This is a genomic window from Mucilaginibacter terrae (genome assembly GCF_042679325.1).
Classification (GTDB): Bacteria; Bacteroidota; Bacteroidia; order Sphingobacteriales; family Sphingobacteriaceae; genus Mucilaginibacter; species Mucilaginibacter terrae.
Window position 1 is genome coordinate 1 of record NZ_JBHTMJ010000005.1, and the last position, 114706, is coordinate 114706.

Below are 114706 nucleotides of genomic sequence, written 5' to 3' on the forward strand. Positions count from 1 at the left end.
AACACACGGCAGCACACCCGAAAACAAGGAATTCTTAAACTGGGCGGTGGAGTTTTTGATGGCTAACCCTACACTATATAATCAAGCTTTCAAAGATTTATTAAATGGAGTATTTAACGAGTATTCACCAATTTACCTACCAACTAATTTTGATATCACCTACGATCAGGACTGGTACGATGCGGAAGACTCATTTGCATTAATAGGTAACGAACTTCAGCAACAAGGTTTAACAAAAACCGACCCCATTCCGGAAATGTACTACAAAAATGGTACTCCAATTGATATGAGACCGGCTACGCCTCGAAACGGATTAACTGCGAAGGGTGCCCCCAGAAGTCTAAATTATTTTTGGAAAGAATTGGCGAAAAAAAGACCGGAAATGTTTAATGAAGAAAACAGGAACCTACTTAAAGCAAACAAATCCCCCAAGGTTAACGAACAATGGATCAAATATAATCCAACTCATAAATCTTATATGGGTAATAAGCTTATTCATCATCATGATGAACAGGGTTTTATGGCTTATGCTATACCAGAAAAGGTACACCAAAAGTGGAGTTCAATTTTGCATCGATACAAATTAAATGGAAAAATTCCACGAATTGGGGGAACATTAATTTCATTATTAAACGTTATGCAGGTTTTCTCCACTATAATGGATGTTAACTCAGGTAACCCCGATGCTTGGATTAACTGGTTTGGCGGACATAATGAAATGGGGAAAATATATATAGACCCTATGAAAAATGTATATTGGGAAATTATGGATCAAACGATAACCAAAAATTCGTCAGGTATACCCATGAGGGCTATAGTACATTATTATGTATATGCCGATTATATTTGGGATAGCGACGAAAACCGGTACATGGGGATTAACAAATTAGCCGAATTTACCGAAGATCTTGATCTGAATAACAAAATATCGAAAGAAGTCATCAAAACCTGGATGTAACATCTTATGAAAGCAGAAACATTCGTAAAAGAAGTATTAGCACTAAAGCCAGACTTTAAAGATTTTGCTGGTTTAGAATATTCTATAAGTTTTATAGAATCACAAGTAAAAGAATTTGAAATTAATAAAATTTCAAATCATAAACACGAAAATGAGATTTTTAATCTTATTTTAAATTATGATGTTTCATCGTTATCGATAAATGATATCACTTTTGATTCAAAATATCAGGAAGATGAAGTATACTACTACGTAGGCCACGACGTAGGACCCGACCGGATAGTTATCAATAAGTTAAATGGCAACATTTCAGCTATTGAGCCCTTTTCAGGCAAACATATGTTCCATTGCGCGGAAAATGCTGAAAAGTTTTTTGATGCGCTGCTCGAGGTTATGAAATTTTCGAAAGAAAAAATGTTAAACGATTACAGTGAGGAGCAGAGAGACAGCCGTGCCGCAGAGGCAGCATACATTGCAGCTTTAAAAGCCGGTGGAGAAGAGTACGAAGATTATTATAGAGCGGTGCTTTGGTTAGAATAAAGAATTAATATTATATGAAAGCTAAAGAATTTGTCCAAGAAATCTTAGCACGAAAGCCTAATATTAAAGATTTTGAAGGTTTGGATCAGCCTACAAGTTATTCATATCGTCGTATTGAGGAATTTAAAGTCATTAAACTTTCAGATCAGCAATACGAAAATGAAATTTTCAATCTCATATTAAACTATGATATTACAAGTTTATCCGTTCATGCTATTTCTTTTGAATCTGAATATCAGGAAGACGACGAATATTATTACGTAGGCTACGATGTAGGTCCCGACCGGATAGTCATTAACAAATCAAATGGAAAAATTTCTGCTTTAGAGCCGTACTCTGGCAATTTGATATTTCACTGTGCCGAAAACGCTGAAAGTTTTTTTGATGCGCTGATTGAGGTTATGAAATTTTCGAAGGAAAAGATGCTGAATGATTACAGTGAGGAACAGAGGGACAATCGTGCTACTGAGGTTGCTTACATTGCAGGTTTGAAAGCCGGAGGAGAAGAATATGAGGAATATTACAGGGCAACATTAGGGGTTTAATGAATAATATCAACAACCTTATAAAAGATTTCTTTGAAGCCTATTTTAACGCATTCGATCTTAGGACAGTTTATACTGATACAGTCCCTAAAGAAATGATGGCAGGGCCAGTTAATGAGAATGGATATTTTCAATGGAAGCCACTAAAAGGAAATATACCTTATGAAAGTTACGTGAAGGTAATGAAAGAGTATGATGTTACTTTTCCAGAAAGTTTCATTGAATGGCACAAAATGTATTTTTTTTACGACGGCGATTGTTCTATAATAAGATTACCATATTCTATCCCAAACAAACCGTTATTTGAAGTCATTGAAAATCTTAATAATGACTTAGCCACTGAACTGATTGAAAATAGACTGTACCCATTTGCTGATGAGGGTAACGATGGCGGATTTTTAGTTTTTGACGGAAGAACACCCAAGGAAAATAATGAGTTCCCTATCAGATTTCAAGATCATGAATATAGTGTCTTAGAGGGCCTGAGCGAAGTGATATTTTCATCGTTTCCAAAAATGCTGGAATGCTTAACTCATTATCTTAAAGAAATTAAAACAAGAAAGGACTTTGAGGTTATACCGGACTTTTTTAAAATAGATCCTGAAGGCGCGGGGAAAACGGGGATAGATTACTGGCTGGGTTGGGTGAGTATGGGAAAATGGAATTTTGAGCATTTTGGGGAGTAAATAGGGTCTGGTGAATAAGTCTAATTCGTTATATATTTACAATTTGCCTTTGCGATACGCCTTTGCTGCAGTTTTGAATATTGTAGCAGGTAGGAGCCCCCGCTAACGCAAGTACCACACCCTTGTGATAAGCGTTAGATAAAGTCTGTTATTTAGTGTCCATTTATAACCAAACAAATGGTTAAGCCACAAGGGAGACCGTTGCGAAAGCGCAGGGCTAATATTGCTATACAAAAAAGGGACGCTGTAAACAACAGCATCCCTTTTTCACATTATATTTATAGAGTTTCTATTGATTAATAATAGTTTGTTTAAAGATCTCCCGGTAACTATTGCCGGTGTTATTAAACAGTTGAACGGATACATCGGCGGTTGTCCAGGTTTGGCCAGTCATTGCAGCGGCCATAGGTGCAAATGTGGTGGTATTAACCGTAGTTCCTTTATTATCCGCTGCTTTTATAATGGCGTTACCATAAGCTACTACATAATCGGTACTATCAACATTACGGTAAATATAACGGTCGATATAAACGTTTTGATAGTTTAAAAGCGTTGGCGGCAAGGTAAGTTCATAATACGGATCGGTTGGCGATACAGCTATTACTATCTTTACGCTGAAATTTCTATCGTTTAACAGAAGGTTGGTTTTCCAGCTATCGTTCAGCTTACCGTTTGGCCCAACCAAGCTACTGCTGGTGGCCGAGTTTATGGTTGATTGGTAACGGTACATTCGGGCACCCACATCTTTGGTGGGCATGGTGTACACCTTAATGTTCGACTGCCAGTTGCCTTGCGCCAAACCATCTAAGGGTATGGTATAAAAGCTTCCGGCCCTACTGCCCTTTTTGGTAAATGTACGACTGCCTGCATCAAAAAACACCGCCACAACCGAATCGGTTGTTGAAATATCCAGGCTGGTTTTAGGAAAAGTAACCAGTATCTGGTTAGTGTTGGCTACCGTATCGGCATTATCGGTTGTTTCTTCATTAGCTTTACGGCACGATGAAAAGGCTACGGCCATTCCAAATACATAAACAATAAGCTTAGCGGGAGTAAAAATCTTCATATCTACTAATTGTATCTAAAAACATGCCAATACAGCTTACAAATTTACATTTTGTATTTTACTGTATTACAATCTATTATAAAAAATGCACAACTACTGCGTTAGCGCATACTGCACCAGGTTAGCACCCATTTTCAAAGCCTTTTGCCGTACTTCAGGACTATCTCCGGCATAAGTACCCGCATCTTCCCATCCATTGCCCAAATCGCATTCCACATCGTAAAAACAAACCAGCCGGCCCTTATATATTAGTCCGTAACCTTGTGGGCGCTTACTATCGTGCTCGTGTATTTTGGGCAAGCCATTGGGGAAATCAAACTTCTGATGAAAAATGGGGTGATTAAGGGGCAATTCCACAAAGTTAAGTTCGGGGAAAACTTTCTTCATTTGAGGCCTGATAAACTTATCCAAACCATAATTATCACAAATGTGCAAAAAGCCACCGCCAGTTAAATACTTGCGCAGGTTACGCATATCCTGGTCGGAGAAAATCACATTACCATGCCCTGTCATAAAAACAAAGGGGTAATTAAATATTTCGGCGCTGCCTACCTCTACAGTTTCGTCATCGGGCTTAAAGTTGGTTTTAAGGTTTTGGTTGCAAAATTTAATAAGGTTAGGCAAAGCCGTACGGTCGCCATACCAATCGCCTCCACCGTTATATTTGAGCCGGGCCAGTGTGTAGGTAGGCACCTGCTGATAGCTGCACAGCAGCAAGCCGAGTATGCATAGGTATAGAGCTTTGTACTTCATCTGATATTCATTTGAAAGCTGTTGTAGTTATACTATTTTATTACGATGAGTGTAAAGAAGCAAGCTTGCATCCTAAACGCTTGCGGTTGCCACGCTATCGCTCGCAATGACATCTTAATTTAAGTTGTTCTTAAACCTGTTGCAACCCCGCTCCCCTAATCTTCTTACCTCGCCACCTTACCCTACCTGTTCAAAAAGTTCACCTCAAAGCACGCTTCCAGCGCGGCGGTTTCGGTGCGCAGGCGGCTTTCGCCTAAAGTTATGGGTTTGTAGCCGTTTTGCAAAGCTTCGGTAATTTCTTTTTCTGTAAAATCGCCTTCGGGACCAATCAGGATCAGGCATGTACTCTTTAACTGTAACTGTGAAACCAGGCTCATTTTATCTTCGCCCGGCAAACAATGGGCTATAAACTTCTGCCCTTCGTGGTATTGGCTTACCAACTTACTGAAAGGTTGCATACTGTTCAGCTGCGGATGGTAAGCCTTGATAGATTGCTTCACTGCCGAAGTCATGATCTTATCCAGGCGTTCTACCTTGGCATCCTTACGCTCGGAGCGCTGACACTGCATGAGCGAAACCTCATCGATACCTATTTCGGTAGCCTTTTCTAAAAACCACTCTAAACGCTCGATGTTTTTGGTTGGGGCAACAGCAATGTGCAGGTAATGGTTACGTTTGCCAAACTCGTGTTGCCGCCCGGTGATGGATAGCAGGGTTTTTTTGGGATGAGGGTCGATAATGCGGGCAGTGTAAAAACCACCACGACCGTCGACCAGGCTTATCGTATCGCCGTTTTGCAGGCGTAAAACGCGTATAGCGTGTTTGCTCTCTTCTTCGGTTAACGAATAATGGGTTGCGGCAGCGGCAATATCAGGGGTATAAAAAATTTGCATAAGCGGTTAGGCTTAGTGTAGGTCGGTCAGGTCTTCTTCGTTCAGCAACAGTTCCAGCTTAACCGATTCGATGTTCTGATCAGATTTCTTGAGCACGGTTATGTTGTACCCGTTAGATTCGCGCTGCTCGCCTACTTCAGGTATCTTACCAAAGATCTCACTCACCCAGCCCGATACGGTATCAAAGTCGCCATCTTCGGGCAAATCGTGCGGTAAATGACTGTTGACATCATAAATAGAGGCTACCGCATTAATAATATACTCGCGGTTATTAACTTTTTCAACAATTGGTTTTTCCTCGTCAAATTCGTCCTGTATCTCCCCTACTAATTCCTCTACAATATCTTCGAGGGTAACCATACCTGCGGTACCACCAAATTCATCCAGTACTATCGCTATCTGAATGCGTTTTTGCTGCAGTTCGGCCATCAGATCGTTGATCTTCTTGGTTTCGGGGATAAAATATGGTTTTCGGATAATGTCTTTTAGTTCAAACTCAGTTTTACGGGCCAGCAAGGGTAAAATATCTTTGGCATGTACAATACCTACTATTTTATCAATAGAGTCGTCGTACACCGGCATACGCGAGTAACCCTCTGTAATGAGACATTCCAGAAGCTCTGCTCTTTCAGTTAATATATTGATACCAGATATTTTGGTACGTGGAACCATAATGTTTTTTACCACCCGCTCATTGAAATCGAAAACGTTTTTAATGAGTTCGTGCTCGTTAGAATCGAGCGCACCGCTTTCCTTTCCTTGTTCCAGCAAGTACTGCAGTTCCTCCGAGCTATGATGCGCTTCTTCACCATGCACCGTATGTACACCAAACAGCTTGAGTATAAAATTGGCAAAGGAGTTCAACAGCCAAATAGCCGGCTGAAACACCACATAAAAAAAGCGTAAAGGTACGGATACGGCCATGGCCGTACGCACCGAACGCTGTATAGCCAGCGTTTTGGGCGCTAATTCACCAAAAACAATATGTAATACGGTAATGGTGGTAAAAGCTACGATATGACTAATAGTAACTGCCAAGCTCGAAGTAACCACCATACCAAAGAAAGACAATACGTTGAGCATCATCTTACTCACTACTTCTTCACCCGCCCAACCTAAGCCAAGCGAGGCAATGGTTATACCCAACTGCGTAGCAGCCAGGTAACCATCTAAATTATGCATAATACCCCGGGCCACTTTAGCCATACGGCTGCCGGCTTTAGCCTGAATTTCTATTTGCGAACCCCTAACCCGCACTATGGCAAATTCGGCGGCCACAAAAAACCCGTTCAGCAGAACCAGAAATATGGTTAGGAGAATATATAAACCGTTTATGTCTAAATCAGGGCCCATGTATTAATCTTGGTACTCGGGGAAAGTAGATTGGTATAACTCCATACTTTCTGTAATTACCTTAAGTGCATAAGGCTTACCCATTAAATGTTCAATGGTTACGTTCTTACCTTCCAGTTTCTTATAATCTTCAAAAAAGTTTCTGATCTCGATCATGGCATGCGGAGGTAATTCGTTTAAATCGTTAATGTAGTTAACCGACATGTCGTTTTTAGCAACTGCAATAATTTTATCATCCTGCTCTCCGCCATCAATCATGTGCATAACACCTATAACTTTAGCTTCAATTAACGACATTGGATATACATCCACAGAACATAACACCAATATATCTAACGGATCTTTGTCATCGCAGTAGGTTTGAGGAATAAATCCATAGTTAGCCGGATATATTACCGAAGAGAATAATACGCGGTCGAGTTTTAATAAACCCGAATCTTTATCTATTTCGTATTTAGCTTTTGATCCTTTAGGAATTTCAATAATGGCATTTACTACTTCAGGAACGTTATCGCCCGGAGATACCTGATGCCAGGGGTGTTGTGTACTCATGTAAGTTTGTATGAATATTTAATAAATTAATTTTAGTCAATTTTGTTTGTTGCCTTTTCCCTTTTTAAAAAGGCTATAACTAAAGGTATGCTTGTTACTACAATTAAAGCAATTACAATGTACTGTAAATAATCTTTAAGTCCCGGATATTTTCTTCCTAAAAAATATCCTGATAATGTTAGTATGGTAACCCATGCCACACTTCCTACAAAATTATATAAAGTAAACTTTTTTAAATCTACTTTTACAATACCTGCAAAGATAGGGGCAAAAGTTCTGATTATTGGAAAAAATCTGCCTAATATGAGTGCCATGCCGCCATGCTTGGCGTAAAACACTTCGGCCATTACTATATAACGCTTTTTAAAAAAGAAAGATTCTTTACGGGTATCCATGAAGGGCCCCGTACGATAGCCAAACCAGTAGCCTGTGTAATTGCCTAAAACGCCAGCCGCTATTAATGATGCAACCAGGGTATAAATCGGCACGTTTAATATACCTGTAGCACAAAGCAATCCTGCCATAAACAACAGGTAATCCCCCGGCAAAAAAAAACCGAAAAACAAACCGGTTTCAGCGTAAACAACAACCAGCAATAAGTAAAATCCTCCTTTACCAATTATGGATTGCGCATCCGTTAGGTTTTGCAGGTATTCCCAGATGTTTTCCATTTACAATATTTGTAAAACTACAAATCTTTTTATAATAATTTGTAGCACCATACCTTCTAAATAAGGTTTGATATCAACGCGGGAAAGATACCGATAATTAAGGTTGCAAGCGCCGAAAAGCCCAATACCACTTTAAAATAGCCGGGCACGTTTAATTCGTCGTGTTCAGCATCACGGAAGTACATGGCTATAATAACCCGGAAATAGTAGAAGATGCTGATAATTGCGTTGACTACCGCAATAGCAACCAACCAAACCTGAAAACGGGCCATAGCCCCGGTAAACATTAAAAATTTACCCATAAAACCTGCCGTAAGCGGGATACCTGCTAACGAAAGCATAGCAATAGTGAGCACCACGGCCAGGAAAGGGTTGCGCTTACCCAAGCCATTAAAGCTCTCGAAGTTATCGCTGCCCAGTTGCTGCTGCACTAATATCAACACACCAAAGGCGATGATGGAAGCAATAGAATAAGCGGTAGCATAGATGAAGATAGCATTGCCTGAAAACGAGCTCAAAGCTACAATAGCGAACATTAAGTAACCAGCGTGTGATATACTGGAGAAAGCCAGCATGCGTTTAAAGCTATGTTGGTACAGTGCAGTTAAGTTACCTACAAATAAAGTAAGAACAGTAATCACCAATAGGGTCGGCATCCAGAAATCGGCCAATGGGGCAAAGCTTGCTGAGAACAGGCGCAGGAAAGCCGCGAAACCAGCCGTTTTAACTACGGTAGACATGAACGCAGTGATCAATGTAGGCGAACCTTCATAAACATCAGGAGTCCAAAAGTGGAAAGGAGCCGCTCCTACTTTAAAACACAGACCGATGATCATTAAGATAATACCGGTATGAAAAAGTGGATCGATACCCCGTGGATGCGCAATTGCCCAATTACGGATAGCTTCTAACTGGAAAGAACCGGTAGCACCATAAATTAGCGTGATACCAAATAGTAAAAACCCTGTAGAGAATGCCCCCATCAAAAAGTATTTTAAAGAGGCTTCATTTGAGGCAAAGCTCTTTTTATCGATACCGGCCAGGATATATAAACTTACCGACATAATTTCGATACCCACGAACAGCATGGTTAAGTTGTAATAAGATACCATGACGATGATACCCGCCAGCGAAAACAAGATAATAGCAAAATATTCGGCAACGTTATTACTGATCCGTTCAAAATATCCCTTCGATAGCATCAGGATTAATAGTGTAGAGACAATGGCCGTACCCGAAAAGGCCACCGAAAAATTATCGAACAGCATCATATTATGGTAAATAGGTACGGCGCCGTTGTTCCATTGTAGTACAGCCGAACCCAGTGCCAGTAACAGACCTGCAATAGTAACAGGCAGCAGTAAGTTATGTGCTTTATACAAGCCCAGGTACAGCAGCACAATTGCTAATATCGCTATGATAATTAATGTGGTCATATTGTATATAATATTCTTATTTCAAAACAGCCGGTTGCTCAGCCGTAAGATATTTTTATTTATGTAATAATGCAGTGGTGATCTTGACGTTCACCATGTTCATTAAATTGGTTACCGCAGCTTCCGAAAGGTGTAGTACCGGTTGCGGATAAACACCTATGATAATGATAAATGCGCAGATAATACCCAAAATCAATTTCTCATTTAATGTAATATCGGTAAATAAAGCGGTTAAAGCATTAGTTTCGCCCTGCATTATATTCTTGTAAACGCGCAGCATATATACGGCACCTAAAATAATGGTTAAGCCCGATACGATAGCCATCCACATATTATAACGATAAACACCGTTTAGCAATAAAAACTCACCAATAAAACCGTTGGTTAACGGTAGCGCTACCGATCCTAATACAATAATTAAAAACATAATTGAAAACTGAGGGGCAACTTTGGCTATACCACCCAATTCGCTGATGTTGCGGGTTTTTAACTGGCGTTGTATAATATCCCAAATAAAGAATAAGCCCACTACTTCCAAGCCATGGTTCAGCATCTGTATCATGGCGCCTTGCAAACCTTGTATGTTCCAGGCTAATACACCGGCGGCTATTAAGCCTACGTGTGCAATGGAGGAATAAGCAATTAAACGCTTGCCATCAGTTTGCCTGAAGGCGATAATGGAAGCATAAACTATACCTACAATAGCCAGCCAAAGCGGGTTGTTTTGCCATTCGTAAAAACCAATAGGTGTAATAGGGATCATCCAGCGTATGGCACCGTAAATACCCATTTTCAGCATAATACCCGATAGCAGCATGGTACCTGCGGCAGGTGCTTCGGTATAAGTATCGGGTTGCCAGGTATGCAACGGAAATATAGGCATCTTGATAGCGAAAGCCAACAGGAAAGCACCGAACACCCACGATTGTTGTAGTGGCGTTAGTTTTAGTTCGTAAAAATTAAACAGGTCGAAAGTACGGTCGGGTGTTTGCAGGTACAGATAAATAATAGCCATGAGCATAAACAACGATCCGGCAAATGTATAGATGAAAAATTTAAGCGTAACCTTTACCCGGTTCTCGCCGCCCCACATACCGCATATAAAGTAAATAGGGATTAAGGCAACTTCCCATCCTACATAAAACAAAAACCCATCGAGCGCGGTAAATACCAGCAGCAACCCAAATTGCATAAACAAAATGAGGGCATAAAATACCGAGGCGTTTTTATATTCATGTTTAAATGTAGTAACAATAATCATAGGTACCAGTAACACCGATAGTATGACCGGAATAATGTTAATACCATCGATAGCCGCAGTAAAATAGATGCCCATTTTGGGAATCCAAGGGTATTGAGCCACAAATTGTAAGCTGGCATCGGCCTTGTACTGGGTTAAAAAATAGATGCCCAAAGCCAGTTCGGCCAGCGAAAAGAACAGGGCTACATTTTTTACAGCATCGCCTTTAATAAATAAAAGCACCAGGGCTGCCAGTAAGGGTAAAAAAAGTAAAATACTAACCGTCATTGTATGTGCAGTAAACGCTTAACTTAAATCTTAATTAAACTATATATGAGTATGGCAATAACGCCTATTACCATCATAAACAAATAAAAACCTACGTTACCGGTTTGTAGCAGGCGTAAACCTTTACCAGCCTCCATAGGGCCTTGTCCTAACCCGTTCACTATGCCGTCAATACCCTTCTTATCCACTACTTTGTAGAAGAAAACAGAAAGGCCGTCTAAAGGCTTGCGGATAATGGTATCGTAGATTTCATCGATATAAAACTTATTGAAAGACAACTTTACCAAAGCCGGACGCTCGGCATCATCGGCCACCGGTACATCAGCTTGTTTAATGTATTTAATGTAAGCATAAATCAAGGCTATTATAGCGCCACCAACCGATACTGCCATCAGCACAAGCTCGGTATTAATAGCGATAAACATTTTACCGGTACGTGCTGCCGATGGGTTTAATACCGGCTCCAGCCAATGCTCCAACCAATGGTGACCGCCCAAGGCGTGAGGCACACCCATAAAACCGCCAATGGTAGACAAGATAGCCAGTACAATTAAAGGAATGGTCATGCTTGGAGGCGATTCGTGTAAATGGTGTTCCTGCTCGTGCGTACCGCGGAAACTTCCCCAGAAAGTAAGAAACATTAAGCGGAACATATAAAACGAAGTGAACATGGCACCCAGCACACCAAATATATATAATACCGGGCTGTGCATATAGGTATGCGCCAAAATTTCGTCTTTAGAAAAGAAACCCGCAAACGGTGGAATACCCGAAATAGCCAGTGTACCTATAAGCATGGTAATAAACGTAATGGGCAATTTGCCTTTTAGTCCGCCCATATTGCGCATGTTCTGTTCGCCGCTTACCGCGTGAATAACCGAACCTGCACCCAGGAATAACAAGGCCTTGAAAAAAGCATGTGTTAACACGTGGAAGAACGAACCGGTATAAGCGCCAACACCTAATCCTAAAAACATGTAACCCAATTGGGATACGGTAGAATATGCTAACACCTTTTTAATATCGGTTTGTGTTAAGGCAATTAGTGCTGCTAAAATTATGGTGACTACTCCTATAACGGCAATTACACTTTGTGTAACCGGTGCCAGGGTAAACAGAATATTAGAGCGGGCTATCATATAAATACCCGCCGTAACCATGGTAGCCGCATGTATTAAAGCAGATACTGGGGTTGGACCGGCCATGGCATCGGGTAACCAGGTAAACAATGGAATTTGGGCCGATTTACCGGTAGCTCCAACAAACAGTAGCAGGGTAATTAATAGTATGGTTTTATCACCAGTATGCATACCGGCCGCTTTGGTAAACACATCAGCATAAGTAATACTACCAAATGTTTTCATGATGATAAACACCGCAATCAGGAAACCTAAGTCGCCAATACGGTTCATAACAAATGCTTTTTTAGCAGCATCGGCATAGCTTGGGTTGGTAAACCAAAAGCCGATCAACAGGTACGAGCAAAGCCCTACACCTTCCCAGCCTATAAACATGATGATGTAGTTGCTACCCATAACCAGCAGCAGCATGAAAAACACGAACAGGTTTAAATAAGCGAAAAACTTACCGAAACCGGCATCGTGGCTCATGTAACCTATAGAATACAAGTGGATCAGAAACCCTATACCGGTGATGATGAGCAGCATGATAGAGCTCAATTGATCGACCAGGAACGAGAAAGGTACATGCAGATCGCCAACCTTTATCCAATCGAACAGGGTAACGTTGATTGGTGCGCCGGTTGCTTTAACCTGTAAAAAAGCGCCAACACTTAAAGCAAATGATAACAAAACCATTAAACTGGCCAAGGCACCAATTATAGATTTAGGTAAGGAATTGCGGCCTAATCCGTTAATCACAAAGCCAGCCAGAGGCAGCAAAGGAATAAGCCATATATATTTATCCATATGTGTGTGTTTTGGTTGCGGGGGTTTGGGTTTCCGGGTTGCGGGGAAGCTACCCCGATCTTCGTGCCTAAATCCTCGCTCTCTAAATTACCATTTAAGTCTGTTCAATATATTTACGTCGATAGAATTAGTGTTACGATGGATCATGACGATGATGGCCAGCCCTATAGCAATTTCGGCAGCGGCCAGCGCCATAATAAAGAACACGAAAACTTGCCCGTTAGGGTCGTTACTGTACACCGAAAATACAGTCAGCAACAGGTTAACGGCATTCAGCATCAACTCAACCGACATAAAAACCACAATAGCGTTGCGACGAATTAATACACCAACCACACCTATCGAAAATATGATGGCACTTAACAGAATGTAATGATTAAGCGGAACGACCTTTAAGGCCTGGGTAAAACTTTCCATTAAATTGTAGCTTTTGTTGATTTAGGATTACCGTCTTTAGTGGCCAGCAAAACAGCGCCCACCATGGCCGATAACAGCAGGATAGACGATACCTCGAACGGCAGCAAAAACTCGTTAAATAATACCTTACCCAGGTTTTGTACCGATCCCAGGTTTACATCTTGCAGCAGTACAGGTTTCGATTTGGCTAAACCCTTCATGGCAGCTACCAGCGTTACCAGTAAAGTACCACCCCCTATTACACCGGCCAGTTTTACATAAAGGCCTTTGCTGGGCTCCGTGTCTTTATTCAGGTTCAGCATCATCATTACAAACAGGAACAGCACCAGTATGGCCCCCATGTACACAATAAAGTTTACAATGGCCAAAAACTGTGCATTTAAAATAATGTAATGAATGGTGAAGGTAAAAAAGGTAATAATGAGGTACAATACACTGTGCACCGGGTTTTTTGAAAAAATTACCAGCAGTGAAAACAGGATGGAAAGAAATGCAATAAAGTAAAATATACTCATATGGCTTGTAAGCAGAAATACCTCTGCAGGTTGTGGTTAACAGCCGGCAAAGGTATCATTCTTTTTTATTGGTTTAAAGGTGGCTCAACTAATTTGTCTTTGCCGTATATAAAGTCTTTACGTGTAAAGTCGGTCGGTACAATGTCGCCATCTAAATAAATGGCTTCTTTTGGACAGGCCTCTTCACATAATCCGCAAAAAATGCAGCGCAGCATGTTAATCTCGTAAACGGCTGCATACTTTTCCTCGCGGTATAAATTCTCTTCACCTTTCTGTCGCTCACCGGCGGTCATGGTAATGGCTTCGGCCGGGCAAGATAGTGCACACAAACCGCAGGCGGTACAACGTTCCTTACCATCCTCATCGCGTTTAAGTGAGTGCATACCCCTGAAGTTTTCAGAAAATTCCCGTTTTTGCTCGGGGTAACGTATGGTTACATCTTTCTTAAAAAAGTGCTTCATGGTAATGCTTAAGCCTTGCGCTATAGCAGGAAGGTATGCGCGTTCCCAAAAATTGAGCGGCTTAACTTCTAATAATTTTCGCTTATTACTTAATGGTTCCATTGGTTTAAGCAAAATAGGTTTTGTAAACAGTATAAACTACACCGGTTAATACAATGTTGCCAATAGCCAACGGTATTAACGTTTTCCAGCCCAGGTGCATCAGCTGATCGTAACGGAAACGCGGGATAGTCCAGCGTACCCACATAAAAAAGAATATAAAGGCAAATATCTTAGCGAACATGACTACCACACCTAAAATAGGTGCCCAGGTAGGGCCTAATATAGTTGCCATATAATCCATACCCGGATAGTTATAACCACCAAAATACAGGGTAGCCATTACTGCCGATGATACAAACATGTTAATATACTCGGCAAACAGGTAAAAACCCAGTTTCATGGATGAGTACTCGGTGTGATAACCACCCACCAGCTCCGTTTCGCACTCCGGTAAATCAAACGGACTACGGTTGGTTTCGGCAAAGGCACAAACGATGAATATTAAGAAGCCCAGCGGCTGGTAAAGCACATTCCAGTGCCAGCCGTGCTGTTGTTCGGCAATTTCCTTTAAACTTAAAGTACCGGTCAACATCAACAGGGCAATGATGGATAGCCCCATCGAAATTTCGTAACTGATGTTTTGCGATGCAGCACGGATAGCACCTAACAAAGAGTATTTGTTGTTTGATGCCCAACCCCCTATCATAATGCCATATACACCTAATGATACTACACCAAATATGTACAGTATTCCTACGTTAATATCGGTCACCTGCAAATCGATGGTGCGGGAACCGATCACGATCTGTTGTCCCCATGGAATAACCGCGGAGCCAATACAGGCCGTCATAATAGCAAGCGAAGGACCAACTATGAACAAAAAGCCGCTGGCTTTTGTAGGGATAATCTCCTCTTTCATGAACATTTTGGCACCATCGGCCAGGGGTTGAAAAATACCGAAAGGGCCTGCACGGTTAGGACCTACCCTATCCTGCAAAAATGCGGCAACTTTGCGTTCGGCATAGGTAGAGTACATAGCCACCACCAGGCTAATGCCAAATATGATGACTACCAGTACCAGTTTTATTATCAGATCAGCAGTTTCCATTACAGTCTTGTCTCCCGTTCAAATTGTGTTTTATTGGCTTCCTGCAATATTAGGTTCTTTTTCACTACCGGTAAAGGCATCAGTGTATCGTAATGATTAGAACTGATGACCGATTGGTGCGAAATTTTGCGCGGACCTTCAATTACCCAGTCGGCAGTTTTCTTTTTATCAAAACGGCAGGTATTACAAATAAATTCCTCCACCTCACCATATTGGTCTTTACGGGCGGTTACACGAATTACGTCTTCGCCTTTATACCATAGGGTTACCTTGCCATTACATTTTTCATGTTCGCAATCACGATGAGCATCAACCGGCTTGGTAAACCATACACGGTTTTTAAAACGGAACGTTCTGTCGGTTAAAGCCCCTACCGGGCAAACATCTATCACATTTCCCGAAAAATCGTTATCTACCGCTTTTTGAATATAGGTAGAAATTTCAGAGTGATCGCCGCGGTTCAACACACCATGTACACGTTGCTGGGTAATTTGATCGGCGGTGTAAACACAACGGTAGCATAAAATACAGCGCGTCATGTGTAGCTGGATCTTATCGCCGATGTCTATTTTTTCAAAAGTACGTCGGTCAAACTCATAACGGGTTTTAGAGGCTCCATGTTCAAAGCCCAGATCCTGCAAATGACATTCACCGGCCTGGTCGCAAACCGGGCAATCCAACGGGTGGTTGATCAGCAACATCTCTACCACGCCTCTACGTGCTTCAACTACTTCGGGCGAGGTAATATTCTGCACTTCCATACCATCCATTACGGTGGTACGGCACGAGGCTATTAATTTAGGCATAGGGCGTGGGTCCTTTTCCGAACCTTTACTCACCTTTACCAAACATGTGCGGCATTTACCACCGCTGCCTTCCAACTTAGAGTAATAGCACATAGCGGGAGGCACAATATCGCCCCCTATTTGCCGCGCCGCATTTAAGATGGTTGTGTTTGGCTCAACATCAATACTAATTCCGTCAATAGTTACTTTAACCATTATTAACCTTATTTCTAATATAAGCGAGGTAATCGCCGCTTATTATCTTTTTATGCCCAGGGCCTGGCTTTTGCCGGTAAACATATACCCAGCACCTGATGTTTTTATGGGTATCCAGCCGCACCAATTTTTTTTTACGGCTGTATTCTTCTCCTTCGTATTCATCCAATATGGCAAACACCTTTTCGGGTTGCAAAACGTGGTAAATTTCACCTTTTACCATTTGGCCGTTGTGGGCTTTTTCTACAAAACCGGGGTATTGTCCTAAATCGTATAGTTCTCCTTTTATACAACCTCCAACTTTTAACTGCAAGCTATATTGCAAAAGCTTCAACACCTCGTTTTCAAAATGCTTTAAAAGGGTTCCATATACAAATATATAATCCATTTGCCATGCTTCCCTTGTTAAGGAGTTCTTAAAGCTGGTACTCCTTAACTACCGGATGTCCATTCTCATCAATACCCATTTGAACATCTATTAAAGCCCCGTTTAAAATCGGCGAATCCTGTAAAACCGGTTTCAAATTTCTAAATAATACTTCAGGATCTGAAGCGGTTAAAAAGAAAATAGCCGTGTTGTTGTCTTCGTCTAATTCGTAACTATCGTATTCACCTACTTTATGATAGGTAACCACTCGCTCAATCTGATCTTGTAGTTCATCTAAATAATCAAAATCTTCTCTTTTATAGTTGAATTTGATAACTACGTCGTGTAATTCTGCCATTATTTCTAATAAGTTAATTAATCTGATATAAATATAGTAACTTATTGTATATGAGACCTATTTAATTATTTTATGCTTCAACTTTAGCTAACGGATCGGCATAATGCGCCAGTCCGAAATTTCCTACTGTGGCTGCCGATGGATTGGTTACATGCCATTCAAATTCATCTCTAAAATGACGTATAGCACTGGCTACCGGCCATGCGGCAGCGTCACCTAAAGGACAAATGGTATTACCTTCTATTTTTTTCGATACATCTACCAGCAAATCCATGTCGCTCAGTTTACCATGGCCATGCTCTAAGCGATGCAATACTTTTTCCATCCAGCCGGTGCCTTCGCGGCAAGGTGAACATTGTCCGCAACTTTCGTGGTGATAAAAGCGGGTAAAGTTCCAGGTATTTCGCACAATGCACTGGTCTTCGTCAAAAGCAATAAAACCGCCCGAACCCATCATGGTACCGGTAGCAAAACCACCGTCTGATAAAGATTCATAGCTCATTAAGCGAGGCTCACCGTTCATGGTTTTGAGGATCAGGTTTGCCGGTAAAATAGGCACCGATGAACCACCGGCCACTACTGCTTTAAGGCGTTTGCCATTGGCTATGCCACCGCAATACTCCTCCGAATATAAAAACTCTTCAACCGGTAAACCGAGGTCTATTTCGTAAATACCCGGTTTAGCAACATTACCACCGGCCGAAATCAGTTTGGTACCGGTACTACGACCAATACCTAATTTAGCATATTCATCTCCCCCATCACGAATGATAGGCACAGTAGCCGCAATTGATTCCACGTTGTTGACCACTGTAGGGCAGCCATACAAACCTGCAATAGCCGGAAATGGTGGCTTAATACGCGGGTTACCACGTTTACCTTCCAACGATTCTATCAGCGCGGTTTCTTCGCCGCAAATGTAAGCACCACCACCGGGTTGTACGTATAGTTCCAAATCGTAACCTGTACCTAAAATATTTTTTCCTAAAAAACCGGCTGCTTTGGCTTCAGCAATGGCTCTTTCCAGGATACGGATCTGCGGCATCATTTCACCGCGTACGTATATGTAAGATGTTTTAGCACCCAGGGCGTAACTGCCAATAATCATCCCCTCAATTAACAAATGAGGGATGTGTGTCATTAAATAACGGTCTTTAAACGTACCGGGTTCCGATTCGTCGGCGTTACAAACCAGGTAACGGGGTACACCTTCGGGCTTAGCCAAAAAGCCCCACTTCATACCAGTTGGAAAACCTGCACCACCACGGCCACGCAAGCCCGATTTTTTAACCTCTTCCACCACATCTTCGGGCGATAAGGTTTTCAAGGCTTTCTCTACCGATTCGTAACCACCTTTAGAGCGATAAACATCGTAGGTACTAATACCGGGAACATTAATGTGTTCTAATAATAATTTGCGTCCCATTACAGCTAATATGCTTTGCCAGTTAATTTATAAACGGCAATATGATTTTTAACACAATTTATAAAAACCTGAACAGTTATTAAACCAATAATCAGGTTGTAAGTTGATGATGTTTTTAAAACTGAAAACAGGACTACACCTACAATGAAAGCTGCATCCCATAGCCAAATTTTATAATTTAAGTTCATCATCGGTATCATTAATTATTTGCTTTTATCCTTAAATCACCAATCAACTGATCTACCGACTGCGGCGTCAAGTTTTCATAAAACGTATATTCGGGGCCTATTTGCAGTACCGGGCCAAAACCACAGGCAGCCAGGCATTCTACACCACGCCAGCTAAATAAGCCGTCGGGGGTAATATCACCTTCTTTTACGCCCAACGTTGTCTCAATATAGTCCATTATTTTTTCGGCACCTACTAAACAGCAAGGTCCTGTACGGCAAACCTCCAATACGTACTTGCCTTGCGGGCGTAAAAAATACATGGTGTAAAAGGTAGCCACCTCGTAAACCTCTATCGATTCTATCTTCAGGTATTCGGCTACCCTATCCATAGCCTCCGAACTTAACCAACCTTGTTCGGCCTGTACGGCATGTAAAATAGGCAACAATGCCGATTTTTGCTTATCCCCGGGGTAACGGCTTACCATATCGGCCATTTCGGCCAGCAAAGCCGGCGAAAATGCTGCCGTAGTTTGCGCTGGGGTATTTTCTACTCTAAGCATCTAACTCTCCGGCTATAACGTTTAAACTGCTCATGTTAATAATTGCATCACTTAACAGCATACCACGGCTCATATCGGCATACATGCTGTAATTGATAAAGCTTGGCCTGCGAAAATGTAAGCGGTAAGGCGAACGGCCACCATCGTTAACCAGGTAAAAACCCAATTCGCCGTTTGCACCTTCAACCGCATGATAAACCTCACCTACCGGGGTAGGTATTTCACCCATCACTATTTTAAAGTGATAAATCAAGGCTTCCATATTGTTATACACTTCCTCTTTTGGGGGCAGGTAAAACTCAGGTACATCGGCATGAAATATGTTCGGGTCTTCCTTTTCTATCATATCCAAAGCTTGCTGTATCATGCGCATGCTTTGTTTCATTTCTTCGTTACGTACCAAAAAGCGGTCGTACACATCGCCTGTAGTACCTACCGGAACTTCAAAATCGAAATCCTCGTAAGAGCAATAAGGGTTCATGGCCCGTACATCATAATCTACACCGGTAGCACGCAATATAGGGCCGCTCCAGCTGTAATCTAAAGCCGCTTCCTGGGTTACCGGGGCAACACCACGGGTACGGTCAATAAAAATACGGTTACGGTTAAATAGCGATTCAAATTCATGCAAAACCTTGGGGAAGTTCGCCAAAAACTTACGGATTTTGGCAAAGGCAATATCGTTGAAGTTACGCTCGAAACCACCTAACCTGCCCACATTGGTAGTTAAGCGCGAACCGCATACTTCTTCATAAATTTCATAGATTTCCTCACGATATTCCATCATGTACAGAAAACCGGTAAAGGCTCCTGTATCAACACCCAATACACCGTTACATATAATATGATCGGCAATACGGGCTAATTCCATAATGATTACCCGCATGTAATCCACTCTTTTAGGAGTCTGGATGTTCAGCAGTTTTTCTACCGTCATGTGCCAGCCCATATTATTGATGGGGGCAGAGCAGTAGTTCAACCTATCGGTTAAGGGAGTGATCTGGTAGAAGGGACGATGCTCAGCAATTTTTTCGAACGCGCGGTGAATGTAACCAATGGTTGATACGCCGCTAACAATGCGCTCGCCATCAATTTGCAACACATTTTGGAACACGCCGTGCGTGGCCGGGTGCGTTGGACCCAGGTTAAGGGTGGATAACTCGCCTTGCAGGTTGGTATCCGTAACTGTATTGGTATTTAACGAAGGAAAATTCTGCATAGGTTATCTTCCAAAATAAAAATCTTTTTTATCAACCCGGTTAGGGTCTTCTAACGGGTACTCTTTCCGCATCGGGAAAACCGTCATATCATCCACATTTAAAATGCGTACTAAGTTGGGATGACCTTCAAAGTCAACTCCAAAAAAGTCATACGTTTCTCGCTCCATCCAGTTGGCACCGTTCCAAAGTACGGTGGCTGTAGGGGTACGTACATCGCCGGCAGGTAAAAATACCTTAACCCTTATACGCACATTGTGCACCAGGCTATGCAGGTGATAAATAACCCCTATAGGGTTTTCCTGCTCGGGGTATTGTATGGCGGTAATATCGGTCAGGTAAATAAACTGCAATGCTGCGTCCTGTTTCAGGTAGGTCAGCACATCAATTATCGAATCCCGATCGGTTTCTATCGTTAGCAATCCATAAGGCTGGTCAACTGTTTTAACCAGCTCTCCAAACTTACCGGTAAGTTGCTGTAATAATATTTCGTTGTTTAAAACACCCATTACTGTATTCCGTATTGAGCCAATAATTTTGTGTATTCGGGCGAATCCCTGCGGCGCAATGATTCGGTTTGTACCAGTTTCTGAATGTTCATAAAACCGTCGATAATACCTTCGGGACGCGGAGGACAACCTGGCACATAAACATCAACCGGAATAATTTCATCAATACCCTGCAAAACAGAATAGGTATCAAAAATGCCACCGCTTGATGCACAGGCACCAACAGCCATCACCCAACGAGGCTCGGCCATTTGTAAATACACCTGCCTTAAAACCGGAGCCATTTTTTTGGAGATAGTCCCCATTACCATCAGCAGATCGGCTTGGCGGGGTGAGAAACTTAAACGTTCGGCACCAAAACGTGATAAATCGTAATTAGAACCCATGGTAGCCATAAATTCAATTCCGCAGCACGAGGTAGCAAAAGGCAGCGGCCACAACGAGTGTGAGCGCGCTAAACCTATGGCTTTATCAAGCGAGGTAGCAAAAAATCCTGAACCTTCAACACCCGGTGGGGCGTTTACAATTTGAACATCACTCATGTATAATAAATGCTAAATCCGTACAAAACGGACACCTACAAATTTATTATAATTAACGTGAAGTAGTATAGTGTAATATATACAAGTAAGTATTTAGAAACAATCTAAACTGGCTTAGTTCCAGTCGAGCGCACCCTTTTTAACTATGTAAATGAAGCCTAAAAGTAGTGTAGCCATAAAAATAAACATTTCTATCAGTCCTTCGGTACCCATCGCTTTAAAATTAACCGCCCACGGGTACATAAATATCACCTCCACATCAAATAGCACAAACAGAATAGCCACCAGGAAATATTTAATAGATACCGGTGTACGGGCGTTACCTACTACTTCAACCCCCGATTCAAATGGGGTTAGCTTATCGGCTGTTTGCCGTTTAGGACCCAACCTGTGGGTAAAAAACATAGTGGTTACCACAAAACCTACAGCAACCAGCATCTGGATTATGATAGGCAGATAATTAACGGGTAAACTTTGTGATTCCATGCCGCAAATATAACCGATTTGTTGAATAATAAAAAAGGCCGCAGTTACCTGCAGCCTTTTTATTGGTTTTAACTTATTAGTTATTTTCCTTTACCTGTACCACCTTTAGCTTTTCTTGAAAAGAAATTGGCAGCAGAGCTATTAGTGGGATCGTTTTCACGAGCTTTTGTATAGTTCTCGGTAGCCTTAGCCAGGTCTTTTTCCTTATACTCAGCAAAAGCTCCTAAGTAAGCGTAAGCTTCAGCTAAATTTTTCTTATCAGCATCAGCAAGCGGGGCTGGTTTTGCTGTAGTTACTGTTATTAGTTTTTCGTAATAAGGCTTAGCAAAACCTTGTATATTATTGCGGTCTTTCTCTTTTAAATCATACAAACGCGCACGATACAACGTAACCGTTGTGTTAGGTGTTGCTATTTTGGCTTGAATGTGAGCAAATGCAGAATCAGCTTTAGCTAACAGCATAGTATCGGCAACTGGTTTTGGTGTTGCTTTACTTGATAATTGATCACCATAAGCAAAATAATAACTAAATCCTTCAGAAAAATAATCATTAAGTGTAGCCTTATTTGATTTAGACACATACTGTTGATAATTATCACCTGCTTTTTCAAACTGGCGTTTAGCATAGTATATTTTAGCTATATCTGCATATAAATCACCTTGCGTTGTGTCCATCTGCACAGTTTTCTCAAGAGTTTTAAGAGCTGCAGTTGTATCTTTAGCTTTAAGCTGTATGCGTCCTAAATAGTAATAATCATAAGGAATTATACGTTTTGGATCAGCTTTACTCATCCATGTATTCATTGCCGTGTTGGCTGTCGCTGCATCACCATTTTCAAAAGCTGCATAACCTATGTAACGGTATGCCCTTAAGTTAGCATTGGGAGATTGTGCTATAGCTGTAGCTTCGGTTTGTAGATCTTTAAACTTACCAGCCTGATATAAAAAGTCGGCATAACGCAAGCGAGACTCTATCGACATATCTGTTAAGCTTAAAAACTTGCGGTATTGTTCCACAGCCTCATTAATTTTAGCCGATGCCTGGGTTGGAACTTTTTGAGCCCAGCGTACATCAGTTTCAGCCCACTCGCGGTAAGCCGGACCGTAGTTAGGGTCAATAGCTATTGCATCTTTAAACTCTTTTTCCGAATCTTCCCAGTTATTAGCTAATCTCCATAACACACCTGTTGCTACTTTAGCTGTTGCCGATTTTGGGTTAATGTTAAGTGCCTCGGTATAGGCTTTATAGGCTTCGTTACTTTTTAACTGTGAACGGTAAGCATCACCTAAGGCAATATACAATTCAGGATCTTTATTATTAACCGCGATTCCTTTAGTTAAAATTCCTATAGCGGCATTAGCATCCGGTGCGGGATCTAACATGTAGCCCTCACCTACATATAAGTATGGTTTTGAATCTTTACCGGCTAAAGTAATAGCCTGGTTAAAGTTGGTAGTGGCACCAGCCTGATCTTTGTTAACACGGGCTGCTGCACCTAAACCGGCATAATTTAATGCCGATTTAGGGTTAGCGGCAAGTCCTTTGGTAAAAACCGCTTTAGCCGAATCAGGATATTCCTGTGCTAAATAAACCCAACCCAGGTAAAAGAAATTTTCATCTTTAGTAGCCTGAGTGGTAGTCAGGTTTTTAAGCATAGACTTAGCTTTCTGATATTGTTCGGCGTCAATAGCTTTCTTGGCGTCGGCAAGACTCTGCGCAAAAACTGATGAACCTATAAATACCAGCCCTGCTGCTGTTCCCACAATTTTATTGATCGAATTCTTCATGGCTTAATTTTATAGTTTTAGTATCTAATTAATTTTTAACAATGTTTATTTCCCTTGGCGGTATAGCCGCCGGTAATAAACCCGATTTTAGTATGATCCTTTGTCCGCGTTCGCTTTTCAAAAAGTCGGCAAAGGCCGATGCTAATCCATTTGGCCTGCCTGTGCTGTTAATCACATACAAACTCCGGCTTAATGGATACTGTTTTAGAGCCAGTGTTTCCTGTGATGGTTTAAAATACTGCTTCGCATATTCCTTATTTGACTCATCCCTGACACCAACAATCTTTACTTTAGTTGCAGCCACGGCATAATCGGCATCGGGTTCATTTAACCAGCTATAACCAACTATACCAACTGCATTAGGGTGTTTACTTACATAAGTAACTACATCCTTGTTGGTATTAAGCGCGTAAACGTTTTTTTGTTTGAGCTCCTGATTACCAGACAAGTCCTTCAAATACCTTACCAAACTGGAATTAGGATTATCGAAAACTACATTTTTTTCAGTCATGGCGGTACCTTTAAGCAATGCTTTTACCTCATTTACAGTCATTAAGGTATCAACCGACTGCGCGTTTACAATTATGGCAACCGCATCTGAAGCGAACCGTGTAACCTCGGGCGATAATGTCCGGTTTTTTAATACCATTAGTTCGTCCGGCTTTAATTCGCGCGACATAATAGCTGTTCTGACACTATCGTTCAGCAACATCCGCAGCAATTCATTTTCACTTTTATAAATCAATACCGGCTTGGTATCGGTATATAACGATTTAAATACATAATGCTCCTGATCCATAATAGGCTTAAAAGATTCATCAACCAAAAAAGCAGCAGTACCCGATATTGCAGTATCGGTATTGTCCAGCTGCCTTACCGGCCTATGATCGTCGCAGGTTGCAAAAGCTACCAATGCAATAATGCACACAATAATAATCTTTAAGCTATTATTCATGGTTCATCTGTTTTAATAATACGGATAAAGCGCAGTATGCCATATACAATAAACAATCCGCCAAAAGTGTATCTCTGGGTTTCGCTTAAATGCAAGGGCAATGCATCCCAAAACATAATAAGCAATCCGAGGATAGTGATCCCAATAAATAGGGCTGCTCCTAAAATAAACAAAAACCGCCTTTTGGGCGATTTCTGTTTATCAAAATCTCTATTTAGCATTAATTTCTTATTGATCTGCTAAGGTAAATACAACCGGTACCGTGTACTGTACACGTACAGCACGACCGTTTTGCTTACCTGGATTCCATTTTTTTGAAGATTTCAATACACGGATAGCTTCTTCTTCCAAACCTGAACCCAAAGTACGGCCGGCAGGTTTAATATCGGTTAAGCTACCATCTCGCTCTACCACGAACGTTACGTTCACACGACCCTGAACACCGTTCTCTTGAGCTACCGAAGGGTAACGCAATACTTTGTTAAGGTATTTGTAGAACTGCTCGATACCACCAGGATATTCGGGTAGTACCTCAACCGATGTAAATATTTCATTAGGGTTCGATTCCACAACGGCTGCACTAACCGGTGCATTACCAACCGGCTCATCTATACGAACAGATTGGGTAGGATCACCTTTAATCTCTTTCTGACCTGGGTCGGCCACTTTAAGATCATCTTGTGTGGGTGGGTCTTTTTCACGAACCTGCTCATCGGGTTTTACTATCGGTGGCGGAAATTTAACCTGATCCACTTTAGGCTTTTGCGGCTCGGCACTTGGCGGCGGCGGCGGTGGTGGTGTTTTTTCGTTGATGGGCGGCGGAGGTGTTAATACCACTTCCTGAATTTTAATTTCTTCTTTAGGAGCGGGTATAAATCCTTTGATCTTGTTGATGATAGTTGGCAATGATACCCCAAATACAAATATTACACTGGTAACTGCCAAGGCAATTATGGTATTACGGGCATTGTTTTTACGCAGTTGGTATGCGCCGTATGCTTTGTTCCTATCATGAAAAACAACATCAAGCCACTCGGGTTTTAAAATGTCTAATTTCGATCCTAATATAGCCATGGCTTTAAATTTTAATGTTTAACAAGTGATCTTCTTAAAATAGACCGTCTCTTTTCAGAAGATCTATTTCCGCTGGAGTAATATCTACTATAGCGTATGCTCTAATACCGGTAATGTTTAATTCGTCCAAAACATCAATCACGTTTTTATAAACTGATTTTTCGCTGGGTTTAACTAATACCAAAATATCTTTTCCGGTTGCTTGTTTAACTTTAGCAGCTTGCTCAATAAACACTTTACGGATACCGTCCTTACCGTAATTTTCGGTTGCGGGTGGGGTTAACGATTCTCCCGGTACGCCTATAAACCACTCCAACTTATTACCCTTACCCAAAAGTACGGTCATGGTTTGAGATGCTTTTACAGGCAGTTGCTCTTTTGTAACTTCATCTTTATCCGGCATGGCTAAATCCATAGCCTTTGGTTTATTAAGGGTAGTAGTTAGCATAAAGAAGGTTACCAGCAAGAAAGCCAGATCCACCATTGCCGTTAAATCAACGCGTGTAGATTGTTTCTTACTTCTTACCTTCCCACCTTTTTTGCCACCCCCGCCGGAGGTATCTAATTCTGCCATTTTACTATTTTGGTCTTAATGAGGTAATTAAACTAAATTTATTTACTTTTTGTTTTTGCAGTATGGCAATTATACGCTGCATGGTTGGGTACTCTTCGTTGCTATCTCCTTTAATAGAAAAAAGCAATTCCTTATTGTTTAAATTTTTAGTAACCACACGGGCTTCATGAATCCAGTTATATAATTCATTACTTACCGAATCTGTTGGAATACCTCCGTTAGCAGATGCTGCAAAACTTTTACGTTGCTCAGGATCTAAGGTTAAAAACTGTTTAAGCTGCTGAATTGGCACACCCAAATTATCTAACGCTGTAAATTTTTTAACCTCACTTGGCGTAAAGCCGATATTGTAAATTTTACCTACCTGCAATAAGGTTTGCTTGCGGGCTTCTTCACCATCAATGGTTAAAAAAACTTTTTTATTACCAACTGTTAAAATAGCCACACCGGTTTCAGGTAAAGTTTGCTCAATTGATGACTTAGGCATATCAACTGTAACCGGATCTTCAACCTTTGGTTTGGCCGTTAATATAAAGAAGGTAAGCAATAGGAACGCTACGTCGCACATAGCGGTCATATCAATTGCCGTACTTTTTCTTGGAACTTTTATTCTGGGCATTTTCTTTATCTTATGAAAATCAATACTACAATTGGTTAATTATCAACTGCTCCGTTATACTAATACAACGGAGCAGCATATATCAAAACCAAATATTAGTATCCTCTTTCTTTATTTTTGTGTGATGCAGCAAATGTTTGCACAATACTGAAACCGGTTTCATCAATTGCATATGTTAACTTATCAATTTTTGAAGTAAACAAGTTGTACATGATAATTGATAAGGCCGAAGTACTGATACCGATAGCGGTGTTAATTAACGCTTCGGAAATACCGTTTGCTAACTCAGATGAACTTGATGCACCACCTTCTCCTAATGACTGGAAGGCCTTGATCATACCTGTTACCGTACCCAACAAACCCATTAACGTACCTACTGATACCAAAGTAGCAATAATGGTTAAGTTTTGCTCTAACATTGGCATTTCCAATGCGGTAGCTTCTTCAATATCTTTTTGGATAGCTAAAGTTTTCTGATCAACATCCAGGTTTGGCTCTAACTCCATTTCGCGGTATTTTTTCAAACCCGATTTAATAACGTTAGCTACAGAACCTTTTTGTTTATCGCACTCTGAACTTGCAGCATCGATGTTGCCCTGGTTTAAGAAAGCGTTGATCTTTCTAACAAAAGCATCAACGTTACCTGTACCGGAAGCTTTGCCAATAACAACAAAACGCTCGATAGAGAAAACAACCACCATCATGAGCATGCTCATTAATACCGGTACAATTGGTCCGCCTTTGTGTACAGTACCGAAGTAATCTGTAGGAGCACCTTTTTCAACATCACCACCTTTATAGTGACTTGGATCGCCTAAAACAAATATGAATATACATACAGCAATTGCGAAACAGATAGGAATAACTAAAGAAGCGAAAGCGCCTGAGTTACCTGAGCTTTCGGTTTTAACAGGAGTAGTTGGTTTTGATGGTGCGGTTGCCATTACTTTAAATTTAGTTTTAGTTTTGTTTGTACTATTTAGTTAATTAAATATGCGTGTTTAACGAATAACAAATTTATAATTATAAGTACATAAAGTTAGTCAAAATGTTATTCTTTACAATTATTTAATGTCAGACTTTTATGAATGTAATAATTTCCAATCCATTACATAACGTAAACGCTAACATATATTATGTTCTTGCGAACAATATTTTGCAATGAAAACCATTTTTTTTAATAATTACAAGCCTTATGCATTAAATATATGTAACTAAACTGATATAAGAAATTTGGCATGGTATAAAAAACCACGCTTAATTAATTTTAAACGTGTGTTTTAAAACGTTTACAACAGTAAATTAAGTGTTATTTACACAAATTGTTTTTATTATTATAAATAACCTACGCCTAAGATACGATTTAATGAGATGTTAGTAAGGATATGTAATGAAATTTAAAGAAAAGGCAACATGATTCACTATTATCCTCCTGCTTTTTTAGCTTTATAACCATCGGCCAATAAAAGTGCTACTATTTTGTCGCGAAAATCGCCCTGAATAAGTATTTCGTAATCTTTTACAGAACCACCAACACCGCATTTGGTTTTAAGATGCTTGCCCAATGCTTCCAGATCGGCTTCGGCACCGGCAAACCCGGTTATGCGGGTAACTATTTTACCCCCTCCCTTGCGGTCTAAATATATTTTAAGGTTTTGCTGCCGGGGTTGCGGTGTTTCCGCACCCTCGTTGGTTTCGTTGATGTATTCAAAATCGGGGTTGGTAGAATACATTACCCCTCCGGTACTGTTCTTGTTTTTTTTTGACATGGCTTAACGGCTGTATTGAGATCCAACAATGACTCTTAACGATAAGGGCACGATATTGACGTTGGTAGATGCTTCCAGGGTTTGCGGCTCGCCGTCTATGTGAGCGGGACCCGCGGTTTTTCTGGTCACTTTGATGTCCTTACCCCGTATAATTTCTACAAAGCGCGAGGTATCGGCTGTTTTGGTGAACATCCTGAAGCCCATTTCGGGAAAACGGTATAGCGGGAAAGGTTTAATTACGCATACATCCAGCAAACCATCCTGCACCGATGCCTTGGGCGATACGTGTGCGTTATTACCGTACTGCGAAGAATTGGCAAAGCTGAGCATAAAGGCATCACGGTCATAAGTCAGCCCGTCGATCTCCAGGTGATAACTTTGCGCTTTATAGCTAACAATCTCCTGCAGGGCAGCCTTAAAATACGTGATGAATCCACGGGTGGTTTGCCTGGCAAATACCTGGCTTATGTGCGCATCGAAACCCATACCGGCCATATTAAAGAACCATTGTCCGTTCATTTGCCCGGCATCAATCAGCTCTACATGATTTTTGTTAATATTCTGGATAGCCCGCGCCGTATCCATGGGTATGCTCAAAAAACGCGACAAGCCGTTACCAGATCCAAAAGGCAGAATCCCTAAAGCTGCTTTGGTACCTACCACCGCCGATGCCACTTCGTTCACCGTACCATCGCCGCCAACAGCTATAATAGATTCGTAGGTTTTATTGGCGTCTTTAGCCAGCCAGTGCGCATGACCGGGTTCTTCGGTAAACACAATAGTGGCATCAATGGCCTCCTTGTTAAGGTGCTGTTGTATCAGTTGGGGTACATGATCTTTCGATTTACCGCCCGCAACCGGGTTAATTACAAATAAGACTTTCCTCTTCAAGTATGTTTATTTTCGGCATCAAAAGTAACCCTATTTTCGGCTTTTGTAAAATTGTTTTACTTTTGCCACTGAAAGTGGACTGATTTGATAAAGCTGCCCGGTGCAGCCCGGATTGCAACCACGTAAAAAAGTGCTAAACCCGCTATTTCTTTTTTACTGCATTCCTTTCAAAACGGTACCTTTCTCAAAATTTTAAAAAAATCGACAGGAAATATTATGCCCTATTTATTTACTTCAGAGTCCGTTTCAGAAGGACATCCCGATAAAGTAGCCGATCAGATATCGGATGCACTAATAGATAACTTTTTAGCCTTTGATGCCGACTCGAAAGTAGCCTGCGAAACGCTGGTAACCACCGGCCAGGTTATACTGGCAGGTGAAGTAAAATCGAAAGCTTACCTTGATGTACAAAAAATTGCCCGCGATGTAATTAACCGCATTGGTTACACTAAAGGTGAGTATATGTTTGATGGCAGTTCATGCGGTGTACTTTCGGCCATTCATGAGCAATCGCCCGATATTAACCAGGGTGTTGATAAACAGGACCGCGAAGAGCAGGGAGCAGGCGACCAGGGCATGATGTTTGGCTACGCCACCGTTGAAACCGACAACTATATGCCCCTGGCATTAGATATTGCTCATGCCCTGTTAATTGAACTGGCAGCCGTACGTCGCGAATGCACCGACATTAAGTATTTGCGCCCGGATGCAAAATCGCAGGTTACGCTGGAATACAGCGATGACAATCAGCCGCAACGTATAGATGCCATTGTAATATCGACCCAGCATGATGATTTTGATGAAGACGAGGTTATGCTGGCCAAAATCCGTGAAGATATAATCGGTTTTCTCATTCCGCGTGTGAAGGCCCGTTACCCTAAATATGCGCACTTTTTTAATGATGATATCACCTACCATATTAACCCAACCGGTAAATTTGTGATAGGTGGCCCGCATGGCGATACCGGTTTAACCGGCCGTAAAATTATTGTAGACACTTATGGTGGTAAAGGTGCCCACGGTGGTGGTGCGTTTTCGGGTAAAGACCCATCTAAGGTTGACCGTTCGGCTGCTTATGCTACCCGCCATATTGCCAAAAACCTGGTGGCTGCCGGTGTTTGTAACGAAGTATTGGTGCAGGTATCGTACGCTATTGGTGTAGCACAACCTATGGGTATTTACGTAAATACCTATGGTACTGCAAAAATTGGCCTCAACGATGGCGATATTGCTCGAAAAGTAGAAGAACTGTTTGATATGCGTCCGTACGCTATTGAAACCCGCTTTAAACTGCGCAACCCTATTTACAGCGAAACAGCGGCTTATGGTCATTTTGGTAAACCAAGCCAGGTTTTAACTAAAACCTTTGTAAGCCCCGAAGGCCGTGAAGTAACTAAGGAAGTGGAATTGTTTACCTGGGAAAAACTGGATTATGTAGAAAAAGTAAAGCAGGCTTTTGGCTTGTAATCATTGATACTATAATGTTTATTGTATGGGCGCCCCGATAAACATCGGGGCGCCATTTTTATTTTTATTAAAATTGTTAAATATTTACTTCATATCATTGCGAGGAGCGATAGCGATGTGGCAACCGCACGTCTGCATATCTAAACGCGTGTAGTTGCTACGCAATGCCATAGTTTTCATTTGAAATACTTGTTAAATCTTTCCTCCCCATCACAAAAATGACCACCTCCTCCACCCCGCCCTCCCGGCTACTGATCATACTGGCATTTTTTGCTGTTTACTTTATTTGGGGATCTACTTACCTGGCTGTGCGTTTTGGCTTAACCGGTTTCCCCCCGTTTATACTGGTGGCGTTACGATATATAGTTGCGGGTGTGGCAATGCTGGCTTACTGCAAAATTAAAGGTGAAAGCTTGCCCGAATTAAAATTACTGAGCAGGCAATCGGTTAGTGGAATACTGATGCTGGTTGGCGGTACCGGCATGGTGGCCTGGGCCGAGCAATACATTACATCTGGGCAGGTAGCGGTGCTTATTGCAGCGCAGCCTTTGTGGTTTTTAGTGTTAGATAAAGCTAACTGGCGCAACTACTTTTCCGATAAATACATCATTTCGGGCTTACTCGTTGGTTTTGTGGGCATATTTTTGTTTATGAAACTTGGGCACGAGGAGGTAAAAGAATCATCTATGAACCTTGTAGCCATGATAGGTGTGCAAATTGGGGCTATGCTGTGGGTAATAGGATCGCTTATTACTAAAAACAGTAAAGGCAGCAGCAGTGTGATCATGAATAGCAGTGTACAACTATTAGCCGCCAGCTTTTTCAGTATCATTATTATTTTTATATCGGGTGAACACCGAGGTTTTTCCTTGGCAAATGTACCAATGCAGGCATGGCTGGGTGTAGCTTTTTTAATTACGTTTGGATCGTTAGTGGCCTACCTGGCCTATATTTGGTTGTTAGGCCATGTAGCACCAGCGCTGATCAGCACATACACTTATGTTAACCCTGTGGTAGCCGTGTTTTTAGGCTGGGCTTTAGCCGATGAGAAATTATATGGCGGCCAGTTTATTGGTTTATCCGTAATACTGGTGGGCATTTTACTGGTGAATGTGCCGGGGTATAGGAAAGCCATCAGCAGACGGTAGCCGTAAAAAGAATCTCAATTTATATATTTTACCCTATGCAAAACCCCGAAGCAAACCCCTGGAAAGTTGTTTCCGAAAAAGAAGTATATACCAATACCTGGATCAGCCTGATCCATCATGAGGTGATCAATCCATCGGGCAACCCCGGCATTTATGGCAAAGTGCATTTTAAGAACCGGGCCATCGGCGTAATTCCGCTGGATGTAGACATGAATACTTATCTGGTAGGGCAGTTTAGGTTCACCATTAACCAGTACAGTTGGGAAATTCCTGAGGGTGGCGGCCCTTTAAACGAAGATCCGCTGGATGCGGCCAAGCGTGAATTACTGGAAGAAACTGGCCTTAAAGCCAGCCAATGGACCGAACTCTGCCGCATACACCTCTCCAATTCGGTAAGCGACGAATATGGTTATATTTACCTGGCCCGCGAATTGGAGCAGTTTGAAGCCGAACCGGAAGATACCGAACAACTGGTTGTAAAAAAAGTACCATTCAGCGAAGTTTACCGCATGGTATGCAACAGCCAAATAACCGACTCCATGACCGTAGCCGCCGTGCTACGTGTACAACTGATGATAATAGAAGGAAGCATAAGTTAGAGACAAGAGGTAAGAGCCAAGAAATAAGACTATTAATGGGTGAAATCTTGGCTCTTGTTTCTTGGCTCTTACCTCTAAATAATTACCTTTGCCGGTTAAATGAAACAGTTTTTAGGATACCTACTATCGGCCATTCATTACCCTGCATTTGGGTTATTACTGCTTATTTTTCAGCCTATACAATGGTTTTGCTACAAAATATTTGGCTACGCCGCACACAAAAAATCGGTTGATATTTTAAACTTCTTCCTTACTAAAACTTACTACCTGCTGGGTAACCGGGTAAGTTTCACTAACAAGCAAAACCTGCCGTTAAACCGTCCAATCATTTTTATTTGTAACCACCAGAGTATGTACGATGTACCGCCGCTAATTTATTACCTGCGCCGTTACCATGCTAAATTCATTTCTAAAGTAGAACTTACCAAAGGCATTCTATCCATCTCTTACAACCTCAAAGTAGGCGGCGGTGCCAATATAGATCGTAAAGATCCGCGGCAAGCCATTATGGAATTGAGCAAACTGGCAACCCGTATGAAAGATAATAACTGGTCCACCGTGATCTTCCCCGAAGGTACCCGTTCTAAAGACGGGCATTTGAAACCATTCCAGTCGGCCGGAGTGGCAACCCTGCTCAAAAAGTGCCCTCATGCCCTACTGGTACCCATTGCCATTAATAACGCCTGGAAAATGGTGCAGCATGGCATATACCCCCTTGGCCCTTTTGAGCACCTCACTTTTGAAGTATTGCCACCTGTTGAGCCTAACGGTCGTCCGGCAGATGAATTGGTGAAAGAGGTTGAGGAATTGATAAGGCTTAAAGCAGGTTAGTGAATAGTAGCAGTAGCGAGTGGCAGTAGCAGCGATTAGTGGTTGCAGTGGCCGTGTAGCAGCAATATCCATTACACAGGCATTACTGCTACTGCAACTAACCCCTGCCACTAAATATTCTTCTCCTCCACCATCTTAAAAAATTCATCGCGGTAAGTGTCGCCAATAGGGATCACTTTATCGCCTATAGAAATTCGGCTGCGTTCAATACTGTCTATCTTGTTAAGGGCTACAATATATGACCGGTGTACACGGATGAAATGGCGTTCGGGCAGGGCATCTTCCACCTTTTTCATGTTTTGCAGGGTAATAATACGCTCGGCCGGGGTAAATATAGAAATATAATCTTTTAAGCCTTCTATAAATAAGATGTCTTTGAGGTACACCTTCTGAATTTTGTGCTCCGTTTTTACAAAAATAAAGTCGTTGCTAAAATCTGATTGAGGCTGTGGGGTCTCTTCTTTTTCGGCAGGTTTATTAACCGGGAACAGCGTTGCCTGTGCCTTTTGCGCAGCTTTATAAAACCTATCAAAAGCAATGGGTTTAAGCAAATAATCCATAGCATCCAAATCATAGCCCTGTAAAGCGTATTGGGGATAAGCAGTGGTCAAAATCACCTTAGCCTTACCGTTGGAAATACGCAGAAACTGGATACCTGTTAGCTCGGGCATTTGTACATCTAAAAAAACCAGGTCGATGCCGCCGTCCTGTACCAGGGTAAGCGCCTCAATAGCACTGGTAGTAGATTTAACCAATTGCAAAAACGGTATTTTAGCAATGTAGTCTTCTACAATGTGTAAAGCCAAAGGCTCATCATCAACCACCAAACATCGGATCATGTTATAAAACTAATGATAATTCGCAAGTATAGGTATCGGCCGTATCATTAATATTTAAATGATAGTGGTTAGGATACAACAATTTTAAACGTCGCTTTACATTATTGAGACCTATACCCCCGGCAGCATCGCGGTTATGCAGGTGCTTTTTATTGTGCATGTAAAACTGCAGGTGGCCGTCGTCAACCGTAATTTTAAGCTGGATAGGCGCGTTAGGGTCATTAGCTACACCGTGTTTAAACGCATTTTCGATAAATGAAATAAGTAAAAGTGGCACTATTTGCTGATTGGTAATAATACCGTCTACTTCAAATTTCACATAAGAGTTATCCCCAAAACGGATCTTTTGCAGATCGATAAAGTTTTGCAGGTATTGCAGCTCGTTAGCCAGGTCAACCTTATTATCGTTACACTCGTACAGCATGTAACGCATAATTTCGGAGAGTTTCAGAATAGCCTCGGGCGTATTTTCGGCACGTTGGTAAGCCAGTGAATAAATGCTATTGAGTGAATTGAACAAAAAATGTGGATTGATCTGCGATTTCAACAGGGCCAGTTCCGCCGTAAGTCGCTGATTTTCCAGGTCGCGTTGGATGCGTTCATTCAAAAACCAATCGACCGTAAAATGCAATAGTAAGCTCAATAGTATAAATATGATACTGGTAAAACAGGCACTTATAAAATATGAAGTGAAGCTGATGGTTTTGCCATTATGAATTAGGATGTGTTCTTCAAATACCCACCCTAAACCGTATTTAAGAAAGCCAATGACAATTATCGACGTTATGATGATCAACCCATATTTCCTGTAGTTATTCCTGTTTAGATAATTAGGGATAAAAACAAGGTAGTTAAGGTAAAACAAGCCAATATTGATGATCCCATAACCCACAAAGGTTACCAGCAAATCGACCATCTTTATTTTGGCGTTGTTATGCGCGAGGTACATAAAAAAAGACGTTGTCCCTATCCAAAATAACGAATGCCAAAATATTTGCCAGCTTCTTTTCATCGGTCCTAATATAGTTTTTACCCTATAAATTTAGCCATATATTATATGCACCTGCTGTTTTTACCGATGAACCCCTCATTGTAATCGATGAACTATTTAGTTGGGCTAATTAACCGTTCATCTATAAATGGAGCCAGTTGGTCTAAATAAGTTTTTGGTGACATTTTTTTGACTTTACTTTGTATCATCAAATCAGTCGCAATGAAAAAGTTAACCGCTAACATTAATCCTTTTATTTTATTATTAATACCCGTGTTATTTGCAGTGGTATTAGGTGTAAGCTATCAGTTTGAACAAGCCGAGCATTTTGCCAACAACAGCAGCATGCCATCAATGGAACAAACCACCTCTTTATTTTCAAAAGGTGTACAAGTAGTTAAAATGGTTTGCTCAATCTCAAAAGAGAGACTATGGTAATTCAAACCGAGAATCTCAACTTTTACTTTGGCAAACAACCGGTTGTAAAATCACTATCGTTACAGGTACCCGAAGGCAGTATATTCGGCTTTTTGGGTCCGAATGGCGCGGGTAAAACCACCACTATAAAGTTACTGCTCAACCTGTTGCAAACGCAAGAGGGCAATATCCGCATTTTCGGTTTGGATTTAAAGGGCAACCGCTTAAAAATACTTTCGCAAATAGGTTCTCTTATTGAGCAGCCTGCTATATATACACATCTTACCGGTAAAGAAAATCTGATTAATCGTGCGCGCTTATTGCAGGTACCGGTTGGCCGTGCCGATGATATGCTGGCCTTAGTGCATTTAAAAGATGCATCACATAAAAAAGCCGGCAATTATTCGTTAGGGATGAAACAGCGCCTGGGCATAGGCCTGGCCATGCTGGGAGATCCTAAACTGCTCATTTTGGATGAACCTACCAACGGTTTAGATCCTAACGGCATTATTGAGATCCGCGAGTTGTTAATGAAACTGGTTAAGGAGCAAAACAAAACCGTTTTTGTAAGCAGCCATTTACTGGCCGAAATTGAGCGTATGGCTACGCACGTGGGTATCATAAACCACGGCGCCATGATGTTTCAGGGTAGTATTCAGGATCTGGAAAGCATTAGCCAGCCGGTTGTGCAGGTTGAAACAGACAATACGGTGGATGCAGCTAACTTTTTGAAGAGAAGCGGCCACGAGGTTACTAACGTTACCGAAACATTTTTGACCATTCCTTATCTATCGAAAGATGTAACGGCAGCTATTAATGCCAGTTTGCATAACAATGGGCATAAGGTGTACAGCATTGGTAAAATGCAAAAAGACCTTGAAGAACTGTTTTTGAATATTACCAAACAAGCCTAACCTACGCATGAAAGGATTTATACTCTCGCTGCAATCAGAATTTTACAAGAGCCGCAATACGTTAGGCTTTTGGAGTGCCGTATTATTACCACTCATATTAATGTTTTTGGTAAGTATAGGCTTTTACCTAAACTATGCCAAGCTAATGAAAATGCCCTCCCAAATGCTGTGGGGTCAGTTTGCTGGCATTGCCATGGGCATAATGGGTACTTTATTACTGCCTATGTTTATCATATTTTTAGCCTATTCGGTCAACAATATCGAACACAAATCAGACACCTGGAAGACTTTATTTACGCTGCCTATACCTAAATGGTCGGTTTATAGTGCCAAGTATGTTTATACCGTTTTTTTACTTTTCCTGAGCTTAGCCCTATTTGCCACGTTAACCATAGGCTTTGGTAACTTATTAGGCGTTATACAGCCAAAACTTAAATTCAGTGGTTACCACATGGAAGGCGAGCTGTTCCAGGTTTATGCTAAATTATTCCTGGCCTCATTAGGCATCCTATCCATACAATTTGTAATGAGCCTCATTTGGAAAGACTTTTTAAAGCCTATGGGTATTGGTTTTTTAGGCACTATTGTAGGTATTATATTGGTTACTGCCGCTAAATGGGAATATGCTTATGCTTTCCCATACTCGCAGCCATTGCTCTCCATTATGGGCATGTCTAAAAAAATGAAAAGTAGTAACAGCCTCGACATGCTAACCAAAGAAGTAGGCGTTAGTCTGGCCATAGCAGCCGTAGTGTACGTTGCCGGGTACTTTATTGTAAAACGTAAAAGCATCAAATAGCATCACCTTAACCACATCATACAATAAAAAAAGAGACGCCGTTTGGGGTCTCTTTTTTTGTTAATTTCTTTGTAGAGACACAACACCTTGTGTCTCGCTACCGTCAATTAAAACGCCCGCAAAGACACAACACCTTGTGTCTCGCCATCCGATAGGTAAATACAAGAGAGACACAAAGTATTGTGTCTCTACGGGTGGTGAATATTTTCCGTATCCGATGCCCAGTTTGCTGGGTTATTGTAAATATAATTCCTAATATTCTGGTACTCATTTTCGTCCCGAATTACCCGATCATGATATTTGGATTGCCAGGCGAAATCAATTTTGTTTAATGTGGCGTACTTTTTTACCGAAGCTTTATATCCCCTGATAACCGATGCTATATTTTGCGATTGCGCCCCAAATTGATTTAAATTCCAGGTGGTTTTACCCGGTTTGTTAACAAACAATATACCGTGAATATGATTAGGCATAATCACAAATTCATCCAGTTCTATGTAATTATGATATTGCGGGATAGTAAGCCAATTTTGTTTTGCGATTGTAGCGATCTCTTTCTCCTGCAATAAAGGAGATTCAGAATTTTGCTGTTCAATTTCTCCAAAATAATGATTACGCTCATGGGTACAAATGGTTATAAAATATAAGCCATGCGAACCATAATCCCAAAAAAGCCTTCGAAAAGATTTAGTTCGATATTTTTGCTGAAATTTCTCTTCTTCCATTTAAAAAATTTGTAGAGACACAACACCTTGTGTCTCGCCATTGATGGGTAAACACAAGAGAGACACAAAGTATTGTGTCTCGCCATTGATAAGTAAAACATTTCAAGAGAGACACAAAGTATTGTGTCTCTACGGCTCTCCTCTTATCTTACTGGTTTTGGATACACTGCCAAACTCTCATGTCCATCGGCATCAACCGATTGTACGGCGAAGAAGTAATTATCTTTGGAATAATCTGAAGTAAACTCGTTTCCAGTCACAAAAATCTTCTTTTCCCAGTAGGGGTTGATGGTTTCGCGCATTAAAATATAATAACCGGCTGGCTTTTTACCGGCTTTGGGCTCTTCCCATTTCAGCGTGGTTTTATTGGTTAAACCGCTGGTGCTCACGCCTACATTTTGAGGCTGCGCTGGTGCTATTGCCAGGTTAGCCAGTACCGACAGGTTCATGCGGGCTACTTTTTGAATATAGTCGTAATCGGCAAAATCGGGCATGTCGCCATAATCAACGCCATTTTCTTTACGCACATTTTGATGCTGACGGTTAAAATCCTCATTCATTTCGGTGAAGCGTACGGCGGTAAAGCCGTTTTGCAGGAAAGGCGTTTGATCGCCTCCGCGCAAAAAGCGGTCGCGGCGGTAAATCATCTTCACATCCAGGTGACTCACGTAGCGTTCGCCCACCTCTTTAACATAGCGGGCCAATTGCCTCGACGGACTATCGTTTTCGCCACCATTACCTATTAATGAAGCAATTACACGAGTATCGCCAGCAGCGGTAGAAGGTATGCCCTCGCTAAAAACCCGGATACTGGTATTATTCTTGATCCCATTTTCCATACCTATAGTATTGCCTACAATGTCGTTATTAAGCAAAGCATCTATGTTCCATTTTTCGGCTTTGGCGCGTTTGGCTAAGTTCCCCGAACCGTTTAAACCCTGCTCCTCGCCTACTACCGCCATAAATATGATGGTAGCCGGGAACGAGCGCTTGGCCATAACCCGTGCAATTTCCATAGAAACAGCCGTGCCAGAAGCATCATCAACTGCACCCGGAGCTACTGATGCTGAGTCCATTACATTATTTACGCGCGAATCGTAATGGCCCGATACCATGTACACTCGCGTATCATTAGGATCGGTGCCCTTGAGTATAGCCAGCACATTTTTTAATACCGTGGGCTTGCTAATGCGACCACCTGCGGGTTGGGTAAAGGTGTCGAATTCTACCTTCATTCGACCTCCAGAAGCAGCGGCATAGCGCTCGAACTCTGCCTTAATCCAATTTCGGGCGGCCCCAATGCCGGTGGTTTTGCTGGTAGTATCGCTGGTGGTATGACGGGTTTTAAAGCTAACCAGCTTACGAACAATGGCTTGTATATTCTGCGATGATACTTCATCGTCCATTTGCTTAATGGCGGCATCGGTTTTAACGGTGGTTTGCGCCATGGCTGGTACAGCAAACAGTAAAGGAAGTAAAAATTTTAATTTCATGAAATGCAGGAATTTGACCATAGCAAGATAAGGCTTAGCTTCAAGAAAAAAGACCCAAGAAACAAGATTTTTACTTTGAAGCCTTTATAGCTATCATATCATGTGTTTTTCGCTTCATAGAATCACATATAAATCCATTTAACCGCATATTTTCACTTCAAAATACATTTAACCGCATTGGGCTAAATCCATATCAGAAATTGCTGATAGATTTTTCGCCAAGGCAACGCTGTCCCAGTTTTTCAAAAATGATCCGGTTTATTTTTACAATTTAAACCACTACATTTAGCTACCAATTACCAACTTATATGAACTCAATAAAATACCTGCTCGTACTGTTGCTTGCCACATTAACTCTTACCACATTGGCGCAAATAAAACTGCCTAAGGTAATAGGCAGCAATATGGTTTTACAGCGCAACCAACCGGTACCTATTTGGGGGTGGGCTTCCCCCGGTAAAATGGTTAAAATAACTTTTGGCAATCAAAGTAAAACCACCAAGGCCAACAACGCCGGTTACTGGAAAATTACGCTGACCGCCCTTGCGGCTAATAGTAAGCCGCAGGAGTTACTCATTACCTCTGATACCTCCACCCTGAAACTCAGCAATATTCTGGTAGGCGAGGTTTGGTTATGCTCGGGCCAATCGAACATGGAATATACCATGAAGCTGATGAAAGGCTATACCAAACCGGCAAAGGGTATCGATAGTACCGAACTGGAACTGGCCGTTACCAATCCTACCATCCGCCTGTTTAAAGTAGAAAAGAAACTGAGCCTGCCCGATGTGACTACCAACGGCTGGCACGAAAGCGGAGGTGAGGCCTTGGAGCAAATCTCGGCAGCAGGCTATTACTTTGCTAAAAACCTGCAGGCTAAGCTGCAGGTGCCCATCGGTATCATCAGTTCATCGTGGGGAGGCAGTAGGATTGAACCCTGGACACCACCTTCGGGTTATGCAGCCTTACCTGCCTTTGCCGAAGAAGCCGCGCATGACACCCTTAAAATTGACGGTGTAATACCGGGCAGCATGTATAAAAGTATGATTGAGCCGCTTGCCCCGTTTGCCCTGCACGGCTTTTTATGGTACCAGGGCGAAAGTAACTGCATGATGAATGAACCCGGCATGCGTTATGCCGATAAAATGCAGGCACTGGTAGATAGCTGGCGCAAGCAATGGGGCAACGCTAAAATGCCGTTTTATTCGGTACTGATAGCCCCATATTATTACACCAAACGTAAAGACAAGGTGCCGCACACCACCGAAACGCTGCCACTGTTTTGGGAGCAGCAAGTACAATCGGCACGGATACCTTTTACTGATTTCATTACCGTGACCGACCTGGTGGACGACCTGCCCAACATCCACCCCTCATACAAGTGGGAAGTGGGCCGCAGGCTGGCCCTTGTAGCTTTGGCTAAAGATTATGGGTTTAAGGCTACCACCTACAGCGGACCGGTTTACCAACGCATGCAGGTAAAAAACAACCAGGTTATATTAACCTTCGCCAATGCCGCCGGACTAAAAACCGCCGACCAGCATTCGCCTGCATTTTTCACCATTGCGGGTGCCGATGGTCAGTTTGTGGATGCGGACGCTAAAATTTCTGGAAATACCATTATACTCAGTAGTCCCGCTGTGAGTAAACCTACTACCGCCCGCTTTGCCTGGACGGAAATTGCCCGGCCAAACTTGGTGAATGAGGCAGGTTTACCAGCCGTACCATTCAGAACTAATGGCTTGGAATGGGAGTACAAGAAATAGATTCGATAGTTTATAACTTCATTTCACGACTTATAATATTACAGCCTGCGATTGTTGTTATTATTGCACCACATTGCTTTGCACAGCTTGTTGATACCACCATCCTTAGGCTGAACAGCAAATAGCTTACACAACGTACCATATAACGCTGCAACAATAACGTATCATAAAAAGAACAGGGTAATATTTTTACACCATAATGTATCGGTAATGAATAAAGCCAAATTAAGCCTGCTGCTAAAAGGCCATTGTACAAACCCTAATTAGCCGAAAGTGCTTTGGTTGGCTCAAATAAATGCCAGGGTAAGGATGTGAAGGTGCTTGTGCCTTTGGTTTCCCAGGTAAACATTTCTATCCATAAAATATACAGATGTTCGGCTGCCACCAACCCCAACCAAAACCAAGGGGAATATAACAACCATTATAACGCCCTAAAACATAAGAGCATCAGTTTGAGGGTTACAACTTTAAAGAGTAGATAGCTGCTTGTAAACAAACTTAAAACTGAAACTTATTGATCATAAAAGAGTTCATATCAACGGATGATTTAAGCTAAAGTTAAAATTACAATTGATATGGATTTAAATATTAAAGGAAAAGTTGCCGTTATTACCGGGGGCGATTCGGGTTTAGGATTGGCTACCGCTAAATTGCTGGCCGCCGAGGGTGTGCATATTGTATTGAGCGATATAGATCAGGATAGCCTGGACGAAGCAGCCAAAGAAGTAAGCTCGGTGGCTGCTGATATAAAAGTGCTGGCTCTTGCGTGCGATTTAGGAAAGAATGAAAGCGTATTAGAACTGGCTGCCAAAGTACAAAGTGAATTAGGCGGTGCCAATATCGTTATCAACTGCGCAGGTGCCCGTGGCGCAGCAGGCGATTTTTTAACCCTTACCGATGAAGACTGGCAGCAAACCATAGATATCGACCTTTTAGGTGCGGTACGCGTATGCCGTGCTTTTATCCCGCAATTGCAGCAAAAAGGCTGGGGCAGGCTGGTGCTGGTAGCATCCGAAAATGCTTACCAGCCTTACGAAGAAGAAAGCCCGTACAATGCTTGCAAAGCCGGGATCATCAACCTATCGAAATGCTTGTCGCGTGCTTACTCTAAAGAGGGTTTGCTCATCAACTGTATCTCTCCTGCTTATATAGAAACCCCCATGACCGATGCCATGATGGATGAACTGGCAAAAGAAAAGGGTACCTCTAAAGAAGAAGCCGTACAATGGTTCCTTAAAAACAAACGCCCGCACATGGCGGTTGGCCGTCGTGGTAAAGCGGAGGAAGTGGCCGCTGTGATCGCATTTTTATCATCAGAACAAGCCAGCTTTGTAAATGGCAGCAATTACCGGGTAGACGGTGGCGCGGTAGAATCAGCATTTTAATAAACGGAGTAATTTTTTCAGAATAGCATGCCCGTTACTTACGGCATGCTATTTATAAATACACCCATGAACGATACCCTATCGGCCAATAAAGCTATTGTAAACGGCACTGGCGAAACCACTATAGTTTTTTTGCACTACTTTGGAGGTTCGGCTTTAAGCTGGCAATGGGTAGTTAATATTTTAAAAGATAGCTATAAATGCGTTGCCATTAACCAGCCCGGTTTTGGTGGTTCGCCTATGTTAGCGCAGCCATCTATTGAAGGCTTTGCTACTTATGTGCAGCAACAGTTAATCAATTTAGGTGTGGTTAACTATGTGCTTGTTGGGCACTCTATGGGTGGAAAAATTGCATTACAGGTTGCCGCTAACGAAGGTGACTCGGGCCGCGTGCAACAACTTATCTTGTTAGCGCCATCTCCGCCAAGCATAGAGCGCATGCCCGAAAATGAGAAGCAACGCATGCTCAATCACCCTAATGCCGAAGAAGCCGCTACCACCATAAAGAACGGAACTGTACTGCCCCTCACTACCAACCAGCACGAACTTGCCATAGATACCCAGTACATAACCGATAATAACACCTGGCGCTGGTGGTTAGAAGAAGGCATGAACCATTCTATTGCCGATGTAACAAAGGGATTAACATTGCCCATTACTGTGATAGCATCGAAAGAAGATCCTGCCGTTACCTATAAAATGACCACAGCCGATACCATGCCCAACTTACCGTTGCATGCCCGCTTAATAACTACCGATGGTATGGGCCACTTATATCAACTGGAATCACCGGGCTGGCTGGCAGAAACATTGAAGCTTGTTATTGAACGGAAATAATGTGGGATTGCCGGTTTTTTACCAACTGTGTAAAACCCAATACGGGTTTAGCAGCGTATATAAGCAACAACGTTGTTATCCATGTTTGCATCCCCGTTAAATTTATACCGTATAATTTATAAGCTTTTACTAATCGCTTTTTGCTGTAATTTATTATGCAGTACAAGCAAGGCTCAAGCCAATTCATCTTATTTAAAAGATAGCACAGACACTGCACGCTCTACCCGCTATATAAACCAGGAGTTTAATCGTATATATCTTCAAAATGCCCGGCTCTCCACCTTTGGTAACGAGTACGGAAATGTGCTACCTACGCAATTGGTGGCCGATCTGGTCGGGAACTTCGTGGTTTTCAATACGGCTAAATCGCGTTTCTCATTCGTGTTTAATCCGCGGGTAAAGTTGCGGTTACTGGCTACGCAGGGCGCGCCGGTAAAATCGCCCAGTTATATGCCGGGCGGCACTTTGTATATGCGGACAAACCGCAACTATTATAAGCCTTCTTTTTTGTCTCTATCGTATTCGCATCACTCTAACGGTATCCGCGGACCAACGTTGAATCCTGATATGACCTTTAACCGCGACAGCGGTAAGTTTACCACCAACTTTTATACGCTGACCTACACCCGGGGCAAACGGGTTGATAAGGATAACCTGATAGCTAACCAGTACAAAAGTTTAGGACTGGAGGTACATGCCGGTTTGTTTAACCTGGGCTACTCTAAAGCGCTTAAAAACCAGTATGGTTTTGTACGCCTTAACGGGAGTTACCTGTATAATTTAACCCGTGCTTATACCGATGAAGTAGACGCCACCAAGCGCACTTTTAATAATTGGATGCGGCTACAGGTAGACTTTCAGTACATTATGGATAAGTACAATAATTATAACATTGCCCAAATCAACAAGCGGCTTAATATCAACGCCATTTACTATTACCAGTTCCCGTTCATGAAAAACGTAGCCCTCATGGCAGGCGGCGGCTACCGCGGTCAGGATGATTACAATATATTTTTTCAGGATAGTTATGGCTATTTTACGGTGGGTTTAGCCGCCGGGGTTTCGTTTGGCTTTCATCATTAGTAGTATAGCACTGTTATCATGTTTACTTGTCGAAGTAAGTGGGTGGATAGAGTTGCTGGCCAAACTTTTCGGCAATAGCTTTAAACTTTTCTAATATATCGGGCCCCATGACAGGTGGGGGTAAAAAAGTATTGTATTCAACGGGCTGGCCAATTTCTTCGAACATTTCTTCCATACCTGCGGGGGTAACTATACACAGCATGTGGGCCAGGGTATCAGTTTTGTTTTTAAACTGGTGAATTAACCCACCTGTAGGTATGTTCACAAAGCTGCCCGGTTTAGCGGTGTAGGTGCCTTGTTCGGTGGTAACTTCAATTTCGCCATCGAGTATGTAAAAAGCTTCTTGCACCTGCGCATGGGCATGGGGTCCGGGGCCGCCGTTTGGTGGTACCAGCATATCAATAAGGGCGTAGGCGCCTCCTGTTTGCTTGCCTGAAATTACGATGCGGTAAGTATCGCCTACCACCGAAACGCAAGTACCTTCCTGGCTGTTTGAAGTGGTGAAATGGTTAATTAAGTTTTCCATAAGCTGTTGATTGTTCTGTTACTGTGTAGTAAGTAACAATAAACCGCCTGATTGTGTGTTGATTACGGGGTTGTTTTTGCGTTAAGGATAGTAGCGGATACCGGCCCGTGGCTATGGCCTGTGCAGTATGAGCGCATAGCCTGCCCGCAGCGAGGGCCTTGTGTGCAGGATAGGGAAACGCCCGAAGAAGGATCGAAGATAGAAGATCAAGTACTCCTTACTCCTGAATAAAGGCTTCCAACTTCCCTCATCTGCACATCTAAAATCTGCACATCCACACATCCAAAATCACTACCTTTACTTTTGTGATGATACAGCCCGCTTCCGAAAAATACAATCAGAAATTTCAAGATATACTGGCCCAACTAAACGACGAGCAATTAGCTGCCGTGAACAAGGTAGATGGTCCCGTTTTGGTAGTAGCCGGCCCCGGTACCGGTAAAACGCAGATATTGGCCGCCCGCATTGGCAAGATCCTGCTGGAGACCGATGCACAGCCCAACGAAATCCTGTGTTTAACTTATACCGATGCTGGTGCCGTGGCCATGCGCAAGCGGTTGTTCGAGTTTATTGGTCCCGATGCCTACCGCATCAGCATTTATACGTTCCACGCTTTTTGTAACGAGATCATCCAGGAAAACCTCGACTACTTTGGCAAGCTGAGCCTGGAACCCCTGACCGATTTGGACGGCGCCATGCTGTTTCGCGAACTGGTAGACGAGTTTGGCAAAGACCATTTGTTAAAGCGTTTTACCGGCGAAATATATTACGATGTACCCCGCCTGAAAAGCCTGTTCAGCACCATGAAACGGGAGAACTGGCAGCTGGATATGATAGAGAAAGCGGTGCAGGAATACATTGACGATTTACCTAACCGCGATGAGTTTATATATAAGCGCCCTAACGCGGCCAAAGGCATCCAAAAAGGCGACCTAAAGCAAAAGGATATTGATGCGGCCAAGGAAACTATGGCCAAACTGCTTTGCGCCGTAGGCGAATTTGCCAACTACGAAGCTAAAATGAAAGAGCGTGGTAATTACGATTACGACGATATGATTATTTGGGTGCTGCGTGCTTTCGGCGATAATGAGGACCTGTTGCGCCGTTACCAGGAACGCTACCAGTACATTTTGGTGGATGAGTTTCAGGATACCAGCGGGTCGCAAAACGAGTTGTTGAAATTTATACTGGCTTACTGGGATACCCCCAACGTGTTTGTGGTGGGCGATGATGACCAGTCCATCTTCCGTTTTCAAGGGGCTAACATGAAAAATATTTTGGATTTTGCCGGCGATTATGTGGATGCCCTGCACACGGTTGTGCTCAAGCAAAATTACCGGTCGAACCAAGCGATACTGGATATATCGCGCGTGTTGATCAACAATAATAACGAGCGTTTAACAAGCCAGCTGCGGTTAGATAAAAACCTGCAGGCTGCCCACCCGCGTTTTGAGCTGGCCAAGGTTGACCCTATTATTAGCGAGTACAGCAACCCAGACCATGAACTGGTTGACGTGGCCTACCAGATAGAAGACCTCATTAAAAGTGGCACCGATGCATCCGAAATTGCGGTGATCTACAGGAACCATAACCAGGTGGAGCAACTGATCCACTACCTGGATGCCCGCCACATAGCGGTAAATACCCGCCGTAAAATTGACATACTGGGCTTGCCCTTTGGCGAAAAGATCATCAACCTGTTGCAGTACCTGGCTATGGAAATGGATTCGCCTTACAGTGGCGATGAGTTGCTGTTCGAAATCATGCATTATGATTTTTTTGAAGTGCCGCCCATTGAAATTGCCAAGGTTAGTATTGCGGTATCCAAAGCTAATTACAATGTAGCTAATGATGATCAAAAGACTTCCATCCGCCGTTATGTAAGCGAACTTAAACCTGCGCGTCAGGGCAACTTGTTCGATGCGCCCGATCCGCAGGCCGAAATGCGCCAGTTGGTGAGTAGTTTGGAAGACCTGCTTAAAATGTCGGTAAGTGTGACGTTGCAGGTATTTTTTCAGCGGGTAATTACCTCGTTAAATATATTGAGGTATGTGCTTAAACAGGTGGATAAGGGCTGGCACATGGAGGTGCTCACCAGCCTGTTCAATTTTGTGCGCAATGAAGCCCACCGAAACCCGGATGCTACCCTGAAAGACATTATGCTCACCATTGAGCTCATGAAGCGCAACAACATTCGCCTGGAGCTAAACCAGGTGATCCATGCCGAAAACGGGGTTAATTTTTTAACCGCTCACGGCTCTAAAGGGTTGGAGTACGAGCATGTGTTTTTAATTGGCTGCAACAAAAAAATATGGGATGCCAAGGGCCGCAACAACGGTTTTAGTTTCCCCGATACACTGATGCAAATTACCGGCGATGAAAACACGGCCCAGCAGGAGGAATCGCGAAGGTTGTTTTATGTGGCCATTACCCGTGCCAAGCAATGCCTCAACATATCCTATTCTACCAAAGACCGTAACGCAAAAGACCAGGAAGCTTCGCAGTTTGTAGGCGAAATACTGGCCGCCAGTCATCTGCAGGTGCAATACCCGCAGGTGCACGAAGACGCGCTGATGAACTATTTTGCCACCCAGTTTACCGAAGACGATAAGCCGGTGGTGCAACTGCTCGATAAGAACTATATTAACCAGCTGTTGCAAAACTATGTGCTCTCGGTTACGCATTTGAACAGTTACCTGGATTGTCCGCTGAAGTTTTACTTTCAGAATTTGATTAGAGTACCGGCGGGTAAAAGTCCGGCTATGGCCTTTGGGTCGGCCGTGCACCATGCCTTGTATAAGGTGTTCGATAAAATGACCAAGAGCGACAGCGTGTTTCCACCAGTGGATGATTTTATACGTGAGTTCCGGTGGTTTATGTACCGCAACCGCGATGCCTTTACCAAAGAAGAATTTGGCCTGCGGATGGATTACGGTGATAAGATACTGCCGGCCTTTTACCAGCAAAACCTGTTGCAGTGGAACAAGATCGCTTTAGTAGAACTGCCCATCCGCCATGTGGTGATTAACGGCGTGCCGGTAAAAGGTCACCTGGATAAAATTGAGTTTAACGGCAAGCAGGCCACCATTGTCGACTATAAAACCGGCAAGCTGAAATACGCCAAAGAAAAGCTCATACGCCCCACTACCGATAACCCCAACGGCGGCGACTACTGGCGACAAGCCGTTTTCTACAAAATGCTGATAGACAACGACCGCAGCCGCGACTGGCAGGTAGTCAGTACCGTATTCGATTTTATTGAACCCATTAATGAAGGTGAGTACCACAAAGAAAAGATTGTAGTAATGCCCGAAGATGTTTTGGAAGTCACCAAGCAACTCACCGAAACCTACACTAAAATTATGGCCCACGACTTTACCACCGGCTGCGGCAAAAAGGACTGCGACTGGTGCCACTTTGTGCGGAGTAATTTTAAGCAGGCTGGCGGGATATTGGAGAGTGGGGAGGAGTAGGGGGAGAGTGGCAGTTAGGTATTGTAGACAACAGGCTACAGTCATAGTCGTCGGTGGTCAGGAGATATACAGCAGGGGTTTACGATAAGCTCAACTTGCTGGAGCAGATGAATATCGTTTTTCTTATGATGTTGATTGTTAGGTAAATAAATAATACTATTTTAGTAGCATACTTAAACCTAAACAAAGAGTATGAATACTGTAAACTTACGCTACCTGGCTCTCACTTTATGCCTCACCGTATTATTTACTTCCTGTAAAAAAGAGCTGTATAATTCAGAAAACAAAACAGGCGTTAAAAAAAACTACGTTAAACTCGAAAAACCTTCTTTTGATGAGTTTTTGACCGTACTGGAAAAGAAATCACCTTCGGGTTTTGCTACCTTTAACAAAGGTAAAAAAACGAAAGGACGGGTTAGTTTAAGTACTGGTGCAGCAGATAAATCCATAGTTTTAGAAACAGACAGCATTAAAAAAATAATTAATGCGCAACATACTACTTTTACTATTCCCCTGAAACTAACTACACCACACGCCGTACAGTTTCAAAATCTGGTTGTTGATATAGAGGGTAATAAGGTTACCTCTTTTATGCTGACCTATTATCCTGATATAGCATTCAGGCAAAGCCACCAGGCAGGGAGACACCCTTATTTCACAGGTAAAATTAAACGTACACCTTTTAATTTAGGCACTGGTTTAGTCAGCAATGGTGTTAAAGCGACCGACGTCAAGGTATTGTCGGGCATGATTTGTACAACCACCCGTTACGTTACCGGTATTATTATTGTGCCCTGCGACGGCGGGCCCAACCACGGGTTATTTGATGAAAACTGCACGGCCGACAATCCTGCCCATTTTGAGTTTACCTACGCCACCTCGCTTGATTGTGATTACATACCCGAAGCTGGCGGCGGTGGTGGTGGTGGCGGCGGCGGTGGTAACCCCCCTCCAACTCCTCCAGTTGCCGAACTGCCCACCTCTACTGTTTCGGGAGAAGTTCCTATTGTGTACCCAAGTTTACCTCCTCAATATACTCCTTGTACCGAAGGAACGAATGATGACCCTAATGGTGGGCCGGCATCGGTACCCACTACACCTTGCGACAACCCTATTCCACCGCAGTCTTACTCCGCTTTAACTACAAACCTCCAGAATGCCCTGAACTTAACTACAGACCAGGCCGACCTGTTGAACGTAAACCCCAACATAGCAGGAAAGATTGCCGAACTGCTGCAGGAAAATGTGCTGCCCAACGGCACCGTAAGCGAAGAACTGAAAGCGCTGATACGCGATAACATTACGGCCATTTTAAACGGAACCGCCGTTAGTGCCGACCCGGCCAACAACAATACCGGCGAAACCGACGATTTTAGCACCGAGAACTACGACTATACCGATTACGGCTCTTACCAGCAAAACGATCCTTGGCCTACGGTTAAAAGCGTGATACCGGCAGATAAGTTTGTAAAATATGATTATAGGAACTGCTTAACTATAGCCAGGGCACAAATTGCAAAAGTGGGGAATTATACGATTTCGGGTTATGATGCTCCGGGACAGACGTTTAAAATAAATACAAAAGACGGTGGAATTGATAAACCGGAAGCGGCGAAGGCGGCCAGTTATATGAAAGCAAAAATAGCTGCTGGTATACCTATAGTGGTGGGCGTGGATTATATGCCTGGTGCGCCTGATAAAAACTATGATGGCAAGACAGACCATTTTGTAGTGATCACCGGTATGGGGACTGATGCTACCGGCCAGTACTTTAGTTTTTTTGACGGGGCAACAGCCTATGCCTGGTACGGAACAAGCTCGCAAAACAAAATATACTATAATGCCGAGCAGGGCATATTCAGAGGCGTAACACAGGTTCCCTTTGACCCGCAACATGATAGTAAAGCCGTTTACCGTAATAGCGCCGGAAAGGTTATTGTTACCATTACACATGTAAGAAAAACCAAGTAGCTATGAAGAACAGATTAATTACCACCTTATATATTTATTTGAAGCAACATAAAAATGTAATAAAACAGATACTATTTTTATGTATTATCTCAGGCTTATTCTGTAACTGCCATCAAACACCGGAGAAGAAAAAAGTACAGCCAGCATATAGCGATATTAAAAAAACTATTACCAACTATTTGTATTGGTACAAAAAGCACGGCACACATCTTGAGACAGTGCCTATCATCTGGGGGTATAATCAGGATACTATCAAAAAGGATAGTGTCCTCAAGGTGCGCATGCCCGCGGTAGAGGTATATTTAAGTAATTTTAAAAAATCAAACCTGGTTTCCGAAAATTTTTTAAACGATTTAAGGGTTATTTACAAAACGGTATCCGACGGTCTGGCCAGGCATCCCGTGAAAGACTATTATGGGCCATTACCAGGGCTACAAGCTGATTTATTATTTGGCTTTGAACCCGAAGAAACCTTTGACCACATTCATGAAGGTAAGTTTACTAACATTTACGTCATGGATGATAAAGCCTTAGTTAAGTTTGTTATTTCAAAATCTAATATATTCATCTTTACTTTGACAAAAACAAAGGGAAAATGGTTGATTGATTCCCAGGGTGATGGTGCATCAGATACACACTATGATTATTCAAAGCTATATCCCTGATTATTAACAATGAACTGGCAACCCTCATGGTATAACGGAACATTTTTGTGGTAGTTAAGGGGATGGGAACCGACGCTACTGGACAATATTTTAATTTTTATGATGGGGCGACAGCCATTATTTGGTATGGGACGAGCTCACAAAATAAATTATATTATAATGCTTCACAAGGCATATTCAGAGGCATAACTTACGCTAATATAAGTTCATTATATCGGGCGCTTTATCGTAACAGTGCCGGCAAAGTTATTTATACCGTTACGCAAGTAAGAAAAACCAAGCAATAATGAAATACATATTGATAATCCTAAGTGGAGTGGGTGCAGCATTTTGTAGCCCTCGGCAGCAAAACTGCAATATTATTCCTTCAAATAACAAAATAATTGACACGGTTATTGTTAGAGTAACTTATGTAGATTTCATGATGTTTGTTCCAAATGATCCTGCTATTCTCTATCTTGAAAAGAAGGGACACTTAAAGGCAAAAGATGTAAAAAGTGCTATACGTTTCATCCCGGAAAATTGTGATAAAGTATATACTTGCCCTTTAAGTGATGCCAGCAAAGTCGCAAGGGAAATTTCAATCAAAGAATCAGGTCAAAAAGTAATAGCTACCTGCGTTATTTTTAGGGATAAATACCTCACTAAAGGTTTGAAACAACCTGTAATAATTGTCACAAAACTTAGAAAAGCTGAATGACAGAAAGCTTTCGAGTTACTGTTTTTGCTGAATATGTGCATGTGTGACCAAGTACTCATATAATAGAGTTTAGTATTCTTATGTTTTATTTCAGGCTTTCTCTGTAGTTGTAACCGCTTTACCGTAACAGCGCTGGCAAAATTATTTATACCGTTACGCAAGTAAGAAAAACCAAGCAATAATGAAAAACACATTGATACTTGTAAGTGGATTGATTGTAGCGCTTTATAGACCTTCGCAACAAAACTGTAGCATTTTTCCTTCAAATAACAAAATAATTGATACAGTTGTGATTAAGGCGACTTATAAAAATTTAACAAGGTTTCTCCCTAATGACCCTGCTATTCTATATCTCGAGAAAAAGGGGCATTTAAGGTCAAAGGACGTAAGAAGCACTATACATTTTATACCTGATGATTGTAATAAAATATATCGTTGTACTTTAAGCGATAACAGTCAAATTGCAAAAAAAATTATATACGGAGATTTAGATCAAAAAATAATTGTTACTTGTGTCGTTTTTCGTTATAAAGCGCTCGCCGATGTACGTAATCCGCCTCTGATTATCGTAACAAAAGTTAGAAAGGCTGAATGATTATGAAGTTTTTGAGTACTCTGCTATCCGTAGACCTCCTGTCTACGGACATTTGTGCCTGTAGTCTTTGACTATCATTTTGTAGTGGTTACTGGCATGAGCAGCGATACCAATGTCCAACATTTTACCCCCTCGCTCCCGCAAGCGTCCCGCTTGTGGAGTAAGTATTGGAGTTTAAGTATATAAAGCCACAAGCGGGACACTTGCGGGAGCTAAGAGATACTTAGTGACCGAACGGTCCATCTGATAGTTTTATAAGTTCAGACTCCTTCAACCCCATTAAGCCTCCCTTCCGTGTCTTCACAAGACCCTTGATTTCAATTTGCTTCTTCAACTTAGGGCTTTCGATTGTTAAACCAATTTCCGATCGATAGCTTTCATCAAGTGTAAACGATTGATCGTATATCTTATAAGTAAAACCTTCATTGGTAAACTCAACCTGGCTAATCTCTGTTCCTGCATTTGGATAGCCACCGTACCGAACGTAGTAGAATCGTTTGAACTTGTTGAAGCTGTTAATAGTATCTTTAGGATATTCAAACTCGATATACTTAGAAGTTCCGTATCGGTAGATAATGTACTTATTTGCAGTATCTAAAGCTAACATGAGTGTCTTACCGCTTGCTGTCTTGAAACTATACAATGTAGTTTCATTACTCTTCAAATAAATACTTTGAGCAAGCGTGCCAGAGCCAAGTGATAGTAGCACTACTACAATTATGTATCTGAATGATCGTGACATCTTAAACTAAAGGTAAGCAAAGTACCTCAATTCAGAATTATTAAGATTTTATGTTTTATAGAGGGCGTTAAAAGTTTGAAGTGAGTGGAAAAATGTTCAACAAAATTGTATCTTGTGAGTATTAACTGGCCCCCTCGCTCCCGCAAGCGTCCCGCTTGTGGTAATAAGCATTGGAGCCACAAGCGGGACGCTTGCGGGAGCTAAGAGCCTCTTGATTGAGACGATCATTATGACAGGCAAAGGCTGCAAATTTTTGAGGGTACTGCAAATCGCTGGCTTTGTAGTAGGTGATTTTTGATTTACTAAAACGCATGATTTGCATGTTACTTCCTGTTATGCCAGTATATATAAAATCTGTTTTATCGAAGTAGAAAAAATAGCAGGCTACATTTTTAAAGCTCTCATTAAAGTTAATTTGAATATTACTTCCGCTAATCACTAACCCGTTTTGTTCCATACTACGGAATGCAACTCGGTCAATGGAGTGTTGCAACGAGTCCAAAAACAATACGATTAAGGCGGTATGATAACCTGCATCCCTGGCCTTATCAACTAAGTCTTTGTAGCTATCGTCATTAAAAACAGTTTCCAGTATAATGCTTTTGCCTTGTTTAAGTGCCTGTGAAAAAATTTCTTTCGACCGGCCCTTGTAAACATCGGTCATAATAATTTCAAATCCTTCCAAATTATTGATCCGGGTTCGAATAAAACTGGACTTACCGGCAGCATTGCATCCCACAACAAAGAGTAGTTCTGGCTTAGCCATTAGGGTAGTATTTGCTTAATAATCGTATCTTTTATTTCAACGGGGATATCGTTTTCATCCATGATAATTTCAACGCTTACTAAATACACTTCCCCTGTAGGTAGTTCTTTATGATAATATTCCCCATCACCTTCGTACTTGGCATAAAACGGATTACCTAATTCAAAAGCCCGTTGCTTACCCAGTTCATGAATGTTATTAATGTTAGTTAATAAGAGGTCTACTATACCCGATTGTTCCATGAATGCAAGATAGCTAATTCAGTGTTTGAATTTAGTTTATTTTCAAGCAACCGGTTGGCGATACTACTAACTTATGCAAAGCTTTATTCATCTACTGTGATATTTTGCAACACCCGTATCACTAATGGTCCTACTAACAAAGCAACCGGAATGCCCACGGCTATACTTAGCATAGCTGATTTTAGCCATGCCATGAAAAATACACGAGTAAGACCAACATAGATCAATGTCATCACAAAACTCATGATCAGGCCCATAAAAAAACCCATGGTTACAGAAATGATAACCGGCAAATACCGCCTCTTAATTTTATACATGGAGTTTAAATATTTAACAAGTTAAAAATAATTTTTTCCTGCTGGCTTAATCCTGCTTTCTGTTTCTCCCGCTGTCCGTAGTTATAGTTTAAGGACTACTCTGCCTGTAGTCTTTGACTACAATACCGGAAAATAATTGTTCTCTATATGATCGTGCCTTTGGGAGGGCAATTTGAGGAAATTTAAAATTTCCGTTATTATCACCACAAGTTGGAAACCCCGCTTTCCGTAGACTTCCGTCTACAAACTACTATGCTTGTAGTGTATTGACTATAGGCTAACTACCCAAGCTCTAAACATGTTCATCATATAAATTACACCTTAGTTATATGAAAACGTTAGCTCTGGTTCCCCTTGAATAACTTATGCACCATATACGCTTTTCATGTGCTCCACCGAATCGGTGATCAGTTCCTTCAATACCTCTTCTTCTACATCGGCCAGTTTTTTAATGTAGATGCAGGCTTTGCCCTGCTTATGTTTTCCAAAGCTTTGCAGCAGTTCTTCCCTTCGTGCAAAATCGGGATCCATATACAACACCAGCGCGTTCGCCCTGGGCGAAAAACCGATCAAAGGCGCATCGCCCTCGTGGCCGCTATCATATTGATAATGATAGCGGCCAAAACCTACAATGGCGCTACCCCACATTTTGGCCGGCAAACCGGTTTGAGTGGTAATAAGTTCTACTAAATGGTAGCAATCGTTACGCTTAACGGTATCGGCAACTTTATTTATAAAATCGGCAACACTGCCTTCAGTTTCGGTGGTCTTATTTTTGGGCATAGCTGGTAAGTTCAATAATTAAATATACGGTTTAACTGATTTTTTTTTCAAAATTCTATTAATAGCTGTGTTCCATTATTTATGGCAACGGCTATTTTGCCCGTGCCTTCCCGGTTGGTAAATAAGCAAATTTTACACTTTAATATTTAACACTTACTAATAAAAAACACACATAATAAAACAAAAACTATAATTTATCATAGTTTCAGGCTCATTTGTTGTAATTTTCCACCCCGAAAATTAATTGAGTACAATTAATTATATTATTTTTATAAAATTACGGAATGTATTGGTACGAGGATGAGGTGAAACACCTGGAAAGGGAAAGCTTAAAGTTAGGATATGAACCCGAGACGATCTTTTACGGCAGTTCGAGCATACGCATGTGGACCAGCCTTCATAAAGATTTTAGTGAATTTAAGCCTATTAACATGGGATTTGGTGGCTCTACCCTGGCTGCCTGTGTTTGGTTTTTCGATAGGTTGATGATGCCTTATAATCCTAAGCGGTTAATAATTTATGCAGGTGATAACGATTTGGGTGATGGCCGCCGACCCGAAGAAGTTTTTTTGTTTTTTCAGGACCTGATAGTTAAAGTGCGCGAACGTTTTGGTGATATTCCGTGTTATTACCTATCATTAAAACCAAGTCCTGCCCGCTGGGCAATGGCCGACCAGTTTAGGTATGCCAATAATTTAATTGAAAGCGAAATTATTAAGCAGGAAAATAACTGGCGCTTTATTAATATTTTTAAAACAATGTTAAATGCCAACGGCCAGCCCGAAAGTTCGTATTATATTAGCGACGGCCTCCATTTAAGCCCTAAAGGTTACGAGTTATGGCGCGAGGCCATTAGTAAAAGCTTAACGGCATAACTTTAACACCTGCACAATGTGCAGGTAATATACATTACTGATATTTCCAAATATTATAAGGCAATAATCCTGATGGAAAGAGCATATCATAAATGGTTTAGCACTGAGTTGCAACGCGACATGGAACTGCTGGTATTTGGCCATACCGGGCAAGCTGTGTTGTTTTTTCCAACCCGTATGGCCCGCTTTTTTGATTATGAGAACTGGGGTGTAGTTGCCGGTTTAAGAGAGCGCCTCAACAAAAATCAAATTCAACTTTTTTGTGTAGATAGCATTGATGCGGAAAGCTTTTATAATAAAAACGCAGAACCGGCAGAACGCATTAACAGGCATTTGCAATACGAAGCCTACATACTCAAAGAGGTGGTTCCGTTTATGTTAAAGCAAAACGCTAATGCCAGTTTAGTGGTTGCTGGCTGTAGTATGGGTGCGTTTCACGCTATAAATTTGGCATTAAGGCATCCTGCTGTATTTAAAAAGGTAGTTGCCATGAGTGGCAGGTACGATCTTACCATTCAGCTGGAAAATTACGACGACCTGTTTGACGGTTTCAGGAACCGGGAAATATTTTTAAATACCCCACAGCATTTTATGGCCGAAATGGAAGACGAGCATTTGTTAGCACTCATCCGGCAAATTGATATTACTATTGCCATAGGAGCCGAAGACCCTTTTTACCCGTTTAATATTATGTTTGGAGAGATACTGACCAAAAAGAGCATACCACACAAACTATACACCTGGGAAGGGAACGCCCACCTCCCACGCTTTTGGCGGCAAATGGTACAGTTATACTTATAAAAACTTATTCAAAGGAATTAATTAACCTTTTATAATAGTCGTAAATTACGCTTCTTTATCCACAATTACTTGTGTGTAGCCGCTACCAATTCTGAACAAAGCATATCATTTAAACTCTGGCCACTTTAAACGTATGTTAATTTTTCAGCCCTATAAGGTAACTACAATAAGCACATCAGGCGAAATTTTGACACATCTACTGAAATTATTACATTTTCAACTGCGGGTTATCCCGAAATTTTGTCAGTAAAACCCACTATTTGCTATTTGGCACCCGGGTTGTTTATGCAATATATCAGTTAATTAATTTATAGTTCATTCATTTAAAAAATTTAGGAGGAACAAACTATGAGTATGGTTAAATGGAACACCGAAAAAAACAACAATGCGTTAGTGCCAGGCTTTAACGACATTTTGGAAAACTTATTTAACGATTCTTTTGTGGCTGACCGTATGGTATCGCGGGTACCGGCGGTAAACATTAGCGAAACGCCTGAAGCCTACCACATTGAACTGGCCGCACCAGGCTTAAAAAAACAGGACTTTAAACTTTCTACCGAGCGTAACCTGCTAACCGTATCGGTTGAGCAAAGGGCCGAAAACACCGAAACCCAAAAACGGTATAACAAACGCGAGTTTAGCTACAGCTCATTTGTACGCTCGTTTACCCTGCCCGATACTGCCGACGATAGCCGTATTGAAGCAGTTTACAATGATGGTGTACTGCAAATTGATGTAGCTAAAAAAGAAGAGGCTAAAATGGTAAGCCGCCAGATAGAAATTAAATAAGTTGTTTTTATATTCTTCTATTGCCAAAAGGCCCTTGTTTTTGCAGGGGCCTTTTGATTTTTATATGGTAGTAGTTAAAATTTGATCCGACATTTAACAGTATCGTATGCTGCAACTTACCAACTGCATACTAACTCACTAACTAACAGGCATACTACAATTTCATTTTCTTCTCCCCTTGATTTACGTTCTTTATAAATTTAATGAGGCCTGCCATATAGGTCTGTTGGTCATCATACATACTCATGTGGCTGCCATTAGGGCAATACAGGTAGCTGCCATTTGCAAACTGGGTAGCCATCCATTGCATGTGTTTGGGGTCCATGGTATCATACTGCGCGCCAATGCTTAACGCCGGAACTGTTATTTTAGGCAGGTCGGCTTTACGGTTCCACGTTAACAGTTTTCCCGAAATGCCGAACTCACTGGGGCCTTGCATAGTTACATAAAGAGAATTGTTCATTTTACTAAATGACCGGTTAACCGGCTCGGGCCATTTATCAAGCGGTACACGGCAAATGTGCTTCGCATAAAAGTTTGGCATCAGCAGTTGCATATACTCAGGGTTCTCAAAATCGCCCTTAGCTTCAATAGCCTGTATTTTAGCCAGTACATTAGGGTCCAATTGCTTGGCCAAAACCTCATTGGCGTACTTGCCATAATCGGGGCAGCTGGCCATCATATTCGAAATTACCAATCCCTTTAAATGCTGCTGATACTTTAAAGCATACTCCAAAGCCAATATGCCGCCCCACGAATGTCCAAGCAGGTAAAAATTATCCTTATCAAGCTTTAGAGCCTGGCGTACCTGCTCCACCTCTTCCACGTAACGCGGCAGGCTCCACATGCTGCTGTCATTAGGGTTATCCGAATTACCGCAGCCTAACTGGTCGTAATAAATCAGCTCTATACCCTCGGCAGGTAAAAAGCTTTCCATACATTCAAAATACTCATGCGTAGCACCCGGGCCGCCATTAAGCAACAGCAATTTCATTTTTGGATTGTTGCCTATTTTTTTTGTCCATACATTAAATTTACCTTTAGGGGTGTTGATAGAAACGACCTGAACACCGCCGGTTTTAACACCCGTGGTGGTATCTTTAAAGTATGATGACAGATCAGTACCTGAACTGTGCTGCTGGTTACTGTTACAAGCGCTTAGCCAGGTAATGGCTATTAACATTAAGAATTTAATCAAGTTTTTTGCGGCCATTTTAGTATAGATTGAAACACTAATATATTATTATTAGCCGATTGTGTACTTGCATTAAATAAGTATTTTAACCTAATGAAAGCCACTGCAAGCAGGTACTACAAATTTCTTTTTTTATGGTGTATGCTTTGCGGTTGCGCTACGCAAATGCCTAAAGAAACCGGCACCTTTAAACCAACCGACCTGGTAGAACTCATTAAAGTAGATTCAACCCTCAAACTCGACATCCGTTATGCTACCGCCAATAATTTAGCTGGCCGGCCGGTGTACCGACAAGCGCGTGCCTTTTTGCAGTATCATGCCGCTATGGCCGTAGCAAAGGTAAACCAAGAACTTAAACCTTTAGGATATGGCTTAATGATTTTTGACGGATACCGGCCATGGAGCGTAACTAAATTGTTTTGGGATATCACTTTGGCCGAAAACCGGAAATTTGTAGCCGATCCCCGAAAAGGATCACGCCATAACCGAGGCTGCGCGGTAGATTTGACTTTGTATGACTTAAAAACCGGCAAGGAAGTGGAAATGACCGGTGCTTATGACGAAATGAGCGAGCGCTCGTACCCTAATTATACCGGAGGTAGCCTACAACAACGCCAGATGCGCGACTTGCTTCGCAGCAAAATGGAAGCGCACGGCTTTACCGTTTATAATGTAGAATGGTGGCACTTTGACTTTAAGGATTGGAAACAATACAGAATAGGGAATGTACAGTTTAGCGAAATTAAGTAAAATGAAAAAAAGCTATTTCAACTTATTTAAAGATTTAACATCCGTTATATCTTGATTTCGACCACTTGCCTTTTTATTCTTGATCAAATCATCCAAACCAATATAATTAACAGGCATGCCGTCAACATCAATAACTAATTTGTTTGGATAAGCTTCCCGAAAATTTACACCATCAATCTCATTCAATATATCTATACGTAGAGGTGGATAGCCTATCTGAGTGATGGTGCCTTCTTCTAAAAAATCCGATTTGGATAACCTTAAAGAAGCCATACCAAAATCAGCTAAAACTATGCACATTTTCTCTGCGTTGCTCTCTGACGTTTCAATCCAAATATCAAGATCACCAGTATGTCTGGGCTTACCATGAAATGCCAACGCATAGCCTCCAACAACCATGTAGGCTACATCATGTTTGTTGAGCAAGCTCACAAAATCTTCAAAGTCCTGATCTAATGTCATGAATGCAGTTTGCGTTTAACAACATAAGTTTTATCCATTCGCTGGCCGGGTTGCAGGTGCATAGTAATTAGCCGGGTAACTGCAGCAATACGCTCTTGCGGAGGGCGTGAAAGCCAGTAGGTCATGTCCTCCAGGTCTTCATCAATTTCCTTAAGTTTTGCTCTTCTGACTACCGGTACAATTCTTGTTTTCATGCTACAGCTAAATATACAGGTTACTTTAATCTTTTCAATCAAATAGTTGATTAGTTACTAAACAAAAAAGGCATGATCTTTTGAATCATGCCTCTTGTCTTTATAGTTGATGCTTACTACTAAGTACTCAATATTAATACCTGTAATACTCCGGTTTAAACGGACCTTCAACGGTTACGCCAATATACTCGGCTTGGTAGGTGTCCAGCTCTTCCAGTTCCACTCCTATTTTAGCTAAGTGTAAACGGGCAACTTTTTCATCCAGTTGCTTAGGCAAAGTATAAACCTTGTTTTCGTAGGCACCGGCGTTGTTCCACAATTCCAATTGCGCTAATGTTTGGTTAGTGAACGAGGCAGACATTACAAAGCTCGGATGACCGGTTGCACAACCTAAATTAACCAAACGGCCTTCAGCTAATACAATTACGTCTTTACCTTCAATCGTATATTTATCAACCTGCGGTTTTATTTCAATTTTGCTATCGCCATAAGTGCCGTTTAACCAGGCCATATCAATCTCATTATCGAAGTGACCGATGTTACAAACGATGGCTTTGTCTTTCAAGGCACGGAAATGCTCTTCGCGAACGATGTTGCAGTTGCCGGTAGCCGTTACCACAATGTCGGCCTCAGCTATAGCGGTAGTCAATTTCTTAACTTCAAAACCTTCCATAGCAGCTTGCAGCGCACAAATCGGGTCAATTTCGGTAACAATTACACGAACACCGGCGTTACGCAATGAATCGGCCGAACCTTTACCTACATCGCCATAACCGCAAACCACGGCTACTTTACCAGCCATCATTACATCGGTAGCACGACGGATAGCGTCAACTAATGATTCGCGGCAACCGTATTTATTATCGAATTTCGATTTGGTAACCGAGTCATTAACGTTGATAGCCGGCATAGGAAGGGTGCCATTTTTAACACGCTCGTATAAACGGTGTACGCCGGTGGTAGTTTCTTCCGACAGACCTTTAATAGCGGCTATCAGTTCAGGATATTGATCTAACACCATATTGGTTAAATCGCCACCATCATCCAAAATCATATTTAACGGCTTGCGCTCTTCGCCAAAAAATAAAGTTTGCTCAATACACCAGTTAAATTCCTCCTCGTTCAAGCCTTTCCAGGCGTAAACCTGAATACCAGCAGCAGCAATAGCGGCAGCGGCATGATCCTGAGTTGAAAATATATTACAAGACGACCAAGTAACTTCAGCGCCCAGTTCAACTAAAGTTTCAATTAAAACGGCGGTTTGAATGGTCATGTGCAAGCAACCGGCAATGCGGGCACCTGCCAATGGTTTCGATGCGCCAAACTCTTCGCGAAGTGCCATTAAACCTGGCATTTCGGCTTCGGCCAATCCTATTTCTTTGCGGCCCCACTCAGCAAGTGATAAGTCTTTTACCTTGTATTTTACGTAGGCGGTTTCTACTGTTGACATACTATTGAATTTTGAATTGCAAAAGTAGTTAATGCCCGTGAGTTAAACAAGCTATAACTATCGGGCATAGCAACTACGGCAAATAAAGTACAATATTGTACTAATTATGATTATGAGTTGACAATTTGGCCTAATAAACTACCTACACGAGCACAGCAATTGCCCACAATTATTTATGGATCGGTACATTCAATTCAAGCTCAAATACCGCTTAGGGTTAACCGCCTTGCCGTTGCGGCGCACTTCGTAGTGCAGGTGCGGACCTGTGGAACGGCCGGTTGAACCTACTTTTCCTATTAACTGACCAACCATAACCTGCTGACCTTCGCGCACGGTAATGCGCGACAGGTGACCATACCAGGTTTCGAGGTTACTGCTATGGCGAATGCGTACGCAGTTGCCATAACCGCCTGACCTGCCGGCAAATACTACTTTACCTGTGGCAGTACAGTTAACAGGGTCTCCTTTTTTGCCTCTGAAATCTAAACCGGGGTGAAACTCGCCGCCCTCGTTACTGAAAGGATTGCTGCGGCTGCCAAAATAGGAGGTCAGGTCGCTTACACGCGGGTAACCCATTGGCATTTCGGCAATGTTGTCAACTAACTTATCAAGATAGCGGTTGTACTTGCTGTATAAGTTTACATAGCCCCCTTTTTCGTTAGCTTTTTTGGCGGCGGCTTTACTTACTTTAAAAGAGATACCCCGCAGTCCGCGCTTGCTGAGGTAGGTATTTATTTTTCCAAGTTTGTTTTGAATGCCTTCAATATAAGTAAGGGCTTTGTTACTTGTACTATCGTTAGAAGAGGTTATCAGATCGAGCCTGGCTTCTTTATCGCTGATCTGGTTTTGCAAGGCGGCTAACTGTGCGCTTAAACGGTTGTTTTCGGCAATTTGTGCCTGGCTATGCTGCCTTAACTGAAAAATGGTGACCAGCAAGGCTACGATCATGGCGAAACAAACCGCTGTAATGGCTTTTATTCGTGTTAAATAGAATGCTTTAACCTGTTTTGCCCGTGTGCTGAAATTACGTTTATCTAAAATAGCTACTTTACTCAAATTGGTATATTTTAAGTTCATTCAATAGTTTAAAAAAGATCAATAATATAAGGGACAACAAAATAAGTATTCCGTAGCAATAACGCAAACTAATCTTTATTTTGTTATAGCCAAAACGTCAGCTTAATGTTAATATTTTAATGCACCTATTTTTTTCAACTTGGTTTGAGTATTTTTGTAATTGACAATTTTAATATAACTACAATGTATCCAGAATATTTAGTGGCTCCAATGCGGGCCGATTTAACCGGTGCCGGTTTCCAGGAACTAAAAGATGCCGATGAAGTAAAAAACGCGGTAGAAAGCGAAGGTACGGTGTTTGTTGTGGTAAATTCGGTTTGCGGTTGCGCTGCAGCTATGGCTCGTCCGGCTGCTAAGTTAGCTGCCCAAAACGCTAAACGCCCTAACAAAATGGTAACCGTTTTTGCCGGTATGGAAGCCGATGCTGTTAACGAAGCACGTCGTTATATGCTGCCTTACCCTCCATCATCGCCTGCTATGGCTTTGTTTAAAGATGGTAAACTGGTACACATTATCGAGCGTCACCAAATTGAAGGTCGTCCGGCACAAATGATTGCCGACAACCTGATCGATGCTTTTGATCAATACTGCTAAGCCCCTCCCCAACCCTCCCCGGGAGGGAGGGCTTTGAAAATATCTTCACTCCGATTTTTATACTTTACGTTATAAAATCGGAGTTTTTTAATTTATAGTCTCCTTTACCGGGAGAGTTTAGAAGTGGGCTACCAGGCTTTAGTGATCTAAAACCGGATTATTTTTGTGTTATATTGTAATAAAATCAATAAATTCGACTCATAGTATTATAAAAGTCCACATGAGTAACAAACCTTACGCAGCCTTACTTGGCGCCGTTTTGCTAACAACCGCCGCATTGGTAACATCGGCACAAACCCAGCCGGCACCACCCGAAAACCCGAACCTTAAAATTTACCGGGCCACTACCGAAAAGATCAACGACCTCATCCACACTAAACTCGATGTACGTTTTGATTATAAAAAACGCTACCTGTACGGTAAAGAGTGGGTTACCCTTAAACCACACATGTACCCTACCGATACTTTGCGTTTAGATGCAAAGGGTATGGATATTAAGACCGTTGCCGTAGTAAAGGCCGGTAAAAACACGCCGCTTAAATTTACATACGATAGCCTTTCGCTGGCTATTAGGCTGGATAAGGTTTACCGCAACAACGAAAATTACACTATTTATATAGACTATACCTCCAAGCCCGATGAACTGAAAAGCGTTAAAGGCAGTGCGGCTATCAGTGATGCTAAAGGTTTATACTTTATTAACCCCGATAGCGCGGTTAAGGGCAAACCGGTACAGATTTGGACGCAGGGCGAAAGCGAAAGCTCATCGGCGTGGTTCCCTACCATTGATAAACCGAACCAGAAAACTACCGAAGAAATTTACATGACGGTGCCCTCCAAATACGTAACACTAAGCAACGGTAAACTGGTATCGCAAAAAAATAATGGTAACGGCACCCGTACCGATTACTGGAAACAGGACCTGCCGCACTCGCCCTATTTATTTATGATGGCCGTGGGCGATTTCAAGATCTATAAAGAAACATGGAAAGGCAAGGAAGTTAACTATTACCTGGAGCCAAAGTACGCGCCTTACGCTAAAAACATTTTTGGTTACACGCCCGAGGCTATGGAGTTTTATTCCAAATTATTAGGTGTTGACTATCCATGGGTTAAATACGCACAAATTGTAGTGCGCGATTATGTAAGCGGTGCTATGGAAAACACCAGCGCAACCCTGCACGGCGATTATGTACAAGGTACACCGCGCCAGTTTCTGGACCGTTATTATAACGGAAGTTCGGGCGAGAGCACCGTGGTACACGAGTTGTTTCACCAGTGGTTTGGCGATTATGTAACTGCCGAAAGCTGGAGCAACCTAACCGTTAACGAATCATTTGCCGATTTTAGCGAAACCCTTTGGGCCGAATACAAATATGGTAAAGATGATGGTGATGCGCACATTGCCGGCGACCGCAGACAGTACTTAAACTCTGCCGATGCAGGAGGTAAAAACCTGGTTCGTTTTAATTATAATGATAAGGAAGATGTATTTGATGTGGTAACCTACCAAAAAGGTGGTTCGATATTATATATGCTACGCAACTATTTAGGTAATGAGGCTTTTTATAAAGGCTTAAATATTTATTTAAAAACCAACGCCCTTAAAAATGGCGAAGCACAGCAATTGCGTTTAGCTTTAGAAGAGGCCAGCGGTAAAGACCTCAACTGGTTCTTTAACCAATGGTACTACAACGCCGGTCACCCAATTTTAAATATCACTTACAGTTGGGATGCCGCTACTAAAACCCAATTGGTTTATGTGCAGCAAACCCAAACCGGTAACGCGTTTACGCTGCCAATTGCTGTAGATTTTTATAACGGCAAAAACAAAACCCGCAAGCAGGTATGGCTGCGCACCAAAGCCGACACACTAACCTTTAAACTGGATGCCAAACCCGACCTGGTTAACGTGGATGGAGACAAGATGCTGCTGGCTAAAAAAACCGATACTAAAACCGGCGATGAGTTCTTGTTCCAATACAATAACGCACCTTTATACCTGGACCGTCAGGAAGCATTAACTTTTGCCCGTAACCAAACTTCGGGCGATGCCAATGCACGTAAAATTATTACCGCGGCTTTAAACGATAAGTATTATGGTTTGCGTGTTGAAGCCATCAGGGCATTGAAACTGAACAATGACGATGTGCGTAACGCGGCCCAACCAATCCTTATTTCCCTGGCCCAAACCGATAAAAATAATTTAGTTAAGGCTGCTGCTATTACTGCCTTAGGAGGCTTAAAAGCATCGGGTAATACTACCTTGTTTAAACAAGCCCTAAGCAGCCAGTCGTACGCGGTACAAGCCGCAGCATTAAATGCTTTAGGCCTGCTTGACCCCGCCGCCAGTTTAAGTATGGCTAAAGGCCTGGAAAAAGACAGCGAAGGCGAATTGGCGCAATCTATCCTTAACATTTACGCTGCCAATGGTACCGATGCGGAGTGGCCTTATGTAAACAGCAAATTTGAAGCAGCCGATGTAAACAGCAAATTTACGGTTATGCGTAATTATGCCGCTTTTGCCGGCCGCGTAAAAAATACGGCTTATGCCCAGCAAGGTATTGAGCAAATAAAAAGCTTTGGTGTAAAATACAAACAGTATGGCATTGCGCCTGCTGTAATTACTTTCCTGGAAAGTATTAAAGCCGATCGTGTTAAACTTAACGACGGCGCTTCGGTAAAAGCAGCCGATGAAGCTATCGCCGCGTTAAAATAATTGCGGTAAAATAATATGAGTAAGGGGCTGCCATGCAAAGGCAGCCCCTTTTGGTTTATAGCTTTTAGTGCTCCAAATGTTAAATACGCTAAATAATTAGGAGGTTTAACTGCCGATTAATACATTTACGTTGTATCAATATTTACGGTCATGAAAAAAATATTATTGGCTTGTGTGTTTGTAACCGCTTGTACAGGTATTGTAAAGGCGCAGGATCTATCTCCACGATACTACTTGCCTCTTACCCTTAATTCAATAAACTCATCTACGCTAAAGGTTGATACCAGTGTGAACGCGTTATTAGGTAAAAAGGCAGACCGAAATCCACAAATTAAAGATCTACTTAAAAGTAAGTTGGCACCTGTAAGTACACAATTTGATGAAGTATATTACAGTACCATGCCGGTTGTTGCAAACAATATTAAACTTACCGATATGATGCCCATCATAAAACCGGGTGAACGCAATATGCGCTATACCATGACTATTAAACGGATAGAGATTGTTGATCCAACTAAAGTTAAGGCTGAGCACCAAACGGATGTAGAGAGATAGATTAGCGATATGCTATCAGAATCTATACTCTTGAATCTGTATTCTGTCCCCCTAATAATCCTTATTAAGCAGCTTTTCCAGTTCCGCAAAACTAATATTCATTTTTACGCGGCCCTGTTTAGCGTAGGAGATCTCGCCAGTTTCTTCGGATACGATAATGGCGGTGGCTTCGTTAGCTTCGGTAGCACCTATGCCGGCACGATGGCGTAAACCAAATTGTGGTGGCAAGTCGGTATTATCAGTAAGGGGTAAAATACAACTAGCCGATTTAATTTTATTAGCCGATATAATTACAGCACCATCATGCAAAGGTCCGTTCTTTTGAAAAATACTTTCTATCAATCGCTTGGAAATTTTGGCATCCATTACTTCGCAGCTGTTCTGGTAAATTTGCTCATCGTAATCTTTCACAAAAACAATAAGCGCGCCGGTATGGGTTTGCTTCATGCTTTTGCAAGCATCTATAATAGGTTTTATACGTTTGTAATTGTCTTTCTCTACGTCGGATTTACCCAGGAAGTATTTCCACCAGGCGCGGTTACGCTGGAGTGATGCGTTACGTCCAACCAATAACAAAAACCGCCTTATCTCCTGCTGAAAAACCACGATGATGGCAATAATGCCCACGCTCATGAAGTTTTTGAGTATAGTGGTCAGCAGCTTCATATCTAAAGCGCTAACTATGGGGTAAAGCAGGCAAATGATAACCAGGCCAATTAAAATATTGGCGGCTATGGTACCCTTTATTAAATTGTAAAGTTGGTAAATTAATATGGCTACCAGCAGTATATCTAACAAGTTAAAAAACCAGTTGGATTTAAATTGGTCAAAGTTCATCGACTGCATAAACGAAGGTAGCCAATTTTAGGGATTTTATATATCACTGGTGTTACAGATACATCACTCCGGGGTTAATAACACTTTCTCTCCTCTAAAGCAACAATACCCCATCATCTTTTCCTTTTTTTATCCTATTTTCAGCGCTGCTAATTGCATTGTCATGAAAAAAATTTACTTATGGGCCGTAGCATGCATGTTATCGGCTGCTGCCTTTGCTCAAAACGAGATCTTTTACACGGTTTCCTTCCCTAATGTAGCCCACCACGAGGCCGAGATCAGTATGCGGGTGCCACAAGTACCAGCTGCAACGCTGCGTTTTCGCATGAGCCGTTCTTCACCAGGGCGTTATGCCACACACGAGTTCGGCAAAAATATTTATAACCTGAAAGCCTACGGCGAAAAAAATACACCGCTCACCATTAAACAGGTAGAGGGCGATGTTTATGAAATAGCGCAGCACGGTACAACCGTAATTATCAATTATACCCTGTTTGGTAATTATATGGATGGCACCTACACCGGCATCACTACCAATAACGCTCATTTTAACATGCCTGCCTCTTTCTTGTGGGTGTTAGGTATGGAAAAGCGTCCGGCTAAGTTTAAGTTTAATGATACCGAAAAATTAGGCTGGAAAGTAGCTACACAATTAAAGCCGGAAGCCGATGGCATATATTATGCGCGAGACTTGCAATATATGATGGATAGCCCGACATCGTTAGCTCCCTATAAAATGTACAGCTGGGATATTGCCAACCCCGATGGTAAAAAACAGGCTATCCATTTAACTACCAACAGCGCCGATGACCAGGCCACTATTGATGCCTTTGGCCTTATGGTTAAAAAAGTAACTTTAGAAGCACAAGCTGTTTTTGGCGAACTGCCGGTTTATGATTATGGCAATTACGTATTCCTGCATGATGTAGATGCCACCAATGCGGGCGATGGCATGGAGCACCGTAACTCCACCAGCATTGTACAAACCACCCCTAAAGTAGCCGGTAACGAAACCCGTTTGCTGGGCACTTTTTCGCATGAGTATTTTCACAGTTGGAACGTGGAGCGCATCCGCCCGAAATCGTTAGAACCGTTTAACTTTGAGCACGCCAACATGAGCAGCGAGCTTTGGTTTGCCGAAGGCTTTACGCAATATTATGGCGGCCTTATACTGGCACGCGCCGGTTTTACCCCACAAGAAGATTATACCCGCACCATTGCCGGCTTGGTTAATACCGTATTAAACACACCGGCCGCCGCCCGTTATTCACCCGCGCAAATGAGCCGTTACGCCGTATTTGCCGATGCCGGTGTATCTATCGATCCTAACAATAACGCTAACGTATTTACCAGTTACTATACTTATGGTGGTGCTACGGCATTAGCCCTCGACCTTCGCCTGCGCAGCGAGTTCAAGCTAACGCTGGATGATTACATGCGTGCCGTTTGGCTAACACTGGGTAAACCCGAAAAGGCCTACACCATCCCCGACCTACAAAGCGTATTGGCTACTGTTACCAAAAACCCCAAGTTTGCAGTCGAATTTTTTAGCAAGTATATTTACGGGATTGAAAAGAATAATTATGCCGCTCTGTTGGATAAAGCCGGTATGACAATGCGCAGGGTGCAACCGGGCAAAGCATGGGCCGGCTTTTTAGGCGGTGCCGGTGGCCGAGGCCGCTCGGGCCAGGCACGCAGTACCGAAAACACAGGCTTGCTTATTAGCAATAGCACTACTATAGGTACGCCCTATTATAAAGCCGGTTTAGATGCCGGTGATATTTTACTTACCGCCAATGGTACCGCCATACAAGACGGTCAATCTCTCACCGATTTAGTAAACGCCAAAAAACCGGGTGATAAAATCAATATCGCCTACAAAAACCGTTCGGGTAACCACGAAACGGTAGTTACTTTAGAAGAAAGTCCTAATTTTGAAGTAGTAACCTACGAAACTGCAGGCAAAGAGTTATCGGCCGCACAAAAAGAATTCCGTAACCAATGGTTAAGTTCCAAAATAAAATAATGATGAAAAAATATACCATAGCCTTGTGCTTATTAGTCGTAGGCTTCAACAGCTTCGCACAGGATGTAAACAAGCTGATACAGCAAAACGATGTGGAGCGCATCATCAAAACCCTAAGCGCCGATGATATGCAGGGTCGCGGTACCTTTACGCCGGGTATTGATAAGGCTGCTACTTTTATTGAAGGCGAATTTAAAACAGCAGGTTTAAAACCACTTGCCGGCGCTACAGGCTTCCGCCAAAATTTTACGGTTTACCGTACCGTACCTACGCAAATGCTGGTAAGCATTGATGGTAAAACCATAGCCTCAGAAAATGTTGCCATTGCAGCCGGAGCACCGTTCGACTGGAGTAACAATGCCGATGTACAGGTGGTTAAAATTGGGGCTGAACAAAACTTTCAGCAAGAATACCGTACCTACATGCGCAGCGAAAAGAAAACGCTGTTATTGGTAGATCCTCATTTCGAAGCATTTTTTAAACGCCTGCATGGTTTTATCAGCAGTGGAACTACCGGCTTTGTGGCACCTGCCGCTAATCCCCAGCAGGTGGTTATGGTATTGGGTATGTTTGATAATGTAAAGTCGTACGAGGTTAGCTATAAAACCAAAACCGAAAACCCGCCTATATTTAACGTGGCAGGTATGCTGCCCGGCAAAACCAAGCCCGATGAGTACGTGGTTTTCTCGGGCCATTATGATCATCTGGGTATTCAAAAAGCAATGGAAGGCGATAGTATTGCCAATGGTGCCGACGATGATGCTTCGGGTACCACAGCCATGATTACCCTGGCCAAGTACTACAAAAAGCTAAATAATAACGAGCGTAGCCTCATCTTTGTAGCCTTTACCGCCGAAGAAGTTGGTGGATATGGCGCAACCTATTTTTCTAAACAATTAGCTCCCGATAAAGTAGTGGCGATGTTTAACATAGAGATGATCGGTAAAACTTCCAAATTTGGTACTAACAGTGCTTTCATAACCGGTTACGAACGTTCTAACTTTGGGGAGATCTTGCAACGTAACCTGGAAGGTACCGCGTTTAAGTTTCACCCGGACCCATACCCGCAGCAAAACCTGTTTTACCGAAGCGATAACGCTACGCTGGCCCGTTTAGGCGTACCGGCCCACACCATATCAACCGACCAGATTGATATTGATAAGCTTTACCACACCGTAAAAGATGAGTTTAATTCATTGGATGCAGCCAATATTACAGCTACCATCAGGGCTATTGCGTTAAGTTCCCGCAGTATTGTATCGGGCAAAGATACCCCTACCCGGATAGCCAAGCTGGAACGATAGATCAATAACAAATAATCTGTTTAATAAAAACCCACAAATACTGCGCTGTGGGTTTTTATTAGTTTGCAGCCTGTTTAAAAACCCCGGCATGTGTGTTATCTTAGAAACCGAAAGGCTTGTGCTCCGGCAATTCAGTATTACCGATGCTCCATTTATTACCCAATTGCTTAACAGCCCTAAATGGCTGGAATTTATTGGCGACCGCCAAATTAAAACTATAGCCAATGCCCAAAATTACCTGGTTAACGGTCCGCTTTTAAGTTACAAAACCACCGCGTTTGGCTTATACCTGGTACAATTGAAAGACAGCAGCAAGCCCATTGGTATGTGCGGATTGGTAAAACGCGATTACCTGAACGATCTGGATTTAGGCTATGCATTGCTCCCTCAATTTGAGGGCAATGGTTATGCTTACGAAATAGCATCAGCCACTGTTATATATGCTTTTGAAAACCTGCACCTGCTAAGGCTGGCAGCCATAACTACTACCTACAACCTGCGCTCGGTTCATTTGCTTGAAAAAATGGGGTTTGTATTTAAATACGTGCTGAATAACGAAGCAGCAAATGGCTTGATGCTGTTCATCCGCGATGCTTGACAAGTTGGTTAGTAATTCAACACTCTTTCCGCATTACATGGTCGTTCATAAAATACGGGCCAATGGGTATATCTTCGTCATAGGCAATATTAAAGCCCATTTTCTCATAAAAGTCTTTAGCCTTATTATCGCGGTTAACGTTCAGTTCCAGCTTAGTTTTACCAGCTTGCCTAACCGCATCAACTACGGCATTTATCAATAATTTACCATAACCCCTACCTTGCGTTTGCGGGTGACAGTATAACTTATGCAGCTTGTAAACTTCGGCATCATCTGCGCGCGGTGAATATGCAGCAAAGGCTACCGGCACACCATCATCTTCCAGTATTAAATATTGCTGACTACCATCCTCTATTTGTACCGCTATTTTATCAGATATATAAATAGCGTTCAGCATATAAGTGATCTGTTCGGCCGAAAGTATAGCCTTGTAAGCAGGCCACCAGGTTTGATGGGCTATCTTCACAATACAGTTGGCATCGGCCAGGGTTGCAGGTCGGATGGTACACATATTAAAATAACTTTATTTTGGCCGAAAGGTTTAACAACTTACTTAATATATAAGCACTGGGGTTGCGCATTATAAATACAGCAGAACATGTTGAAGTAACCGTTGGTCCGTTACAAATCACCACTCGTCTAACTACCCTTTCGGTAGGAGATAATGCAACGCATATTTGGTTAACAAACACAATTATTTACTCCACCTCAACACTTAACCACCATGAAAGCCCTAAAACTATTTATCCTGATGTTGCTAACCGCCTTTGCAACTTATGCACAAAAGCCGACCAGTTTTACTGTCGACTTAAAAAAGGGTATAACCCTGATAGACAGTGCTAAAACAGCTGACCAGTATGCACAGGCTGCTACCTATTTTGATAAGATGGCTATCACACAGCCCAAAGAATGGCTGGTACAATATTATTCAGCTTATAGCAACCTGCTGATGGGCATTAGGGGTACGGGCAACGAAGAAATGAAAGATGCTATATACAATAAAGCATTAGGGTATGTAGCAAAAGCCGATGCCTTACAGCCTAACAACAGCGAGATATATGTGCTTAAAGGTTATTTAACTTTCATGAAAATGTCGATTGAGTCACAAACACGGGCAATGCAAATGATCCCCGAAGCCGACGAGTACCTCGTCAAAGCCATTAAACTGAATCCTGAAAACCCGAGAGCTTACCTGGTACGCGGTCAAAATACCTTCTACACCCCGCAAATGTTTGGCGGCGGTAAAAAAGAAGCCAAACCAATATTAGCAGCAGGTGTTGAAAAGTTTGCCATACAAAATATTAAAGGTTTGGAACCGGCCTGGGGCAAAGCCCGCTGTGCCACCTTGCTTAAACAGTGTGATTAAAGCCTCTCCCCAGCCCTCTCCGGGAGAGAGGGGGCTTTGAGCTTCCCTTTAATATGGCGATTGATTGCATTGTTTCTATACGCGTTATTACGAGGCACGAAGCCATCCCTACTCTACAGCTAAACAGGTGACTTTTCTACGCGGAGATCGCTTCGTATCCTTCCTTAATAATGGAGAAGGCTCCTGACTCTGTACTCTTGACTCAAGACTTTTAACTCCTCAATAATTATACTTATTACCCCACAGCTTTTTCAACTTCTCCCGTGCTTCGTTTTCACGGGCGTTGTTGCCGGGTTCGTAAATTTTAGTGCCTTTAACGGCGTCGGGTAAAAAGTCCTGCTCAATAAAGTTGCCTTCATAACTATGGGCGTATTTATAATCTTTACCATAACCAATGTTCTTCATGAGTTTGGTTTGTGCATTGCGCAGATCGAGCGGTACGGGCAAATCGCCGGTTTGTTTAACCAGTGCCATAGCGGTATCAATAGCGGTATAACTGGCGTTACTTTTGGCCGACGTAGCTAAATAAATGGCCGCTTGCGACAGGATGATACGCGCCTCGGGCATACCAATTTTGTTAACCGCCTCAAAACAGCTTTGTGCCAGCAGCAGTGCATTAGGGTTAGCATTACCAATATCTTCGGATGCTAAAATGAGCATCCGGCGGGCAATAAACAACGGATCTTCGCCCCCTACCAGCATACGGGCAAGCCAGTACACGGCACCGTTAGGGTCGCTGCCCCGCATGGATTTAATAAAGGCCGAAATAATATCGTAATGCTGCTCGCCGGCTTTATCATAAAGCGCCATATTTTGCTGCACATTTTCGAGTACGGCATCGTTGGTTACTACAATTTCGGGCGTATCAATAGAATTAACTAACAATTCAAAGATATTAAGCAGTTTACGCGCATCCCCGCCCGATAGGCGCAGCAGCGCTTCATGTTCCTGAATAGTGATCTTCTTTTCTTTCAGTACCTCATCTTCCTGCATAGCTTTATTAAGCAGGTTAACCAGGTCGTCCTCCTCCAAGTGCTGCAAAATGTAAACCTGACAACGAGATAGTAACGCCGAGATCACCTCGAACGATGGATTTTCGGTAGTGGCACCTATCAGCGTGACTATGCCCCGCTCTACCGCTCCTAATAACGAATCTTGCTGCGATTTAGAAAAACGATGAATCTCATCTATAAATAATACCGGCAGTGTTTGTCCGCCTTGTTTCAATAACGATGCCTTTTCAATTACCTCCCGCACATCTTTCACCCCCGAGTTAATAGCGCTTAACGCGAAGAACGGCCGCGACAGGCCTTGTGAAATAATATAAGCCAGCGTAGTTTTACCAACCCCCGGCGGCCCCCAAAACAACATCGACGGTAAATTACCCGATTCGATAGCCTTGCGCAGCACCGCACCCGGACCCACTAAATGCTTTTGCCCAACATAATCGTTTAACGCTTTAGGGCGCATACGTTCGGCTAACGGCGGCAAATTATTCATGCGGTAAATTTCGGCAAAGTTAAATGGAAATCCTAATGGAGTTAGCAAGGACGTTGTGGGATTGATTACCACAATAAGAATTTATTACAGGGAAAGTAAAAGTTTATCTATGGAAAAAACTTATAAACGTCTTTACGGGGAAGAAAACGAGTTAAAATAACCTGATCATTATTTAGCGGTATTAAGCCAATTTTCAAAATCTTTGGCCTCATCTTCTGTCAAACTTGGCTCATCTTTTACCTCTTCCATAGCGGTTAATAAGTATTGTTCTTCTTCTGATACCTCCACTTCAACTACATTAAATTGTAAAGTTTTGGCCATTTCCATTAACCACTTGTAGTGTTCGGTTTTTATATTGTCTATTACCAGCTTCATAATTCAAATATAGTAAACAATTTACTTGTAATTTGTGCTTTAGTAACTGATATGTCTAATGTATTCACCCCACAAACCTACCATCACCTCTGCGACCAGCTGGCTTCAACCGATGCGCAATTAGCAGCGGTTATTGACAACCACGGCTATTCACAGTTTTGGAACAGGAGCAATACGTTTGAAACCTTGGTGCATGTGATCTTAGAGCAACAGGTATCATTGGCTTCTGCATTATCGGCTTTGAATAAGTTGAAAGAAAAGGTTCAGGAAATCACACCGGCGCGGGTACTCCTGCTGACCGATGAGGAATTGAAAGCCTGTTACTTTAGTCGCCAGAAAACAACTTATGTAAGATACCTGGCTGAGGCTATCCTAAGCGGCCAGCTTGATTTGGCCGAACTGGAAAACCTGCCCGATGAGGAAGTACGCAAAAAGCTAACCTCCCTTAAAGGCATAGGCAACTGGACGGTAGATATTTACCTGCTTATGGTGTTGCACCGTAATGACATTTTCCCTATTGGCGATCTGGCTGTTGTAAACGCTATGAAACGGCTCAAACAGCTACCGGTATCAACTACTAAAGAAGAACTATTGCTTATGGCCGACCATTGGCGTCCGTACCGCAGTATAGCTGCTATGTTGCTGTGGCATTATTACTTGAGCGGGATGAGAATATAGACAAAAAGCCGTTATTGCTTTTTGCAATAACGGCTTTCTTATACAGTGTTGCAAAATCTTGATTCCTGACTCTGTACTCTTGACTCTAAGCTTATGACTATCCCAGCCTCTCCTTTTCCTGGAAGTTTTGAACGATTTCTACCGCGTTATCAACGGCATCGCTCAGGGTGGTAATAAAGGCACCCGGTTTGGCGAGGCTAATGGCGTAGGCAATAGGGTCGGTATCGGAGCCTAATACTGCGTAGGGCAAATCGGGGTTTACTTCCTGCATACCCTCTATCATGAGGCCTATAATGTTTTCTTTGGTACGGCCGCGGGTATGGTTTTCCTGGCGAAGTAAAATATGATCGAACATGGTGGCGGCAATGCGGCCCAGTTCGCGCAGATCCTCGTCGCGGCGGTCACCCGTACCCGAAATCAAACCAATTTTTTGCGGCGAATCTATATGACTTAAAAATTCCTTAATACCGGTGTAGCCGTTAGGGTTATGCGCAAAATCGACCATGAACTTAAATTCTTTAAAATTAAAGATGTTCATACGGCCGGGGGTTTGCGTGGCCGATGGCACGAAGGTTTGCAGCGAGGTTTTAATATCCTCGGTTTTAAATCCCCACAGGTAAGTAGCCAGCGTAGCCGCCAGTACGTTCTCTATCATAAACGGAACGGTACCGCCAAAAGTAATCGGAACTTGACTTGCACGTTGTACGCGAATCTTCCAGTCGCCTTTTTTAATAGTAATGTAACCGTTTTCGTAAACGCAGGCTATGCCGCCCTTTTGGCAATGCGCCTTAATAACCGGGTTGTTTTCATCCATGCTAAAGTAGGCCACAAAGCAACGGGCCTGCTTGCCAATTTTTACGCAGTATTCGTTGTCGGCATTCAGCACGCCCCATCCGTTTTTCTTTACAGAATCTATCACCACGCTTTTCACACGCATGAGGTCGTCGAGCGTATGAATATCCGACAGACCCAGGTGATCTTCCTGTATGTTGGTGACCACACCAATATCGCACTGGCCAAACCCCAAACCCGAACGTAAGATACCGCCGCGGGCTGTTTCCAACACGGCAAACTCTACGGTAGGGTCTTTTAAAATAAACTCGGTACTTACCGGGCCGGTGGTATCGCCTTTAAGCAACAAGCTGTTTTGCACGTAAATACCATCGGATGTGGTGAAGCCTACACGCCAGCCGTTATTTTTAACAATATGGGCTATTAGGCGGGTTGTAGTGGTTTTACCATTGGTACCCGTAGTAGCAATAATAGGGATGCGGGCCGATTTGCCGTAAGGGTACAGCATATCAACCACGCTACCGGCCACATTACGCGGCAAGCCTTCGCTTGGGGCAATGTGCATACGGAAACCCGGGGCGGCGTTCACTTCTAAGATCACACCACCGTTTTCGGTTAATGGTTCGGTTAGGTTATCGGCCATAATATCGATACCGCAAATATCCAAGCCTATGATACGCGAAATACGCTCACAAATAAATACGTTTTCGGGGTGTACCTGGTCGGTTACATCAATAGAGGTACCGCCGGTGCTTAGGTTAGCGGTCGATTTCAGGTAAACGATTTCCTCCGCAGCCGGAACGGTTTGCAGGGTATAATCCAATTTATTCAGCAAGTCCAGCGTATCGCGGTCTACCGATATATTGGTAAGTACATTTTCGTGCCCGTAACCACGGCGTGGGTCAGTATTTTCCTGATCGATGAGTTGCTGAATGGTAGATACGCCATTACCTTTTACATTGGCTGGCACACGTAGGGCAGCGGCCACCATTTTATTGTCAATTACCAGTACACGAAAATCATAACCGGTCACAAATTTTTCTACTATAACTCGGCGCGATACTTTAGCGGCATGTTCGAATGCCGAAACGGCCTCTTCCTCTGTTTTTACATTGATGGTAGCACCACGACCGTGGTTACCATCCAGCGGTTTAAATACCAGTGGGAAACCCACGGTACGAATAGCCTCCTTAACTTGCTCGGCCGATGTAATGGTCATGCCTTTGGCAACCGGGATGGCCTGCTCCTGTAAAATACGTTTGGTTTCTTCTTTGTTACCGGCTAAATCAACAGCTATGCTGCTTGTTTTTTCGGTCATGGTGGCGCGGATGCGTACCTGGTTTTTACCGTAACCCAGCTGCACCAGCGATTGCTTGTTGAGCCTGATCCACGGAATATCGCGCGATATAGCTTCTTCTACAATAGAACCCGTGCTTGGGCCTAAACGGCTGCTTTCCCTGATCTCGCGCATTTGCTGTATGTCCTTTTCCAGATCATACGGTGTACCTGCAATTAAGGCTTCGGCAATTTTTACGGCAGCGCTGGCGGCAAAAACACCCACATTTTCTTCGAGGTAATTAAATACCACGTTGTAAGTACCCGGCGTTTTGGTTTCGCGCGTGCGGCCATAACCGGTGTTCATGCCGGCCAGGGTTTGTATCTCCAGTGCAATATGCTCAATTACATGGCCCATCCAGGTGCCTTGCTCAACCCGCTGAAAAAACCCGCCCGGTACACCTGGCGAACAGCGGTGACTGTACATGCTGGGCAGCAGTTCTTTCAACCGCTCGTAAAAGCCATCAATAGTATTGGTTGGGCTATGCTCCAGCTCTTCCAAATTCAGGCGCATCTGTATTAATTTTTTACGGCTTATACTCCATATATTGGGGCCACGCAGCACCTGAATTTTCTCAATCTTCATAAATTCTTTCTATAATATTTCTGCCCCAAACCCTCACCGGCAGGGAAGGAAGTTTAAACAGTTCATCCCGCCCGGGCAGAGTTTTGGCAGGAACCGCTTTTTATTGCATATAAATGTAACAATGGAATGCAAATTTTGATGTAATTGTAGGATAATTATTATTTAAAAGTAAAGTTTAACCGCATTTTTTTATTACTTTGTAATATACCAGGTTAATTTAAAGATGATTGTCCCGAAAGGTAAATTAATAATTATAGGCGGCGCGGTTGATATGGGCACTAACCTAAGTGCCGAAGAACACATCATGAAGCCTAATTACATGAAGTTTTTTGAGCACGGTATTTTACGCCGCATGATGAACGAATCGGCACATTTAACAGCCTCTAAAGTTGAGGTAATTACCACCGCCTCGCAAATACCCGAACTGGTAGGCATTGAGTATATTAAAGCTTTTAACCAGCTGGAAGTACACAACGTAAATGTAATTGATATCCGTAACCGGGAAGACACCCAAAACCCGGAATATTTAGACCGCATTCGCCAGGCCGATGTAGTAATGTTTAGCGGCGGCGATCAGCTGCGTTTGAGCTCTATATACGGTGGCACCGAGTTTTTACAGATCTTAAAATACCGCTATTGCCACGAAAACTTTATTGTGGCCGGCACATCGGCCGGTGCGGCGGCGGCTTCTACCAATATGATCTATCGCGGCGAGAGCAGCGAGGCCCTGGTAAAAGGTGAAGTGCAAATTACCGCCGGACTGGGTTTTATCGACCACATGATCATCGACACGCATTTTGTACAGCGCGGGCGTATTGGCCGCTTGTTTTATGCGGTAGCAAGCAATCCCGGTATTTTAGGCATAGGTTTGGGCGAAGATGCCGGCCTGCTCATAACCGAAGGGAATATGATGGAAGCTATTGGCTCGGGCCTTACCATTGTGGTGGATGGCCGCGCGCTTTTACAAACCAATATATACGATGTAGAAATGGGTTCGCCGGTTTCTATTGAAGGACTGAAAGTACATGTGATGTCTATTTTTGACAAGTACGACCTGCCCCAGCATCGCCTGGTTATGAAAAAGAAAACCAAGGTGGAAGATGGCGTTTATTTGCAGATGCCGGATAGGGATTAAGTAAGAGAGTCATGAGTACAGAGTCAGGAGTCAAGACGGGAGCAGGGGTTCGGGGAGCGGGGTTTTGAGGTGCGGGAGCGAGGAAGATAGAGTACAGAGTCAGGACGGTTGCGGGGAGCGGGGTTTTGAGCTGTGAGAGAAAGAAAGGTATTCAGTTAATTCTTAAATTCTGAAAATTCTGATCCCGATTCTGCATAATTCCGGTTCAAATAAGATTTACGTTAGGGATTAAGCGGATACCGGCCCGTGGCTAAAGCCTGTGCAGTATGAGCGGAAAGCCCGGCCCGGAGGGAAACGCCCTTATATAGTTTAATTATAGACAACCATTGTCATTTCGAGTGATAACGAGAAATCTTGTTACTTATGCAAGGTGAACTACTTACTGCTATGAACAAGATCTCTCACTATCGTTCGAGACGACATTAAATTTATACAACATTACCAACCAACTATGAAACTCATTATTCACGGCGGTTTCTTTAGCGAATCGGGGACTAACCAAGAGGTTAAACTGGCTAAACAGGAGGCCTTGGACCGCATTGTACAACAGGGATACGATTACCTAAAAACGCATACCGCTAACGAAACCGTAGTTTATACCACCAGTTTGCTGGAAGACTGTGACCTGTTTAACGCAGGAACGGGGTCGCAAATACAAAGCGATGGCAAAATCCGTTTGAGCGCCGCCTTAATGGATGGACAAACGCTCAAATTTTCGGGCGTTATTAATGTGGAGGACGTTCAAAACCCGATACAAGTGGCCGAAAAACTATTGACCTACGACGACCGCGTACTCAGCGGCAACGGTGCCCAGGTTTTTGCCCGAGAACATGGCTTTGCCTATTTCAACCCCGAAATACCGCAGCGCAGGCAGGAGTACGAAACTAAACTGAACGACAGCATTCGCCTGGGTACGGTGGGTTGTGTTGCCTTAGATGCGGATGGAAATTTGGCCGCGGCCACTTCTACCGGTGGCAAGGGTTACGAAATTCCGGGCCGGGTGAGCGATTCGCCTACGGTGGCTGGCAACTATGCTAACGCCTTTGCAGGTATTAGCTGCACTGGGGTGGGCGAAGATATTGTGAGCGGCGCGGTGGCCAGCAAAATAGTAACCCGTGTTACCGACGGCATGACCTTAGCCCAAGCCACCGAAAAAACTTTAACTGAAATGAAACCTTTTGACGGCTTTGCCGGTATAATTGGGCTTACCGCGGCAGGAGAGATTTACCATGCTGATACTCATCCCTATATGGTTTGGGCATTGTATGACGAAGAAGTAAAAGTTTTTAATTAAATTACACTTTCATTGCTTTAACTTTACAAAGTTAGCGGTATTTTTACTTGCTAATTAATTTAAACAAACTCAAACAAGAAAATACATGAAGGTATTCTTACTTGCTTTATTGTGTACCCTTAGTTTTTCGGCTTCGGCACAGTGGTGGTCTTTTAAAAAATATAAACGTTACCCTTTATTGGCTGAAGTAAAACATGCTCCTTTTCGTTTGACCTCAGCCAAGTTGGCTAACACCAAAGTAAGCCGCGTAACTTTAGGCTTAACGCCTTATAGCCTTACCCTTAGCGAGCGTTCGGTGATGAAAACGGCGCAACATCAAATGCGTTTCAGGCAGTACGAAGATGCCAGCTACAGCTTTAACGAACTGGCTAAAATTTATGTACAGCAAGGCAAACTATCCGAAGCCAAATGGTTTTACCTGCAAAGCAATAACCTGTCGCGCCAGCAAAGTAACGACCGTTTAACCATTGCCAACCTCATTGAACTGGCCAATGTAAAATCAGCCATCGGCGATTTTGCCCTTGCCCAGCAAGACCTGGACGAGGCCCGCGATATGGCCACCGCCCACAACTGGCAGGATGATGTATTAGCCGTGAAAAAGAACATGGACGGTTTGCAACGCAGTAAGCTGGCTTATGTTAAACCAGAAAAAGGTTTGGCGGGGACTACAACATTGTAAGTTTATTTTAACAATATATGGAAAGCCTGGCGATGAGCCGGGCTTTTTTGCGTTTTGGAGATCAGATATTGCACTGGCGAGCGAACTCATATTTGAATATGTAATATTAATAATTTCTTAAATTAGCAGAAGCATATTATGATTGAGCACCTTACTATTGATAAATTAATTGCCTATGGATTTATTTCTGCTGATGTGGAAAACTTCCAACAATTGGACAACTTTGAGTTGATGTTTCATAAAACAATAAATGAACTTTTTTGGGCGACTAATATTGAACGTAAAATCTACTCTGGGATTGATGCTTACCATATATATTATTTCAGGAGTGAAAACTCTATTAATTTCCCTTATGATGAATTAAGCTTAATTCCCGAGTATTTTGGACTGAAACGAAAGGCATTTTTGAGCAAAAGGAAACAGCAAGCAGGTGCTGTTTACAATGAAGAACTTTCGAAAGGCAGATTTAAAGATCAGGAAATTGAAAGAACTGCTTTAGAAATTGAAAACTCTAAAAAAGAAATAATTAATCCCAAAGATGCAGTGTCGAAGATAGTAACTGTTGCGTATCGCGAGCGCATGGAAATTTACCTCGATTGGTTAAGTACTTGGGTAGAGCCTGAAATTACACGAGCACCGCAGCCGTCCATCTTAAAGTATTTAAAGCAGATACCAAAACTCGATTATTTTCATGTGCATATAAATGACGATGAAACAATGTCTTATTATCTTACAGCACTTAAAAAGCTAAATGATAAACTGTCGCTAAATACTAATATTTATGAACTGCCTATTTTGTTTAGTATAAATGAGAACTGGAATAATATACTCGCCATAAGACTAAAAAATGCTCCTGACGAAACGTTGGCGCAGAAAGCTTTTAAAAAAGATTTATCAGATCTTGTAATATACGATAATGATTCATCAGATGATGCTCCGGTTAATAAAGATCGATACTGGAATAAATATCGTAAAGTAGCATATGAATATGTTGTTAAAGGAGAGATGGTAACCTTAAAGCACCTAGGTTACTTGATATTAAAATATCAATGCGGGCGTCCTGAAGGAGAGGAAATCATTGAAAGTATTTCTACTATTTTTGATATCAAGCGCGTTGTCAATTCAATTGCGGAAGGAGCAGCAGTTGCATTATTTATTCATCATGAAATTGATAGAAAGCACGGTCAACAATTTTTGGTACGTGAATTATTTAAACCGGGCTATAATGCCGAGGATTATTTGAATCTCCTTAAAAACTCGGAGTACATAATTCTAAATAGTAAAGGTGAATACATTTATGGTGAAAAAAAGAAATCAGTTATTACAGCTTTCTTTGATATTCTTGAACGCAATGGCATAATCCATTATCATAGCCCATCTAAATTAGCTCCTTTAATTAATCAATTAATCCCAAATTTAAATATTTCCTCTCGTACACTACAAAGCAATACAAGTAAATTATTTGAAATGAAGGCCTATTTTGAATCTTTAATCAATACTTTATAACTTCTTTATCTTCACAATCTTCATTTGGGAAAATAAAGAAAATCCACTTTTATACCATTGTATCAATAAATACAAAGCAATGGCACAAAAGAAAAGAAAGATTCCCTCAAACTTACTAAAGGCATTAACTTACGTTGTTACCATTATATACTGGTTGCTGAAAATAATCATTATTCTATGCGCACTATATTAGAGTTATCGCCACGCCGCTCACATACTTGACCTACACCAGTAAATATTGCTTACTGTTTTTCATTGCCCTTTGTAGCTTGAGCATACCACCCACGTAAATTATCAGCTCCAACCAAAACATTGCGCACGATATTACATTTCTATTATAGATACCGTAAAATGCTGTCTCTTTTTTATTTACTTTGGCAATTATATAATATAGGCACTAATATTGATGTTTTATAACTTATTGGATATTCAATTAAAAACCGTAAAGGAAATGTTTAAAAAAGTATATATGTTTCTGGTGCTTGGAACGGCGCTGGCTTGCCAGGCTTCCACATCAGGGCCGGTTAAGGTCGACGGTTCAACCAACCTGCAGCCCGATCAGCAGCAAAGCCTGGTGGCCAAAGAGGTGGCCTCATTAATATCCAGTTACAACTATAAAAAGGTCAGCCTGAACGATTCATTGTCTACCGTGGTTTATAACCGCTACATGAAGTCGCTCGATGAGAACCATAACTACCTTTTGGCGGCCGATATTAAAGATTTCGACCGGTTTAAAACCGTGTTGGACGACGACCTGAAAGCAGGTAACCTGAACGATGTATTCTATATTTTTAATGTGTATCAAAAACGTTACCTCGAAAGGATCAACTACTCGTTAGCCCAATTGGACAAAACCTATGATTTCAGTAAGAGTGAAAGCTTTACCTATGATCGTGAAAAACAACCCTGGGTTAGCGGCGAAGGCGAAATGAATAAGCTTTGGAGCCAGCGTGTTAAATACGACCTGCTTAACCTGAAGCTGGCCAGTGCCGATATGACCAAGAATAAGGAAACCCTGCGTAAGCGTTACCAAAATCTGTTGTCACAATCTAAAAAATTATCTAACCAGGACGTGTTCCAGTTATTTATGGATGCTTTTACCGAATCGGTAGATCCGCATACCAACTACTTTAACCCTGCCAATGCCGCTAATTTCAATATTGAAATGTCGCGTTCGTTAGAAGGTATCGGAGCTTCGCTTTTATCCGAAAATGAGTACATCACCATTAAAAGTGTGGTTGTAGGCGGCCCTGCCGATAAAAGCAAGCAAATTAACGTAGACGACCGTATTGTGGGTGTAGCCCAGGGTAAAGCCGGCGAATTTCAGGATGTAATTGGTTGGAGAATTGAAAATGCCATCGCCCTCATCCGTGGCACCAAAGGCACCACCGTTAGGTTGAAACTATTGCCTAAAGGGTCTGCAGCAGCACAGCCTAAGATTGTAGAAATGGTGCGCGAAAAGATTGTATTGAAAGATCAACTCGCTAAAAAAGAGATCCGTACTTATAATTCAAATGGTAAAACCGTTAAAATAGGTATCATTAACGTACCGGCTTTTTATATCGATTTTGCCGCTTACCGTGCTAAAGATCCAAACTATCAAAGCACCACCCGCGATGTAAAACTGATCCTGGATTCGTTGAAACGTGAAAACGTGGATGGTGTGATATTAGATCTGCGTCAAAATGGTGGCGGTTCATTAATTGAAGCTATTGAATTAACCGGTTTATTTATTAAAAATGGACCTGTAGTACAAGTACGCGATACCCGCAACCGGGTAGAAATTAACGAAGATGAAGACCCGTCGGTAACTTATGCAGGTCCGCTGGCCGTAATGACCGACCGTTTCAGCGCCTCGGCTTCCGAAATTTTTGCCGGTGCCATACAAGATTATGGCCGTGGTTTGATCATTGGTACACAAAGCTATGGTAAGGGCACCGTGCAAAGCGCCATCGAGCTGGACAAAGTGATCAACCCTTCTATCAAAGAAATGATCAACAACCTGGCAAAAAAATCAAATAGTACCGGCTCCGAATCGAAATTTGGCCAGTTGAACTTAACCATTGCAAAGTTTTACCGCATCAGCGGCAGTTCAACTCAGCACAAAGGCGTATCGCCCGATATTAGTTTCCCGTCAGTTATTCCATTGGATAAGTATGGTGAAGATACCGAGCCGTCGGCGCTGCCTTTTGATATGATAGCCAAAAGCGCTTATGCAAAGGTTGGCGACCTTTCTCCAGCTATACCCGAATTAACTAAGCTGCACGAGCAGCGTATGGCTGTCAGTGCCAATTATAAATACATGTTAGAGGATCTGGAAGAATACAAAAAACGCCAAAGCGAAACTAGCGTTACTTTGAATGAGCAAGAGCTGAAACAACAGCGCGATAAGGATGAGAAAACCAACTTTGAGCGAAATAATTTACGCCGCACCGCATTGGGTTTAACTCCTCTAAAAAAGGGACAAGCAAGGCCTAAAAATGAAGACCTCGACTTTTTAAAAAGAGAGGCCGGCCAAATTTTAACCGACTTTATTACCTTGGATAAGGTAAACCGGTACACCAATGTACTGCCACAAACTACGCCGTAGTTTCAAATTTATTGATGTAAAACGCCTGGCTACAAACCGGGCGTTTTGCGTTTATGTAGTTTTTGAACTTTTATAAGGACTACATGCGGCTAAATGGCAAATCTCAAACCAATGACCCGTAATACCGTTATCTATATATATGTCGCACAAACCGCTACTGGAATTTACCGATAAAGGAATTTACTGCGCCAAGGGAAAGTTTTATATAGACCCCTGGCAGCCGGTTGATGATGCCGTAATAACCCACGCCCACGCCGATCATGCCTACACAGGTCATAAACACTACCTGGCTCACCACCTGTCGCGCGAGGTGCTCTATTACCGTTTAGGCGAGATACAATTGCAGACCGTGGAATACGGCGAAACCGTAATGAAGAATGGCGTACAGATCTCTATGTTCCCGGCGGGGCATGTAATAGGTTCGGCACAAATACGGGTAGAAAGCCAGGGTGAAGTTTGGGTGGTATCGGGCGATTATAAGGTAGAAGACGATGGCGTGTGCACACCTTTCGAACCTGTAAAATGCAATCATTTCATATCCGAATGTACTTTTGGCATGCCTATCTATAAATGGAAATCACAATCGCAGATCTTTGCCGGGGTAAACCAATGGTGGCAGCAAAATGTAAAGAACAACCTGGCTACCGTAATTGTAGGCTATTCCTTAGGCAAGGCGCAACGTATCCTCCAAAATCTCGATCTTTCTATAGGCAAGGTATATACCCATGGCGTTATCGAAAATACTAATGAAGCCCTGCGCCGTAATGGCATTATACTACAGCCTACTGAGCGCATTACTATTGATTCGGTTAAAGAGGAAGTACGCAGGGGCATCATCATCGCTCCGCCATCATCTGTTGGCACGCCTTGGATGCGTAAGTTCGGGCCTTATAGCTTCGGCTATTGCTCTGGATGGATGGCCCTGCGCGGCGCTAAACGACGACGTGCGGCCGACCGCGGCTTTGTACTCTCCGACCATGCCGACTGGGACGGACTGGTAAGCGCCATTGACGCCACCGGTTGTGATTCCGTTTATTTAACACACGGCTCAACCGCCAGTTTTTCAAGATATTTAAGGGAAATTGGTTTTGATGCCCACGAGGTGCATACGTTATATGGTGGCGAAGAGGAAAGCCCCTCCCAAACCCTCCCCGGGAGGGAGGGCTTTGAAGAAGCAACATCCTCTAAAACTTCCCACGAAGAAAATATGTTGGAAACTGTAAAAGAAAACTCCCTCCCTCCCGGGGAGGGCCGGGGAGGGGCTGCTATATGAAAGCCTTTGCCCAACTCTTTACCTCGTTAGATGAAACCAATAAAACCAACGAGAAGGTTAAAGTAATAAAAGACTACTTTAACAGCGTGCCCGATACGGACAAAATGCACATGATGGCCTTATTTATGGGACGTAAACCCAAGCGACAGATAAATTCTACCTTTTTTAGGTTATGGGCCATTGAAGCGGCTAATATACCGGCCTGGTTGTTTGAGGAAAGCTACCACATTGTGGGTGACCTGGCCGAAACGGCTGCCTTGCTTTTGCCCGACCATGAAAACAGCAGCAATAAAACCCTAACCGAATGGATAGGGGAAATAAACGGGCTAAACAATTTACCCGAGGTAGAAAAGCATACCTGGTTGCTGCAATCGTGGGCAATGCTGAACGCGCAGGAAAGGTTTGTGTTTAACAAAGTGTTAACCGGAAGCTTTAGGGTTGGTGTATCGCAAAGTTTGGTTATTAAAGCACTGGCCGATGTGGTACAACTGGACGCCGCCACGCTTACCCACCGTTTAATGGGTAACTGGATGCCGGAAACTTATAAATACGAAGAACTGGTACATAGTGATACCGCTTTGGAAGACGTATCGCGCCCCTATCCATTCTTTTTGGCTTACCCGGTACAGGAAACTTCCGAAAAGCAAAAAACGCCTGAAGCCATGCAAACCCTGCTGGGCGATGCAAACGAATGGCAGGCCGAATGGAAATGGGATGGCATCCGCGCGCAATTGATCAAACGTAATGGTGAGATCTTCATCTGGAGCCGAGGTGAAGACCTGGCTACCGATAAATTTCCTGAACTGCACCCCCTGTTGCAACAACTCCCTGATGGCACGGTGCTGGATGGTGAGATCCTGTCGTTTCGGGATAATTTGCCCTTGCCGTTCAATGTATTGCAAACCCGTATTGGACGTAAAACGTTGAGCAAAAAAATATTGGAGGATAGTCCGGTTGCTTTAATTGCGTACGATTGTTTGGAATATGCCGGCGAAGACATCCGCTATAAAACACAAACCGAAAGACGGCAACTTTTAGAGAGTTTGCAGGCAGCTACCAATTATCCTGCAGTATTCAATATATCCTCACTCATTACTTTTAACAGTTGGGATGAATTGGCCGAAATTCGGGAACAATCACGTGCGATGGTGGCTGAAGGGATTATGCTGAAACGCAAGGATGCCCATTACCAGGTAGGTCGCCGCCGGGGCGACTGGTGGAAGTGGAAGATAGACCCGCTTTCTATTGATGCCGTGATGATCTACGCCCAAAAAGGTCATGGCCGCCGCGCCGATTTGTACACCGACTATACCTTTGCTGTTTGGGATGGTGATAAACTGGTTCCTTTCGCTAAAGCCTATTCGGGCTTAACCGATACCGAGATCAACAAAGTAGATTCCTTTGTTAAACGCAACACGCTCGAAAAGTTTGGCCCGGTACGTACCGTAAAGCCCGAACTGGTTTTTGAAATAGGTTTCGAGGGAATTAATAAATCATCCCGCCATAAATCGGGGGTTGCCTTGCGCTTTCCACGTATTTTACGCTGGCGGCAGGATAAGCCTAAAGAGGAAGCAGATAGTATTGAAACGTTGAAAGCCTTATTAGGGGAATAGCTTTGATAGATTTTAAATTAATATACTCATTATGGAAATTTAATATTGCATATCAAATGATTTTCTATTTTACGGTCCAAACCTGACCATGAAATATATTGCATTATCACTTGTTTCAGCCACGCTTTTACTATCCTCCTGCTCTAAACGTTATTATGCCCCGGCCTTATTTAGGAGTGATGTCGTCTACATACCAAAACCGGCATCTTATGATAGTATTAAACATGTAATATATGTTTCTGGAGGTATAAGCGGTAGCCAGGGAATAAATTTGTCTGATGAAGTTTTTACTGCCACCATTGATCTATCGGCAGGACATGTATTTTCGAATGCAAATGTGGCTTACGGCGCATTTGCTGCTGCCGGTAATATCAGCAATCCTGCCAGCAATGATAACAACAATTACCCGCTCGATTCAAAGGGTTTCACGGCAATTGGCGGAAGGTTTTCGGCTAACTTATTTTCCAATAAAAATCGCACCGATTTCAGATATCTTGGTTTTGAAGCCGTTTACAGTAAAGAGTTTGGTAGTTATACTAACTTTAGGAAAGCAGTGAATGGCCTTGCTAACAATTATTCTATAACCGGCACAGATCTGTTATCTATGGGGCTTACCAGCGAAATTATATGGCGTAATAAAAGAACCCGGTACACTCAATACGGCATACGCCTTTTTATTGGTGGCCGTTTTATAAATAACACGTTTGAAAACTTAGATGACGAAAGCCACAAATATTATCCGGCACAAATAAATTTAGGATATTTTATGAAGTATCAGCGTTATATATGCAGCATTAATACTAACCTGTTAACCTCATTTGGCATTAAGCTGGGCTATAGCTTTTAACAAAAAACAAACTAATCAAATTGCTGCCACAACTTCACCGCCTCTACCGCCTCCTTCACATCGTGTACCCTCAATATATTGGCTCCCTTGGTTAAGGCTATGGTATTTAAAACGGTAGTGCCATTCAGCGCTTCGGCATCAGTAGTGCCTAATAAACCGTAGATCATCCGCTTACGCGATATGCCTACTAATATTGGCAATTGAAGTCGGTTAAACTCTTCTAATCGATTCATTAGCGCATAGCTATGCTCAGCAGTTTTAGCAAAGCCAAAGCCAGGATCCAGGATTACATCATGCACACCCATGCTGCGCAACAGTTCATAACGCCCTGCCATATAATCGAACACTTCGCTAAATACATCGGTGTATTGCGCCTGTTGTACCATGGTTTGCGGTGTGCCTTTCATGTGCATTAAAATATAAGGCACCTGCAGGCGGGCAACGGTAGCAAAAATATCGGCATCCAGCATACCGCCACCAATATCGTTAATGATATGCGCACCGGCGTTAATTGCCGCTTCGGCCACTGTTGAGCGAAAGGTATCTATAGAAAGTGTAGCATTAGGATAAGTTTCTACTATAGCCTCAACCACCGGCAGTAAACGGTCGGTCTCTTCCTGCACCGGGATATCTACAGCGCCCGGGCGGGATGAATAAGCGCCTAAATCGAGCATAGTTGCGCCATCAGCCAGCATTTGCCCCGCTTGCTGCAAGGCATCGGCTAAGGCAGGTTTACGGCTATCGGCAAAAAAGGAGTCGGGCGTTAGGTTGATAATACCCATTACCTGCGGAATGCTTAAATCCATTAAGCGGCCACCTGCATTAATGATTGCCTTTTTACGAAAAACTGTATCTTTAGCCATTTACTTGCGGATGCTAAACACCCTTGGGTACAAATATCGCACAAAAATTAAATTCTACGGTTTTGACCAATACCACACTTGAATACGAGTCTGTAATTAACACCTGTAAAACGCTGTTTATCAAAAAAACGCGCGATTACGGTACGGCCTGGCGCATACTCAGGCTCTCCTCTATTACCGACCAAATCTTTATCAAAGCGCAGCGCATCCGTACGCTCGAAGAAAAAAAGGTTTCGAAAGTGGGTGATGACATTACCGGCGAATATATTGGCATTGTAAACTATTGCCTCATTGCCATAATGCAGTTAGATTGCGGTCCCGAAACACCGGTTGAGTTGCCTGTTGAGCAGGTAGCCGAGCTATTTGACAAATACGCCAAAGAAACCTACAACTTAATGATGGATAAAAACCATGATTACGGTGAGGCCTGGCGCGATATGCGCATCAGCTCGTTAACCGACTTAATTTTGATGAAGCTGCTGCGCGTAAAACAAATTGAAGATAACCAAGGGCATACCCTGGCATCGGAAGGCGTAAAAGCCAACTATCAGGATATGCTGAATTATGCGGTGTTTGCACTGATAAAAAGCCCCCCAGCCCCCTGAAGGGGGAGTTTTTTAAACGCTTAAAGATTTAACCATTGGACAATACATTTACTATAAATAAAACAACTTCTACTCCCCCTTTAGGGGGCCGGGGGGCTGTAATTTGGTTTTGCCGCATTGCCGTAGCCTTACTCTTTATTTTTTCGGGGCTGATTAAGGCCAACGATCCGCTGGGCTTTTCTTATAAACTGGAAGAGTACTTTGAAGTATTCCATGTTACCTTTTTGAACGACCTGGCGCTTAGCTTGTCCATTATACTTTGTGCGCTGGAAATGATCTTAGGCTTTGCCTTGCTTATTGGCATCCGCATTAATGCCATTGTTTGGGGATTGCTGCTGTTGATCATCTTTTTTGGCTTCCTTACCTTTTACTCTGCCTTTTTTAAGGTTGTACAAACCTGCGGCTGCTTTGGCGATGCTATTCCGCTTACCCCATGGGAATCGTTTGGGAAAGATATGGTGCTGCTGGCATTGGTACTGGTGTTGTTTTTTAACCGGAAACAAATACGACCGATGGTTAGTCCCGCTGCCGAAATGCGCTGGCTGGTTACCGCCGTGGTTATTTCGTTAGCTGTTGGGCTTTATACTTATAACTTTTTACCGGTGCTGGACTTTTTGCCCTACAAAATTGGCAATAACATTCCCAAAGAAATGAGCACCCCACCGGGAGCCCTGCCCGACGAATATGAGTTAACCTATCAACTTAAAAACAAAGTTACAGGTGCCACCAAAAGCATGAGCGATAAGGATTACCTGAAAACCGGGATCTGGAAAGATACCAACTGGAAAATTGAAGGTGACCCCGAACGTAAGCTCATTAAAAAAGGCTTTGAGCCTAAAATACGCGACCTGGGCATTAACGATTCGCAAGGGAACGATTATACACAGGAATTGTTAGCCAACCCGTTTTTCAACCTTTGGGTGGTTGCCTACGACCTGAATAAAACCGATACGGCCGCTTTGGCCCGCCTCAATGCACTGGCATTTAACCTTACCCAAAATTTCAACATCCGCACGGTCATGATTACTTCGGCTTCACCCGCCGATGCCGCTGCTTTCAGTAAAAAACACCACCTGGTTTTTGAAACATTTCATGCCGATGGGGTTCCGCTTAAAACTATGGTGAGGGCTAATCCGGGTATTATACTGCTACGTAACGGTACAGTAATTGATAAGTGGCACTACCACACCATGCCCGATTATGAGGCGCTGGTAAAAAAGTATCTGCAAAAACAATAATCTCATGCTCACCTACCTCCTCCGCAAAATTGGATATAGCCTGGCCGTAATGCTGGGTATTATAGTGGTGGTATTTTTTCTATTTAATATTTTACCGGTAGACCCGGCCCGTATGACGCAGGGGCAACGTGCCGATGTGCAATCGCTGGAAGCGGTACGCAAAGAGTTTGGCTTGGATAAAGCGATACCCGTACAGTTCGCTTATTACCTGAATGATCTTTCGCCCATTGGTTTGCATGCACGCACTGCCGAGGAACAGGAGCGTTACCATTATGTGCAGTTGTTCCCGGTTTCAGAGACACAAGCTATTTGCTTGAAGTGGCCTTACCTGCGCCGTTCCTATCAAACGCATAAAGAAGTGGCGGCTTTGCTTTTAGAGGTGATACCCAACACACTTATACTGGCTACGTTTGCTATGTTAATGGCTATTGTAATAGGCATTTTTCTGGGCGTACTGAGCGCTGTGCATCAAAATACCTGGATAGACCGCCTGGCTGTTGGCTTTTCGGTGCTGGGCATATCGGCTCCCTCCTTTTTTGCAGGGATCATTGTTGCATGGCTGTTTGGCTTTGTGCTGAGCCACTACAACGGCCTTAATATGACGGGCAGCCTGTATAGTTACGACCCCTTTAAGGGTGAAGTAATGACCTGGAGTAACGTGATTTTACCGGCGGTAACGCTGGGTTTACGTCCGCTTGCTATTATTGTACAACTAACCCGCAGCAGCATGCTGGAGGTATTGAATCAGGATTATATCCGCACGGCCAAAGCCAAAGGATTAAGTCAGAATGCTATTGTTTACCGCCATGCTTTGCCCAATGCCTTAAACCCGGTTATTACCGCTATTGCCAACTGGTTTGCTTCGCTATTGGCCGGCTCCTTTTTTGTGGAATACGTGTTTGGCTACAACGGCTTAGGCAAGGTAACGGTAGATGCACTCGAAATGTCCGACTTCCCCGTTATTATCGGCTCCATTCTGTTTATTGCCTTTATATTTGTGGTGATCAATATTCTGGTAGATATTATTTACGTTTGGATTGATCCCCGCGTTAAACTCAACTAACATGCCCACCTCCAATATATCGTTACCCGAGCTGTTTATGCTCATTGCTTACATGAGTTTCCCGGTTTGGTGCATAGCCCGCGCCATACAATGGATGCAGTTAAAAAACCTGTTAACCACGCCCCGGCTGGTGATGACCCTGCTGGTATCGCTCATTATATCTTTCATCATAACCATTGTAATTTGGGGCGGATGGCCGGGCAGCCCTATGTACAGCATTATTTGCGTACCGGCCCTGGTTGCCGAGGGCTTTATATTGCTGATGACGTTTATGTATAAAAAATCTTTAGTGAAAAAGAAATGAGCCGCATTTTTTTAATTGGCTTTATGGGTTGTGGTAAAACCACCTTAGGCCGCAAACTGGCCACCCGTTTAAATTATACCTTTTACGATCTTGACCACCTACTGGAAGAACAGGCCGGCATGAGCGTGGCCGAATACTTTTCCAGCTTTGGAGAAACAGCCTTTCGTTTAGCCGAATCGGAAGTGCTGAAGAACACTGCTTACGCCGAAAACGCCGTTATCTCGACAGGTGGTGGCCTGCCCTGCTTTTTTGATAATATGGACTGGATGAAAGCGCATGGAACCACGCTATATATCAAACTATCTCCTAAAACCTTGGCCAGCCGTTTAGAGCACGGTAAGGAAGAACGTCCGCTGTTGCGCCATAAACATGGTGACGAACTGATTGCCTTTATAAGTGATAAGTTAGCGGAAAGGGAAAGTTATTACCTGCAAGCACAAGTGGTGGCCGATGGCTTGAGCTTGACGGCTGAAAAAGTAATGGAAATATTATCTAAACAGAAGTTATAACAGGTACCCAATTAGTAACTGGCACCCATATGCATTAATATTATGTTTTTGCATAATTGATACTTGAATTGAAGTTTGTACAAAAGGTTCATAATTTGTCGATAACCACCTTGGTAACTCTCCACCTGCAAAAATTCACCTTCTAATCTTTCATCACTAAATTCATATACAATACTTATCGGTATTGCCACATAACAACTCTTAGGCTTTCCATTTTGGGTTGCAGGCTTCCATTTAAACTCTGGGTCACTAACCATCTTTTTAAAAGCATCAAGCATTAGTGAATCTATTCCCCCGGTACTTCCTGCAAATTGGACAGAATCTTTATAGCCATTTCTATTCACACTAAATGTCAAGAGTAAGACTGTTTGTAAGCCCTGTTTCCGCGCTTTTTCCGGAAATTTGAAGCTTCTACCTATGTACCCTTGCAAATCGTACTTCTTATTGACAAAATATGCCGGTTGATTTTGTCCTAAGCAACTAATTATTGTGGAGGATAGTAAAACAAGAATTAAGTAATATTTCATCGTTTGTATTGACTTACAGAAACGTTAAATTACCGTATTCCGCTGTTATTACATCGCTTTCTTAAAACTCGTAAACCATAAACGAAGACAGGCTGCTTTTTTGGAGACAGCCCGTTTTCATAAATGTATTTTTTTCTTAGTTTATATAAGTAATTGAACCAAACCAGTAGCTTACGACATTTTCAACTTCTTCTGTATATCGGCTACGTAGCTTTTGAACTTCTTATCGGTGTCAATTAAGTCTTCTACGGTTTGGCAGGCGTAAATTACAGTAGAGTGATCGCGGCCACCGAAAAAGTTTCCTATAGATTTCAGTGAACTCTTGGTATGAGCTTTTGCCAGGTACATGGATATTTGACGGGCCTGAACAATTTCGCGCTTACGAGTTTGCGATTTCACCATATCAACCGGCACCTCAAAATACTCACAAACCAGGCTCTGAATGTATTCGATGGAAATTTCTTTAACCGAATGCTTTACAAAATTCTTTAACATTGCCTTGGCCAGGTTCAGGTCTATTTCGCGGCGCATTAAGGTTGATTGGGCCAATAAGGATACCATGGCACCTTCCAGTTCACGGATGTTGTTATCAATGTTATGGGCTACATACTCAATTACATCATCAGGAAGCTCGATACCATCCTGATAAGTTTTGTTTTTGAGGATAGCCATACGGTGCTCCAGATCGGGCGTTTGCAAGTCGGCAGATAAGCCCCATTTAAAACGGGAAAGCAAACGTTCTTCTAAACCCGACAGATCTTTCGGCGCTTTATCTGAAGTGATGATCAGCTGGCGGCCCGATTGATGCAGGTGGTTGAAGATATGGAAAAAGAAATCCTGTGTTTTTTCTTTACCGGCAAAATTATGCACATCATCCATAATGAGCACATCAATGGCCTGGTAAAAATTCACAAAATCGTTAATATTATTATGCTTTAAGGCATCTACAAACTGCTGGGTAAACTTTTCGCACGATACGTAAAGCACCAGCTTATCGGGTAGGGTACGCTTAATTTCGTTACCTATAGCCTGAGCCAGATGGGTTTTACCCAAACCAACCGCACCATAAATCATCAAGGGATTAAAAGAAGTGCCACCCGGTTTAGCTGCCACTGCGTATCCGGCCGAACGGGCCAAGCGGTTACAATCGCCTTCTACAAAATTTTCGAAGGTATAATTTTGATTAAGCTGCGGGTCTACATGTAATTTTTTTAAACCAGGTATCACAAACGGATTCTTAATATCCTTATTTAAGGATATAGGAATCGGCATACTCTGGTTTTTAGCTTCAGCACCATTACCGTTTGATGGCATATTGGTGGTGAAAGGCTTATTTGATGATGATTGTTCTACCACAATATTATACTCCAGGCGTCCGTCGTCGCCCAGTTGCTTTTTAATGGTTTTACGCAATAGGCCTACATAATGTTCTTCCAGCCATTCGTAAAAAAACAAACTCGGTACCTGTATGGTCAACACGCTGCCATCCAACTTCAAGGCCTTGATGGGCTCGAACCAAGTTTTAAAACTTTGAGTTGGAATGTTATCTTTAATGACCTGCAAGCAGCTGCCCCAAACATTAATACAAGTTTTTTCCATATAAAAATTAAAGATAAAATGCTCATTTCCAACCCCTGAAACAATTTTAATTGAGCCGGGTTCGGAACATCGAATATTCGAAAAAAAAGTGGATTAAAAAATTAAATTAAAAATTTGTGTGAACGCTTTTTTATGCTATGAACGCGGGTTTTAATACACAAAACACAACATAACACCTTAGTAATCAATCACATAAATAACTTTAACTTATACGTTATAAATTGTCTCTTTTCTGAAATAGCTTACACTGTAGCACCCACAAATATAAGCTAAACATTTGCTTTAATCCGCATTAAAACATCAATACTTAAGCCACAATTTACAATTAGTTGTTATTGCAAACCTAACAACTTAAATGAGCAGAACATTAATTTTCAAATATGATTTTGCTACCAACCCGTAGCTAATTTAGCTGCCGTCATATCAGCTATTTTTGCATATTAATGTCAACAGGTTAGCCTGGTAGGATAGGTCAATCCGGTTTAAAATAATTCTTCCAGATCTTTATGAATTATGTTGCCGGCTGCTTCGTAAGGGTTAGTTTCCAACTGACTTAGGTGGGTTAATAAAGTCCGGCTGAAATCGAGCCCGGTGGCACCTTCGGGTAAACCGCGCAACGTGCTATTCAACAAATTAACCGTATCAATTTTTAAGCGTCTTACCACCGCCCATGCCCTGCTGCTTACATAAATTTGCTGCGTAATATTGTGCTGATACTCGTTAGATACTTCCTGCACTGCCAGGTGGTGTAACTCGGCAGCCGAGTAAGCGCCCCCACCTAAACGCACCAAAGAGTTGGCAGGGCTCATACGCTCTATAAATAACACAATACGTTCATAAGCTTGCAGGCGCAAGGGCAACGTTTGATTATCGGCAGCTTTTTTCAGTTCCAGTACTTGCAGGTGCTGCGTACGATCAAAGTATGGCTTAAACAGGTAAAAGGCCACCCCAACAACGCCAACACCGGCAACGGTAAGCTTTAAAATATCTAATAGTATATTGTAATAGATCATAATTTCGTTAATGTTAGGCTGGGGTCATTAAATAACCCGGGCAGCGCAAAAATCTGCATTTTAACTTATATTTGTACATAGCTAAATAAAAATAACATGAGTACTGCTGTTGAAACTGCACTTGCACCGGTAACCTTTACCGAAGGTGCTGTAAGAGAATTATTGAAATTAAAAGATCAGCAAGAATTGAGTGATGATTTTGGCTTGCGTGTAGGCGTTGAAGGTGGCGGTTGCGCTGGCATGAACTACGTATTAGGCTTCGATCAAAAAAAAGACGGCGATAAAGAATACTTTATTGAAGGTGTTAAAGTTTACATGCACAAAGCCCATGGCATGTACCTTGCTGGTATGCAAATTGATTTTCAAGATGGCTTAAACGCTCGTGGATTTGTGTTTAACAATCCTAATGCGGCCAGTACCTGCGGTTGCGGAACATCGTTCGCGGTATAATTATTAAACAAACTTGTTAAACAGGGCAAACTTACTATAAGGCTGTCCTGTTTTATTTTTATTGGCAAGTGCTTTGCTAATGCCTTTCCTCATTAGGTAAGGTTTGGATAAATGGTTACTCACACTCGAAAATAAGATCATGCAGTTTGCATTATATACGATATTACTGGGGTATTAATCAAAAGTATTTTTAGCTGTGGTTAAAGTTATATTCACAGGCAGCTGTTTATCCAAATTTTTTGAATATAGTACTATTTAACCAACACCGTATCTCCATAATTAACAGTTAATCTTAACTTTTCAATAGTTTTGCTTATCCAATAGAAATTAGCAGGCGAATAACCCGTAGTGTGGTATTGCACCTTTCCTGCCTGGTCGAGAATCAGATCTGTTGGATGGTTAACCACGCCTAATTTTTGGCTGATGCGCACACCCTTTTCTATATGTTTATAATCAAATGGATTGTATTGTAAGAACTCTTCAATAGCCTTTTTATCATCCATAGCAACCGATAAAAAAACCACATTGGGGTCGTTCTTGTAGCTTGCCGCAACCTCGTTCAAATCGGGTATCTGCGAACGGCAATACATACTGTTTATGTACCAAAAGTTTATAACTACAATTTTGCCTTTTAAGCGCTTAGCATCCCACCAATCACCATTAATATCCTTTTCCTTGAACACATATTTAATTGCTTCTCCTGTAGTAAAGTAAGGACTATCAGCTAATTTAGGCATTAATGCCGCCTTTAAAGCTCTTTCGGCTTTGGTTAATTTAACAGTGCGTAGCGATCCCCTTCCATCGGGCATCAGCACAACTCTTACTTCATACCGCCCGGTAGCAACAAGGCTTGTCCAGGCTGTGTATTCTAATTTTTTTCCTAATGAGTCTTTTACAAGTGAATGTTCATCGAGTTTGGGAAGCTTATATGTTTTTTGCGAAGTAGAATTTATCTGCGCCTCCATATTAAATATGCAAAAATTTACTAATATAAATATGATGAGGTAAGGTATTGTTTTCATTAGGGGGGCGTAATTTGCTTATATTAGTCAAAGCCTGTACCTATTTGCATCTTATTATAATATTTACTAAATCCATAATAAAAAAACTGTTTTAAGGTATAGTTCAGCCTATCCCCGGTAATTATTATTATTTACCAAATTCAAATAATACTCACTTTTAAAGTATCGGCAAGCATTTCCACTTATTCCACATAGTTGTAGAAATTATGTAACAGATTGGGATAGGTATGTTACTATAATCTTCTAATTGCAGATAAGCCTGCTTCTTTGCTATAGTTAACTCATCAACCGTGGTTAACTATCTATAGAAACATACCATTCCCTTACTTCCTCGTTTCATGCTTTTGTAAAAACATGAATACACTGGTCGGTAAAGTGTTATCATTATGGTAGAAATTATACATTTGTTAATCTCTACTATTTTTATAGAATATATATACTATGAGCCCATTTATTATATCACACGAGCACCCCGATTGGTTTAAGCCCTTGTTTGCTGAGCTTGAAAAGAAAGGTATTCCTTATAAAACCGTAAACCCAACGCAGCATACGTATGCTATTGAAGAAGCAGCACCTAATATGTCCCTGTTTTTTAACCGCATGAGTCCATCGGCTTATTTGAGAGATGGTGTGCAGGGCACTTTTTATACGCTTAACTACCTGAAGCATTTAGAAAACCAGGGGGTAAGAGTTATTAATGGCTACCGCGCCTTTACCTACGAAACCTCTAAAGCCTTGCAGCTAATGCTGTTGCAGCAGTTAGGTATCAAATACCCGAAATCAAGGGTTATTAATCATGCCTCACAAGTTGAAGCGGCAACCGAAGGCCTGCGTTTCCCCATTGTAGTGAAAGCTAATATTGGTGGCAGCGGTGCTGGTATCGAAAAATTTGATTCGATTGATGAAGTGCGCCACGCGGTTAACAATCACCAAATAGACTTGGGAATTGATCATACGGCTTTAGTACAGGAATTTATACCGGCAAGGGGTGGTTACATTACCCGGGTAGAAACTTTAGGTGGCAAGTACTTGTATGCCATTAGGGTATATACTACCGGCGAGAGCTTTAACCTTTGTCCGGCCGACATTTGCCAAACCACTACTGGTCAGGACCTGGTACGGAACGCTTGTGCGCTGGATGCCCCTAAAAACGGCTTAAAGGTAGAGGCCTTTACCCCATCGGCCGAGATCATAAAAAACATAGAGACCATTGTGCAGCAAAGCGGTATAGATGTAGGCGGTATAGAGTATATTATTGACGATCGCGACGGCGAGGTGTTGTATTACGATGTTAACGCCCTCTCAAATTTTGTAGCCGATGCGGTTAATGTAATTGGCTTTAACCCGCACGAACGATTAGTTGAATACTTAGAGCAACAGGCTGTGCTTAAAGGTGAGGATGTAGCGGTAGTATAAAAATGGTTATCAGGCGTTTAGGTGATACGACTGATTTGACTTTAATTGCAAAAACATTACTCCTGCAACCGGAAACGATGAACACACAACTTTATTGATTTTATGAAATACGGATATTGGCTGCCGGTTTTTGGTGGATGGTTACGCAACGTGGAAGACGAGCATATGCAGCCCACCTGGGACTATATAAAAAAACTGGCCGTACGCAGCGAGCAGATTGGTTTTGACCTGGCTTTAATAGCCGAGTTGTACCTTAATGATATTAAGGGAGAGCAGGCACCATCGCTTGATGCCTGGAGCACAGCGGCTGCCCTTGCCGCAGTTACCCAAAACCAAGAACTAATGGTGGCTGTACGGCCAACTTTTCATAACCCGGCACAACTGGCCAAACAAGCGGCCAATATAGACCATATCAGCAACGGGCGTATCTCGTTGAACGTGGTATCGTCATGGTGGAAAGATGAGGCAGAAAAGTACGGCATACAGTTTGAACAGCACGACGACCGCTATGCCCGCACGGCCGAGTGGCTTAACGTGGTGGACAATGTTTGGAAACAAGATAACTATACCTTTGATGGAAAATATTACCAGGTAAAAGAGAATATTTTACAGCCCAAGCCGGTATCGAGCCCCCGACCTAAAATATATGCCGGTGGCGAATCGGAAGCTGCCAAAGACCTGATTTCCTCCACTTGCGATGGTTACGTGATGCATGGCGATTCGCCCGAATTAATTGGCCGCCGTATTGCAGATATGCGTGAACGCCGCCAAAAAAAGGGTCTGCCCCCCATGTTATACGGAGTGGCTGCTTATAGTATTATCCGCCATAACGAGCAGGAGGTTAAAAATGAACTGGAACGTATTACCAATGTAAAAGAAGGCACATCGGGTTATAATAATTACCAGCAATGGCTATCAGGCACTCAACTGGAGCAACAAGTATCCCTGTATGATTATTCCGTATCAAACCGTGGTTTACGCTCCGGTATTATGGGTACCCCATGGCAGGTTCAAGATCAAATTGCTGCGTTCGAGAGTGTTGGCGTCGATTTCCTTTTACTGCAATGCAGCCCGCAATTAGAAGAAATGGAGAACTTCGCCGAAAATGTGATAGCCGCTAATATAGCTTAGTTCCTGAACTAAAGCTTCAAAAGCAAACCCCTTCAGATCAATGCTGAAGGGGTTTGCTTTTGAAGATCATTTGCTTTTAAACCCTTTAAGCATCCCTGTAATTACCAGATAGCTATCTATTGAATAACCAGTTGCTTTCCGTTAACAAGCACATTGTCTAATTTAATACGTGGATACTTGGTTTTTAGTCCGCCGGTTTTAGCGGTGGCAGCAATATTTTTAAAATTAATGTCCGAAACCTTATCATTAGGATTGCCTTCCAGGTCACCAAAACGATCACACTGTACCTTAATGTTCGACATGGTGATGTTCCGTACCGTACCAAAAGGCTTTTCGGTACTGCCACCTAAATCAAAAAATTGTTTCCAGGGAGCCACTTCTATTATAGTACCGCATTTACCGGTTATGTTATCTACCGTAATATTTTCAAACAACTGGTAGGTATCGGGCCGCATCTTAAATTTCAATAAAGGCGTGTTGTTATCCACTTTACAGTTCCTCATGGTAATGTTGCGGGCATGAATGCTTTCGCTGCCTAAAGTTAGGGTGGCATGAGCCGCGCCAATGGTGCAGCCTTCAATCAATACATCTTCTACTATGCCGTTTTCAGGTAGTTTTTGCGCATCGGGACCTTTTCCTCCTTTAATGCATATCGCATCATCGTTTACCGAAATATAGCAGTTACGTACGGTTACCTTTTTGCAAACATCTATATCTATACCATCGGTACTTGGGGCTTTAACCGGCAAAAACGGCGAACGGATATCGCAGCCCTCTATCAATACATTATTACACTGGTACAAATGCGTGGTCCAAAATCCCGAATTACGCATTTTCACATTAGTAATGTTCACATTATTGCATCCCCATATAAATAGCAAACGCGGGCGATGCACCTCCAAATTAGTCGATTCTTTACCTGCTTTCCTCATCGAATCGCGATGGTCCCAAAACTCTTTCCAAAACCGTGCACCATTGCCATTAATAGTACCCGGGCCCGTAATGCTGAATTTATCGACATGGTAAGCGTTCACTAATGCCGCGTAATAATCAAGTTTCCGGCCTTCCATACGGGATGGGATCAGCGGATAATCGTTTATATTATCCGAACCTTTCAGCACTGCACCCTCTAATAAACGCAACTTGGTTTTGGGCTTAAAAAACAATGCCCCGGTAAGGTAAATCCCTTTAGGAATAACAATAGTTCCACCACCGCTGGCCTGCGCCTTATCAATTACGCTTTGTATTACTTTGGTGTTCAGCTTTGTACTATCGGCGCTCACGCCAAACCTGGTAATAACATAGTCTTGCGAGAAACTATTGAAAGACAAAGCGGTAAAAATGGTTAATATCAGTAATTTCTTCATATCAATGGCAATACATATTAAGTCGGCATAATGTTATATACAGACTATTCATTGTTTTTCTTTGGTTTACAACGGGTATGCAGATACTTTGGTCTGCCGTTCGTCAAATATAAAACGACATCATATAAACCGCATCCTGCATAGTCCTGTATGTTATTTCCTACAAAACCAATGGTTTACTGCCTATTATATGCATGGAATGGTATTTGTAACACAGGCGCTATTACACTACCTGCCATGAACGAAGAAAAACTTAAGAAAGCAGCCCGCATATTATTAGGTGCGAACTTAATATTTGCCGGCATTAGCCACCTTACCTTTGCAAGGAAAGATTTTCGGGCTCAGGTGCCTGGCTGGGTACCGTTAAAAAAGGACAAAACTGTAGTTTACTCGGGCTTGGCAGAAATAGCCTTGGGCAGTGCCCTGGTATTCACCAATAAAAAACATGAAGAAACTGTGGGTAAGGTCGCTGCCGCCTTTTTCACAGGCGTTTTTCCGGGTAACATATCCCAATACACACATCAAAGGAATGCATTTGGATTAGATACCAATCGTAAAAGATTCATGAGGTTATTCTTTCAACCAGTATTAATTTATTGGGCACTTAAAAGCACCGGCAAAAGTTAAAGCACATCACCAGGTAAATCACCCTGGGGAAGAATGGGCTTTGCAGTAAGCTTTTTCCAGATGGAAAATATACCGTACAAAAACACAAATGCAATAAATACATATACCCACACTGAAATATTTCGACCTGCGATGATCAGGTAGATATAAGGGATGCTAAAAAATGTAAAAGCAATAAGCAACGGGAATATGACAGGCTTTTTAGCCCTCAGGTTTTTAATAACATAACCCAGCGTTGAAAAAAAGCAAACCTTACTGCCTAAATAAAGGCAACCCAAAAGCATAGGGTTCACACCATGTTTTTCGCCCAGGGTAACTACCCATTCTTTAAATAGTGAAAGATAATCGGTCATTTAGCGGCAAGTTAAGGTTTTATTGAGATTTACTCCCTGTTTTTAGTATCAATAGTAATTGTAACCGGACCATCGTTCACCAAACTTACCTTCATATCAGCTCCAAAAATGCCGGTGGCAGTAGTTTTACCAGTTACGGAATTCAGGATATGAATCATTTGTTCGTACAACGGTATAGCCTTATCAGGCCGGGCGGCACGTATAAATGAAGGCCGGTTACCCTTTTTAGTTTGTGCAAAAAGAGTGAACTGCGAGATTAGCAAAATGCAACCATCCGCATCGGCTAAGGCTTTATTCATAAGGCCGTTCTCATCACTAAACACCCGCATACCAACTATCTTTTGAGCCAGCCATTGGGCATCTTCTAAAGTATCGGTATCTTCAATACCCAAAAGCACCAATAACCCTGTATCAATTTGCCCGGTAACCCGGCCTTCAACCATACACGAAGCGCTGGAAACCCGTTGTAATACTGCACGCATATTTTAATTAGATTATAGAGTACAGAGTCAAGAATACAGACAAGAGAAACATGCATTATCTGTACTCTTGATTCTATATTCTTGACTCATTCTTAGCTTCTCGTATCGTTCCCGTTATATATACTTAAATAACTGTCATAGCGCGATGGCTCAATAAAACCATTTTGCAAAGCATCTAATACGGCGCAACCGGGTTCGTTAATATGGCGGCAGTTGTTAAACCGGCATTGGTTCAGGCGGTCGCGCATTTCGGGGAAAAAGTGACTCAATTCCTGTTGTTCAATATCTATTACACCTAATTCGCGGATGCCAGGGGTGTCTATAATAGAACCGCCGCCGGGGACATCGTACATTTCGGCAAAGGTGGTGGTGTGCATACCCTTATCACTCCATTCAGATACCTCCATGGTACGCAGATCCAAATCAGGAAGTATGGCGTTCATCAGGCTCGATTTACCCACACCCGAGTGGCCCGAAAACAAGGTGATCTTATCTTTAAGCTTTTCCTTTAAATGAGGGATGTTAGTTCCTTTCAAAGCTGAAACTTCGTAGCAGGGATAGCCTAAACGCTCATAAACGGCTTTGTATTCGGCCAATATTTCCAAGCCTTCTTCGCTAAACATATCCAGCTTGTTGTACACCAGGCTGGCCGGAATATCATAGGCTTCGGCAGTAACTAAAAAGCGGTCGATAAACCCCAGCGAGGTTCGGGGCGATGCCAGTGTAACCACCAAAAAAGCCTGATCCAGGTTAGCAGCGATGATTTGCGCCTGTTTACTCAGATTAATAGACTTACGGATAATATAGTTGCGCCGCTCGAAAAGCTTAGTTATTATTCCCTGCTGCTGCTCGGGTTCCAGTTCAAAATCCACCTTATCGCCCACGGCAACAGGGTTGGTGGTGGTTAATCCCTTAATACGGAATTTACCTTTAATGCGGCAATCATACCGGTGCCCGTCGGGTGTTTGCACCTGGTACCAGCTGCCGGTAGATTTGGTTACGAGTCCCTGCATTTAATATAAGTCTAAAATAAGCTTAACGCTTTTATTTAATTTTTCAATTACATCTTCATCTAACCTACCAATATGTTCCTTTAACCTTAACAAATCAATGGCCCGTAGCTGGTCGCACAAAATATAGGAGGTTTTCTTTAAACCATTGGCTGTAGTTGGCTGCACCGGTAATCTTAATAAGGATATACCTTCCCGTGGCTGTGATGAAATAACGCAGGCGATAGTAGAACTGTGCCCTGCTTTATGTAATACATCCGATTGTATGATCACCACCGGACGTACTTTACCAGGTTCGGCACCTATAGATGGGTTTAAATCGGCTACCCAAATATCATATTGCTTTAATTGAAGCATCTTAATCCAGGTATGAAGTAAGATCATTCAGCGAAGCCGCATCATGTTCTTTTTTCAAGTTAATATCAGGATCCGTGTGTTGGAGCAATGCTACCTCTTTGGCCAGTTGTTTTTCCAGTACCCGGCGCTCCTGCATTTTATTGTACTCTTCAAGTGCTCTTTTAATATAACTTACCCGGGTGGTATTTTCGGCTTTAACTTGTCGTTCGGTTTCCTCAAACAATTTGTTGTCCAATTTTAATAATATACTTTTCATGGCTACAAATAAAGATATACAAATATATATACTATTTTATTTATGGTGGGTTAGCATTGCATTAAAGTATATCAGTTATTCAGTAAAGTTCATATTTCCGCATTTTCTCACGCGTTTTCATGCAACAGTGTTGAACAAGCGGAACGCATGAAACCAAAGTATAATAACCGGACTTTTCACTTCTTGCCCAGCAGTTATTTTTCTGAGAGACCCTGCTGTAACAGACAAGTTGATTGCAGATCTTTAAATATTAAAACTAATTTTATATCCGTCATGGTTGATATATTGGTCGGTTGTATAATTATCTTAATTTTTGTTAGCTTTTTTTATTTTGCATTTTATAGAAAAAGATGTAGGTATAACAAGCTAATAAAAAGAGGTTTAAAAATACCTGCAAAAATCATTTCAATAAATAAAACCGATTTATTTGTTGGTGATGATTCTTTTGCAATACCTATAATGGAAATTGTCTTTGAGCTGGAATATCCAAAAGATACAACAAGAAAAGAAACCATACGCCATGCATTTAATAAATGGGAAACAATACCTAAAAAGGGAGACAAGATCACTATTTTTATAGATAAGGCAAATCCACATAACTTTGATATTGAAAGATAAGCTGTAAAATGCCATTTGGGTACTGCACGAGAAACTCTGCGATAACAAATGTCTGTGTACTTCTTACTCCGCTCCATATCCTCAACTCCCCGCCAAATAAAATCTATCTTTTTAAACGATTTTTAAAATTTAATTTGCAACTCCCGAATTTTACCCTTTAATTTACACCCGTCAAGTAAAGGCAATTTAATCCATGAACATTTACAACACCATTATTACAACAATTATTACCACCGGCCCAGCGCTTGGAGGAAGGTAATTGTATGGTGTAACAAAATAAACAAACCAGCAGAACGCCTTCCTCCACAACGGGGAAGGCGTTTTTGTTATAGCACACATTATGAAAGTTTTAAAATTCGGGGGCACATCGGTAGGAACAGCACAAAGCATCGGCGCTGTAATGGACATTGTAAAGCAGGAGCACCAAACCGATCCTAATTTGGTAGTGGTGCTATCGGCCATGAGCGGTGTAACCAACTTACTGGCCGATATGGCCGAACGCGCCTCTACTGGTAACGATTTTAGCAAGCACCTGGCTGCGCTGGAGATCCGCCATTTTGAGGTGGTAAAGCAATTGCTGGATATACCACAGCAAAACCCGGTATATACCCGTTTGAAGATCTACTTTAACCAGTTGGAAGATCTGCTGCAAGGCGTATTTGTTTTACAGGAGCTAACTCCCAAAACCCGCGATTTAATATTGAGTTACGGCGAACGCTGCTCTACCTTACTCATTAGTCGCATGGCACTGCAGCACTTTCCCGATGCCGTTTATGTGGATGCCAGCGATGTGATTAAAACCGATAACACCTTCGGGCAGGCTCGTGTAAATACCGAGTTGACTGATTTATTGATCCGTGGTTTAGCTAATGAAAATGCCGGCAAAGTGCTATTTGTTACCGGCTTTATTGCCAGCAACGAGGCCGGGCAGGTAACCACCCTGGGTCGTGGCGGCAGCGATTACACGGCAGCTATCTTCGGCTCGGCGCTAAATGCCAGCGAGATCCAGATCTGGACCGATGTGAACGGCATGATGACCGCCGACCCGCGCATGGTTAAAAAGGCATTTTCCCTGCCCGAACTTACTTATACCGAGGCTATGGAGCTATCGTACTTTGGTGCCAAGGTAATTTACCCGCCCACCATGACCCCCGCTTTTTTGAAGCGCATTCCTATCGTCATAAAAAATACCTTCGATACATCTTTTGAGGGCACCGTTATTAAGCATGATTGTAATAATACGAGCTTACCCATTAAGGGAATTTCCTCTATCGATAATATCAGTATCATTAACCTGCAGGGCAGCGGCATGGTGGGCAAGGCCGGCTTTAGTGGCCGCTTATTCTCGTTACTGGCTCGCGAGCAGATTAACGTAATGCTCATTACCCAATCATCATCCGAACATAGCATCACCTTTGCGGTGCAGCCAGCTGATGCCGAAAAAGCTTTCCGCTTAATGGAAGTGGAATTTGAGTTGGAACTTAACGCGCAAAAGCTAGACGTACCGGTTATTGAAGCCAGCCTGGCCGTGTTGGCCATAGTGGGCGAAAATATGCGTCAAACGCCGGGCATGTCGGGCCGGTTATTCCATGCGCTGGGCCGTAACGGCATTAACGTACGGGCTATTGCGCAGGGCTCGTCGGAGTATAATATTTCGGTGATTATTTCGGCGCACGATTTAGCCAAAGCGGTAAATGCCGTACACGATGCCTTTTTTGTAGAATTCAACAAAACCCTGAATGTGTTTTGCCTGGGCACCGGCAATATTGGTAAAACCATGTTTAAGCAGCTACAGCAACACAAAGAGTTTTTGCAGGAGCATAACAGCATTCAGGTAAAAATTGCCGGCATCAGCAATACCCGTAAAATGCGTTTCAGTGTAGATGGCTTGAACCTGGAAGACTGGGAACAGGACCTGGATGCCTACGGCGAACCCGCTAACCTTACCGAGTTTGTAGCCCGCATGAAGCAAATGAACCTACCTAATTGTGTGTTTGTAGATAATACCGCCAGCTCGCAGCCGGTTGCCTTTTACGAAGAAATCTTTAAATCGACCATATCTATTGTCACCTGTAATAAAATAGGCAATTCGGCATCGTATAGCCAGTACCAAACTTTTAGAGATACAGCCCGCAAACATGGGGTCGATTTCTTTTACGAAACTAACGTGGGTGCTGGTTTGCCTATCATCCGTACGTTAAAAGATTTGATGGTAAGCGGTGACAGAGTGCAACGTATTGAAGCTATCCTTTCGGGTACTATTTCCTTCATTTTTAATAATTTTAAGGGGGATGTGAGCTTTCATGATGTGGTGAAAACCGCACAGGATAAAGGCTATACCGAACCTGACCCGCGTGATGATTTAAGCGGAAAAGACTTTATGCGCAAAATGCTCATTTTAGCACGCGATGCCGGCCACCAAATGGAAGCCGAAGATGTACAGATTGAAAGCATGTTGCCACAAGCTTGTTTGGATGCCCAAACCGTTCCCGAATTTTATGCAGCTTTGAAGGCTAACGACGCCCATTTCAATAAATTGAAACAACAAGCCGAAAGCAGCGGTAAAGTGTTGCGCTATGTAGGTAAGCTGGATAACGGCCAGGCATCAATTACCCTGGAAATGGTGGGCGAAGAGCATCCATTCTACAGCATGTCGGGCGCGGATAACGTAATTGCCTTTACTACCGACCGCTACAAAGAACGCCCCATGGTAGTAAAAGGCCCGGGTGCCGGTGCCGAAGTAACCGCCGCCGGTGTATTTGCCGACTTGATTAATGTGGGAGCGAATTAAGAGAAGAGAGTCAAGAGTACAGAGTCAGGAGTCAAGACAAGAAATGGCAAAGGGGAAATAGTTATGTATCCCTCCCTCGGGAGGGCAGGGAGGGGTTAACAAAGCGACATCATCAGCATGCGATTAACCCACCCCTGCTGCCGCACAATCTTTACCCACCCCCTCCAAGGAGGGGAAGTTTTAAACAGAAATATAAGATTTCCAAATAATGGAACAGGAATTAAAAGAGGCTGCTAAATCGGCTAAACAATACCCGGCAACCGGCAACTCGCCACAGGCAACCGGTATTAAAGTTTTTGCCCCGGCTACCGTTGCCAACGTGGTTTGCGGATTTGATGTGCTGGGCTTTGCCGTAAACGAACCGGGCGATGAGGTGGTAATGCGCGTAACTAACAAACCCGGCCTCACCATTAGCAAAATTACCGGTGATGATGGCCGTTTACCTTTAGATCCGGCTAAAAATACGGTGACCGTAAGCGTACAGCATTACCTCGAAAGTATTGGCCGTAACGATATTGGTTTGGATATTGAATTGCACAAAAAGATGCCGATTGGGAGCGGATTGGGCAGTAGTTCGGCCAGTACGGTGGCTGGTTTGTATGCCGTAAAGACTTTACTGGGCGATGAAACCGACGTAGCTAAACTGCTTCCCTTTGCCATTAAAGGTGAAGAAGCGGCCTGCGGGCACGGTCATGCCGATAATGTGGCCCCTGCGCTGTTGGGTGGCTTTGTGCTGATCCGTAGTTACGAACCGCTGGACGTAATTCGCCTGCCGCATCCGCCGGGGCTATATTGTGCCATTGTATTTCCCGATGTGGATGTACCTACCCGCGAAGCCCGGCAGATCATCCGCAATAAAATATTAATGAAAGACGCCGTTACCCAATGGGGCAACATTGCCGGTTTGGTAAGCGGACTTTATACGCAAGACATCGACCTCATAGGCCGCAGTATGAAAGACGTTTTGGTAGAACCGGTACGCTCCATCTTGATTCCCGATTTTTATACCATGCGCGAGCTGGCCATGCAGGCCGGTGCCGTTAGCTTTGGCATATCGGGTTCGGGTCCATCGGTTTTTGCCTTTACGCGCGATGAGGAAACCGCCCATACTATTACCCGCACGCTGCAAAAGCATTTGGCGGGTATTAAAATTCATTCTAATACCTATGTGTCGACTATAAATAATGCCGGGCCGAGGGTGTTGTAAGCGAAGCCCCCCAGCCCCCTAAAGGGGGAGAAGGAATTTGAATTGTATGTGTATCCCTCCCTGGGGAGGGCAGGGAGGGGTTTAGCAAAGCATTTATGTCCCCTCGATTGACCCACGCATACAGCCTTACTTACCCCCCTCCGATGAGGGGCAGTTTTAGAAACAAAATTTCCAAACCATGGAACAAGAAATAAAAGAATCGATGCCAGAGAGCAATACCAATACCCTGAATACAATTTCCCCTTTTAGGGGGTTAGGGGGCGGGGGGTACTATAGCACCAATAACCTTTCAACGCGCGTATCTTTCCAGGAAGCGGTGTTCAATAGCATGCCGCAGGATAAAGGCCTGTACATGCCGGTAAACATCCCGCGTTTGCCCGATAGCTTTTTTGAGCAACTACCCAATTACACCTTGCCACAAATTGCATTTGAGATAGCTAAACATTTATTAGTTGATACCATACCCGAGCACGACTTAAAAGCATTGATTGAAGATGCTATAAACTTTGAAGCTCCAATTGTTGAATTGGAAAAAGACGTTTATGTGTTAGAGCTTTTCCACGGACCATCGCTGGCTTTTAAAGATTTTGGCGCCCGTTTTATGAGCCGGGTAATGAGCTACTTTTTACAAGAAGGCGAAAAACAGCTGGATGTACTCGTAGCCACCTCGGGCGATACCGGCGGTGCGGTAGCATTGGGCTTTTTAGGCGTGCCCAATACCCGCGTTACCATTTTGTACCCTAAAGGCAAGGTAAGTGATATACAGGAACTTCAATTAACTACCAACGGACAAAATATCCGCGCCGTAACGGTTGACGGCACTTTTGACGATTGCCAGGCTTTAGTAAAACAGGCTTTTGTGGATGATGAACTGAATGCCGCATTTCGCCTTACTTCGGCCAACTCTATTAATATTGCACGGCTGATTCCGCAAACGTTCTATTACTTTAACGCCTACGCCCAATTGCTGCGTGCCGGAAAAAGCAAGGTAGCCTTTTGCGTACCCAGCGGTAATTTCGGTAATATAGGTGCCGGTTTGCTGGCCTGGAAAATGGGCTTGCCTGTAGCGCAATTTATAGCCGCTACCAATGCTAATGATACCGTTCCGGCATTCCTTAAATCTGGCATATACGAGCCTAAAGCATCGGTACAAACCATAGCCAATGCCATGGATGTAGGCAACCCCAGTAACTGGGTGCGTATTGCCGAACTTTTTAAGCACGATGCCGCCGGGTTAATCAACCTGTTAACCGGCTACACTTATACCGACGAGCAAACCCGTGAAGCTATACAACAGGTATTTGACCGGTATAATTACGTGGTTTGCCCCCATACGGCCATAGCCTGGCGCGCCTTAAAAGAGTGGCAGCAGCAGCATACCCATACCACCGGTGTATTTTTAGCTACCGCGCACCCCTGTAAATTCCCTAACGTTTTCCCTGATAAGATAGCGGCCGGCATTATAGTGCCCCAACAGGTTAAAGAACTGGAAAACAAGGAAAAGCATGCGGTTGATTTAGGTAAAGATTTTGAAGGGTTTAAGAATTACTTGTTTAGTAATATACAGGCTTAAAACTACCACATTATTAGGTGTTTAAAAATCCAGCGGCTTTAAAGGTGTAATACATCTATTTAAGATGATCAGCCTCCGGGTTTATAGAAGCCTTAGCCAGCGTACAAACCTTCGGGAGTCTGCATCTTTTATACTATCACCTAATACATTCAAATGCCCATAGGGTTACAACCGGCAAGCATTTTATCAGCTAATCGTAACTATGCCGGTCAAGGTCATAGTCGGATTGGCCCGTAATGAGTTTTTTTCGTTTTTGAATATCCGAACTTACCTGGTGGTCGAACACCTCATCGGTTACTACTATCTCCCGGTCTTTATCCCGTTCGGCAAAGTGGATGTTGGCTTCGGCCAATTGGGCAACGGCCACATCATACGGCCCTTTGGGCGACATCAGTTTTACGAACACTGGTAAGCACTCAAATAAAATAAACAAATAACCAATGAAGGATTGCGCCAGGTAAGTGTCCAGATCGCGGGTACCGTCTTGCCTGAAAGACAACTGCCCCAGTGCCCAGTTACGGTCGGCAAAGCCGGCCACATCGGCTAAACTATCTAACTGGTGGCCGGTAAACAGGCGCGTACTGTTTAAGCCTTCGTAATCCTTACGCTGGCCTAAATAACCTTCCAGTTTGTTTAGGTCATCGGTAACGGTTTTCAGGCGGTTCTCTTTTTCCTGCAAAACGCCCTCTTTTTGCTTGGCATAGGTGCCGTACCCGTTTATGCCCGATGTTTGATTGGTTTTATCGCCAAAAACTTCCTGGTTCAATTGTACACGTGAGCGGTTAATGTCCCGCTCTAATGAATCTTTCTCTTTTTTCAGATCAATGTTTTTGGTGAGTTCCATCGCGTATTTTTGCGTGTAGGTCTTTTGCAAGGTGTCAATCTTACGGTTTTGGCCACGCAGGTAGGCATCTTTTAATTTACCCCTGATCTCTTTATCAAAGATCTTGAGTTCGAGCGGGCGCGAGATCACCACGCCTATCATAATAGCCAGTAAAATACGGGGCAATGCCTGTAAAATTTGCTGATTGGTAGTCCCTTGTTTATTAATGCTGGATACGATGTAGCGATCCATATTAAAAATGGCTAATCCCCAAATTAACCCAAAAAGCACCGCAAACACTGTTGCCATCGGGCTGCCGCTAAATACAAAGTACATGGCATAACCACCCGATAGTGAGGCAAATAAAGCGGTAAAAAATATAGTGGCCCCAATGCCCACATATCGGTTGTGTTCAATGGGATATTTTTTCAAAGTGTCAATATGCGCTCCCGAACAGAACCAAAAAAAGCGGGTTACTTTTCTCATCAATAACTAATATATAAAAATTATATCAAACCTATTAGTTGAAACGCCCCGGAGGCTTGATTGTTACACTACGGAGACTGAATTTTTATGTAGTAAAAAAACTACCTTTGCCGTGTTAAATTTAAAACTATGCAAGAAATAACTGTAGAAGACCTGAAAAGGATGAAAGATAACAGCGAAGATTTTCAGCTGATAGATGTTCGTGAAGATTTCGAGTACGAAATGTCGAACCTGAACGGCCAACTTATTCCTTTGGGCGGCATTTTAATTGAGACCGATAAAATAAGCCACGACAAGCCCGTGGTAATTATGTGCCGCAGTGGTAAGCGAAGTGCTATGGCCGTTATGCAGTTGGAAGCGCAGGGTTATACCAATTTATACAACCTGCAAGGGGGTATTTTAGCCTGGGCCGAGAGGGTTGATCCTAATATTAGCGTGTATTAAACCATGGCCTTAAAATTATTTTTGAATGTAATATATACCATAGGCATTTTAATAAGCCTTTACACGGTTTATTGGGGTTATACTAACAGCCAGTACGTTTATTTATTAGGAGGATTGCTAATTGCCACTATATTTGTAGTGCTTAAAATTCAATTAGTTAAGCAGGTACGGGCAATGGAAAAACCCATAAAAAAATAAACTGATGGTACTGATATTTCTGGGTATTATAATTTTGGTAGTGGGCAGCGTTTTAAAACGCTCGGACACTGCCGGTAGCCGTTTCAGTGGCATTGCCACTACAGCAGGTATCGTGTTAATGGTGCTGGGGGTATTCCTGTCGGCTTTTAAAACTATATCGCCCGGGCAGGCAGGTGTGCAAACCCTGTTTGGTAAAGTACAAAACAACGTGCTCGAAAGCGGCCTTCATGTGGTTAACCCGTTAGTTGATGTAACTACTTTCAACATTCAAACTCAAAATTATACCATGAGCGGGGTACACAGCGAGGGTGATGTAGCCGGTGATGATGCCATACGGGTATTGTGTTCTGATGGATTGGAAGTGACTATAGACCTGTCAGTATTGTTCAGGGTAAATGAGGCTAAAGCGCCATTTATTTACCAAAATATAGGGATTGATTATTTAGATAAACTGGTACGCCCTGTAACCCGTACCGTGCTGAGGGACAATGCCGTAAACTACCAGGCCGTTGACCTGTATTCTACCAAACGCCAGCAATTTCAGGACAGGATATTTCAAACCATCAGCAGTAATTTTGCCAAGAATGGTTTAGAACTGCAACAGATCCTGGTACGCAATGTAAGCCTTCCCGCTTCGGTAAAGGCCAGCATCGAATCAAAGATCAACGCCGAGCAAGAAGCGCAAAAAATGCAGTTCGTTTTGCAGAAAGAGCGCCAGGAAGCTGAGCGTAAACGTGTAGAAGCCCAG

Annotated in this window: 121 protein-coding genes (1 of these 121 cut by a window edge); 57 read left to right on the forward strand and 64 right to left on the reverse strand. The window is 42.6% G+C overall.

Features of this window, described 5'->3' with window-relative positions:
* The 4 genes from ACFQ3S_RS05485 to ACFQ3S_RS05500 all read left to right on the forward strand — a co-directional run.
* Window positions 1-958 (forward strand): hypothetical protein (locus ACFQ3S_RS05485; RefSeq protein ID WP_377162060.1); only part of this gene is annotated, 958 nt, incomplete at its 5' end.
* A 6-nt stretch (window positions 959-964) separates the two neighbouring features.
* Window positions 965-1498 carry a hypothetical protein gene (locus ACFQ3S_RS05490; RefSeq protein WP_377162063.1) on the forward strand — a complete coding sequence of 178 codons (534 nt, stop codon included), beginning with the start codon at window positions 965-967 and terminating at the stop codon, window positions 1496-1498.
* 14 nt (window positions 1499-1512) lie between these two features.
* Window positions 1513-2043 carry a hypothetical protein gene (locus tag ACFQ3S_RS05495; RefSeq protein WP_377162066.1) on the forward strand — a complete coding sequence of 177 codons (531 nt, stop codon included), beginning with the start codon at window positions 1513-1515 and terminating at the stop codon, window positions 2041-2043.
* Window positions 2043-2729 carry a hypothetical protein gene (locus ACFQ3S_RS05500; RefSeq protein ID WP_377162068.1) on the forward strand — a complete coding sequence of 229 codons (687 nt, stop codon included), beginning with the start codon at window positions 2043-2045 and terminating at the stop codon, window positions 2727-2729. The genes ACFQ3S_RS05495 and ACFQ3S_RS05500 overlap by 1 nt, the downstream gene beginning before the upstream one ends.
* A gap of 289 nt (window positions 2730-3018) precedes the next feature.
* On the opposite strand, the gene ACFQ3S_RS05505 is transcribed toward ACFQ3S_RS05500, so the two are convergent.
* The 31 genes from ACFQ3S_RS05505 to ACFQ3S_RS05655 all read right to left on the reverse strand — a co-directional run bounded on the left by ACFQ3S_RS05505 (window position 3019) and on the right by ACFQ3S_RS05655 (window position 29757).
* Window positions 3019-3795 (reverse strand): hypothetical protein, encoded by a 777-nt coding sequence (locus ACFQ3S_RS05505; protein WP_377162071.1) that lies wholly within the window; start codon window positions 3793-3795, stop codon window positions 3019-3021.
* Window positions 3796-3888: 93 nt separating this feature from the next.
* Complete coding sequence (locus ACFQ3S_RS05510; protein WP_377162074.1) at window positions 3889-4548, reverse strand: DUF4159 domain-containing protein; 660 nt, start codon at window positions 4546-4548, stop codon at window positions 3889-3891.
* Between the two features lie 182 nt (window positions 4549-4730).
* Window positions 4731-5441, reverse strand: a complete 711-nt coding sequence (locus ACFQ3S_RS05515; RefSeq protein WP_377162077.1) for a 16S rRNA (uracil(1498)-N(3))-methyltransferase — start codon at window positions 5439-5441, stop codon at window positions 4731-4733.
* Between the two features lie 12 nt (window positions 5442-5453).
* Window positions 5454-6794 (reverse strand): hemolysin family protein, encoded by a 1341-nt coding sequence (locus ACFQ3S_RS05520; RefSeq protein WP_377162080.1) that lies wholly within the window; start codon window positions 6792-6794, stop codon window positions 5454-5456.
* Window positions 6795-6797: 3 nt separating this feature from the next.
* Complete coding sequence (locus ACFQ3S_RS05525; protein ID WP_377162083.1) at window positions 6798-7346, reverse strand: inorganic diphosphatase; 549 nt, start codon at window positions 7344-7346, stop codon at window positions 6798-6800.
* A 32-nt stretch (window positions 7347-7378) separates the two neighbouring features.
* Entirely contained in the window at window positions 7379-8017 is a 639-nt protein-coding gene (locus ACFQ3S_RS05530; protein ID WP_377162086.1) for a DedA family protein, read from the reverse strand.
* 56 nt (window positions 8018-8073) lie between these two features.
* Window positions 8074-9453 (reverse strand): NADH-quinone oxidoreductase subunit N, encoded by a 1380-nt coding sequence (locus ACFQ3S_RS05535; protein WP_377162089.1) that lies wholly within the window; start codon window positions 9451-9453, stop codon window positions 8074-8076.
* A 55-nt stretch (window positions 9454-9508) separates the two neighbouring features.
* Window positions 9509-10981: a complex I subunit 4 family protein gene (locus ACFQ3S_RS05540; RefSeq protein ID WP_377162092.1), complete on the reverse strand. Its 1473-nt coding sequence runs from the start codon at window positions 10979-10981 to the stop codon at window positions 9509-9511.
* Between the two features lie 23 nt (window positions 10982-11004).
* Window positions 11005-12909 (reverse strand): NADH-quinone oxidoreductase subunit L, encoded by a 1905-nt coding sequence (gene nuoL / locus ACFQ3S_RS05545; RefSeq protein ID WP_377162095.1) that lies wholly within the window; start codon window positions 12907-12909, stop codon window positions 11005-11007.
* 87 nt (window positions 12910-12996) lie between these two features.
* Complete coding sequence (gene nuoK / locus ACFQ3S_RS05550; protein ID WP_377162098.1) at window positions 12997-13326, reverse strand: NADH-quinone oxidoreductase subunit NuoK; 330 nt, start codon at window positions 13324-13326, stop codon at window positions 12997-12999.
* On the reverse strand, window positions 13326-13841 hold the full coding sequence (locus ACFQ3S_RS05555; RefSeq protein WP_377162101.1) for an NADH-quinone oxidoreductase subunit J family protein: 516 nt from the start codon (window positions 13839-13841) through the stop codon (window positions 13326-13328). Before ACFQ3S_RS05555 ends, nuoK begins: the two co-directional genes overlap by 1 nt.
* A gap of 65 nt (window positions 13842-13906) precedes the next feature.
* Window positions 13907-14404, reverse strand: a complete 498-nt coding sequence (locus ACFQ3S_RS05560; RefSeq protein ID WP_377162104.1) for a NuoI/complex I 23 kDa subunit family protein — start codon at window positions 14402-14404, stop codon at window positions 13907-13909.
* 4 nt (window positions 14405-14408) lie between these two features.
* The gene (gene nuoH / locus ACFQ3S_RS05565; RefSeq protein WP_377162107.1) at window positions 14409-15452 is read right to left on the reverse strand and encodes an NADH-quinone oxidoreductase subunit NuoH; all 1044 of its coding nucleotides are present in this window, start codon (window positions 15450-15452) and stop codon (window positions 14409-14411) included.
* Entirely contained in the window at window positions 15452-16453 is a 1002-nt protein-coding gene (locus tag ACFQ3S_RS05570) for a 2Fe-2S iron-sulfur cluster-binding protein (protein WP_377162110.1), read from the reverse strand. Before ACFQ3S_RS05570 ends, nuoH begins: the two co-directional genes overlap by 1 nt.
* Entirely contained in the window at window positions 16446-16841 is a 396-nt protein-coding gene (locus ACFQ3S_RS05575) for a gamma-glutamylcyclotransferase family protein (RefSeq protein ID WP_377162113.1), read from the reverse strand. Before ACFQ3S_RS05575 ends, ACFQ3S_RS05570 begins: the two co-directional genes overlap by 8 nt.
* A 28-nt stretch (window positions 16842-16869) precedes the next feature.
* Window positions 16870-17178: a hypothetical protein gene (locus tag ACFQ3S_RS05580; protein WP_377162116.1), complete on the reverse strand. Its 309-nt coding sequence runs from the start codon at window positions 17176-17178 to the stop codon at window positions 16870-16872.
* A gap of 70 nt (window positions 17179-17248) precedes the next feature.
* Window positions 17249-18604: an NADH-quinone oxidoreductase subunit NuoF gene (nuoF, locus tag ACFQ3S_RS05585; protein ID WP_377162119.1), complete on the reverse strand. Its 1356-nt coding sequence runs from the start codon at window positions 18602-18604 to the stop codon at window positions 17249-17251.
* A 5-nt stretch (window positions 18605-18609) separates the two neighbouring features.
* Complete coding sequence (locus ACFQ3S_RS05590) at window positions 18610-18795, reverse strand: hypothetical protein (protein WP_377162122.1); 186 nt, start codon at window positions 18793-18795, stop codon at window positions 18610-18612.
* 8 nt (window positions 18796-18803) lie between these two features.
* The gene (locus ACFQ3S_RS05595; RefSeq protein WP_377162125.1) at window positions 18804-19334 is read right to left on the reverse strand and encodes an NADH-quinone oxidoreductase subunit NuoE family protein; all 531 of its coding nucleotides are present in this window, start codon (window positions 19332-19334) and stop codon (window positions 18804-18806) included.
* Window positions 19327-20553, reverse strand: a complete 1227-nt coding sequence (locus tag ACFQ3S_RS05600) for an NADH-quinone oxidoreductase subunit D (protein WP_377162128.1) — start codon at window positions 20551-20553, stop codon at window positions 19327-19329. The genes ACFQ3S_RS05595 and ACFQ3S_RS05600 overlap by 8 nt, the downstream gene beginning before the upstream one ends.
* A gap of 3 nt (window positions 20554-20556) precedes the next feature.
* Entirely contained in the window at window positions 20557-21060 is a 504-nt protein-coding gene (locus tag ACFQ3S_RS05605; protein ID WP_377162131.1) for an NADH-quinone oxidoreductase subunit C, read from the reverse strand.
* Window positions 21060-21602: an NADH-quinone oxidoreductase subunit B gene (locus ACFQ3S_RS05610; RefSeq protein WP_377162133.1), complete on the reverse strand. Its 543-nt coding sequence runs from the start codon at window positions 21600-21602 to the stop codon at window positions 21060-21062. The genes ACFQ3S_RS05605 and ACFQ3S_RS05610 overlap by 1 nt, the downstream gene beginning before the upstream one ends.
* A 114-nt stretch (window positions 21603-21716) precedes the next feature.
* On the reverse strand, window positions 21717-22088 hold the full coding sequence (locus ACFQ3S_RS05615) for an NADH-quinone oxidoreductase subunit A (RefSeq protein ID WP_377162136.1): 372 nt from the start codon (window positions 22086-22088) through the stop codon (window positions 21717-21719).
* Window positions 22089-22168: 80 nt separating this feature from the next.
* Complete coding sequence (locus ACFQ3S_RS05620) at window positions 22169-23875, reverse strand: tetratricopeptide repeat protein (protein WP_377162139.1); 1707 nt, start codon at window positions 23873-23875, stop codon at window positions 22169-22171.
* 28 nt (window positions 23876-23903) lie between these two features.
* Window positions 23904-24830 carry a PstS family phosphate ABC transporter substrate-binding protein gene (locus ACFQ3S_RS05625; RefSeq protein ID WP_377162142.1) on the reverse strand — a complete coding sequence of 309 codons (927 nt, stop codon included), beginning with the start codon at window positions 24828-24830 and terminating at the stop codon, window positions 23904-23906.
* 228 nt (window positions 24831-25058) lie between these two features.
* Complete coding sequence (locus tag ACFQ3S_RS05630; RefSeq protein ID WP_377162145.1) at window positions 25059-25904, reverse strand: energy transducer TonB; 846 nt, start codon at window positions 25902-25904, stop codon at window positions 25059-25061.
* Window positions 25905-25938: 34 nt separating this feature from the next.
* The gene (locus ACFQ3S_RS05635; protein WP_377162148.1) at window positions 25939-26478 is read right to left on the reverse strand and encodes an ExbD/TolR family protein; all 540 of its coding nucleotides are present in this window, start codon (window positions 26476-26478) and stop codon (window positions 25939-25941) included.
* 4 nt (window positions 26479-26482) lie between these two features.
* Entirely contained in the window at window positions 26483-27097 is a 615-nt protein-coding gene (locus ACFQ3S_RS05640; protein ID WP_377162151.1) for an ExbD/TolR family protein, read from the reverse strand.
* Window positions 27098-27192: 95 nt separating this feature from the next.
* Window positions 27193-28041, reverse strand: a complete 849-nt coding sequence (locus ACFQ3S_RS05645; protein ID WP_377162154.1) for a MotA/TolQ/ExbB proton channel family protein — start codon at window positions 28039-28041, stop codon at window positions 27193-27195.
* A 480-nt stretch (window positions 28042-28521) separates the two neighbouring features.
* Window positions 28522-28866 (reverse strand): translation initiation factor, encoded by a 345-nt coding sequence (locus ACFQ3S_RS05650; RefSeq protein ID WP_377162157.1) that lies wholly within the window; start codon window positions 28864-28866, stop codon window positions 28522-28524.
* Between the two features lie 3 nt (window positions 28867-28869).
* Window positions 28870-29757 (reverse strand): diacylglycerol/lipid kinase family protein, encoded by an 888-nt coding sequence (locus tag ACFQ3S_RS05655; RefSeq protein WP_377162160.1) that lies wholly within the window; start codon window positions 29755-29757, stop codon window positions 28870-28872.
* A 216-nt stretch (window positions 29758-29973) separates the two neighbouring features.
* Between ACFQ3S_RS05655 and metK the strand changes: the two genes are divergently transcribed.
* The 4 genes from metK (at window position 29974) to ACFQ3S_RS05675 (ending at window position 33802) form a co-directional block, all read left to right on the forward strand.
* On the forward strand, window positions 29974-31224 hold the full coding sequence (gene metK, locus ACFQ3S_RS05660) for a methionine adenosyltransferase (RefSeq protein WP_377162162.1): 1251 nt from the start codon (window positions 29974-29976) through the stop codon (window positions 31222-31224).
* A 218-nt stretch (window positions 31225-31442) separates the two neighbouring features.
* Window positions 31443-32372 carry an EamA family transporter gene (locus ACFQ3S_RS05665; protein WP_377162164.1) on the forward strand — a complete coding sequence of 310 codons (930 nt, stop codon included), beginning with the start codon at window positions 31443-31445 and terminating at the stop codon, window positions 32370-32372.
* 35 nt (window positions 32373-32407) lie between these two features.
* The gene (locus ACFQ3S_RS05670; RefSeq protein WP_377162166.1) at window positions 32408-32971 is read left to right on the forward strand and encodes an NUDIX domain-containing protein; all 564 of its coding nucleotides are present in this window, start codon (window positions 32408-32410) and stop codon (window positions 32969-32971) included.
* Window positions 32972-33070: 99 nt separating this feature from the next.
* A complete protein-coding gene (locus ACFQ3S_RS05675) occupies window positions 33071-33802 on the forward strand; it encodes a lysophospholipid acyltransferase family protein (protein WP_377162168.1) in 732 nt (243 codons plus the stop codon).
* A gap of 110 nt (window positions 33803-33912) precedes the next feature.
* On the opposite strand, the gene ACFQ3S_RS05680 is transcribed toward ACFQ3S_RS05675, so the two are convergent.
* Both ACFQ3S_RS05680 and ACFQ3S_RS05685 read right to left on the reverse strand, forming a co-directional pair.
* Entirely contained in the window at window positions 33913-34641 is a 729-nt protein-coding gene (locus tag ACFQ3S_RS05680) for a LytR/AlgR family response regulator transcription factor (RefSeq protein WP_377162170.1), read from the reverse strand.
* Between the two features lies 1 nt (window position 34642).
* On the reverse strand, window positions 34643-35653 hold the full coding sequence (locus tag ACFQ3S_RS05685) for a sensor histidine kinase (protein WP_377162172.1): 1011 nt from the start codon (window positions 35651-35653) through the stop codon (window positions 34643-34645).
* Window positions 35654-35854: 201 nt separating this feature from the next.
* Here ACFQ3S_RS05685 and ACFQ3S_RS05690 point away from each other — a divergent pair, with 201 nt between their 5' ends.
* The 3 genes from ACFQ3S_RS05690 to ACFQ3S_RS05700 are packed head-to-tail and all read left to right on the forward strand — an operon-like array spanning window position 35855 to window position 37762.
* On the forward strand, window positions 35855-36070 hold the full coding sequence (locus ACFQ3S_RS05690) for a hypothetical protein (RefSeq protein ID WP_377162174.1): 216 nt from the start codon (window positions 35855-35857) through the stop codon (window positions 36068-36070).
* Window positions 36064-36963: an ABC transporter ATP-binding protein gene (locus ACFQ3S_RS05695; RefSeq protein ID WP_377162176.1), complete on the forward strand. Its 900-nt coding sequence runs from the start codon at window positions 36064-36066 to the stop codon at window positions 36961-36963. The genes ACFQ3S_RS05690 and ACFQ3S_RS05695 overlap by 7 nt, the downstream gene beginning before the upstream one ends.
* 7 nt (window positions 36964-36970) lie before the next feature.
* The gene (locus ACFQ3S_RS05700) at window positions 36971-37762 is read left to right on the forward strand and encodes an ABC transporter permease (RefSeq protein ID WP_377162178.1); all 792 of its coding nucleotides are present in this window, start codon (window positions 36971-36973) and stop codon (window positions 37760-37762) included.
* Between the two features lie 188 nt (window positions 37763-37950).
* On the opposite strand, the gene ACFQ3S_RS05705 is transcribed toward ACFQ3S_RS05700, so the two are convergent.
* Window positions 37951-38487, reverse strand: a complete 537-nt coding sequence (locus tag ACFQ3S_RS05705; protein WP_377162180.1) for a transposase — start codon at window positions 38485-38487, stop codon at window positions 37951-37953.
* A gap of 143 nt (window positions 38488-38630) precedes the next feature.
* A complete protein-coding gene (locus ACFQ3S_RS05710) occupies window positions 38631-39980 on the reverse strand; it encodes a M20/M25/M40 family metallo-hydrolase (protein WP_377162182.1) in 1350 nt (449 codons plus the stop codon).
* A gap of 308 nt (window positions 39981-40288) precedes the next feature.
* Here ACFQ3S_RS05710 and ACFQ3S_RS05715 point away from each other — a divergent pair, with 308 nt between their 5' ends.
* The gene (locus tag ACFQ3S_RS05715; protein WP_377162184.1) at window positions 40289-41746 is read left to right on the forward strand and encodes a sialate O-acetylesterase; all 1458 of its coding nucleotides are present in this window, start codon (window positions 40289-40291) and stop codon (window positions 41744-41746) included.
* Between the two features lie 259 nt (window positions 41747-42005).
* Here the strand turns inward: ACFQ3S_RS05715 and ACFQ3S_RS05720 are convergent, their stop codons facing one another.
* Complete coding sequence (locus ACFQ3S_RS05720) at window positions 42006-42131, reverse strand: DUF1304 family protein (RefSeq protein WP_377162186.1); 126 nt, start codon at window positions 42129-42131, stop codon at window positions 42006-42008.
* A 190-nt stretch (window positions 42132-42321) separates the two neighbouring features.
* Between ACFQ3S_RS05720 and ACFQ3S_RS05725 the strand changes: the two genes are divergently transcribed.
* The 3 genes from ACFQ3S_RS05725 to ACFQ3S_RS05735 all read left to right on the forward strand — a co-directional run bounded on the left by ACFQ3S_RS05725 (window position 42322) and on the right by ACFQ3S_RS05735 (window position 45051).
* Complete coding sequence (locus ACFQ3S_RS05725; protein WP_377162188.1) at window positions 42322-43131, forward strand: SDR family NAD(P)-dependent oxidoreductase; 810 nt, start codon at window positions 42322-42324, stop codon at window positions 43129-43131.
* Window positions 43132-43158: 27 nt separating this feature from the next.
* A complete protein-coding gene (locus ACFQ3S_RS05730; protein WP_377162190.1) occupies window positions 43159-43968 on the forward strand; it encodes an alpha/beta fold hydrolase in 810 nt (269 codons plus the stop codon).
* Between the two features lie 81 nt (window positions 43969-44049).
* A complete protein-coding gene (locus ACFQ3S_RS05735) occupies window positions 44050-45051 on the forward strand; it encodes a hypothetical protein (protein ID WP_377162192.1) in 1002 nt (333 codons plus the stop codon).
* Between the two features lie 22 nt (window positions 45052-45073).
* On the opposite strand, the gene ACFQ3S_RS05740 is transcribed toward ACFQ3S_RS05735, so the two are convergent.
* Window positions 45074-45577, reverse strand: a complete 504-nt coding sequence (locus tag ACFQ3S_RS05740) for a cupin domain-containing protein (RefSeq protein WP_377162194.1) — start codon at window positions 45575-45577, stop codon at window positions 45074-45076.
* Window positions 45578-45628: 51 nt separating this feature from the next.
* Between ACFQ3S_RS05740 and ACFQ3S_RS05745 the strand changes: the two genes are divergently transcribed.
* The 6 genes from ACFQ3S_RS05745 to ACFQ3S_RS05770 all read left to right on the forward strand — a co-directional run bounded on the left by ACFQ3S_RS05745 (window position 45629) and on the right by ACFQ3S_RS05770 (window position 52981).
* Window positions 45629-45808 carry a hypothetical protein gene (locus ACFQ3S_RS05745; RefSeq protein ID WP_377162196.1) on the forward strand — a complete coding sequence of 60 codons (180 nt, stop codon included), beginning with the start codon at window positions 45629-45631 and terminating at the stop codon, window positions 45806-45808.
* Between the two features lie 77 nt (window positions 45809-45885).
* Window positions 45886-49050 carry an ATP-dependent helicase gene (locus ACFQ3S_RS05750; protein WP_377162392.1) on the forward strand — a complete coding sequence of 1055 codons (3165 nt, stop codon included), beginning with the start codon at window positions 45886-45888 and terminating at the stop codon, window positions 49048-49050.
* 192 nt (window positions 49051-49242) lie between these two features.
* On the forward strand, window positions 49243-51021 hold the full coding sequence (locus tag ACFQ3S_RS05755; protein ID WP_377162198.1) for a hypothetical protein: 1779 nt from the start codon (window positions 49243-49245) through the stop codon (window positions 51019-51021).
* A gap of 2 nt (window positions 51022-51023) precedes the next feature.
* Entirely contained in the window at window positions 51024-51686 is a 663-nt protein-coding gene (locus tag ACFQ3S_RS05760) for a hypothetical protein (protein WP_377162200.1), read from the forward strand.
* Window positions 51687-51972: 286 nt separating this feature from the next.
* Complete coding sequence (locus ACFQ3S_RS05765; protein WP_377162202.1) at window positions 51973-52386, forward strand: hypothetical protein; 414 nt, start codon at window positions 51973-51975, stop codon at window positions 52384-52386.
* A 181-nt stretch (window positions 52387-52567) separates the two neighbouring features.
* Window positions 52568-52981, forward strand: a complete 414-nt coding sequence (locus ACFQ3S_RS05770; RefSeq protein WP_377162204.1) for a hypothetical protein — start codon at window positions 52568-52570, stop codon at window positions 52979-52981.
* Window positions 52982-53204: 223 nt separating this feature from the next.
* On the opposite strand, the gene ACFQ3S_RS05775 is transcribed toward ACFQ3S_RS05770, so the two are convergent.
* From ACFQ3S_RS05775 to ACFQ3S_RS05795, 5 genes are all read right to left on the reverse strand, one after another.
* On the reverse strand, window positions 53205-53588 hold the full coding sequence (locus ACFQ3S_RS05775) for a hypothetical protein (protein WP_377162206.1): 384 nt from the start codon (window positions 53586-53588) through the stop codon (window positions 53205-53207).
* Window positions 53589-53844: 256 nt separating this feature from the next.
* Window positions 53845-54489, reverse strand: a complete 645-nt coding sequence (locus ACFQ3S_RS05780) for a zeta toxin family protein (RefSeq protein ID WP_377162208.1) — start codon at window positions 54487-54489, stop codon at window positions 53845-53847.
* The gene (locus ACFQ3S_RS05785; protein WP_377162210.1) at window positions 54489-54731 is read right to left on the reverse strand and encodes a hypothetical protein; all 243 of its coding nucleotides are present in this window, start codon (window positions 54729-54731) and stop codon (window positions 54489-54491) included. The genes ACFQ3S_RS05780 and ACFQ3S_RS05785 overlap by 1 nt, the downstream gene beginning before the upstream one ends.
* An 83-nt stretch (window positions 54732-54814) precedes the next feature.
* Window positions 54815-55048: a DUF2798 domain-containing protein gene (locus ACFQ3S_RS05790; protein ID WP_377162212.1), complete on the reverse strand. Its 234-nt coding sequence runs from the start codon at window positions 55046-55048 to the stop codon at window positions 54815-54817.
* A 363-nt stretch (window positions 55049-55411) separates the two neighbouring features.
* A complete protein-coding gene (locus ACFQ3S_RS05795) occupies window positions 55412-55831 on the reverse strand; it encodes a DUF1801 domain-containing protein (protein WP_377162214.1) in 420 nt (139 codons plus the stop codon).
* Window positions 55832-56115: 284 nt separating this feature from the next.
* On the opposite strand from ACFQ3S_RS05795, the gene ACFQ3S_RS05800 reads away from it, so the two are divergent.
* The 3 genes from ACFQ3S_RS05800 to ACFQ3S_RS05810 all read left to right on the forward strand — a co-directional run bounded on the left by ACFQ3S_RS05800 (window position 56116) and on the right by ACFQ3S_RS05810 (window position 58296).
* Complete coding sequence (locus ACFQ3S_RS05800; RefSeq protein ID WP_377162216.1) at window positions 56116-56706, forward strand: GDSL-type esterase/lipase family protein; 591 nt, start codon at window positions 56116-56118, stop codon at window positions 56704-56706.
* Between the two features lie 72 nt (window positions 56707-56778).
* A complete protein-coding gene (locus ACFQ3S_RS05805) occupies window positions 56779-57507 on the forward strand; it encodes an esterase family protein (protein ID WP_377162218.1) in 729 nt (242 codons plus the stop codon).
* A gap of 348 nt (window positions 57508-57855) precedes the next feature.
* Window positions 57856-58296, forward strand: a complete 441-nt coding sequence (locus tag ACFQ3S_RS05810; protein WP_377162220.1) for an Hsp20/alpha crystallin family protein — start codon at window positions 57856-57858, stop codon at window positions 58294-58296.
* A 154-nt stretch (window positions 58297-58450) separates the two neighbouring features.
* Here ACFQ3S_RS05810 and ACFQ3S_RS05815 read toward each other — a convergent pair whose 3' ends face one another.
* Complete coding sequence (locus tag ACFQ3S_RS05815; RefSeq protein WP_377162222.1) at window positions 58451-59509, reverse strand: proline iminopeptidase-family hydrolase; 1059 nt, start codon at window positions 59507-59509, stop codon at window positions 58451-58453.
* A 75-nt stretch (window positions 59510-59584) separates the two neighbouring features.
* On the opposite strand from ACFQ3S_RS05815, the gene ACFQ3S_RS05820 reads away from it, so the two are divergent.
* Complete coding sequence (locus tag ACFQ3S_RS05820; RefSeq protein WP_377162225.1) at window positions 59585-60241, forward strand: M15 family metallopeptidase; 657 nt, start codon at window positions 59585-59587, stop codon at window positions 60239-60241.
* 12 nt (window positions 60242-60253) lie between these two features.
* On the opposite strand, the gene ACFQ3S_RS05825 is transcribed toward ACFQ3S_RS05820, so the two are convergent.
* The 4 genes from ACFQ3S_RS05825 to ACFQ3S_RS05840 form a co-directional block, all read right to left on the reverse strand.
* Complete coding sequence (locus ACFQ3S_RS05825) at window positions 60254-60703, reverse strand: DUF6036 family nucleotidyltransferase (protein ID WP_377162227.1); 450 nt, start codon at window positions 60701-60703, stop codon at window positions 60254-60256.
* A complete protein-coding gene (locus tag ACFQ3S_RS05830; protein ID WP_377162229.1) occupies window positions 60700-60897 on the reverse strand; it encodes a hypothetical protein in 198 nt (65 codons plus the stop codon). The genes ACFQ3S_RS05825 and ACFQ3S_RS05830 overlap by 4 nt, the downstream gene beginning before the upstream one ends.
* Window positions 60898-61030: 133 nt before the next feature.
* Complete coding sequence (gene ahcY, locus ACFQ3S_RS05835; protein ID WP_377162231.1) at window positions 61031-62347, reverse strand: adenosylhomocysteinase; 1317 nt, start codon at window positions 62345-62347, stop codon at window positions 61031-61033.
* Window positions 62348-62536: 189 nt separating this feature from the next.
* Window positions 62537-63424 (reverse strand): peptidoglycan DD-metalloendopeptidase family protein, encoded by an 888-nt coding sequence (locus ACFQ3S_RS05840; RefSeq protein WP_377162233.1) that lies wholly within the window; start codon window positions 63422-63424, stop codon window positions 62537-62539.
* 183 nt (window positions 63425-63607) lie between these two features.
* Here ACFQ3S_RS05840 and ACFQ3S_RS05845 point away from each other — a divergent pair, with 183 nt between their 5' ends.
* From ACFQ3S_RS05845 to ACFQ3S_RS05855, 3 genes are all read left to right on the forward strand, one after another.
* On the forward strand, window positions 63608-64018 hold the full coding sequence (locus tag ACFQ3S_RS05845) for a BrxA/BrxB family bacilliredoxin (protein ID WP_377162235.1): 411 nt from the start codon (window positions 63608-63610) through the stop codon (window positions 64016-64018).
* 220 nt (window positions 64019-64238) lie between these two features.
* Entirely contained in the window at window positions 64239-66737 is a 2499-nt protein-coding gene (locus ACFQ3S_RS05850) for a M1 family metallopeptidase (RefSeq protein ID WP_377162237.1), read from the forward strand.
* Between the two features lie 150 nt (window positions 66738-66887).
* The gene (locus ACFQ3S_RS05855; RefSeq protein ID WP_377162239.1) at window positions 66888-67292 is read left to right on the forward strand and encodes a hypothetical protein; all 405 of its coding nucleotides are present in this window, start codon (window positions 66888-66890) and stop codon (window positions 67290-67292) included.
* Between the two features lie 51 nt (window positions 67293-67343).
* Here ACFQ3S_RS05855 and cdaA read toward each other — a convergent pair whose 3' ends face one another.
* Window positions 67344-68138 carry a diadenylate cyclase CdaA gene (cdaA, locus tag ACFQ3S_RS05860; protein ID WP_377162242.1) on the reverse strand — a complete coding sequence of 265 codons (795 nt, stop codon included), beginning with the start codon at window positions 68136-68138 and terminating at the stop codon, window positions 67344-67346.
* Window positions 68139-68292: 154 nt separating this feature from the next.
* Between cdaA and ACFQ3S_RS05865 the strand changes: the two genes are divergently transcribed.
* The 3 genes from ACFQ3S_RS05865 to ACFQ3S_RS05875 all read left to right on the forward strand — a co-directional run bounded on the left by ACFQ3S_RS05865 (window position 68293) and on the right by ACFQ3S_RS05875 (window position 72057).
* Complete coding sequence (locus ACFQ3S_RS05865) at window positions 68293-70155, forward strand: M61 family metallopeptidase (protein ID WP_377162244.1); 1863 nt, start codon at window positions 68293-68295, stop codon at window positions 70153-70155.
* The gene (locus tag ACFQ3S_RS05870; RefSeq protein WP_377162246.1) at window positions 70155-71459 is read left to right on the forward strand and encodes a M20/M25/M40 family metallo-hydrolase; all 1305 of its coding nucleotides are present in this window, start codon (window positions 70155-70157) and stop codon (window positions 71457-71459) included. The genes ACFQ3S_RS05865 and ACFQ3S_RS05870 overlap by 1 nt, the downstream gene beginning before the upstream one ends.
* 88 nt (window positions 71460-71547) lie before the next feature.
* Window positions 71548-72057: a GNAT family N-acetyltransferase gene (locus ACFQ3S_RS05875; RefSeq protein ID WP_377162248.1), complete on the forward strand. Its 510-nt coding sequence runs from the start codon at window positions 71548-71550 to the stop codon at window positions 72055-72057.
* A 16-nt stretch (window positions 72058-72073) separates the two neighbouring features.
* Here ACFQ3S_RS05875 and ACFQ3S_RS05880 read toward each other — a convergent pair whose 3' ends face one another.
* The gene (locus ACFQ3S_RS05880; protein ID WP_377162250.1) at window positions 72074-72568 is read right to left on the reverse strand and encodes a GNAT family N-acetyltransferase; all 495 of its coding nucleotides are present in this window, start codon (window positions 72566-72568) and stop codon (window positions 72074-72076) included.
* Between the two features lie 213 nt (window positions 72569-72781).
* On the opposite strand from ACFQ3S_RS05880, the gene ACFQ3S_RS05885 reads away from it, so the two are divergent.
* On the forward strand, window positions 72782-73423 hold the full coding sequence (locus ACFQ3S_RS05885; RefSeq protein WP_377162252.1) for a hypothetical protein: 642 nt from the start codon (window positions 72782-72784) through the stop codon (window positions 73421-73423).
* Between the two features lie 219 nt (window positions 73424-73642).
* On the opposite strand, the gene ACFQ3S_RS05890 is transcribed toward ACFQ3S_RS05885, so the two are convergent.
* A complete protein-coding gene (locus tag ACFQ3S_RS05890) occupies window positions 73643-74923 on the reverse strand; it encodes a replication-associated recombination protein A (protein ID WP_377162254.1) in 1281 nt (426 codons plus the stop codon).
* A 168-nt stretch (window positions 74924-75091) separates the two neighbouring features.
* On the reverse strand, window positions 75092-75298 hold the full coding sequence (locus tag ACFQ3S_RS05895) for a hypothetical protein (protein WP_377162256.1): 207 nt from the start codon (window positions 75296-75298) through the stop codon (window positions 75092-75094).
* 51 nt (window positions 75299-75349) lie between these two features.
* Between ACFQ3S_RS05895 and ACFQ3S_RS05900 the strand changes: the two genes are divergently transcribed.
* Window positions 75350-75976 (forward strand): DNA-3-methyladenine glycosylase family protein, encoded by a 627-nt coding sequence (locus tag ACFQ3S_RS05900; protein WP_377162258.1) that lies wholly within the window; start codon window positions 75350-75352, stop codon window positions 75974-75976.
* Window positions 75977-76073: 97 nt separating this feature from the next.
* Here ACFQ3S_RS05900 and cphA read toward each other — a convergent pair whose 3' ends face one another.
* Window positions 76074-78689, reverse strand: a complete 2616-nt coding sequence (gene cphA / locus ACFQ3S_RS05905) for a cyanophycin synthetase (RefSeq protein ID WP_377162260.1) — start codon at window positions 78687-78689, stop codon at window positions 76074-76076.
* A 223-nt stretch (window positions 78690-78912) separates the two neighbouring features.
* Between cphA and ACFQ3S_RS05910 the strand changes: the two genes are divergently transcribed.
* The 8 genes from ACFQ3S_RS05910 to ACFQ3S_RS05945 all read left to right on the forward strand — a co-directional run bounded on the left by ACFQ3S_RS05910 (window position 78913) and on the right by ACFQ3S_RS05945 (window position 89626).
* On the forward strand, window positions 78913-79824 hold the full coding sequence (locus ACFQ3S_RS05910; RefSeq protein ID WP_377162262.1) for a cyanophycinase: 912 nt from the start codon (window positions 78913-78915) through the stop codon (window positions 79822-79824).
* 451 nt (window positions 79825-80275) lie between these two features.
* Window positions 80276-81118, forward strand: a complete 843-nt coding sequence (locus ACFQ3S_RS05915; RefSeq protein WP_377162264.1) for an isoaspartyl peptidase/L-asparaginase — start codon at window positions 80276-80278, stop codon at window positions 81116-81118.
* A gap of 85 nt (window positions 81119-81203) precedes the next feature.
* Window positions 81204-81797: a hypothetical protein gene (locus ACFQ3S_RS05920; protein ID WP_377162266.1), complete on the forward strand. Its 594-nt coding sequence runs from the start codon at window positions 81204-81206 to the stop codon at window positions 81795-81797.
* A 138-nt stretch (window positions 81798-81935) separates the two neighbouring features.
* On the forward strand, window positions 81936-83303 hold the full coding sequence (locus ACFQ3S_RS05925; RefSeq protein WP_377162269.1) for a hypothetical protein: 1368 nt from the start codon (window positions 81936-81938) through the stop codon (window positions 83301-83303).
* Window positions 83304-83724: 421 nt separating this feature from the next.
* Entirely contained in the window at window positions 83725-85893 is a 2169-nt protein-coding gene (locus ACFQ3S_RS05930) for a carboxy terminal-processing peptidase (protein WP_377162271.1), read from the forward strand.
* Between the two features lie 139 nt (window positions 85894-86032).
* Window positions 86033-87166 carry a ligase-associated DNA damage response exonuclease gene (locus tag ACFQ3S_RS05935; protein WP_377162273.1) on the forward strand — a complete coding sequence of 378 codons (1134 nt, stop codon included), beginning with the start codon at window positions 86033-86035 and terminating at the stop codon, window positions 87164-87166.
* Window positions 87163-88779 carry an ATP-dependent DNA ligase gene (locus tag ACFQ3S_RS05940; protein WP_377162275.1) on the forward strand — a complete coding sequence of 539 codons (1617 nt, stop codon included), beginning with the start codon at window positions 87163-87165 and terminating at the stop codon, window positions 88777-88779. The genes ACFQ3S_RS05935 and ACFQ3S_RS05940 overlap by 4 nt, the downstream gene beginning before the upstream one ends.
* An 88-nt stretch (window positions 88780-88867) precedes the next feature.
* The gene (locus tag ACFQ3S_RS05945; protein WP_377162277.1) at window positions 88868-89626 is read left to right on the forward strand and encodes a hypothetical protein; all 759 of its coding nucleotides are present in this window, start codon (window positions 88868-88870) and stop codon (window positions 89624-89626) included.
* An 11-nt stretch (window positions 89627-89637) separates the two neighbouring features.
* On the opposite strand, the gene folP is transcribed toward ACFQ3S_RS05945, so the two are convergent.
* Entirely contained in the window at window positions 89638-90489 is an 852-nt protein-coding gene (folP, locus tag ACFQ3S_RS05950) for a dihydropteroate synthase (protein ID WP_377162279.1), read from the reverse strand.
* 62 nt (window positions 90490-90551) lie between these two features.
* Here folP and ACFQ3S_RS05955 point away from each other — a divergent pair, with 62 nt between their 5' ends.
* Genes ACFQ3S_RS05955 through ACFQ3S_RS05975 form a run of 5 tightly spaced genes read left to right on the forward strand, consistent with a single transcriptional unit; the run spans window position 90552 to window position 94208 of the window.
* The gene (locus tag ACFQ3S_RS05955; protein ID WP_377162281.1) at window positions 90552-91094 is read left to right on the forward strand and encodes a DUF1599 domain-containing protein; all 543 of its coding nucleotides are present in this window, start codon (window positions 90552-90554) and stop codon (window positions 91092-91094) included.
* A 35-nt stretch (window positions 91095-91129) separates the two neighbouring features.
* A complete protein-coding gene (locus ACFQ3S_RS05960) occupies window positions 91130-92332 on the forward strand; it encodes a BT_3928 family protein (RefSeq protein WP_377162283.1) in 1203 nt (400 codons plus the stop codon).
* Between the two features lie 4 nt (window positions 92333-92336).
* Window positions 92337-93395: an ABC transporter permease gene (locus ACFQ3S_RS05965; RefSeq protein WP_377162285.1), complete on the forward strand. Its 1059-nt coding sequence runs from the start codon at window positions 92337-92339 to the stop codon at window positions 93393-93395.
* 1 nt (window position 93396) lies between these two features.
* Window positions 93397-93699 (forward strand): hypothetical protein, encoded by a 303-nt coding sequence (locus ACFQ3S_RS05970; RefSeq protein WP_377162287.1) that lies wholly within the window; start codon window positions 93397-93399, stop codon window positions 93697-93699.
* Window positions 93696-94208, forward strand: a complete 513-nt coding sequence (locus ACFQ3S_RS05975; RefSeq protein WP_377162289.1) for a shikimate kinase — start codon at window positions 93696-93698, stop codon at window positions 94206-94208. Before ACFQ3S_RS05970 ends, ACFQ3S_RS05975 begins: the two co-directional genes overlap by 4 nt.
* Before the next feature lie 11 nt (window positions 94209-94219).
* Here the strand turns inward: ACFQ3S_RS05975 and ACFQ3S_RS05980 are convergent, their stop codons facing one another.
* From ACFQ3S_RS05980 to ACFQ3S_RS05990, 3 genes are all read right to left on the reverse strand, one after another.
* Window positions 94220-94735 carry an energy transducer TonB gene (locus tag ACFQ3S_RS05980; RefSeq protein ID WP_377162291.1) on the reverse strand — a complete coding sequence of 172 codons (516 nt, stop codon included), beginning with the start codon at window positions 94733-94735 and terminating at the stop codon, window positions 94220-94222.
* Between the two features lie 171 nt (window positions 94736-94906).
* The gene (dnaA, locus tag ACFQ3S_RS05985) at window positions 94907-96334 is read right to left on the reverse strand and encodes a chromosomal replication initiator protein DnaA (protein ID WP_377162293.1); all 1428 of its coding nucleotides are present in this window, start codon (window positions 96332-96334) and stop codon (window positions 94907-94909) included.
* 482 nt (window positions 96335-96816) lie between these two features.
* Window positions 96817-97347 (reverse strand): DUF7935 family protein, encoded by a 531-nt coding sequence (locus tag ACFQ3S_RS05990; RefSeq protein ID WP_377162295.1) that lies wholly within the window; start codon window positions 97345-97347, stop codon window positions 96817-96819.
* Window positions 97348-97443: 96 nt separating this feature from the next.
* Between ACFQ3S_RS05990 and ACFQ3S_RS05995 the strand changes: the two genes are divergently transcribed.
* Window positions 97444-97797: a HesB/IscA family protein gene (locus tag ACFQ3S_RS05995; protein WP_377162297.1), complete on the forward strand. Its 354-nt coding sequence runs from the start codon at window positions 97444-97446 to the stop codon at window positions 97795-97797.
* A 251-nt stretch (window positions 97798-98048) separates the two neighbouring features.
* Here the strand turns inward: ACFQ3S_RS05995 and ACFQ3S_RS06000 are convergent, their stop codons facing one another.
* Entirely contained in the window at window positions 98049-98819 is a 771-nt protein-coding gene (locus ACFQ3S_RS06000; RefSeq protein ID WP_377162299.1) for a TlpA disulfide reductase family protein, read from the reverse strand.
* Window positions 98820-99260: 441 nt separating this feature from the next.
* On the opposite strand from ACFQ3S_RS06000, the gene ACFQ3S_RS06005 reads away from it, so the two are divergent.
* Window positions 99261-100235 carry an ATP-grasp domain-containing protein gene (locus ACFQ3S_RS06005; protein ID WP_377162301.1) on the forward strand — a complete coding sequence of 325 codons (975 nt, stop codon included), beginning with the start codon at window positions 99261-99263 and terminating at the stop codon, window positions 100233-100235.
* A gap of 102 nt (window positions 100236-100337) precedes the next feature.
* Window positions 100338-101366 carry an LLM class flavin-dependent oxidoreductase gene (locus ACFQ3S_RS06010; RefSeq protein WP_377162303.1) on the forward strand — a complete coding sequence of 343 codons (1029 nt, stop codon included), beginning with the start codon at window positions 100338-100340 and terminating at the stop codon, window positions 101364-101366.
* Between the two features lie 116 nt (window positions 101367-101482).
* Here ACFQ3S_RS06010 and ACFQ3S_RS06015 read toward each other — a convergent pair whose 3' ends face one another.
* Complete coding sequence (locus tag ACFQ3S_RS06015) at window positions 101483-102733, reverse strand: glycoside hydrolase family 28 protein (protein ID WP_377162305.1); 1251 nt, start codon at window positions 102731-102733, stop codon at window positions 101483-101485.
* Window positions 102734-102970: 237 nt separating this feature from the next.
* Here ACFQ3S_RS06015 and ACFQ3S_RS06020 point away from each other — a divergent pair, with 237 nt between their 5' ends.
* Window positions 102971-103360 carry a DoxX family protein gene (locus ACFQ3S_RS06020; RefSeq protein ID WP_377162307.1) on the forward strand — a complete coding sequence of 130 codons (390 nt, stop codon included), beginning with the start codon at window positions 102971-102973 and terminating at the stop codon, window positions 103358-103360.
* Here ACFQ3S_RS06020 and ACFQ3S_RS06025 read toward each other — a convergent pair.
* The 5 genes from ACFQ3S_RS06025 to ACFQ3S_RS06045 form a co-directional block, all read right to left on the reverse strand.
* Window positions 103357-103713, reverse strand: a complete 357-nt coding sequence (locus tag ACFQ3S_RS06025; protein WP_377162309.1) for a hypothetical protein — start codon at window positions 103711-103713, stop codon at window positions 103357-103359. The two genes, ACFQ3S_RS06020 and ACFQ3S_RS06025, sit on opposite strands and share 4 nt — an antisense overlap.
* Before the next feature lie 29 nt (window positions 103714-103742).
* A complete protein-coding gene (dtd, locus tag ACFQ3S_RS06030; protein WP_377162311.1) occupies window positions 103743-104195 on the reverse strand; it encodes a D-aminoacyl-tRNA deacylase in 453 nt (150 codons plus the stop codon).
* A gap of 92 nt (window positions 104196-104287) precedes the next feature.
* Entirely contained in the window at window positions 104288-105208 is a 921-nt protein-coding gene (gene rsgA, locus ACFQ3S_RS06035) for a ribosome small subunit-dependent GTPase A (RefSeq protein ID WP_377162313.1), read from the reverse strand.
* Window positions 105209-105562: a type II toxin-antitoxin system PemK/MazF family toxin gene (locus ACFQ3S_RS06040; RefSeq protein ID WP_377162315.1), complete on the reverse strand. Its 354-nt coding sequence runs from the start codon at window positions 105560-105562 to the stop codon at window positions 105209-105211. It abuts the gene before it with no gap.
* Window position 105563: 1 nt separating this feature from the next.
* The gene (locus ACFQ3S_RS06045) at window positions 105564-105818 is read right to left on the reverse strand and encodes a hypothetical protein (RefSeq protein ID WP_377162317.1); all 255 of its coding nucleotides are present in this window, start codon (window positions 105816-105818) and stop codon (window positions 105564-105566) included.
* Window positions 105819-106091: 273 nt separating this feature from the next.
* Here ACFQ3S_RS06045 and ACFQ3S_RS06050 point away from each other — a divergent pair, with 273 nt between their 5' ends.
* The 4 genes from ACFQ3S_RS06050 (at window position 106092) to thrC (ending at window position 112007) form a co-directional block, all read left to right on the forward strand.
* Window positions 106092-106436 (forward strand): hypothetical protein, encoded by a 345-nt coding sequence (locus ACFQ3S_RS06050; protein ID WP_377162319.1) that lies wholly within the window; start codon window positions 106092-106094, stop codon window positions 106434-106436.
* A 340-nt stretch (window positions 106437-106776) separates the two neighbouring features.
* Entirely contained in the window at window positions 106777-109227 is a 2451-nt protein-coding gene (thrA, locus tag ACFQ3S_RS06055; protein WP_377162321.1) for a bifunctional aspartate kinase/homoserine dehydrogenase I, read from the forward strand.
* A 208-nt stretch (window positions 109228-109435) separates the two neighbouring features.
* Window positions 109436-110434 (forward strand): homoserine kinase, encoded by a 999-nt coding sequence (locus tag ACFQ3S_RS06060; protein ID WP_377162323.1) that lies wholly within the window; start codon window positions 109436-109438, stop codon window positions 110432-110434.
* A 178-nt stretch (window positions 110435-110612) separates the two neighbouring features.
* Window positions 110613-112007: a threonine synthase gene (gene thrC / locus ACFQ3S_RS06065; protein WP_377162325.1), complete on the forward strand. Its 1395-nt coding sequence runs from the start codon at window positions 110613-110615 to the stop codon at window positions 112005-112007.
* A gap of 190 nt (window positions 112008-112197) precedes the next feature.
* Here the strand turns inward: thrC and ACFQ3S_RS06070 are convergent, their stop codons facing one another.
* Window positions 112198-113316 (reverse strand): DUF4407 domain-containing protein, encoded by a 1119-nt coding sequence (locus ACFQ3S_RS06070; RefSeq protein ID WP_377162327.1) that lies wholly within the window; start codon window positions 113314-113316, stop codon window positions 112198-112200.
* Between the two features lie 129 nt (window positions 113317-113445).
* On the opposite strand from ACFQ3S_RS06070, the gene ACFQ3S_RS06075 reads away from it, so the two are divergent.
* The 3 genes in view from ACFQ3S_RS06075 to ACFQ3S_RS06085 are tightly spaced (at most 4 nt apart) and all read left to right on the forward strand, a layout consistent with a single transcriptional unit that may run on beyond the window.
* On the forward strand, window positions 113446-113760 hold the full coding sequence (locus ACFQ3S_RS06075) for a rhodanese-like domain-containing protein (RefSeq protein WP_377162329.1): 315 nt from the start codon (window positions 113446-113448) through the stop codon (window positions 113758-113760).
* 3 nt (window positions 113761-113763) lie between these two features.
* Window positions 113764-113958, forward strand: a complete 195-nt coding sequence (locus tag ACFQ3S_RS06080) for a DUF6358 family protein (RefSeq protein WP_377162331.1) — start codon at window positions 113764-113766, stop codon at window positions 113956-113958.
* Between the two features lie 4 nt (window positions 113959-113962).
* Window positions 113963-114706, forward strand: partial view of a prohibitin family protein gene (locus tag ACFQ3S_RS06085; protein WP_377162333.1) — the 5' portion only. 159 nt of this gene lie beyond the right edge of the window; 744 of the gene's 903 nt are visible here — the first part of the coding sequence; it begins with the start codon at window positions 113963-113965; its stop codon lies beyond the right edge, outside the window.

Coding starts and splice junctions, on each gene's coding strand:
- ACFQ3S_RS05940 (WP_377162275.1), top strand. CDS start 87,163: ATGAAAGCCTTTGCCCAACTCTTTACCTCGTTAGATGAAACCAATAAA.
- ACFQ3S_RS05685 (WP_377162172.1), bottom strand. CDS start 35,653: ATGAAAAGAAGCTGGCAAATATTTTGGCATTCGTTATTTTGGATAGGG.
- ACFQ3S_RS05725 (WP_377162188.1), top strand. CDS start 42,322: ATGGATTTAAATATTAAAGGAAAAGTTGCCGTTATTACCGGGGGCGAT.
- ACFQ3S_RS05915 (WP_377162264.1), top strand. CDS start 80,276: ATGAAACTCATTATTCACGGCGGTTTCTTTAGCGAATCGGGGACTAAC.
- ACFQ3S_RS05730 (WP_377162190.1), top strand. CDS start 43,159: ATGCCCGTTACTTACGGCATGCTATTTATAAATACACCCATGAACGAT.
- ACFQ3S_RS05900 (WP_377162258.1), top strand. CDS start 75,350: ATGTCTAATGTATTCACCCCACAAACCTACCATCACCTCTGCGACCAG.
- ACFQ3S_RS05870 (WP_377162246.1), top strand. CDS start 70,155: ATGATGAAAAAATATACCATAGCCTTGTGCTTATTAGTCGTAGGCTTC.
- ACFQ3S_RS05865 (WP_377162244.1), top strand. CDS start 68,293: ATGAAAAAAATTTACTTATGGGCCGTAGCATGCATGTTATCGGCTGCT.
- ACFQ3S_RS06040 (WP_377162315.1), bottom strand. CDS start 105,562: ATGCTTCAATTAAAGCAATATGATATTTGGGTAGCCGATTTAAACCCA.
- ACFQ3S_RS05555 (WP_377162101.1), bottom strand. CDS start 13,841: ATGAGTATATTTTACTTTATTGCATTTCTTTCCATCCTGTTTTCACTG.
- dnaA (WP_377162293.1), bottom strand. CDS start 96,334: ATGGAAAAAACTTGTATTAATGTTTGGGGCAGCTGCTTGCAGGTCATT.
- ACFQ3S_RS05735 (WP_377162192.1), top strand. CDS start 44,050: ATGTTTGCATCCCCGTTAAATTTATACCGTATAATTTATAAGCTTTTA.
- ACFQ3S_RS05605 (WP_377162131.1), bottom strand. CDS start 21,060: ATGGGTGTTTTAAACAACGAAATATTATTACAGCAACTTACCGGTAAG.
- ACFQ3S_RS05700 (WP_377162178.1), top strand. CDS start 36,971: ATGAAAGGATTTATACTCTCGCTGCAATCAGAATTTTACAAGAGCCGC.
- ACFQ3S_RS05855 (WP_377162239.1), top strand. CDS start 66,888: ATGAAAAAAATATTATTGGCTTGTGTGTTTGTAACCGCTTGTACAGGT.
- ACFQ3S_RS05795 (WP_377162214.1), bottom strand. CDS start 55,831: ATGCCCAAAAATAAGACCACCGAAACTGAAGGCAGTGTTGCCGATTTT.
- ACFQ3S_RS05600 (WP_377162128.1), bottom strand. CDS start 20,553: ATGCAGAATTTTCCTTCGTTAAATACCAATACAGTTACGGATACCAAC.
- ACFQ3S_RS05640 (WP_377162151.1), bottom strand. CDS start 27,097: ATGCCCAGAATAAAAGTTCCAAGAAAAAGTACGGCAATTGATATGACC.
- ACFQ3S_RS05650 (WP_377162157.1), bottom strand. CDS start 28,866: ATGTCAAAAAAAAACAAGAACAGTACCGGAGGGGTAATGTATTCTACC.
- ACFQ3S_RS05830 (WP_377162229.1), bottom strand. CDS start 60,897: ATGAAAACAAGAATTGTACCGGTAGTCAGAAGAGCAAAACTTAAGGAA.
- ACFQ3S_RS05610 (WP_377162133.1), bottom strand. CDS start 21,602: ATGAGTGATGTTCAAATTGTAAACGCCCCACCGGGTGTTGAAGGTTCA.
- ACFQ3S_RS05910 (WP_377162262.1), top strand. CDS start 78,913: ATGATTGTCCCGAAAGGTAAATTAATAATTATAGGCGGCGCGGTTGAT.
- ACFQ3S_RS05925 (WP_377162269.1), top strand. CDS start 81,936: ATGATTGAGCACCTTACTATTGATAAATTAATTGCCTATGGATTTATT.
- ACFQ3S_RS06015 (WP_377162305.1), bottom strand. CDS start 102,733: ATGAAGAAATTACTGATATTAACCATTTTTACCGCTTTGTCTTTCAAT.
- ACFQ3S_RS05635 (WP_377162148.1), bottom strand. CDS start 26,478: ATGGCAGAATTAGATACCTCCGGCGGGGGTGGCAAAAAAGGTGGGAAG.
- ACFQ3S_RS05750 (WP_377162392.1), top strand. CDS start 45,886: ATGATACAGCCCGCTTCCGAAAAATACAATCAGAAATTTCAAGATATA.
- ACFQ3S_RS05990 (WP_377162295.1), bottom strand. CDS start 97,347: ATGATCTATTACAATATACTATTAGATATTTTAAAGCTTACCGTTGCC.
- ACFQ3S_RS06020 (WP_377162307.1), top strand. CDS start 102,971: ATGAACGAAGAAAAACTTAAGAAAGCAGCCCGCATATTATTAGGTGCG.
- ACFQ3S_RS05710 (WP_377162182.1), bottom strand. CDS start 39,980: ATGAAATTAAAATTTTTACTTCCTTTACTGTTTGCTGTACCAGCCATG.
- ACFQ3S_RS05515 (WP_377162077.1), bottom strand. CDS start 5,441: ATGCAAATTTTTTATACCCCTGATATTGCCGCTGCCGCAACCCATTAT.
- ACFQ3S_RS05805 (WP_377162218.1), top strand. CDS start 56,779: ATGGAAAGAGCATATCATAAATGGTTTAGCACTGAGTTGCAACGCGAC.
- ACFQ3S_RS05845 (WP_377162235.1), top strand. CDS start 63,608: ATGTATCCAGAATATTTAGTGGCTCCAATGCGGGCCGATTTAACCGGT.
- nuoK (WP_377162098.1), bottom strand. CDS start 13,326: ATGGAAAGTTTTACCCAGGCCTTAAAGGTCGTTCCGCTTAATCATTAC.
- nuoH (WP_377162107.1), bottom strand. CDS start 15,452: ATGGAAACTGCTGATCTGATAATAAAACTGGTACTGGTAGTCATCATA.
- dtd (WP_377162311.1), bottom strand. CDS start 104,195: ATGCGTGCAGTATTACAACGGGTTTCCAGCGCTTCGTGTATGGTTGAA.
- ACFQ3S_RS05935 (WP_377162273.1), top strand. CDS start 86,033: ATGTCGCACAAACCGCTACTGGAATTTACCGATAAAGGAATTTACTGC.
- ACFQ3S_RS05825 (WP_377162227.1), bottom strand. CDS start 60,703: ATGACATTAGATCAGGACTTTGAAGATTTTGTGAGCTTGCTCAACAAA.
- thrC (WP_377162325.1), top strand. CDS start 110,613: ATGGAACAAGAAATAAAAGAATCGATGCCAGAGAGCAATACCAATACC.
- ACFQ3S_RS05765 (WP_377162202.1), top strand. CDS start 51,973: ATGAAATACATATTGATAATCCTAAGTGGAGTGGGTGCAGCATTTTGT.
- ACFQ3S_RS05895 (WP_377162256.1), bottom strand. CDS start 75,298: ATGAAGCTGGTAATAGACAATATAAAAACCGAACACTACAAGTGGTTA.
- ACFQ3S_RS05535 (WP_377162089.1), bottom strand. CDS start 9,453: ATGACCACATTAATTATCATAGCGATATTAGCAATTGTGCTGCTGTAC.
- ACFQ3S_RS05760 (WP_377162200.1), top strand. CDS start 51,024: ATGAAGAACAGATTAATTACCACCTTATATATTTATTTGAAGCAACAT.
- ACFQ3S_RS05580 (WP_377162116.1), bottom strand. CDS start 17,178: ATGGCAGAATTACACGACGTAGTTATCAAATTCAACTATAAAAGAGAA.
- ACFQ3S_RS05965 (WP_377162285.1), top strand. CDS start 92,337: ATGCTCACCTACCTCCTCCGCAAAATTGGATATAGCCTGGCCGTAATG.
- ACFQ3S_RS06025 (WP_377162309.1), bottom strand. CDS start 103,713: ATGACCGATTATCTTTCACTATTTAAAGAATGGGTAGTTACCCTGGGC.
- ACFQ3S_RS05525 (WP_377162083.1), bottom strand. CDS start 7,346: ATGAGTACACAACACCCCTGGCATCAGGTATCTCCGGGCGATAACGTT.
- ACFQ3S_RS06075 (WP_377162329.1), top strand. CDS start 113,446: ATGCAAGAAATAACTGTAGAAGACCTGAAAAGGATGAAAGATAACAGC.
- nuoF (WP_377162119.1), bottom strand. CDS start 18,604: ATGGGACGCAAATTATTATTAGAACACATTAATGTTCCCGGTATTAGT.
- nuoL (WP_377162095.1), bottom strand. CDS start 12,909: ATGGATAAATATATATGGCTTATTCCTTTGCTGCCTCTGGCTGGCTTT.
- ACFQ3S_RS05595 (WP_377162125.1), bottom strand. CDS start 19,334: ATGCTTAGAGTAGAAAATACCCCAGCGCAAACTACGGCAGCATTTTCG.
- ACFQ3S_RS05540 (WP_377162092.1), bottom strand. CDS start 10,981: ATGACGGTTAGTATTTTACTTTTTTTACCCTTACTGGCAGCCCTGGTG.
- cdaA (WP_377162242.1), bottom strand. CDS start 68,138: ATGCAGTCGATGAACTTTGACCAATTTAAATCCAACTGGTTTTTTAAC.
- ACFQ3S_RS05680 (WP_377162170.1), bottom strand. CDS start 34,641: ATGATCCGATGTTTGGTGGTTGATGATGAGCCTTTGGCTTTACACATT.
- ACFQ3S_RS05520 (WP_377162080.1), bottom strand. CDS start 6,794: ATGGGCCCTGATTTAGACATAAACGGTTTATATATTCTCCTAACCATA.
- ACFQ3S_RS05920 (WP_377162266.1), top strand. CDS start 81,204: ATGAAGGTATTCTTACTTGCTTTATTGTGTACCCTTAGTTTTTCGGCT.
- rsgA (WP_377162313.1), bottom strand. CDS start 105,208: ATGCAGGGACTCGTAACCAAATCTACCGGCAGCTGGTACCAGGTGCAA.
- ACFQ3S_RS05560 (WP_377162104.1), bottom strand. CDS start 14,404: ATGGAACCATTAAGTAATAAGCGAAAATTATTAGAAGTTAAGCCGCTC.
- ACFQ3S_RS05630 (WP_377162145.1), bottom strand. CDS start 25,904: ATGGCTATATTAGGATCGAAATTAGACATTTTAAAACCCGAGTGGCTT.
- ACFQ3S_RS05495 (WP_377162066.1), top strand. CDS start 1,513: ATGAAAGCTAAAGAATTTGTCCAAGAAATCTTAGCACGAAAGCCTAAT.
- ACFQ3S_RS05695 (WP_377162176.1), top strand. CDS start 36,064: ATGGTAATTCAAACCGAGAATCTCAACTTTTACTTTGGCAAACAACCG.
- ACFQ3S_RS05755 (WP_377162198.1), top strand. CDS start 49,243: ATGAATACTGTAAACTTACGCTACCTGGCTCTCACTTTATGCCTCACC.
- ACFQ3S_RS05615 (WP_377162136.1), bottom strand. CDS start 22,088: ATGGAATCACAAAGTTTACCCGTTAATTATCTGCCTATCATAATCCAG.
- ACFQ3S_RS05790 (WP_377162212.1), bottom strand. CDS start 55,048: ATGTATAAAATTAAGAGGCGGTATTTGCCGGTTATCATTTCTGTAACC.
- ACFQ3S_RS05815 (WP_377162222.1), bottom strand. CDS start 59,509: ATGGCCGCAAAAAACTTGATTAAATTCTTAATGTTAATAGCCATTACC.
- ACFQ3S_RS05840 (WP_377162233.1), bottom strand. CDS start 63,424: ATGAACTTAAAATATACCAATTTGAGTAAAGTAGCTATTTTAGATAAA.
- ACFQ3S_RS05880 (WP_377162250.1), bottom strand. CDS start 72,568: ATGTGTACCATCCGACCTGCAACCCTGGCCGATGCCAACTGTATTGTG.
- ACFQ3S_RS06060 (WP_377162323.1), top strand. CDS start 109,436: ATGGAACAGGAATTAAAAGAGGCTGCTAAATCGGCTAAACAATACCCG.
- folP (WP_377162279.1), bottom strand. CDS start 90,489: ATGGCTAAAGATACAGTTTTTCGTAAAAAGGCAATCATTAATGCAGGT.
- ACFQ3S_RS05885 (WP_377162252.1), top strand. CDS start 72,782: ATGAAAGCCCTAAAACTATTTATCCTGATGTTGCTAACCGCCTTTGCA.
- ACFQ3S_RS05510 (WP_377162074.1), bottom strand. CDS start 4,548: ATGAAGTACAAAGCTCTATACCTATGCATACTCGGCTTGCTGCTGTGC.
- ACFQ3S_RS05715 (WP_377162184.1), top strand. CDS start 40,289: ATGAACTCAATAAAATACCTGCTCGTACTGTTGCTTGCCACATTAACT.
- ACFQ3S_RS05945 (WP_377162277.1), top strand. CDS start 88,868: ATGAAATATATTGCATTATCACTTGTTTCAGCCACGCTTTTACTATCC.
- ACFQ3S_RS05975 (WP_377162289.1), top strand. CDS start 93,696: ATGAGCCGCATTTTTTTAATTGGCTTTATGGGTTGTGGTAAAACCACC.
- ACFQ3S_RS05970 (WP_377162287.1), top strand. CDS start 93,397: ATGCCCACCTCCAATATATCGTTACCCGAGCTGTTTATGCTCATTGCT.
- metK (WP_377162162.1), top strand. CDS start 29,974: ATGCCCTATTTATTTACTTCAGAGTCCGTTTCAGAAGGACATCCCGAT.
- ACFQ3S_RS05980 (WP_377162291.1), bottom strand. CDS start 94,735: ATGAAATATTACTTAATTCTTGTTTTACTATCCTCCACAATAATTAGT.
- ACFQ3S_RS05810 (WP_377162220.1), top strand. CDS start 57,856: ATGAGTATGGTTAAATGGAACACCGAAAAAAACAACAATGCGTTAGTG.
- ACFQ3S_RS05620 (WP_377162139.1), bottom strand. CDS start 23,875: ATGAAGAATTCGATCAATAAAATTGTGGGAACAGCAGCAGGGCTGGTA.
- ACFQ3S_RS06000 (WP_377162299.1), bottom strand. CDS start 98,819: ATGAAAACAATACCTTACCTCATCATATTTATATTAGTAAATTTTTGC.
- ACFQ3S_RS05530 (WP_377162086.1), bottom strand. CDS start 8,017: ATGGAAAACATCTGGGAATACCTGCAAAACCTAACGGATGCGCAATCC.
- ACFQ3S_RS06080 (WP_377162331.1), top strand. CDS start 113,764: ATGGCCTTAAAATTATTTTTGAATGTAATATATACCATAGGCATTTTA.
- ACFQ3S_RS05785 (WP_377162210.1), bottom strand. CDS start 54,731: ATGGAACAATCGGGTATAGTAGACCTCTTATTAACTAACATTAATAAC.
- ACFQ3S_RS06050 (WP_377162319.1), top strand. CDS start 106,092: ATGGTTGATATATTGGTCGGTTGTATAATTATCTTAATTTTTGTTAGC.
- ACFQ3S_RS05775 (WP_377162206.1), bottom strand. CDS start 53,588: ATGTTAGCTTTAGATACTGCAAATAAGTACATTATCTACCGATACGGA.
- ACFQ3S_RS05490 (WP_377162063.1), top strand. CDS start 965: ATGAAAGCAGAAACATTCGTAAAAGAAGTATTAGCACTAAAGCCAGAC.
- ACFQ3S_RS05575 (WP_377162113.1), bottom strand. CDS start 16,841: ATGGATTATATATTTGTATATGGAACCCTTTTAAAGCATTTTGAAAAC.
- ACFQ3S_RS05675 (WP_377162168.1), top strand. CDS start 33,071: ATGAAACAGTTTTTAGGATACCTACTATCGGCCATTCATTACCCTGCA.
- ACFQ3S_RS06005 (WP_377162301.1), top strand. CDS start 99,261: ATGAGCCCATTTATTATATCACACGAGCACCCCGATTGGTTTAAGCCC.
- ACFQ3S_RS05505 (WP_377162071.1), bottom strand. CDS start 3,795: ATGAAGATTTTTACTCCCGCTAAGCTTATTGTTTATGTATTTGGAATG.
- ACFQ3S_RS06010 (WP_377162303.1), top strand. CDS start 100,338: ATGAAATACGGATATTGGCTGCCGGTTTTTGGTGGATGGTTACGCAAC.
- ACFQ3S_RS05670 (WP_377162166.1), top strand. CDS start 32,408: ATGCAAAACCCCGAAGCAAACCCCTGGAAAGTTGTTTCCGAAAAAGAA.
- ACFQ3S_RS05645 (WP_377162154.1), bottom strand. CDS start 28,041: ATGGCAACCGCACCATCAAAACCAACTACTCCTGTTAAAACCGAAAGC.
- ACFQ3S_RS05890 (WP_377162254.1), bottom strand. CDS start 74,923: ATGAATAATTTGCCGCCGTTAGCCGAACGTATGCGCCCTAAAGCGTTA.
- ACFQ3S_RS06070 (WP_377162327.1), bottom strand. CDS start 113,316: ATGAGAAAAGTAACCCGCTTTTTTTGGTTCTGTTCGGGAGCGCATATT.
- ACFQ3S_RS05740 (WP_377162194.1), bottom strand. CDS start 45,577: ATGGAAAACTTAATTAACCATTTCACCACTTCAAACAGCCAGGAAGGT.
- ACFQ3S_RS05570 (WP_377162110.1), bottom strand. CDS start 16,453: ATGGTTAAAGTAACTATTGACGGAATTAGTATTGATGTTGAGCCAAAC.
- ACFQ3S_RS05705 (WP_377162180.1), bottom strand. CDS start 38,487: ATGGAAGAAGAGAAATTTCAGCAAAAATATCGAACTAAATCTTTTCGA.
- ACFQ3S_RS05690 (WP_377162174.1), top strand. CDS start 35,855: ATGAAAAAGTTAACCGCTAACATTAATCCTTTTATTTTATTATTAATA.
- ACFQ3S_RS06045 (WP_377162317.1), bottom strand. CDS start 105,818: ATGAAAAGTATATTATTAAAATTGGACAACAAATTGTTTGAGGAAACC.
- ACFQ3S_RS05875 (WP_377162248.1), top strand. CDS start 71,548: ATGTGTGTTATCTTAGAAACCGAAAGGCTTGTGCTCCGGCAATTCAGT.
- ACFQ3S_RS05590 (WP_377162122.1), bottom strand. CDS start 18,795: ATGATGAACTTAAATTATAAAATTTGGCTATGGGATGCAGCTTTCATT.
- cphA (WP_377162260.1), bottom strand. CDS start 78,689: ATGAAGATTGAGAAAATTCAGGTGCTGCGTGGCCCCAATATATGGAGT.
- thrA (WP_377162321.1), top strand. CDS start 106,777: ATGAAAGTTTTAAAATTCGGGGGCACATCGGTAGGAACAGCACAAAGC.
- ahcY (WP_377162231.1), bottom strand. CDS start 62,347: ATGTCAACAGTAGAAACCGCCTACGTAAAATACAAGGTAAAAGACTTA.
- ACFQ3S_RS05780 (WP_377162208.1), bottom strand. CDS start 54,489: ATGGCTAAGCCAGAACTACTCTTTGTTGTGGGATGCAATGCTGCCGGT.
- ACFQ3S_RS05770 (WP_377162204.1), top strand. CDS start 52,568: ATGAAAAACACATTGATACTTGTAAGTGGATTGATTGTAGCGCTTTAT.
- ACFQ3S_RS05500 (WP_377162068.1), top strand. CDS start 2,043: ATGAATAATATCAACAACCTTATAAAAGATTTCTTTGAAGCCTATTTT.
- ACFQ3S_RS05665 (WP_377162164.1), top strand. CDS start 31,443: ATGACCACCTCCTCCACCCCGCCCTCCCGGCTACTGATCATACTGGCA.
- ACFQ3S_RS05995 (WP_377162297.1), top strand. CDS start 97,444: ATGAGTACTGCTGTTGAAACTGCACTTGCACCGGTAACCTTTACCGAA.
- ACFQ3S_RS05850 (WP_377162237.1), top strand. CDS start 64,239: ATGAGTAACAAACCTTACGCAGCCTTACTTGGCGCCGTTTTGCTAACA.
- ACFQ3S_RS05820 (WP_377162225.1), top strand. CDS start 59,585: ATGAAAGCCACTGCAAGCAGGTACTACAAATTTCTTTTTTTATGGTGT.
- ACFQ3S_RS05800 (WP_377162216.1), top strand. CDS start 56,116: ATGTATTGGTACGAGGATGAGGTGAAACACCTGGAAAGGGAAAGCTTA.
- ACFQ3S_RS05625 (WP_377162142.1), bottom strand. CDS start 24,830: ATGAATAATAGCTTAAAGATTATTATTGTGTGCATTATTGCATTGGTA.